Origin of the sequence: Pantoea sp. MT58 (assembly GCF_014495885.1) — a bacterium.
Lineage (GTDB): Bacteria > Pseudomonadota > Gammaproteobacteria > Enterobacterales > Enterobacteriaceae > Pantoea > Pantoea eucalypti.
Genome location: NZ_CP061083.1, coordinates 2117142 through 2232238, shown reverse-complemented (window position 1 = coordinate 2232238; position 115097 = coordinate 2117142). Strand labels below are relative to the sequence as shown.

The 115097-nt window shown below is 56.6% G+C and carries 107 protein-coding genes (1 of these 107 only partly in view); 58 read left to right on the top strand and 49 right to left on the bottom strand.

All coding sequences use genetic code 11. The features are described from left to right. Positions 1–136 precede the first annotated feature (136 nt). Complete coding sequence (locus IAI47_RS10530; protein ID WP_003848989.1) at positions 137–340, bottom strand: hypothetical protein; 204 nt, start codon at positions 338–340, stop codon at positions 137–139. Between the two features lie 189 nt (positions 341–529). Between IAI47_RS10530 and IAI47_RS10525 the strand changes: the two genes are divergently transcribed. The 4 genes from IAI47_RS10525 (at position 530) to pdxY (ending at position 3858) form a co-directional block, all read left to right on the top strand. Continuing rightward, entirely contained in the window at positions 530–844 is a 315-nt protein-coding gene (locus tag IAI47_RS10525) for an MliC family protein (RefSeq protein WP_003848990.1), read from the top strand. 26 nt (positions 845–870) lie between these two features. Beyond that, a complete protein-coding gene (gene pdxH / locus IAI47_RS10520) occupies positions 871–1527 on the top strand; it encodes a pyridoxamine 5'-phosphate oxidase (protein ID WP_003848991.1) in 657 nt (218 codons plus the stop codon). Between the two features lie 140 nt (positions 1528–1667). Further along, positions 1668–2942 carry a tyrosine--tRNA ligase gene (gene tyrS, locus IAI47_RS10515; protein WP_008926220.1) on the top strand — a complete coding sequence of 425 codons (1275 nt, stop codon included), beginning with the start codon at positions 1668–1670 and terminating at the stop codon, positions 2940–2942. Positions 2943–2997: 55 nt separating this feature from the next. Continuing rightward, positions 2998–3858: a pyridoxal kinase PdxY gene (pdxY, locus tag IAI47_RS10510; RefSeq protein ID WP_003848993.1), complete on the top strand. Its 861-nt coding sequence runs from the start codon at positions 2998–3000 to the stop codon at positions 3856–3858. A gap of 32 nt (positions 3859–3890) precedes the next feature. Here pdxY and gstA read toward each other — a convergent pair whose 3' ends face one another. Further along, positions 3891–4496 carry a glutathione transferase GstA gene (gene gstA / locus IAI47_RS10505; protein ID WP_003848994.1) on the bottom strand — a complete coding sequence of 202 codons (606 nt, stop codon included), beginning with the start codon at positions 4494–4496 and terminating at the stop codon, positions 3891–3893. A 148-nt stretch (positions 4497–4644) separates the two neighbouring features. Further along, positions 4645–6147 carry a dipeptide/tripeptide permease DtpA gene (gene dtpA / locus IAI47_RS10500; protein WP_008926221.1) on the bottom strand — a complete coding sequence of 501 codons (1503 nt, stop codon included), beginning with the start codon at positions 6145–6147 and terminating at the stop codon, positions 4645–4647. 668 nt (positions 6148–6815) lie between these two features. Between dtpA and IAI47_RS10495 the strand changes: the two genes are divergently transcribed. Beyond that, positions 6816–7511 (top strand): CTP synthase, encoded by a 696-nt coding sequence (locus tag IAI47_RS10495; protein WP_003848997.1) that lies wholly within the window; start codon positions 6816–6818, stop codon positions 7509–7511. A gap of 39 nt (positions 7512–7550) precedes the next feature. Here the strand turns inward: IAI47_RS10495 and IAI47_RS10490 are convergent, their stop codons facing one another. The 13 genes from IAI47_RS10490 to IAI47_RS10430 all read right to left on the bottom strand — a co-directional run bounded on the left by IAI47_RS10490 (position 7551) and on the right by IAI47_RS10430 (position 19755). Then, positions 7551–8894: an enolase C-terminal domain-like protein gene (locus tag IAI47_RS10490; RefSeq protein WP_008926222.1), complete on the bottom strand. Its 1344-nt coding sequence runs from the start codon at positions 8892–8894 to the stop codon at positions 7551–7553. Beyond that, positions 8872–10215 carry an MFS transporter gene (locus IAI47_RS10485; RefSeq protein WP_003848999.1) on the bottom strand — a complete coding sequence of 448 codons (1344 nt, stop codon included), beginning with the start codon at positions 10213–10215 and terminating at the stop codon, positions 8872–8874. The genes IAI47_RS10490 and IAI47_RS10485 overlap by 23 nt, the downstream gene beginning before the upstream one ends. Before the next feature lie 234 nt (positions 10216–10449). Further along, entirely contained in the window at positions 10450–11169 is a 720-nt protein-coding gene (locus IAI47_RS10480; protein ID WP_008926223.1) for an HPP family protein, read from the bottom strand. Between the two features lie 205 nt (positions 11170–11374). Beyond that, entirely contained in the window at positions 11375–12007 is a 633-nt protein-coding gene (gene nth, locus IAI47_RS10475; RefSeq protein ID WP_003849001.1) for an endonuclease III, read from the bottom strand. After that, entirely contained in the window at positions 12004–12708 is a 705-nt protein-coding gene (locus IAI47_RS10470; protein WP_003849003.1) for an electron transport complex subunit E, read from the bottom strand. Before IAI47_RS10470 ends, nth begins: the two co-directional genes overlap by 4 nt. Further along, positions 12701–13333 (bottom strand): electron transport complex subunit RsxG, encoded by a 633-nt coding sequence (gene rsxG / locus IAI47_RS10465; RefSeq protein WP_003849005.1) that lies wholly within the window; start codon positions 13331–13333, stop codon positions 12701–12703. Before rsxG ends, IAI47_RS10470 begins: the two co-directional genes overlap by 8 nt. 3 nt (positions 13334–13336) lie before the next feature. Further along, the gene (gene rsxD, locus IAI47_RS10460; protein WP_008926224.1) at positions 13337–14395 is read right to left on the bottom strand and encodes an electron transport complex subunit RsxD; all 1059 of its coding nucleotides are present in this window, start codon (positions 14393–14395) and stop codon (positions 13337–13339) included. Beyond that, entirely contained in the window at positions 14396–17239 is a 2844-nt protein-coding gene (rsxC, locus tag IAI47_RS10455) for an electron transport complex subunit RsxC (RefSeq protein ID WP_008926225.1), read from the bottom strand. It lies immediately after the preceding gene. After that, on the bottom strand, positions 17232–17810 hold the full coding sequence (rsxB, locus tag IAI47_RS10450) for an electron transport complex subunit RsxB (protein ID WP_008926226.1): 579 nt from the start codon (positions 17808–17810) through the stop codon (positions 17232–17234). Before rsxB ends, rsxC begins: the two co-directional genes overlap by 8 nt. Further along, positions 17810–18391, bottom strand: a complete 582-nt coding sequence (gene rsxA / locus IAI47_RS10445) for an electron transport complex subunit RsxA (protein ID WP_003853423.1) — start codon at positions 18389–18391, stop codon at positions 17810–17812. The genes rsxB and rsxA overlap by 1 nt, the downstream gene beginning before the upstream one ends. 123 nt (positions 18392–18514) lie before the next feature. Next, positions 18515–18958 carry a DUF2569 domain-containing protein gene (locus IAI47_RS10440; RefSeq protein WP_003853425.1) on the bottom strand — a complete coding sequence of 148 codons (444 nt, stop codon included), beginning with the start codon at positions 18956–18958 and terminating at the stop codon, positions 18515–18517. Between the two features lie 110 nt (positions 18959–19068). Next, positions 19069–19284, bottom strand: coding sequence for a transcription modulator YdgT (gene ydgT / locus IAI47_RS10435; protein WP_033743278.1), 216 nt, complete (start codon positions 19282–19284; stop codon positions 19069–19071). A gap of 291 nt (positions 19285–19575) precedes the next feature. Continuing rightward, positions 19576–19755 (bottom strand): hypothetical protein, encoded by a 180-nt coding sequence (locus IAI47_RS10430; RefSeq protein WP_003853428.1) that lies wholly within the window; start codon positions 19753–19755, stop codon positions 19576–19578. Positions 19756–19971: 216 nt separating this feature from the next. On the opposite strand from IAI47_RS10430, the gene ytfQ reads away from it, so the two are divergent. The 4 genes from ytfQ (at position 19972) to yjfF (ending at position 24517) form a co-directional block, all read left to right on the top strand. After that, complete coding sequence (gene ytfQ, locus IAI47_RS10425; RefSeq protein WP_008926228.1) at positions 19972–20928, top strand: galactofuranose ABC transporter, galactofuranose-binding protein YtfQ; 957 nt, start codon at positions 19972–19974, stop codon at positions 20926–20928. Positions 20929–21004: 76 nt separating this feature from the next. Beyond that, on the top strand, positions 21005–22525 hold the full coding sequence (locus tag IAI47_RS10420; RefSeq protein ID WP_008926229.1) for a sugar ABC transporter ATP-binding protein: 1521 nt from the start codon (positions 21005–21007) through the stop codon (positions 22523–22525). Further along, positions 22518–23534 (top strand): galactofuranose ABC transporter, ATP-binding protein YtfT, encoded by a 1017-nt coding sequence (gene ytfT, locus IAI47_RS10415; RefSeq protein ID WP_008926230.1) that lies wholly within the window; start codon positions 22518–22520, stop codon positions 23532–23534. The genes IAI47_RS10420 and ytfT overlap by 8 nt, the downstream gene beginning before the upstream one ends. Then, the gene (yjfF, locus tag IAI47_RS10410) at positions 23531–24517 is read left to right on the top strand and encodes a galactofuranose ABC transporter, permease protein YjfF (protein WP_003853433.1); all 987 of its coding nucleotides are present in this window, start codon (positions 23531–23533) and stop codon (positions 24515–24517) included. Before ytfT ends, yjfF begins: the two co-directional genes overlap by 4 nt. A 43-nt stretch (positions 24518–24560) precedes the next feature. Here the strand turns inward: yjfF and IAI47_RS10405 are convergent, their stop codons facing one another. The 3 genes from IAI47_RS10405 to IAI47_RS10395 form a co-directional block, all read right to left on the bottom strand. Beyond that, positions 24561–25028, bottom strand: coding sequence for a GNAT family N-acetyltransferase (locus tag IAI47_RS10405; protein WP_008926231.1), 468 nt, complete (start codon positions 25026–25028; stop codon positions 24561–24563). Between the two features lie 588 nt (positions 25029–25616). Beyond that, on the bottom strand, positions 25617–27116 hold the full coding sequence (gene araA / locus IAI47_RS10400; protein WP_008926233.1) for an L-arabinose isomerase: 1500 nt from the start codon (positions 27114–27116) through the stop codon (positions 25617–25619). 203 nt (positions 27117–27319) lie between these two features. Next, positions 27320–29023, bottom strand: coding sequence for a ribulokinase (locus tag IAI47_RS10395; RefSeq protein ID WP_008926234.1), 1704 nt, complete (start codon positions 29021–29023; stop codon positions 27320–27322). Positions 29024–29388: 365 nt separating this feature from the next. Between IAI47_RS10395 and IAI47_RS10390 the strand changes: the two genes are divergently transcribed. The 5 genes from IAI47_RS10390 to IAI47_RS10370 all read left to right on the top strand — a co-directional run bounded on the left by IAI47_RS10390 (position 29389) and on the right by IAI47_RS10370 (position 35108). Beyond that, entirely contained in the window at positions 29389–30372 is a 984-nt protein-coding gene (locus IAI47_RS10390) for an arabinose ABC transporter substrate-binding protein (RefSeq protein ID WP_003853437.1), read from the top strand. A 99-nt stretch (positions 30373–30471) separates the two neighbouring features. Continuing rightward, positions 30472–31992: an L-arabinose ABC transporter ATP-binding protein AraG gene (gene araG / locus IAI47_RS10385; protein ID WP_008926235.1), complete on the top strand. Its 1521-nt coding sequence runs from the start codon at positions 30472–30474 to the stop codon at positions 31990–31992. A 12-nt stretch (positions 31993–32004) separates the two neighbouring features. Further along, a complete protein-coding gene (gene araH, locus IAI47_RS10380; RefSeq protein ID WP_003853439.1) occupies positions 32005–32988 on the top strand; it encodes an L-arabinose ABC transporter permease AraH in 984 nt (327 codons plus the stop codon). Positions 32989–33064: 76 nt separating this feature from the next. After that, positions 33065–33982: an arabinose operon transcriptional regulator AraC gene (gene araC, locus IAI47_RS10375; RefSeq protein WP_003853440.1), complete on the top strand. Its 918-nt coding sequence runs from the start codon at positions 33065–33067 to the stop codon at positions 33980–33982. 79 nt (positions 33983–34061) lie between these two features. Further along, positions 34062–35108, top strand: a complete 1047-nt coding sequence (locus tag IAI47_RS10370) for an oxidoreductase (RefSeq protein ID WP_003853441.1) — start codon at positions 34062–34064, stop codon at positions 35106–35108. 295 nt (positions 35109–35403) lie between these two features. Here the strand turns inward: IAI47_RS10370 and add are convergent, their stop codons facing one another. From add to malX, 3 genes are all read right to left on the bottom strand, one after another. Then, positions 35404–36399 carry an adenosine deaminase gene (gene add, locus IAI47_RS10365; protein WP_003853442.1) on the bottom strand — a complete coding sequence of 332 codons (996 nt, stop codon included), beginning with the start codon at positions 36397–36399 and terminating at the stop codon, positions 35404–35406. A 143-nt stretch (positions 36400–36542) separates the two neighbouring features. Beyond that, positions 36543–37715, bottom strand: a complete 1173-nt coding sequence (locus IAI47_RS10360) for a MalY/PatB family protein (RefSeq protein ID WP_008926236.1) — start codon at positions 37713–37715, stop codon at positions 36543–36545. A gap of 16 nt (positions 37716–37731) precedes the next feature. Continuing rightward, on the bottom strand, positions 37732–39321 hold the full coding sequence (gene malX, locus IAI47_RS10355; RefSeq protein ID WP_003853444.1) for a maltose/glucose-specific PTS transporter subunit IIBC: 1590 nt from the start codon (positions 39319–39321) through the stop codon (positions 37732–37734). 174 nt (positions 39322–39495) lie between these two features. Between malX and malI the strand changes: the two genes are divergently transcribed. Beyond that, positions 39496–40521 carry a Mal regulon transcriptional regulator MalI gene (gene malI, locus IAI47_RS10350; RefSeq protein WP_008926237.1) on the top strand — a complete coding sequence of 342 codons (1026 nt, stop codon included), beginning with the start codon at positions 39496–39498 and terminating at the stop codon, positions 40519–40521. 42 nt (positions 40522–40563) lie between these two features. Here the strand turns inward: malI and IAI47_RS10345 are convergent, their stop codons facing one another. Together IAI47_RS10345 and manA are read right to left on the bottom strand one after the other, a co-directional pair. After that, positions 40564–42063, bottom strand: coding sequence for a YdgA family protein (locus tag IAI47_RS10345; RefSeq protein WP_008926238.1), 1500 nt, complete (start codon positions 42061–42063; stop codon positions 40564–40566). Positions 42064–42195: 132 nt separating this feature from the next. After that, positions 42196–43371: a mannose-6-phosphate isomerase gene (manA, locus tag IAI47_RS10340; RefSeq protein WP_003853447.1), complete on the bottom strand. Its 1176-nt coding sequence runs from the start codon at positions 43369–43371 to the stop codon at positions 42196–42198. Positions 43372–43568: 197 nt separating this feature from the next. Between manA and fumC the strand changes: the two genes are divergently transcribed. After that, positions 43569–44966 (top strand): class II fumarate hydratase, encoded by a 1398-nt coding sequence (gene fumC / locus IAI47_RS10335; RefSeq protein ID WP_003853448.1) that lies wholly within the window; start codon positions 43569–43571, stop codon positions 44964–44966. A gap of 44 nt (positions 44967–45010) precedes the next feature. Here the strand turns inward: fumC and tus are convergent, their stop codons facing one another. Beyond that, positions 45011–45940, bottom strand: coding sequence for a DNA replication terminus site-binding protein (gene tus / locus IAI47_RS10330; protein WP_008926239.1), 930 nt, complete (start codon positions 45938–45940; stop codon positions 45011–45013). Between the two features lie 186 nt (positions 45941–46126). Between tus and IAI47_RS10325 the strand changes: the two genes are divergently transcribed. From IAI47_RS10325 to IAI47_RS10315, 4 genes are all read left to right on the top strand, one after another. After that, entirely contained in the window at positions 46127–47329 is a 1203-nt protein-coding gene (locus IAI47_RS10325; protein ID WP_369700114.1) for an MFS transporter, read from the top strand. Between the two features lie 204 nt (positions 47330–47533). Then, positions 47534–48028, top strand: a complete 495-nt coding sequence (locus IAI47_RS10320; protein ID WP_003853455.1) for an Rrf2 family transcriptional regulator — start codon at positions 47534–47536, stop codon at positions 48026–48028. 170 nt (positions 48029–48198) lie between these two features. Beyond that, on the top strand, positions 48199–48459 hold the full coding sequence (locus IAI47_RS22050) for a type II toxin-antitoxin system HicA family toxin (protein ID WP_085980568.1): 261 nt from the start codon (positions 48199–48201) through the stop codon (positions 48457–48459). Next, entirely contained in the window at positions 48452–48808 is a 357-nt protein-coding gene (locus tag IAI47_RS10315; protein ID WP_008926241.1) for a type II toxin-antitoxin system HicB family antitoxin, read from the top strand. Before IAI47_RS22050 ends, IAI47_RS10315 begins: the two co-directional genes overlap by 8 nt. Positions 48809–48893: 85 nt before the next feature. Here the strand turns inward: IAI47_RS10315 and oqxB are convergent, their stop codons facing one another. Beyond that, a complete protein-coding gene (oqxB, locus tag IAI47_RS10310) occupies positions 48894–52046 on the bottom strand; it encodes a multidrug efflux RND transporter permease subunit OqxB (protein WP_003853459.1) in 3153 nt (1050 codons plus the stop codon). A 12-nt stretch (positions 52047–52058) separates the two neighbouring features. Continuing rightward, positions 52059–53213: an efflux RND transporter periplasmic adaptor subunit gene (locus IAI47_RS10305; RefSeq protein WP_003853461.1), complete on the bottom strand. Its 1155-nt coding sequence runs from the start codon at positions 53211–53213 to the stop codon at positions 52059–52061. A 302-nt stretch (positions 53214–53515) separates the two neighbouring features. Between IAI47_RS10305 and IAI47_RS10300 the strand changes: the two genes are divergently transcribed. From IAI47_RS10300 to IAI47_RS10290, 3 genes are all read left to right on the top strand, one after another. Further along, positions 53516–53857 (top strand): helix-turn-helix domain-containing protein, encoded by a 342-nt coding sequence (locus tag IAI47_RS10300; RefSeq protein ID WP_003853463.1) that lies wholly within the window; start codon positions 53516–53518, stop codon positions 53855–53857. A gap of 86 nt (positions 53858–53943) precedes the next feature. After that, positions 53944–54378, top strand: a complete 435-nt coding sequence (locus tag IAI47_RS10295) for a ribonuclease domain-containing protein (RefSeq protein ID WP_003853465.1) — start codon at positions 53944–53946, stop codon at positions 54376–54378. A gap of 2 nt (positions 54379–54380) precedes the next feature. After that, entirely contained in the window at positions 54381–54644 is a 264-nt protein-coding gene (locus IAI47_RS10290) for a barstar family protein (protein ID WP_008926242.1), read from the top strand. On the opposite strand, the gene IAI47_RS10285 is transcribed toward IAI47_RS10290, so the two are convergent. From IAI47_RS10285 to IAI47_RS10270, 4 genes are all read right to left on the bottom strand, one after another. Continuing rightward, entirely contained in the window at positions 54641–57007 is a 2367-nt protein-coding gene (locus tag IAI47_RS10285) for a virulence factor SrfC family protein (protein ID WP_008926243.1), read from the bottom strand. The genes IAI47_RS10290 and IAI47_RS10285 overlap by 4 nt on opposite strands. Then, a complete protein-coding gene (locus tag IAI47_RS10280) occupies positions 57004–59967 on the bottom strand; it encodes a virulence factor SrfB (protein WP_008926244.1) in 2964 nt (987 codons plus the stop codon). The genes IAI47_RS10285 and IAI47_RS10280 overlap by 4 nt, the downstream gene beginning before the upstream one ends. Positions 59968–59969: 2 nt before the next feature. Further along, positions 59970–61355, bottom strand: coding sequence for an SrfA family protein (locus IAI47_RS10275; RefSeq protein ID WP_008926245.1), 1386 nt, complete (start codon positions 61353–61355; stop codon positions 59970–59972). Positions 61356–61526: 171 nt separating this feature from the next. Then, the gene (locus tag IAI47_RS10270; RefSeq protein ID WP_008926246.1) at positions 61527–62699 is read right to left on the bottom strand and encodes a benzoate/H(+) symporter BenE family transporter; all 1173 of its coding nucleotides are present in this window, start codon (positions 62697–62699) and stop codon (positions 61527–61529) included. A 121-nt stretch (positions 62700–62820) separates the two neighbouring features. On the opposite strand from IAI47_RS10270, the gene IAI47_RS10265 reads away from it, so the two are divergent. From IAI47_RS10265 to IAI47_RS10255, 3 genes are all read left to right on the top strand, one after another. After that, entirely contained in the window at positions 62821–63378 is a 558-nt protein-coding gene (locus IAI47_RS10265; RefSeq protein WP_008926247.1) for a helix-turn-helix domain-containing protein, read from the top strand. A gap of 66 nt (positions 63379–63444) precedes the next feature. Further along, complete coding sequence (locus tag IAI47_RS10260) at positions 63445–63870, top strand: MarR family winged helix-turn-helix transcriptional regulator (RefSeq protein WP_003853479.1); 426 nt, start codon at positions 63445–63447, stop codon at positions 63868–63870. A 15-nt stretch (positions 63871–63885) separates the two neighbouring features. Continuing rightward, positions 63886–64446 carry an isochorismatase family protein gene (locus IAI47_RS10255; RefSeq protein ID WP_003853480.1) on the top strand — a complete coding sequence of 187 codons (561 nt, stop codon included), beginning with the start codon at positions 63886–63888 and terminating at the stop codon, positions 64444–64446. A 44-nt stretch (positions 64447–64490) separates the two neighbouring features. On the opposite strand, the gene pqqU is transcribed toward IAI47_RS10255, so the two are convergent. Continuing rightward, positions 64491–66611, bottom strand: a complete 2121-nt coding sequence (gene pqqU, locus IAI47_RS10250; RefSeq protein WP_187961125.1) for a TonB-dependent receptor PqqU — start codon at positions 66609–66611, stop codon at positions 64491–64493. A gap of 193 nt (positions 66612–66804) precedes the next feature. On the opposite strand from pqqU, the gene IAI47_RS10245 reads away from it, so the two are divergent. Beyond that, complete coding sequence (locus tag IAI47_RS10245; protein ID WP_008925147.1) at positions 66805–67665, top strand: NAD(P)-dependent oxidoreductase; 861 nt, start codon at positions 66805–66807, stop codon at positions 67663–67665. After that, positions 67662–68441, top strand: coding sequence for a helix-turn-helix transcriptional regulator (locus IAI47_RS10240; protein ID WP_008925148.1), 780 nt, complete (start codon positions 67662–67664; stop codon positions 68439–68441). The genes IAI47_RS10245 and IAI47_RS10240 overlap by 4 nt, the downstream gene beginning before the upstream one ends. On the opposite strand, the gene leuA is transcribed toward IAI47_RS10240, so the two are convergent. Beyond that, entirely contained in the window at positions 68362–70077 is a 1716-nt protein-coding gene (gene leuA, locus IAI47_RS10235) for a 2-isopropylmalate synthase (RefSeq protein ID WP_008925149.1), read from the bottom strand. The genes IAI47_RS10240 and leuA overlap by 80 nt on opposite strands. A gap of 167 nt (positions 70078–70244) precedes the next feature. Here leuA and IAI47_RS10230 point away from each other — a divergent pair, with 167 nt between their 5' ends. The 16 genes from IAI47_RS10230 to IAI47_RS10155 all read left to right on the top strand — a co-directional run bounded on the left by IAI47_RS10230 (position 70245) and on the right by IAI47_RS10155 (position 83372). Continuing rightward, positions 70245–71261: a dipeptidase gene (locus IAI47_RS10230; RefSeq protein WP_008925150.1), complete on the top strand. Its 1017-nt coding sequence runs from the start codon at positions 70245–70247 to the stop codon at positions 71259–71261. Between the two features lie 143 nt (positions 71262–71404). Continuing rightward, a complete protein-coding gene (pqqA, locus tag IAI47_RS10225; protein WP_010245082.1) occupies positions 71405–71476 on the top strand; it encodes a pyrroloquinoline quinone precursor peptide PqqA in 72 nt (23 codons plus the stop codon). 54 nt (positions 71477–71530) lie between these two features. Continuing rightward, positions 71531–72448 (top strand): pyrroloquinoline quinone biosynthesis protein PqqB, encoded by a 918-nt coding sequence (gene pqqB, locus IAI47_RS10220; protein ID WP_008925151.1) that lies wholly within the window; start codon positions 71531–71533, stop codon positions 72446–72448. A 3-nt stretch (positions 72449–72451) separates the two neighbouring features. Next, entirely contained in the window at positions 72452–73207 is a 756-nt protein-coding gene (pqqC, locus tag IAI47_RS10215; RefSeq protein WP_003853494.1) for a pyrroloquinoline-quinone synthase PqqC, read from the top strand. 3 nt (positions 73208–73210) lie between these two features. Then, on the top strand, positions 73211–73489 hold the full coding sequence (gene pqqD, locus IAI47_RS10210) for a pyrroloquinoline quinone biosynthesis peptide chaperone PqqD (RefSeq protein WP_003853497.1): 279 nt from the start codon (positions 73211–73213) through the stop codon (positions 73487–73489). Continuing rightward, the gene (gene pqqE, locus IAI47_RS10205; RefSeq protein ID WP_003853499.1) at positions 73452–74618 is read left to right on the top strand and encodes a pyrroloquinoline quinone biosynthesis protein PqqE; all 1167 of its coding nucleotides are present in this window, start codon (positions 73452–73454) and stop codon (positions 74616–74618) included. Before pqqD ends, pqqE begins: the two co-directional genes overlap by 38 nt. Continuing rightward, positions 74618–76894 (top strand): pyrroloquinoline quinone biosynthesis protein PqqF, encoded by a 2277-nt coding sequence (gene pqqF / locus IAI47_RS10200; RefSeq protein ID WP_008925153.1) that lies wholly within the window; start codon positions 74618–74620, stop codon positions 76892–76894. The genes pqqE and pqqF overlap by 1 nt, the downstream gene beginning before the upstream one ends. 115 nt (positions 76895–77009) lie before the next feature. Continuing rightward, entirely contained in the window at positions 77010–77594 is a 585-nt protein-coding gene (locus tag IAI47_RS10195; RefSeq protein WP_003853502.1) for a YceI family protein, read from the top strand. Between the two features lie 444 nt (positions 77595–78038). After that, positions 78039–79019 carry a 6-phosphofructokinase gene (locus IAI47_RS10190; protein ID WP_008925154.1) on the top strand — a complete coding sequence of 327 codons (981 nt, stop codon included), beginning with the start codon at positions 78039–78041 and terminating at the stop codon, positions 79017–79019. Between the two features lie 9 nt (positions 79020–79028). Next, positions 79029–79343: a PTS sugar transporter subunit IIB gene (locus IAI47_RS10185; protein WP_003853506.1), complete on the top strand. Its 315-nt coding sequence runs from the start codon at positions 79029–79031 to the stop codon at positions 79341–79343. Beyond that, on the top strand, positions 79336–80703 hold the full coding sequence (locus tag IAI47_RS10180; protein ID WP_008925155.1) for a PTS sugar transporter subunit IIC: 1368 nt from the start codon (positions 79336–79338) through the stop codon (positions 80701–80703). Before IAI47_RS10185 ends, IAI47_RS10180 begins: the two co-directional genes overlap by 8 nt. After that, the gene (locus IAI47_RS10175) at positions 80690–81532 is read left to right on the top strand and encodes a class II fructose-bisphosphate aldolase (RefSeq protein WP_003853511.1); all 843 of its coding nucleotides are present in this window, start codon (positions 80690–80692) and stop codon (positions 81530–81532) included. Before IAI47_RS10180 ends, IAI47_RS10175 begins: the two co-directional genes overlap by 14 nt. Positions 81533–81626: 94 nt before the next feature. Next, positions 81627–81896, top strand: coding sequence for a hypothetical protein (locus IAI47_RS10170; RefSeq protein ID WP_003853512.1), 270 nt, complete (start codon positions 81627–81629; stop codon positions 81894–81896). A gap of 9 nt (positions 81897–81905) precedes the next feature. After that, positions 81906–82343: a PTS sugar transporter subunit IIA gene (locus IAI47_RS10165; RefSeq protein ID WP_008925156.1), complete on the top strand. Its 438-nt coding sequence runs from the start codon at positions 81906–81908 to the stop codon at positions 82341–82343. Beyond that, positions 82340–82963 carry an AAA family ATPase gene (locus IAI47_RS10160; RefSeq protein WP_008925157.1) on the top strand — a complete coding sequence of 208 codons (624 nt, stop codon included), beginning with the start codon at positions 82340–82342 and terminating at the stop codon, positions 82961–82963. Before IAI47_RS10165 ends, IAI47_RS10160 begins: the two co-directional genes overlap by 4 nt. Continuing rightward, a complete protein-coding gene (locus tag IAI47_RS10155) occupies positions 82932–83372 on the top strand; it encodes a thiol-disulfide oxidoreductase DCC family protein (RefSeq protein WP_008925158.1) in 441 nt (146 codons plus the stop codon). The genes IAI47_RS10160 and IAI47_RS10155 overlap by 32 nt, the downstream gene beginning before the upstream one ends. Before the next feature lie 49 nt (positions 83373–83421). On the opposite strand, the gene IAI47_RS10150 is transcribed toward IAI47_RS10155, so the two are convergent. After that, positions 83422–84357: a zinc-binding alcohol dehydrogenase family protein gene (locus IAI47_RS10150; protein ID WP_008925159.1), complete on the bottom strand. Its 936-nt coding sequence runs from the start codon at positions 84355–84357 to the stop codon at positions 83422–83424. 73 nt (positions 84358–84430) lie between these two features. Here IAI47_RS10150 and IAI47_RS10145 point away from each other — a divergent pair, with 73 nt between their 5' ends. Both IAI47_RS10145 and IAI47_RS10140 read left to right on the top strand, forming a co-directional pair. After that, positions 84431–84925: a MarR family winged helix-turn-helix transcriptional regulator gene (locus IAI47_RS10145; protein WP_008925160.1), complete on the top strand. Its 495-nt coding sequence runs from the start codon at positions 84431–84433 to the stop codon at positions 84923–84925. Positions 84926–84939: 14 nt separating this feature from the next. Next, positions 84940–85839, top strand: coding sequence for a LysR family transcriptional regulator (locus tag IAI47_RS10140; RefSeq protein WP_003853527.1), 900 nt, complete (start codon positions 84940–84942; stop codon positions 85837–85839). Here the strand turns inward: IAI47_RS10140 and IAI47_RS10135 are convergent. Together IAI47_RS10135 and IAI47_RS10130 are read right to left on the bottom strand one after the other, a co-directional pair. Continuing rightward, the gene (locus tag IAI47_RS10135; protein ID WP_003853528.1) at positions 85814–86623 is read right to left on the bottom strand and encodes a substrate-binding domain-containing protein; all 810 of its coding nucleotides are present in this window, start codon (positions 86621–86623) and stop codon (positions 85814–85816) included. The two genes, IAI47_RS10140 and IAI47_RS10135, sit on opposite strands and share 26 nt — an antisense overlap. Positions 86624–86633: 10 nt before the next feature. Beyond that, complete coding sequence (locus tag IAI47_RS10130) at positions 86634–87941, bottom strand: MFS transporter (protein WP_085980556.1); 1308 nt, start codon at positions 87939–87941, stop codon at positions 86634–86636. 554 nt (positions 87942–88495) lie between these two features. Between IAI47_RS10130 and IAI47_RS10125 the strand changes: the two genes are divergently transcribed. Further along, complete coding sequence (locus IAI47_RS10125) at positions 88496–89389, top strand: dihydrodipicolinate synthase family protein (RefSeq protein WP_008925162.1); 894 nt, start codon at positions 88496–88498, stop codon at positions 89387–89389. Positions 89390–89403: 14 nt separating this feature from the next. Here IAI47_RS10125 and IAI47_RS10120 read toward each other — a convergent pair whose 3' ends face one another. From IAI47_RS10120 to IAI47_RS10110, 3 genes are all read right to left on the bottom strand, one after another. Then, positions 89404–89898 (bottom strand): ATP-binding protein, encoded by a 495-nt coding sequence (locus tag IAI47_RS10120; RefSeq protein WP_008925163.1) that lies wholly within the window; start codon positions 89896–89898, stop codon positions 89404–89406. A gap of 270 nt (positions 89899–90168) precedes the next feature. Then, positions 90169–90408, bottom strand: coding sequence for a hypothetical protein (locus tag IAI47_RS10115; protein ID WP_008925164.1), 240 nt, complete (start codon positions 90406–90408; stop codon positions 90169–90171). Positions 90409–90673: 265 nt separating this feature from the next. Continuing rightward, positions 90674–91003 carry a cupin domain-containing protein gene (locus IAI47_RS10110; RefSeq protein ID WP_008925165.1) on the bottom strand — a complete coding sequence of 110 codons (330 nt, stop codon included), beginning with the start codon at positions 91001–91003 and terminating at the stop codon, positions 90674–90676. 139 nt (positions 91004–91142) lie between these two features. Between IAI47_RS10110 and IAI47_RS10105 the strand changes: the two genes are divergently transcribed. Next, positions 91143–91781: an RpiB/LacA/LacB family sugar-phosphate isomerase gene (locus IAI47_RS10105; RefSeq protein ID WP_008925166.1), complete on the top strand. Its 639-nt coding sequence runs from the start codon at positions 91143–91145 to the stop codon at positions 91779–91781. Between the two features lie 66 nt (positions 91782–91847). Here the strand turns inward: IAI47_RS10105 and IAI47_RS10100 are convergent, their stop codons facing one another. The 6 genes from IAI47_RS10100 to IAI47_RS10075 all read right to left on the bottom strand — a co-directional run bounded on the left by IAI47_RS10100 (position 91848) and on the right by IAI47_RS10075 (position 98279). Continuing rightward, positions 91848–92612, bottom strand: coding sequence for an ABC transporter ATP-binding protein (locus IAI47_RS10100; RefSeq protein ID WP_008925167.1), 765 nt, complete (start codon positions 92610–92612; stop codon positions 91848–91850). A 9-nt stretch (positions 92613–92621) separates the two neighbouring features. Further along, positions 92622–93488: an ABC transporter ATP-binding protein gene (locus tag IAI47_RS10095; protein WP_008925168.1), complete on the bottom strand. Its 867-nt coding sequence runs from the start codon at positions 93486–93488 to the stop codon at positions 92622–92624. Further along, on the bottom strand, positions 93460–94365 hold the full coding sequence (locus IAI47_RS10090; protein ID WP_003853540.1) for an ABC transporter permease: 906 nt from the start codon (positions 94363–94365) through the stop codon (positions 93460–93462). The genes IAI47_RS10095 and IAI47_RS10090 overlap by 29 nt, the downstream gene beginning before the upstream one ends. Then, complete coding sequence (locus tag IAI47_RS10085) at positions 94362–95393, bottom strand: ABC transporter permease (RefSeq protein WP_003853543.1); 1032 nt, start codon at positions 95391–95393, stop codon at positions 94362–94364. The genes IAI47_RS10090 and IAI47_RS10085 overlap by 4 nt, the downstream gene beginning before the upstream one ends. Further along, entirely contained in the window at positions 95390–97021 is a 1632-nt protein-coding gene (locus tag IAI47_RS10080) for an ABC transporter substrate-binding protein (RefSeq protein ID WP_008925169.1), read from the bottom strand. The genes IAI47_RS10085 and IAI47_RS10080 overlap by 4 nt, the downstream gene beginning before the upstream one ends. 103 nt (positions 97022–97124) lie before the next feature. Beyond that, on the bottom strand, positions 97125–98279 hold the full coding sequence (locus IAI47_RS10075) for a mandelate racemase family protein (RefSeq protein WP_008925170.1): 1155 nt from the start codon (positions 98277–98279) through the stop codon (positions 97125–97127). 351 nt (positions 98280–98630) lie between these two features. Here IAI47_RS10075 and IAI47_RS10070 point away from each other — a divergent pair, with 351 nt between their 5' ends. The 4 genes from IAI47_RS10070 (at position 98631) to IAI47_RS10055 (ending at position 102896) form a co-directional block, all read left to right on the top strand. Then, positions 98631–99746 (top strand): ABC transporter substrate-binding protein, encoded by a 1116-nt coding sequence (locus IAI47_RS10070; RefSeq protein WP_008925171.1) that lies wholly within the window; start codon positions 98631–98633, stop codon positions 99744–99746. Between the two features lie 165 nt (positions 99747–99911). Beyond that, entirely contained in the window at positions 99912–100319 is a 408-nt protein-coding gene (locus tag IAI47_RS10065) for a DUF2231 domain-containing protein (protein ID WP_003853554.1), read from the top strand. Between the two features lie 12 nt (positions 100320–100331). Next, entirely contained in the window at positions 100332–101633 is a 1302-nt protein-coding gene (locus tag IAI47_RS10060; protein ID WP_008925172.1) for a sorbosone dehydrogenase family protein, read from the top strand. A 630-nt stretch (positions 101634–102263) separates the two neighbouring features. Further along, positions 102264–102896: a DapH/DapD/GlmU-related protein gene (locus IAI47_RS10055; RefSeq protein ID WP_003853558.1), complete on the top strand. Its 633-nt coding sequence runs from the start codon at positions 102264–102266 to the stop codon at positions 102894–102896. A gap of 36 nt (positions 102897–102932) precedes the next feature. On the opposite strand, the gene IAI47_RS10050 is transcribed toward IAI47_RS10055, so the two are convergent. Both IAI47_RS10050 and IAI47_RS10045 read right to left on the bottom strand, forming a co-directional pair. Further along, entirely contained in the window at positions 102933–103199 is a 267-nt protein-coding gene (locus tag IAI47_RS10050; protein ID WP_008925173.1) for a hypothetical protein, read from the bottom strand. Positions 103200–103432: 233 nt separating this feature from the next. Further along, on the bottom strand, positions 103433–104635 hold the full coding sequence (locus IAI47_RS10045; RefSeq protein WP_008925174.1) for an MFS transporter: 1203 nt from the start codon (positions 104633–104635) through the stop codon (positions 103433–103435). 128 nt (positions 104636–104763) lie between these two features. Between IAI47_RS10045 and IAI47_RS10040 the strand changes: the two genes are divergently transcribed. Beyond that, positions 104764–105219, top strand: a complete 456-nt coding sequence (locus IAI47_RS10040; protein ID WP_187961124.1) for a helix-turn-helix domain-containing protein — start codon at positions 104764–104766, stop codon at positions 105217–105219. Positions 105220–105455: 236 nt separating this feature from the next. Then, a complete protein-coding gene (locus IAI47_RS10035) occupies positions 105456–106886 on the top strand; it encodes a cytosine permease (protein WP_008925176.1) in 1431 nt (476 codons plus the stop codon). Between the two features lie 88 nt (positions 106887–106974). On the opposite strand, the gene IAI47_RS10030 is transcribed toward IAI47_RS10035, so the two are convergent. After that, positions 106975–108297, bottom strand: a complete 1323-nt coding sequence (locus IAI47_RS10030; RefSeq protein ID WP_003853566.1) for an MFS transporter — start codon at positions 108295–108297, stop codon at positions 106975–106977. A 190-nt stretch (positions 108298–108487) separates the two neighbouring features. After that, positions 108488–109504, bottom strand: coding sequence for a GT-D fold domain-containing glycosyltransferase (locus IAI47_RS10025; RefSeq protein ID WP_187961123.1), 1017 nt, complete (start codon positions 109502–109504; stop codon positions 108488–108490). Positions 109505–110173: 669 nt separating this feature from the next. Between IAI47_RS10025 and IAI47_RS10020 the strand changes: the two genes are divergently transcribed. The 4 genes from IAI47_RS10020 to IAI47_RS10005 form a co-directional block, all read left to right on the top strand. After that, positions 110174–112531 carry a membrane-bound PQQ-dependent dehydrogenase, glucose/quinate/shikimate family gene (locus IAI47_RS10020; RefSeq protein ID WP_003853572.1) on the top strand — a complete coding sequence of 786 codons (2358 nt, stop codon included), beginning with the start codon at positions 110174–110176 and terminating at the stop codon, positions 112529–112531. A gap of 301 nt (positions 112532–112832) precedes the next feature. After that, positions 112833–113813, top strand: coding sequence for a TIM barrel protein (locus IAI47_RS10015; RefSeq protein WP_008925178.1), 981 nt, complete (start codon positions 112833–112835; stop codon positions 113811–113813). Between the two features lie 55 nt (positions 113814–113868). Next, a complete protein-coding gene (locus IAI47_RS10010) occupies positions 113869–114909 on the top strand; it encodes a substrate-binding domain-containing protein (protein WP_008925179.1) in 1041 nt (346 codons plus the stop codon). Positions 114910–114924: 15 nt separating this feature from the next. Beyond that, a protein-coding gene (locus IAI47_RS10005; protein ID WP_008925180.1) for a sugar ABC transporter ATP-binding protein crosses the window boundary here: on the top strand, positions 114925–115097 show its start. Its footprint extends 1330 nt past the window's final position; only the first 173 of its 1503 coding nucleotides appear in the window; its start codon is at positions 114925–114927; the stop codon falls past the right edge of the window.

The window sequence follows — 115097 nt, the reverse complement described above, 5'->3', positions numbered from 1 at the left end:
GCAAAAGCGGGAAATAGAGAGCGCAGATAATTCCGTTAACGCGGAAGAATCGCATGCAGGATGCCACATCGATGGCGGCACCTGGCGCTATTCGCGGGTCCGACGCCTGAAGGGCTATCGGACCCGTGAAAAAGGATCAGAGAATAGAGTCTTCGCCCGCTTTGGCGGCCGCTTTTTCCGCTTTCATGGCGCTGACCGGGTCAGATGCGCTCAGCCAGCGGTCAAACTTCTGGTAGGTGTCGATAAAGGTTTTAAAGTAGCTGCTGGCGATGGTGGCATTCTCTTTATGGTTCATAAACGCCACGGCCAGCTTAAATGCATCTTCGTTATCAAATTTCATGTTTGTCTTCCTCGCTTAAGATCTATAGAGCGTAGCCTGATAACACGGCCTGTGCATTCAGACAACCGTCTGAAAAGGCGCAATAATTCAGCCTGGCTGACAGCATCCTCCAGATTGGCGCGGATTCCCACTTACTTCGCGACAAATCCTTCTTATAATGCCAGCTTCACTCGTGAAGGAGACCCGCTTATGTTGAAAGGATTAACCGTTGTCGCGGTGCTGCTATTGTCAGGCTGTAGCCTGATGCATAAACAGCCGGCATCGCCACAGACCCTGCATTATCGCTGCGGAACAATGCCCCTGACCGTGACGCTGGACGAGGCGCAGGAGCAGGTAAGTTTCATTATGGATGGCAAGCCTTTAACGTTGAAGCAGACCGTCTCCGCCTCCGGCGCGCGCTACAGCGATGACACCTATGTTTTCTGGTCCAAAGGAAACGGCGCATTTATCGAACGTAACGATAAAATTGTCGTGAATGATTGTGAGCTGCAACCTGCCAGCTGACTTTATCTCTGAATAGGCGAGCATTAATGAGCGACAGCGAAACGCTACACACCATTGCCCATCTGCGGCGTGAATATACCCGCGGCGGATTGCGTCGCAAGGATCTGCCGGACAATCCGATCGCGCTGTTTGAACAGTGGCTGAGCCAGGCCTGTGAGGCAAAACTGCCCGATCCTACTGCCATGACCGTGGCCACCGTGGATGAGCAGGGTCAGCCGTGGCAGCGTATTGTGCTGCTGAAACACTTTGATGCGCAGGGCATGGTGTTTTACACCAACCTCGGCAGCCGTAAGGCGTTACAGCTGGCGCACAATCCGCGCATTTGCCTGCACTTCCCGTGGCACTTTCTGGAACGTCAGGTGATGGTGCTGGGCGAAGTGGAAAAACTGTCGCCGCTGGAGGTGCTGAAATATTTCCACAGCCGCCCGCGTGACAGTCAGATTGGTGCCTGGGTATCGAAGCAGTCGAGCCGGATTTCGGCGCGCGGGATTCTGGAAGGGAAGTTCCTTGAGCTTAAACAGAAGTTTCAGCAGGGCGAGGTGCCGCTGCCCAGCTTCTGGGGCGGTTACCGGGTGAAATTTCACACAATGGAGTTCTGGCAGGGGGGCGAACATCGTCTGCACGATCGTTTCATCTACCAGCGCGACAATGACGGCTGGAAAATCGACCGTCTGGCTCCCTGAATCTGCACGATTTCTCCCTATCAGCGCTGGCACAGAAAGCGCCAGCGCTTTATGCTATAGCCCTGATTTTTTTCGATTCCGCAAGTCAGCGGAAAGCTGTGTACCAGCATAGGTGCAGTCTGATCAATTTGGAGTCAGTAATGACCAGCAGTAACCTGATACAACAATTGCAGGAGAGGGGCCTTATCGCCCAGGTGACGGATGAAGCCGCGTTAACAGAGAAACTGGCACAGGGGCCAATTTCGCTCTATTGCGGCTTCGACCCCACTGCTGACAGCTTGCATTTGGGTCATCTGGTACCGCTGCTCTGCCTGAAGCGTTTTCAGGATGCCGGCCACAAGCCGGTAGCCCTGGTCGGGGGTGCAACCGGCCTGATTGGCGATCCAAGCTTTAAAGCCGCAGAGCGTAAACTTAATACCAGTGACACCGTCAACGAATGGGTTGAAAAGATCCGCCAGCAGGTGGCGCCATTCCTCGACTTCGATTGCGGCAGCAACAGCGCCATCGCCGCCAACAACTACGACTGGTTCGGCAGCATGAACGTGCTGACCTTCCTGCGTGATATCGGCAAGCACTTCTCTGTTAACCAGATGATTAACAAAGAAGCAGTGAAGCAGCGTCTGAACCGTGACGATCAGGGCATCTCCTTTACCGAGTTCTCCTACAATCTGCTGCAGGGTTATGACTTTGCCTGCCTGAATGAACTGCACGGCGTATCGCTGCAGATCGGCGGCTCCGATCAGTGGGGTAACATCACCTCTGGTATCGATCTGACCCGTCGTCTGCATCAGAACCAGGTCTTTGGCCTGACCGTTCCGCTGATCACCAAGTCTGACGGCACCAAATTCGGTAAAACGGAAGGCGGCGCAGTCTGGCTGGATGCGAAGAAAACCAGTCCATACAAGTTCTATCAGTTCTGGATCAACACCGCGGATGCTGACGTCTATCGTTTCCTGAAGTTCTTCACCTTCCTGAGCATAGAAGAGATCAACGCGCTGGAAGAAGAGGACAAAAACAGCGGTACCGCGCCACGCGCGCAGTATGTGCTGGCTGAGCAGGTCACGCGTCTGGTGCATGGCGAAGCGGGCCTGACGGCGGCGAAACGCATCACCGCCAGCCTCTTCTCCGGTTCGGTAAGCGAAATGACGGAAGCTGACTTTGAGCAACTGGCGCAGGATGGTATGCCAACTATCGCGCTGGGCGCAGATGATGACCTGCAGCAGGCGCTGGTGAAAGCGGAGCTCGTGCCGTCTCGCGGCCAGGCTCGCACCATGATCGGTTCGAATGCCGTCTCACTGAACGGTGAAAAACAGTCCGATGCGGAATACCGCTTCAGCGACAGCGACAAACTGTTTAACCGCTACACGCTGCTGCGTCGTGGTAAGAAACATTACTGCCTGATTAACTGGCAGTAAGATTTAGGGCCGGTTTACGGCCCTTTTTTATGGCAAGGCAGGACAGGGCAAACTAGTGAAAAATATCTTAGCGATTCAGTCGCACGTTGTATTTGGTCATGCAGGTAACGCGGCAGCTGAATTTCCGATGCGTCGCCTGGGTGCAAACGTCTGGCCGCTGAACACCGTGCAGTTTTCCAACCATACGCAGTATGGGCACTGGACCGGCACGGTCATGCCTGCAACGCATTTAACCGACATCGTTAAAGGCATTGCGGATATCGACCGCCTGAAGACCTGTGACGCGGTGCTGAGCGGTTATCTGGGCTCGGCGGAGCAGGGCGAGCAGATTCTGCAGATTGTTCGTCAAGTCAAAGCGGCTAACCCACAGGCCTGGTATTTCTGCGACCCGGTGATGGGTCATCCGGAAAAAGGCTGCATCGTGGCACCGGGTGTGGCGGAGTTCCACTGCAAGATGGCGATGCCAGCCAGCGACATTATCGCCCCGAACCTGCTTGAGCTGGAGATGCTAAGTGAACGTACAATCACTGACGTCGACGCGGCGGTAGACGCTGCGCGGGCACTGATTGCCCAGGGACCACGTGTGGTGCTGGTGAAGCATCTGGCACGCGCAGGGCGTCGCAGCGACCGTTTTGAGATGCTGCTGGTAACAGCAGAAGACGCGTGGCACATCAGCCGTCCGCTGGTCGATTTCGGTGTCCGTCAGCCCGTCGGCGTGGGCGATCTTACCAGTGGTTTGCTGCTGGTTAATCTGCTGCACGGCAAATCACTGCAGGATGCGCTGGAGCACGTCACTGCCGCGGTGTATGAGGTGATGCTGAAAACTCATGAGATGGGCGAGTATGAGCTGCAGCTGGTGGCGGCACAGGATGCCATTGCCCGTCCGACGCAGCACTTCACGGCAGAAAAGCTGTAACGCATCAGGGCCGGTTAACCGGCCCTGTTCTCTCAGGCTAAGCCTTCCGCTTTCAGCGCCGCCTGCACCGCAGGACGTTCCGCGACACGATCAAACCATGCCCCAAGTGCCGTAAAGCCGGACAAATCCAGCCCCAGCGCTTTTGCCCAGCGCGTCACCACAAACAGATAAGCATCCGCGACGCTGAAATGCATCCCCATCAGCCACTGCCTGTCACGTAATGACTCATCGACATAGCGGAATTTCGCTTCCAGCTGGTTGCGGGTCTGCGCTTTCACCTCATCGGAGTATCCGGGGCGAAACAGCGGCCCAAAGCTTTTGTGCAGCTCGCTGCCGATGTAGCTCAGCCACTCCAGAGTGTGATAACGCGTCAGGCTGCCAACCGGCGCCAGAAGATGGCGATCGGGTTTGAGGTCTGCCAGATACTGTACAATCGCGGCGCCTTCCGTCAGCACGGTACCATCGCTGAGCTGCAGCGCGGGCACCTGACCTTTAGGGTTGATTTGGCGAAAATCGTCGCCCCGTTCGGTGAGTTTGGTTGCCAGATCAACATTCACCTGCGTGAAGTCCAGCCCGCATTCGCGCATAACAATGTGGGGAGAGAGAGAGCAGGCTCCTGCTTTGCAAAACAGTTTCATGACCATGTACTCCTTGTTGCAGTGGGATCACAGCATAGTAAAGACTCAGGATGGAATTACCAGTGATAAGGATCAGGGATCTGTTAAGGGGGAGTGTGAGGCATAAAAAAGCCGGGCAGAGCCCGGCTGATTTGTCACGTGGCAGCGATTACGCTTTCACATCGTTTGATCTGGCGTCGCTATCCTGCGCCTGTGTCATGCGGTTCAGCAACGGCGCCGTAATCAGCATCAGCAGAGCAATCACCGCCGTCACGATACCAATCTGCTGGAATACGCGACTGTAGGTTGCCAGCGAAATCAGCGGATCGGTTACGTTTTCAGGCACGGCCATCAGGTTTGCTACTTTACCTGCAATCACAGCTGCACCTGCCGTGGTCAGGAACCAGGAACCCATAATGAAGCCCATCAGGCGCTGTGGCACGAGCTGCGCGACCATCGCCAGGCCGAGGCCGGAGATCATCAGCTCACCAATACTCTGCAGCGCATAGCTCAGGATCAGCCAGTTTACAGAAACGATGCCTGCATCACTGGCGAACTTTGCACCCACCGGCAGCACCAGGAACGCAGCGGAGCAGAGCACCATACCAAAGGCAAACTTGTGCGGCATGGGCAGTTTATCGCCCAGCTTGTTATAGAGCGCCGCCAGCAGCGGACTGGCCAGCATGATCCAGAACGGGTTCAGTGCCTGGAACTGCTCTGGCGCAAACGTAATACCAAGAATGGTGTGTTCAACGTTACGGATAGCGAAGAAGTTGAGCGATGTTGGCATCTGCATATAGAGGACGAAGAACAGAATCGCTTCGACCATCAGCAGGAAGGCCACAATCATCTTACGACGCGCCGCGCCGTGCAGCGCAAAGGCTTCTTTGGCAAACACCAGCAAAATACCCAGCGCAATCACCGCCAGCACCAGTCGTGCAATAACCTGATGATGCAGCATCCAGTTGGCCAGCGCGATCAGCACAACGACGCCCATAAGAGTCATCAGCAGTTTACCGATCTGCAACGGCGCAAAGTCTGGCTTAGAGCCGTAATCCTTAACCATATGTTTACAGAACAGGAAGTTAAACAGGGTAATAACCAGGCCAATGACGCACAGTGAGAAGGCGACGCTGTAGCCATATTTCGCGGCTAACCACGGTGTCAGCATCATCGAAAACAGGGAACCGATGTTGATCGACATATAGAACATGGTGAACGCACCGTCGAGACGCGGATCATCTTTGTCGTAACAGGTCGAGAGCAGCGAAGAGGGGTTTGCCTTGAACAGGCCGCTACCAACCGCGATGGTCGCCATGCCAATATAGACAATGCTGACGTTATGACCGGAGAACGCGACCAGCGCATAACCCAATGCCAGCACCAGCACGCCCAACACGATGACGCGTTTGGTGCCCAGCACTTTATCACCGAGCCAGCCGCCAATCGCGACCAGCCCATAAACCAGCGCACTGAATGAAGAGAACAGGGTAATGGAGTCTGATTCAGACAATCCCAGTTGCTTCACCAGGTAAACCGCCATAATGGCCTGCAGGCCATAGAATCCAAAACGTTCCCATAATTCGATCGAGAAGATTAAATAGAACGCCTTCGGCTGTTTAAACGCATTGAGACTGACAGCCTCATCAGTGTGTTTGTTTGCAGTTGACACATGTACCTCAGTTTTTTCATACCCTGTTTCGGGACAGGAATTAAGTCCGCGTCATGTGAGTTTTCCATGCGCAAGATTGTTATTAGAAGGGAAAAGCGGCGACTAATTTGGCTGATTACGGGCGTCAGGGCAAGAATTTTCTGGCAACCCGTTGAATCCAGGGATGTTGGGTTAAAAAACTTATAACAAATCGTTAATTGGTTTTAAATGTTGAAGCAGCAAAAAATATTAGTACAGATACTCTGAATGAGCACCTTGCACTAGCGAGTAATGATATTAACTGCTAAATCGAAGCTAACCAGATAAATCGGTTGTTGAATAATAATCAGACAGTGCTAATGACAGGTTACTGGCTGAATCGCAGTCAATCTGACGAATTATCAGACATTACCTGCCCGGCATTGGCGAAAAAAGAGTCAAAGGGCGATCCGGCGCACAATCAGATGATTTATTTCAGAAAGCAAAAAAAGAAACCGATTGCGTCGTGAGATCGGGAGGGGAAGTGGAGGTCATGGGGCGGCCAGCAGGAAGTTAAAATGACCTCAGAGCGCCGGTGAAAAACCGCGCAGTCATATTAAAATCTTATCAATACGCGGAAGCGCAATGTCACCCTCGACAGAAAATTAACATTACTGTAACCTCTCAATTTCTCCAGGAAGGATCAGTTCATGTCGTCTCCACTGCATTTATCTCTCGTCGGTGACTACCGCGCCGATGCGGTTGCCCATCAGGCTATCCCCCTTGCTATTGAACGTGCTTCACGTCGGCTAAATCTTATCGTTGAAACAAACTGGATCGCTACTGACCACCTCGAACAGACAGACCTGACGCGCAGTGATGCGGTCTGGGTTGTTCCTGGCAGTCCTTACCGCAACGATAATGGCGTATTTGAAACCCTGCGCTGGGCGCGGGAGAGCGGTAAACCTTTCCTGGGTTCCTGTGGGGGATTCCAGTATGCAGTGATCGAGTATGCGCGCAACGTCCTGGGCTGGCACGATGCCCGTCATGCTGAAACGGATACCGGCGGACGGATGGTCATTGCCCCGCTGAGTTGCTCTTTGGTGGAGCAGCGTGGCAAGGTGAGGTTTGAAGCGGGTTCCCGTATTGCTCTGGCTTACGGGACGCTGGAGAGCGACGAGGGCTACCACTGTAACTTTGGCGTTAACCCGGAATTCAGTGACGCGCTGGGCGATAATACGCTGCGCATTACCGCCTGGGATGATGCCGGTGACGTTCGCGGCGTGGAGTTACCGGATCATCCTTTCTATGTGGCTACGCTGTTCCAATCTGAGCGCGCGGCACTGCAGGAAAAAGACTCTCCGCTGGTGATTGCCTGGATGCAGGCGGCACTGGCGCAACGCTAAACAAAGCCATCCTGTGACACTGTCACAGGATGGCGGTCATCAGCGCAACAGGGCCGGTCGTTTCGCGTTGAACGTCCAGTTATCAATCAGAAACTGCATGCCCAACGCGTCGTTTCGGTTTTTATCAGGTAGCGAATGGTAGAGTTCATGGGCAGCTTCGACCCGCGCCATGTCCAGGGTAATACCCAATCCTGGCCCCTCAGGCAGTTCCAGAAAGCCATCCCGAATCTGCGGCGCATGCTGCGTCAGCTGCTGACCATCCTGCCAGATCCAGTGGGTATCAAACGCAGTCAGTCTGTCGCCCGGTGCCGCGGCTCCCAGATGCGCCACCATTGCCAGTGATACATCAAAATGGTTGTTTGAGTGGCAGCCGGTTGTCAGGCCCCATTCATGGCACAACTGCGCCACGGTATGTGCATTACGCATCGTCCAGAAATGCGGATCGGCCAGGGGGATGTCGATGGCATTAAGCTGTAAGGCATGCTGCAACTGTCGCCAGTCATTGGCGATCATATTGGTGGCGACCGGAATACCCGTGGCTCGCTTAAACTCCGCCAGCGTTTCCCTGCCGGAATAGCCCTGCTCCGCGCCGCAGGGATCTTCCAGATAGGGAATCCGGCCCGCCAGCTGTTTACCATAATAAATGGCCTCATCCAGCGACCAGCTGGCATTGGGATCAACCGTTACCCGTGCCTGAGGAAAACGTGTCAGCAGGGCGTTAACCGTTTCCACTTCCACTTCGGCATGATGAACGCCGCCCTTCAGTTTAAAATCCCGGAAGCCATAGCGATCGGCTGCCGCCTCCGCCAGCCGCACCACGCTATCCGCATCCATCGCTTTCTCATGACGCAGTTGCAGCCAGGCATCACCACCAGCGTGGCCCGCCTGATAGTCCATGCTGGTCAGGTTACGGTCGGCGATATAGAACAGATAGCCAAGTACCGGCACGCGATCGCGCTGCTTGCCGCTGGCAAGTAACTCGGCAACCGGCAGATTCAGGTGCTGGCCCAGCAGGTCAAGTAGCGCAGCTTCAATGGCTGCGGTGGCGTTGTAAAACTTCTCGGGATTCATCTGCGGAATATGAATGTCGTCGGTGTGCGCGGTCTGCTGGTGTCGTGCGTCGCTGGCAAACAGCGTCGCGACGGTGGCATTCAGCCGCAGCAGATCGCTGCCCTCAATCTGCGGACGAAAGCGCGCCAGCAGCGCCAGTGTTGAGGCGTGGCAGGGACTTTCGCCGACGCCGGTACGGCCAGCGGAATCGGTCAGGATCACCAGAATGCGGGTAAAATAGCAGTTGTGCGCGCCGCCAATGTTCAGCAGCATGCTGTCATATCCGGCGACAGGCACCACCCGCATTGTTTTAATGACTGGACTGTCTGACATTGTGATTCTCCATAGGATCAAGGGAAGGCGGGGAGGGCTTGCGGCGCAGCAGCAGCCACAGCCCGGTCAGCAGCGAGACGCTGGTCAGGGCATAGAGACCGCCGGTGGTGGAGCCTGTCTTCATCTCCAGATAGCCAAACACCGTCGGTGCGAAGAAGCCGCCAAGGTTGCCAACAGAGTTCACCAGCGCAATCCCAGGCGCAACAATTGAGGCAGGCAGTTCTCCCTGCGGCATCGGCCAGAAAAAGGTGGCGCTGACTTTCGAGCCGATACAGGCCACGATCATCGCCAGGAAGCCAAACCATGGAGAACCCAGCGTAGCCATAAAGGTGCCGCAGGCCGCGACCAGCATGGCGACGCCCAGCGCTTTATCGAGTTTGTCGCGGTGGCGGTCTGAAAAGCGACTCAGCAGGTTGATGGCAATAATGGCGCAAAGCCAGGGTACGGCGGTGAGAATGCCGATGCCAAAACTGCTGAAGCCCTGAATACGCTGAATAATCTGCGGCAGCCAGAACACCAGGGTATAGCCTGTCATGGTCATGGTGAAGAAGATCGCGCAGAAGAACAGCAGGCTGCGATTACGTAACAGCGACATTTTACCGGGCGCGCGGTTAAGCTCGTCACGCTGTGCCTCTTCACTATTCAGCTGCTGTATCAGGGCCTGTTTCTCCGCATCGCTCAGCCAGCGTGCGTCGCCGGGGCGTGACACCAGTACCCATGCGGCGAGAATACCGACCAGCACGGAAGCACCGCCTTCAAGAAACATCACCCATTTCCAGCCGGCAATGCCTGAAAAATCGTGCATCATCAGAATGGCGCCAGTGATTGGCCCGGAGAAGAGGAAGGCGCCCGCAGTTGCACTCAGCACCATCGCAGTGGCCCGGCCGCGCCAGGCATTCGGGACCCACTGACGGAAATAGAACAGTACGCCGGGAAAGAAACCTGCTTCAGCCACGCCGAGTAAAAAACGCAGCAGGTAAAACTGGATGGGTGAGGTGACGAAACCCGTCATGACCACCACCAGTCCCCAGGTAATCATAATGCGTGTCAGCCAGACGCGGGCGCCAAAGCGCTTCATCATCAGATTACTGGGAACTTCAAACAGCGCATAGCCGATAAAAAACAGGCCCGCACCCAGACCAAAAGCCGCCGCGCTGATCCCGGCATCGGTACGCAGTTCCGCCTTGATAAAGCCAATATTGGCGCGATCGATCTGGTTAATGATCAGCATCACCACCAGCATGGGGATGATATGGGTGAAGAATTTTTTGATGGCGGAGGCGATCAGCTCATCTTGCTGGGGGGACAAGGCGCTATCCATCGGTCTTCCTCGTAAGAAACGTAAAGAAGAGCAAAGTGTAGGGCGCGCAAAAGGGCAGCTCTATGGGCATTCGCCCAGGACCCGATGGGCGTCCGGCCTGGGTGGCTGTGTTATCAATATGTTATTGGATATGGCTGGCGCAGCGGCTAAGCAAAAGTGTGGCAGCGATCAATGTCGGCATCCCCGCCTCCGCAAGGAGAAAAGCGGAGGACCGACAGCCACAACAGGCAGGTTTCAGCCGTTAACCTGACGGCGTCCGGCAATCTCTTCGGCTCGTAGCAGCAATTCCTGCAGATCGTCTTCATCAATATCCAGCAGTTCACCGCCCTGTAAAGCCTGATGCAGATCGGCGCGCGTCAGCGAGACCGGCATCGCGATCGGCTCCGGTTTAACCTCCTGCGGCGCCAGTGGGTGGGGATAGCGGCGACCGGCCAGATTATTAAACAGCAATGCAAGCAGCGCCAGTGTCAGTGAGTTAAGCATGATCGGCGTCAGGACAAACTGATAACCCAATTGATCCACGGAAGGTCCGCCCAGAATAGCGGTTAGCGCGACTGCGCCGCCGGGTGGATGCAGACAGCGCAGTTGAAACATCAACAGGATCGCCACGCAGGCCGCGACGCCGCAGGCAATCGCCGGATCGGGGATGAGCTGGCTGACGGTGACGCCCGCCAGCGCGGACAGGGTGTTGCCGCCGACGATGGCCCACGGCTGCGCCAGCGGACTGGCGGGCAGACCAAAGAGTAAAACGGCCGAAGCACCCACCGGGGCAACAAACCACAGATTCAGCTCCCCCAGCATCCAGTGACTCAGCAGACTGGTGAGTACCAGGCCAATGCCCGCACCCAGTCCGGCAATCACCACATGCTTTTTACTTACTGTCAACGGATGTGGCCAGAATCGTGCCAGAAACAGGCGCAGCGGATGTCTCTCTGCAGAAGAACCTTTGATCATTACTTTACTCACCGTGTCATAACATTTTCTTATCGTCAGGGGCGGCGATTTTCTATCATCAACCTCAATGTAACAACCCGACAAACTGTGGAGGTATTCAGACGAGCCAGAGCGTGCGGCGAAAAGGGGAATCGGACTGAAAAGAAGGTTACAGAGGGTTCAACCAGACAATAAAAAACCCGCCGCAGCGGGTTAGTCAGGCGAATCACTCGACTTTGTCGGGATACTCGCAGAGGTCTTCAATCAGGCATGAGCCGCAACGGGGCTTGCGCGCCACGCAGGTGTAACGGCCATGCAGAATCAGCCAGTGGTGGCAGTCAACTTTATAGGCAGCCGGAACCACCTTCAGCAGCTTCTGCTCCACCTCTTCCACATTCTTACCCGGCGCAAATTTTGTCCGGTTGCTGACGCGGAAGATGTGAGTATCAACGGCAATTGTCGGCCAGCCAAAGGCGGTATTCAGCACCACATTGGCCGTTTTACGGCCAACACCAGGCAGGGCTTCCAGCGCCGCACGATCTTCCGGCACTTCTCCGTTGTGCTGCTCAAGCAGAATGCGGCAGGTCTTAATCACATTTTCCGCTTTGCTGTTAAACAGGCCGATAGTCTTGATGTATTCCTTTACGCCATCCACACCCAGCGCCAGCATCGCGGCAGGCGTATTCGCCACCGGATAGAGCTTTGCGGTGGCTTTGTTGACGCTGACATCGGTCGCCTGCGCCGACAGCAGTACCGCAATCAGCAGCTCAAACGGCGAGCTGAAGTTCAGCTCGGTGGTGGGATGCGGATTGTTCTGCTGCAGGCGATGAAGAATCTCGGTGCGTTTAGTCTGGTTCACACCGGCTTCCCGACGGCGTTCTGAGGTGCCGCGTTTTCAGCAGCCTGAGCACGCAGGGCAGCCCGCTGTTTCATCTTCTGATCGATCAGGTATTTACCCGCCAGCATCATGCCCAGGCCGATAAACGCACCAGGCGGCAGCATCGCCAGCAGCATCGGCGAGTCGAAATGCACCACTTCGATACGCAGCGATTTCGCCCATGGGCCGAGCAGCTGATCGGCACCGTTAAACAGTGTGCCACTGCCGATAATTTCACGCAGCGAACCCAGCACCACCATGGCGCAGGTCGCGCCCATGCCGATGGCAAAGCCGTCCAGCGCGGCAAGCGGGATGCTGCTTTTAGAGGCGACCGCTTCAGCACGACCGACCACAATACAGTTGGTGACAATGAGCGGGATAAAAATCCCCAGCGACTGATAGAGACCATAGGCGTAGGCGTTGATCAGCATCTGCACGCAGCTCACCACGGAGGCGATGATCATCACATAAATCGGGATACGAATTTCAGACGGCACCCAACGGCGCGAGGCCGAAATAAAACTGTTGGTCAGGGTCAGCACCAGCGTGGTGGCCAGCCCTAAACCCAGCGCATTCGTTGCCGTCGCCGTAACCGCCAGCAGTGGGCACAGGCCCAGCAGCTGCACCAGTGCCGAGTTGTTTTTCCACAGTCCACCCACCAGCAGACTTTTAGCTTCACTCATTTGCGTCTCCACATGCCGGTAACGAAGAGAGTTTCTCCGGAAGCGTTTTCATCAACAGCGCGGTGCGTTTGGTCGCATTGACCACCGCGCGTGGGGTAATGGTGGCGCCGGTGAACTGATCGAAGTCGCCGCCATCTTTCTTAACCGCAAACGCTTTATCCGCCGGACCATGAACCACTTTGCCATTAAAGCTGTTGATCCAGTCAGAAATGCGTAATTCAATCTTATCGCCCAGACCAGGCGTCTCATGGTGTTCGATCACCCGCACGCCCAGTACTTTACCCTGGAAATCAGCACCGACCAGCATCTGTATCGCACCAGAGTAGCCGTCAGGCGCAGTTGTCTCCAGTGCGGCAGCGACCGGCTGGCCGCCTTTACGCGCCAGGAAGAGATGGTGCGGGGCGCTATTCCCCAGTGCAGCATCTGTGACAACGTAACAATCCTGCTGAATATTGTTGTCATAAAGGTCTTCAGGCACCACCTGATCCAGCAAATTTTTCTGCTGAAGCAGGGTCTGATGCTCTACGGTCGGTTTAGTGACCGTATTAACTACTGCAGTAGCAGCCGTGGTAATTGCGGCGAAAATCGCCAGCGTCACACCATTTTTGCGAATCGTCTCCAGCATCGCTTAATCCTTCTGATGGCCGTAAACGCGCGGCTGGGTGTAGTAATCGATGAGCGGCACGCAGATGTTTGCCAACAGCACAGCAAATGCCACGCCATCAGGATAGCCGCCAAAGCTGCGAATCAGCCAGACCAGCAATCCAATCAGCGCACCATAGATCAGGCGACCCCGATTGGTGGTGGAGGCGGTCACCGGATCGGTGGCAATAAAGAACGCCCCCAGCATGGTGGCACCGGAGAACAGGTGAATCAGCGGACTGTTGAGTGATTCCGGTGAGAAGAACCAGCCCAGCGTGGCGCAGAACGCCAGTGACAGCAGCATGGCTGCAGGGATATGCCAGCGAATCGCACTTTTCCACAGCAGGAACAGGCCGCCCACCAGATATCCGACATTGACCCACTGCCAGCCCAGGCCCGCCAGCACGCCGCTGTAGATCGGCTGGGCCAGCAAATGCTCTGCGCTGTGACCGGCGCGTAAACCGGTTTTAAAGGTATCAAGCGGCGTCGCCTGGCTGATGCCATCCACTCCTATCTGCAACTGCTGCATGGTTTCGCCCGCCAGCGTATGGCCACTGAACACCATGCTAAGACTGTCCATCAGCCCCGGTTTGATCGCCTGAAGGGTGTCAGGCGGCAGCCAGCTGGTCATTTGCACCGGGAAGGAGATCAGCAGCACCACATAGCCGACCATCGCCGGGTTAAACGGGTTCTGTCCCAGACCGCCATAAAGCTGTTTAGCAATGACCACAGCAAACAGCGTACCGATCACCACCAGCCACCAGGGCGCCAGCGGGGGCAGGCTGATACCAATCAGCACAGCAGTCAGTAACGCAGAGTTATCCGCCAGGGTGCTGCCAACGGGCGCTTTACGCAGCCGCAGAATGGCCGCCTCGGTCAGCCAGGCGGTGAGCGTCGCAAGCAGGACCTGCAAAAAGGTGCCGTAACCAAAGAAATAACATTGTGCAGCAAAACCCGGCACTGCAGCCAGCACCACCAGCAGCATGATGTTGCCTGTGCTGCGGCGGTTATGGGTGTAAGGAGAACTTGCGATACGAAAAGCCATTTAATCCTCAAGCGTCTTAGACGACTGCGCTTTACGCGCTTTGGCACGGGCGATGGCGGCAGCAATAGCGGCCTTGCGCGCATCATCGGGTTGATTCAGTTCAGGTGCCTGTTCAGGTTCAGCATTCGCATTGTTTGCCTGCTCCTGCGCCTCTTCAGCTTTCTCCACCGCAAAATGCGCGGCAGTAGCGACTGCTGCGGCATCGCGTGAAGCCATCTCCGCGTCATGTTCAGCCTGCGCGGCTTTCTTCGCTTTGGCACGGGCAATCGCCGCCTGAATGGCAGCTTTGCGCGGGTCAGTTTCGGCAGCGGCGTCTGGCGCGGCTTCCGAAACGCTCGGGGTGTCAGCCGGAGTCGCCGCATCCGTATCTTCAGCCTGCGCGGCTTTCTTCGCTTTGACACGGGCAATGGCGGCCTGCACCGCAGCTTTACGCGGATCGGTTTCAGCAGCGGCGTCTGGCGCGGCTTCAGTAACGCTCGCCGCGTCAGCCGGAGTCGTCGCATCCACGCCTTCAGCCTGTGCGGCTTTCTTCGCTTTGGCGCGGGCAATGGCGGCCTGCACCGCAGCTTTGCGCGGGTCAGTTTCGGCAGCGGCGCCTGGCGCGGCTTCAGACTCGCTCGCCGTGTCAGCCGGCGTCGCCGCATCCGCGCCTTCAGCCTGTGCGGCTTTCTTCGCTTTGGCGCGGGCAATCGCGGCCTGTACCGCAGCTTTACGCGGGTCGGTTTCGGCAGCGGCGTCTGGCGCGGCTTCAGAAACGCTCGCCGTGTCAGCCGGAGCCGCGGCTTCAGCCTGCGCGGCTTTCTTCGCTTTGGCGCGGGCAATCGCGGCCTGCACCGCAGCTTTGCGCGGGTCGGTTTCGGCAGCGGCGTCTGGCGCGACTTCACTAACGTTCGCCGTGTCAGCCGGAGTCGCGGCTTCAGCCTGCGCGGCTTTCTTCGCTTTGGCGCGGGCAATGGCGGCCTGCACCGCAGCTTTGCGCGGGTCAGTTTCAGCAGCGGCGTCTGGCGCGGCGTCAGAAACGTTCGCCGTGTCAGCCGGAGCCGCGGCTTCAGCCTGTGCAGCTTTCTTCGCCTTAGCGCGGGCTACCGCCGCTTCGACAGCGGCTTTGCGCGGATCGACGCTGGCTTCAGCCACGGTCTCCACCGCATCAACCGGTGACACTTTCTTCACCTTAGCTCGGGCAATGGCCGCTTCAACCGCGGCTTTGCGCGGATCGACAGTCTGACGCGTTACTGGTTGGGTTTCCGCCTGAGCCTCGGCCTGACGCAGACGCGCCTGCGCATGACGGGCTTCACGTTGCGCTTCAAGCGTCGCTTCATCCGGTTCAGCGGCCTGGCGGGCTTTCACCCGCGCTTTCGCAGCCGCCAGCTCACTGGTATCGGTACGGGCTACACGCTGTTTTGCCTCCTCATGACGCGCTTCACGGGCCTGTTTCTCGCGCTCCAGCCTTGCCTGACGGGCTTCGAAGCGAGCTTTGGCTTCCAGCGTGCGTTTCGCTTCCAGATCGATGGCGCGCAGCTCCGCTTTTTCCTGGCGATAATATTGCACCAGCGGAATATTGCTCGGGCAGACATAGGCGCAGGCGCCACATTCAATACAGTCATCAATGTGGTGTGAGCGCGCTTTATCGTGATCGCCGCCCTGGCTGAACCAGTAAAGCTGCTGAGGCAGCAGCTTAGCCGGACAGGCATCGGCGCAGGCGGAACAGCGAATGCAGGACTGCTCTTCATCGTTGTTACCCATCTCACTGGGAGAGGGGGCGAGAATACAGTTGGTGATCTTCACCACCGGCACATCCAGCGACGGCAGGGTAAAGCCCATCAGCGGGCCGCCCATGATCACCATCTGACGCGGTGCTGGTGTAAAACCGACATGGTGCAAGAGATGGCTGATTGGGGTGCCGAGACGACTCCAGACGTTACGCGGCTGGGCAATTGACTCGCCAGTCAGCGTCACGACACGTTCGGTAATCGGCTCACCATTAATAATGGCGCGTTTAACCGCCCAGGCGGTGCCAACGTTTTGCATCAGCACACCGATATCGGTGGAACGTCCGCCGTGTGGCACTTCCATGCCGGTCAGAATACGGGTCAGCTGCTTTGCGCCGCCAGAAGGGTATTTAGTCGGGATGACGCGAATGTGCAGATCGCGTTCGTTACCCAATGCCTGTTTCAGCGCGGCAATCGCCTCTGGTTTATTATCCTCAATACCAATCAAAACCCGCTCAGCCTGCAACACCCATGCGAGAATGCGACTGCCTTCCAGCACTTCGGCGGCGTAATCCTGCATCAGACGATCGTCCGCGGTGATGTAGGGCTCGCACTCGGCCGCATTAATAATCAGGGTTTTCACCCCGCGCAGGCCGCCTTTGAGTTTGGTGGCGGTAGGGAAGCCCGCGCCACCCAGGCCCGCAACGCCGGCGTCGTGAATACGTTGCACAATGTCGGCGCGCGGATGCTGACGGTAGTCAGGCAGAGGATCAAGCGGTATCCAGCGGTCGTCGCCGTCGGGCGTCAGAAAAATACACAGTTCTGACAAACCCGAAGGATGCGCGGTCATATGCTGACCAATATCATCAATGACACCAGAAGTGGGTGCATGGACCGGCAGCATACGGCCCGTGCCAAACGTCAGGGGCTGACCGCGCAACACCTTGTCGCCAGGTGCAACGCAGATCTCACCTTCATGTCCGATATGCTGTTTCAGCGGGATAATAAAACGGTGTGGCAACGGCAGTTCGCTGAGTGGCGTACCGTTAGACTGGGTTTTCATTTCCGGCGGATGAATACCGCCCTGAAAATCCCAGACCTTCTCTTTTTTCAGGAAGTTAAACAGATTAAGCATGAGTATCTACCGGAATCACCCGTACAGGAATGGTATTCAAATCCCACTTCCAGTTAGCTGGTGTGGTGGCAACCGGACGCATTTCAATACAGTCTGTCGGGCAGGGTGCGACGCAGAGATCGCAGCCGGTACAGACATCGCTCAGCACGGTGTGCATGGCGCGGGTTGCCCCGACAATCGCATCCACCGGACAGGCCTGAATACATTTGGTGCAGCCAATACAGTTGGCTTCGTCAATGAACGCCACCGTGCGCACCGGCTCTTTCGCCGATTCATCGCCATCAATCGGCTGCGGATCAACGTTAAGCAGCGCAGCCAGTTTGAGCATGGTCTGCTCGCCGCCTGGCGCGCATTTATTGATCGCTTCGCCGTTGTTGCCGACCGCATCCGCATAGGGACGGCAGCCTGGATAGCCACACTGACCACACTGGCTCTGCGGCAGAATGGCATCAATCTGCTCAACGATAGGATCTTCTTCGACTTCAAAGCGGCGCGAGGCGTAACCCAGCAGCGCGCCGAACACCAGGCTCAGCGCACTTAATACGGCAACAGCAATCCAGATCGCGGTCATCAGAATTTCACCAGACCGCTGAAGCCCATAAATGCCAGCGCCATCAGGCCCGCAGTGATCAGGGCGATGGAGTTGCCTTTGAACGGGGCCGGAACATTCGCCAGCACCAGGCGCTCACGCATACCGGCGAACAGGACCATCACCAGCGAAAAGCCGATGGAAGCACTGAAACCATACAGCGCAGCCTGCATAAAGGTGTGGTTGAGGTTAACACTCAGCAGCGGCACGCCCAGCACCGCACAGTTGGTGGTAATTAGCGGCAGAAAAATACCCAGCAGGCGATAGAGCGACGGGCTGGTCTTACGTACTACCATCTCGGTGAACTGCACGACAACAGCGATCACCAGGATATACGCCATGGTGCGCAGATAGACCAGATCCAGCGGCAGCAGGATCAGATGATTGACCAGCCAGGCGCAGATCGACGCCAGCGTGATGACGAATGTCGTGGCGAGGCCCATGCCAATTGCCGTTTCCAGTTTTTTGGAAACGCCCATAAAAGGACAAAGGCCGAGAAACTTCACTAATACGAAGTTATTCACCAGCACGGTGCCAACAAAGAGAAGCAGATAATCGGTCATTTTTTCGCCTGGGAGCCAGAAAGCGGCTTATTATCATTGATAGCGCGACGTATCTCAACACCCGCGCCACCCGCAAGGCGGCAGACCGCACTCAGAATTAAATTCCTGACACAACTCACCGCGTTACGGCGCGATAAAGGTCTTTTTTACCCGTTCTGAGCGTTTGAAATAGGGCACAAACACCGCCGCGGCCAGCAGCGACAGCAGTAATGTCTGAAGGGCTCGGCTATCAGCGACGGGTGTGAAAGCAAAGGTTTTCAGCGCCAGTAGCACGGTAATCAGCAGCCAGAGCAGATAATGGCGCGGCAGGCGTCGGGAGCGCTTCAGGAACAGCCAGCTGATCCAAAGACTATAGGCCCAGACCGCCACGGCGGTAAGCAGGGAAATGGCCCAGTATGAGAAGAGGGTGCTGCCGTGAGAAAACAGCGCCACACGCCACGCCGGATTAAACAGGGGAGTCAGATACATCGCCAGCACCAGAACGGTGGTTAACAGGGTCATTATCAGCCAGGCCAGAGGCAGCAAAAGCCAGCCACCAATGCGCGGCGCAGCAACCTGTTCATTCATCGTAGTTATTCCTGTCTCGGAGAGTCAAAGCGCAGCAGAATAACATGTCCAGAGAGGCACGCCCATCCGGACAACGTCAGCAGTAAACGAAGCGATAAATCAGTGAGAAATCAGACCACGTAGCGCCACACCGTTTTTGGTACGCAGCCCAGATCATATAACCGTCCGCCAGAGGCCAGTTCAGCGCGTCGATGGTCGGCAGCCCGGTACATATTGATAATTTCCAAATCATTGGTCAGGGAGTAATTAAGATGATCGAAAAGCTTTTCCAGACTGTCTGAATTATTTACTTTGCGGAATTTAAGCAGGTAATCGTGCGCAGTCATCATTGCCATAATAGATAGAAGTAACAAAGGAGTGCTCAGTATAGGGGGCGGGCTTGGTCTGTCCAGATCATGCAGGTGGAAAAAGCCGAAAATCAGACAAAATCACCTTATTAGTCACTAAAAGTCCATATTCCTCGTTCTGACTATGCACGATGTTGGTAACTCAGCGCCTTAGTTTACTACGTCAGCCTGACTGGTTCGGGTTACTGCGGCAAGTAAACGTTAAAAATAAGCAGCACAATATTATTTTTTATTCCATTTGACCCTGACAGCACATGAATACCTTATTTACTACACTTTAACCGCAGGAAATTTAACCGTTAAATAACGAATGCCATAGAAACGTTTCGCGCCTGATTCGTCTTCACCATCGATTGTGCGGACAATCACAAATCCCATTTTTTGTTCACCGCAAACCGGATAACCCGTTTTGTACGCCTGCCTGTAATCGTTTCCAGTGGCGTTAAACATAAGCGATTCTGTTTATTACATTTATTTAACCGGCATTGTAATTTTACTCAGCGATTTTATCCATAACAACCCTGTTGGAAAACTGCTCGCTCTGCACGTAACTCCTTTAAATTGCTCTGTTTTGTGAAGTGTGTCGCCATTATGCACGCTTTTTTAGTCCAGTCTAAGCAGGCTCTCTACCCTAAACAGCAAACGCCTTTCAGAGGATTAAAAACTATGTGGAAACGTTTACTTCTGACCACGCTGGTCAGCGCCGCGTTAACCGGCCCGGTACTCGCTGCTGATATGACGGTCGGCTTCTCGCAGGTCGGTTCAGAATCTGGCTGGCGCTCAGCGGAAACTAACGTAGCGAAAAGCGAAGCCAAAAAACGCGGAATCACCCTGAAAATCGCCGACGGACAGCAGAAACAAGAGAATCAGATCAAAGCCGTGCGTTCGTTCATTGCTCAGGGCGTTGATGCCATCTTTATCGCGCCTGTGGTACAGACCGGCTGGGAGCCGGTACTGGAAGAAGCCAAAGATGCCAAAATACCGGTTTACCTGCTGGATCGCGCCATCGTGGTGAAAGACAAATCGCTCTATCAGGCGGTGGTGACAGCTGACAACGTGCTGGAAGGCAAGCTGATTGGCGACTGGCTGGTAAAAACCGTAGGCGACAAAAAATGTAACGTGGTCGAACTGCAGGGCACGGTCGGTGCCAGCGTGGCAATCGACCGCAAGAAAGGCTTTGCCGAGGCAATCAGCAACCACCCTAACATTAAAGTGATCCGTTCTCAGTCCGGTGACTTTACCCGCAGTAAAGGTAAAGAGGTGATGGAGAGCTTTATCAAGGCGGAAAACAACGGCAAAAACATCTGCATGGTTTACGCGCATAACGATGACATGGCGATCGGTGCCATTCAGGCCATTAAGGAAGCCGGCCTGAAACCGGGCAAAGATATTCTGACTGGCTCAATTGATGGCGTACCGGATATCTACAAAGCGATGCTGGCGGGTGAGGCTAACGCCAACGTGGAACTGACGCCAAATATGGCGGGTCCGGCGTTTGATGCGCTGGAAAAATTCAAAAAAGATGGCACGCTGCCGCCAAAAGTGATCAAGACCGAATCGAAGCTGTTCCTGCCTGCTGATGCACAGGCGGAGCTGGATAAGAAAAACGGTATGGGTTACTGATTCACCGACCCGTCAAAGACCAGCCGCAGACCGCCCTCCGGGGCGGTTTTTCATGACGTAAGGCGGAGTGAGCAGAATGACCACGCAAAATGAAACACCGCTGCTATCCATCAGCGGCATTAGCAAAGGTTTTCCCGGCGTCAAAGCGCTGAATAATGTTTCCTTTGATATACGCAAAGGGGAGATCATGGCGCTGCTGGGCGAGAACGGTGCCGGTAAATCCACGCTGATTAAAGTGCTGACCGGTGTTTACAGCCGCGACGCCGGCACCATTACACTGAACGGCGAGCCGATTACACCGCACAATACGGCGCAGGCGCAGGAGATGGGTATCGGCACCGTTTATCAGGAAGTGAATATGCTGCCGAACATGTCGGTGGCAGATAACCTCTATATAGGGCGTGAGCCGCGTCGTTTTGGCATGATTGACCGTCGGAAGATGGTGCGTGATGCCGATGCGCTGATGCGGAATTACGGTTTTTCCCTTGATGTCACGCGTCCGCTGGGCCACTACTCGGTGGCAATGCAGCAGATTATTGCCATCTGTCGCGCGGTCGACCTTTCTGCTCAGGTGTTGATCCTCGACGAGCCAACAGCCAGTCTGGATGCCAGTGAAGTCGAGATGCTGTTTACCCTGATGGCGCAGTTAAAAGCCAAAGGGATGAGCCTGATTTTTGTGACCCATTTTCTTGACCAGGTGTACCGAATTACTGACCGGATTACCGTGCTGCGTAACGGGCAATTTATCGCGACTCGTGAGACCGCCACGCTGCCACAGATTGAACTGATTAAGCTGATGTTAGGACGTGAACTGCTTGAGACGGCGTTACAGCGTCAGGGCAGCACGCTGCGCAGCAATCAGCCGGTGGTGTCATTTGAAGATTACGGCAGAAAGGGCACCATTGAGCCTTTTAACCTGGCTGTGCGTCCCGGTGAGGTGGTGGGACTGGCGGGGCTGCTGGGCTCAGGCCGCACCGAAACCGCAGAAGTGTTGTTTGGTATTCGTCGCGCCGATCGCGGAACCGCGAAGATCAAAGGTAAAGTGCAGCGTATTACCAACCCGGCGAAAGCCTCACAGCTTGGCATGGGGTTTTGCCCGGAAGATCGTAAGACAGACGGGATTATTGGCGCGGCCTCCGTGCGCGAAAATATTATTCTGGCATTGCAGGCGCAGCGCGGCTGGTTACGGCCCATTAAAAAACGCGAGCAGCAGGCGATTGCCGATCGTTTCATCAAAAGTCTGGGCATTCGCACGCCGCACGCTGAGCAGCCGGTAGAGCTGTTATCGGGTGGCAATCAGCAGAAGGTGTTGCTGTCGCGCTGGCTGGTGACCAAACCGCAGTTTTTGATCCTCGACGAGCCGACGCGCGGTATTGATGTGGGTGCGCACGCCGAGATTATCCGTTTAATCGAATCCCTTTGCGCCGATGGTCTGGCGCTGCTGGTGATCTCCTCTGAACTCGAAGAGCTGGTCGGTTATGCCGATCGGGTGCTGATCATGCGCGATCTGAAGCAGGTGGCAGAAATTCCGCTGGAGCAGCTTTCGGTGGCGTCGATCGTGAATGCTATCGCGGACGGAGGGGCAAAACATGCTTGAGTCACCTATGACATCTGAAAAAACGCCACGTCGTAAGCTGAAACTCCCGCCGGGGATGCCGCAAATCGCCGCGCTGCTGTTGGTGCTGTTAATCGACAGTCTGGTGGCCAATAACTTTTTTGCAGTGCATCTGCAGGATGGCCGTCTGTTCGGCAGTCCGATCGATATTCTTAACCGTGCGGCACCGGTTGCCCTGCTGGCGATAGGGATGACGCTGGTGATCGCGACTGGCGGCATCGATCTTTCCGTAGGGGCGGTGATGGCGATAGCGGGCGCAACGGCCGCCACACTGACCGTCGCCGGGCACGGTGTGCCGTTTATTATTCTCTGCACGCTGGCAACCGGTTTAGCCTGTGGTTTGTGGAACGGGGTGCTGGTGGCGCTGCTGCGTATTCAGCCATTTGTTGCGACGCTGATTCTGATGGTTGCCGGGCGCGGTATTGCTCAGCTGATTACCCAGGGGCAGATTGTGACGTTCGACAGTGACAGTCTTGGCTGGTTTGGTAACGGCTCGCTGTGGATGTTGCCGGTGCCGGTCTGGATCACGCTGGTGGTCGCGCTGGCCGTCTGGCTGCTGACGCGCAAAACCGCGCTGGGTCTGTTTATCGAAGCGGTGGGGATTAACCTGCGCGCTGCCCGCAATGCGGGTGTGACGGGCTGGCTGGTGGTGATGTCCACCTACGCGATCAGTGGCGTCTGTGCGGCAGTGGCCGGGCTCATCGTCGCGGCGGATATTCGCGGTGCAGATGCCAATAACGCCGGTTTGTGGCTGGAGCTGGACGCGATTCTCGCCGTGGTGATAGGCGGTGCATCCCTGATGGGTGGCCGTTTTAATCTGGTGCTGTCGCTGATTGGTGCGCTGATTATTCAGTCGATGAATACCGGGATTCTGCTCTCCGGCTTCCCGCCTGAGCTGAATCAGGTGGTGAAAGCGGTGGTGGTGATGTGCGTGTTGTTACTGCAGTCACCGCGATTTATTGCGATGTTAAAACGGAGGCGTCCGACATGATTAAACGTCATCTTCCGCTGATGATTACCTTGCTGGTGTTTGTGGCGGGTTATCTGTTTTGTCTGAGTCAGTTTCCGGGTTTTGCTTCTACCCGGGTAATTTGCAATATCCTGACCGATAACGCGTTCCTTGGCATTATCGCCGTCGGCATGACTTTTGTGATTTTATCTGGCGGTATCGATCTGTCGGTCGGCGCAGTGATTGCTTTTACCGGTGTGTTTCTGGCGCGGGCAATTGGTGATTTCCATGTCGATCCGCTGCTGGCCTTTGCGTTGATTCTGTCAATGGGCGCGCTGTTTGGTGCCATGATGGGCTGGTTGATCGATGCGCTTAAGATCCCGGCGTTTATTATTACACTGGCAGGAATGTTTTTCCTGCGCGGCTGTTCTTATCTGGTGTCTGAGAACTCGATTCCTATTGATCATCCGCTTTATACCATGCTTTCCAGTCTGGCGTGGAAAGTGCCGGGTGGTGGGCGTCTGAGCCTGCTGGCCGTGATTATGCTGGTGGTGGTGATTGGCGGGATTATTCTGGCGCACCGCACGCGCTTTGGTAATCGGGTTTATGCTATTGGCGGGAATCTGACCTCCGCTCAGCTGATGGGTGTTTCAACCCGTGCGACCACCATTAAGATTTATATGCTTTCCACCACGCTGGCGACGCTGGCTGGCATCGTGTTCTCGATCTATACCTCGGCAGGTTATGCGCTGGCCGGGTTGGGTGTGGAGCTGGATGCGATTGCATCGGTGGTGATTGGCGGCACGTTGTTGTCGGGTGGTGTCGGTACGGTGCTGGGTACGCTGTTTGGTGTGTTGATTCAGGGGCTGATTCAGACCTGGATTAACTTTGACGGCACGCTGAGTTCGTGGTGGACCAAGATCGCCATCGGGATTCTGCTGTTTGCGTTTATCGCGCTGCAGCGGTTACTGACGGTGATCTGGGATCGTCAGCAGAACGCACCGGTTAAACGCATCCCAACCTGAGTATTGCGTATCCCGGTTAATGGCGGCTCTCAGGAGCCGCCTTTTACGGCGCCAGATGCAGCACCATCACCGTGACTTCTTCTCCCGCTATGTGCCGCTGTTCCACCGCCTGCCATCCTGAACGCTGATAGTACGCCTGCTGATCGGGAGTATAGAGCCAGAGTTCACTAATTCGCTTTTGTCTGGCACGCGCAATTACCTGCTGGATCAACGCGTTTGCTACGCCCTGACCGCGAAATTTTTTGTCCGTCACCACTTCACCCATCCAGTATTCTCTTGCCGGGATGTCGTCCAGTTCATAGCGGATGACGCTACAGGTCGCGATGACCGTTTCGCCATCCGGCGTGGCAACAAGGGTAAATTCCGCCGAGCCTGTCTGGTTCCTTTGGTGTAAATGCGCAAGGATGGTGGGTTGATGTGACCAGGCTGGATGATGTGACCATTCAGTGTGCAGCAGTTTTGCTGTTTGTCTGGCGTAGTCGGGATGTTGGTTCAGATCGACAACTTGCATGGCGCTGGTTACCTTCGTTTTGTCAGTCTACAAGCAATACAGGCTGGTGGGGAAAAGTGCAAGATGATGAAAGAGTTGAGTTTTAGCAAAGAGACCGGTGCTCTTATGTATTACCGGGAAAACAATCGCTATGGGATTCAGGTGTAAGGTCAGGAAAGGTAGGCCTGATCGCAAAGGATTCCCGCATCCATGCGGATCGGCCGCGCCATCCCTGGCGCGGACGCTTTGCTCTTCAGGCATACCATTCCTTCCCGGTTGGGCTTGATCATTGCTGTAATGGACAGTGCGAGATTGAAAGAATGGAGTGCACAGTTGCAGCGAAATGGGACTTTCGCAGTAAGGGCTTTTATTACATGCTGAGCTTTTGAATATTCGCAAAAATGCAAAATTAAGGAGGGGATGGCGGGCAGTGGAGTAAAGCGTCCGCCGCAGGGACGCGGCGGCCGAGCCTACAGGGATGTATTTACGGCGACTTTACGGAACGCCCGCCATTCCCGACTGAATAGCACGAACCTGCAAACAAACGGCGCTTTATCGATCCTGAACCGATTTCTTTTCAGAACCCCTAAAGCGCCGTTTAATCACTTATTAACGTTTAAGACGGTAATAAGCTTCGTTCCAGCGCAGCGCATCTTTAAACGCAGGCAAGGTGGTGTGCTCATCAATCACCAGCACTTCGATATCGTTCATCTCACCGTACAGATACATATCCTCCAGCGTCAGCGCCTGGCTGAACACCGTATGGTGTGCACCGCCGCCCAGAATCCATGCTTCAGAGGCGGTCGCCAGTGATGGCTGCGCTTTCCACAGAGCGCGCGCAACCGGCAACTTCGGCAGCGGTTTCGGCTGTTCGATAGCATCCACCACGTTAACCAGCAGACGGAAACGGTCGCCCATATCAATCACGCTGGCGTTAACCGCACTGCCCGCTGGGGTGGAGAAAATCATACGCGCTGGATCGGCTTTATCACCAATGCCCAGGAACTGCACATCGATTAAGGGTTTCTCTTCAATGGCAATTGACGGGCAGACTTCCAGCATGTGCGAGCCAAGCACTAAATCGTTGCCTGGTGAGAAGTGATAGGTGTAATCCTCCATAAAGGAGGTGCCACCTTTACGGTCACCGGCCAGCACTTTGAAGATGCGCAGCAGGGCAGCGGTTTTCCAGTCGCCTTCGCCGGCGAAGCCATAACCCTGACCCATCAGACGCTGAACTGCCAGACCGGGCAACTGCGTCATGCCGTGCAGCGTCTGGAAGTTAGTGGTAAAGGCGTGGCAGCCTTCTGCTTCAAGGAAACGCTTCAGACCGAGTTCGATGCGTGCAGCATCCAGCACGTTCTGACGTTTCTCACCGCCAGATGCGGCGACATCGGTAAAGCGATAAAGACTTTCATATTCGTCGATCAGCGCATTCACGTCGCCATCGCTGACGCCATTGATCACCTCAACCAGATCGCCAACGCCCCAGCCATTCACTGAATAGCCGAACTGAATCTGCGCGGCGACTTTATCGCCTTCGGTTACGGCCACTTCACGCATGTTGTCGCCAAAGCGAGCGACTTTCAGCTGCTGGCTGGCCTGTTTAGCCAGTGCTGCACGCATCCAGTTGCCCAGGCGCTGCTGGCTGGCGCTGTCTTTCCAGTGACCGGTCACCACGCTGTGCTGCAGACCCATGCGCGCGCCGATGAAACCGAACTCACGGCCGCCATGTGCGGTCTGGTTCAGGTTCATAAAGTCCATGTCCATGCTGTCCCATGGGATCTCGGCATTGAACTGGGTATGGAATTGCAGCAGCGGCTTATTCAGCACGCTCAGGCCGCCGATCCACATTTTGGCCGGGGAGAAAGTGTGCAGCCAGGTAATGATCCCAACGCACTGCTTGTCATAATTAGCATCGCGACACAGGGCCAGCGCTTCATCCGGTGACTTCACCAGCGGTTTCAGCTCCAGACGCAGTGGTAAACCGGCCTGATTTAAACCCTCGACGACCTGACGTGCATTCTGTTCAACCTGGCGTAACGTTTCCGCCCCATAGAGATGCTGCGTGCCGATAACAAACCACACGCTGTAATTGTTTGACTGTTCCATAAAACCACTCCTTCACTTAGCGCCTACCTGATAGGCTATTTTATTTGTCATTCCGAACCTGGGCAGCGCTCACACAGGCTGCTTTAGCAACCTGAACGCCCGTCAGGGCGGCCCTGAAGGGGCGAGCGCAGCGAGTAATCCTCACGTACGCCCTCTACGCTCCGGTAGCTCCGCACTGTCCGTGTCCAGACTGCCTGCAACAATTACGCCTGTTGGGAGAGGCTCGTCGCGGAAGCGGGGCGGGCGGCGTATTGCGGTTCAGCCGTCACGCACCATTGTTGATAGCGTTGATACAGTTGTTGATAGCGGGCAACGCGCGCCGGATCGGGCTGCAGCGTCACGGCAATCGGACTGGCCATGACCTGCTGAGCATCCGGGACGCTGGCGTGAACACCTGCAGCAACGGCGGCGAAAATGGCCGCACCCAATGCACAGCACTCGTCAGAGGCGACGATATCCAGTGGCCGGTTCATCACATCGCAGCAGGCCTGCATAATCGCCGGAGATTTTCGCGCGATGCCGCCGAGAGTCAGAATGCTCCCGACCGGGATCTGCTGCTGCTCAAAGCACTCCATAATGGCGCGCGCGCCAAACGCGGTTGCTGCGACCAGACCACCAAACAATGCAGGGGCATCAGTGCCCAGATTCAGGTCGGTAATCACCCCTTTCAGACGCTGATTTGCATTCGGTGTGCGGCGCCCGTTAAACCAGTCCAGTACCACCGGCAGGTGATCGAGCTGCGGATTGGCAGCCCAGGCCTCGGTTAAATCCTTAATCAGCGTTTTTTGCATCTCAGCCAGCTGAGGCTTCAGTTCCGGATGCTGCTGCGCCGCCAGCTGTAATGGCCAGCCCAGCAAACGGCTGAACCAGGCGTAGATATCACCAAAGGCAGACTGACCCGCCTCCAGTCCGATAGCGCCGGGCATGACGCTGCCATCGACCTGACCGCAGATGCCTTTGATATCGCGATCGCCGACCTTTTCTGCGTCAGCAATCAGAATGTCGCAGGTTGAGGTGCCGATCACTTTCACCAGCGTATAAGGTTTAGCTCCGCCGCCGACCGCGCCCATGTGACAGTCAAACGCGCCACCGGAAAGTGTCACGGTCTGCGTCAGACCAAGACGCTGCGCCCATTCCGGGCTGAGGGTGCCCACCGGCATATCAGCGGTCCAGGTGTCAGTAAACAGCGGGGAGTCGAGCTGCTGCGTTAACAGCGGGTCGAGCGCATTCAGGAAATCGACATCGGGCAGGCCGTTCCAGTCGCCGTGCCACAACGCTTTATGTCCGGCGGCACAACGGCCGCGACGCAGCTTATCTGGTGCGGTGGTGCCGCTTAACAGGGCGGGCACCCAGTCGCACAGCTCCACCCAGGAGACGGCGGCTTCGCGCACAGCCGAATCTTCACGCGACACGTGCAGAATCTTCGCCCAGAACCACTCCGAAGAATAAATGCCGCCGATATAGCGGCTGTAATCCTGGAAGCGGCCACTGTGGCAAAGCTGATTAATCTCTTCCGCTTCTTCTATAGCCGTGTGATCTTTCCACAACACGAACATCGCGTTGGGGTTCTCAGCGAACTCCGGACGCAGCGCCAGCACGTTGCCGTCGCGGTCAATAGGCGCCGGGGTAGAACCGGTGCTGTCAACGCCAATGCCGACCACGGCGTTGCGCTGATCTTCACTCAGTGCATTCAGAACGCCGAGCAGCGCCTGCTCCATAGCGTCAATATAATCCTGTGGATGGTGGCGAAAACGGTTGGTGTGCGGATCGCTGTATAAGCCCTGTTGCCAGCGCGGATAGCTGAACACCGCACTCTGCAGCTCTTTGCCGCTATGACAATCCACGGCCAGCGCACGCACCGAATCACTACCAAAGTCCAGCCCAAGGGTGATGGCTCCAGCACGCATCGGAATCTCCTGTAGTTAGTTAACGCCTTTATCCTGGGTTCGGTGCACCAAATCAGTTAGTCATGGCTGGCTGACAATATGCACTTTTCTGTCATCGGCAGTGATTTTGTGATCCATTGCATAAGTTAAGGGCCGGTTAAATTTGCTGAATATATGGATGATTTTGCCGTGATTTTAAGATGTGATACCGCTCTACATTTTTCTTCGCTAATACCGCTAAAACTAGCCCAGCGTCTGGACACTCTGTCAGCACATGCCAGCCTAACGCACTGATTTATGGCTGTACCCACAAAACAAAACTTACTGGTAGCGTTTACACCGATTCGTTATTAGCAGCGAAAAATAACCTGGTACCGGAGAGCATCATGCATAAATTCACTAAAGCATTCGCGGCCATCGGCCTGGCAGCGGTTATGTCACAATCCGCTATCGCCGAGACCATGAAGCTGGGTTTTTTAGTCAAGCAACCAGAAGAACCCTGGTTCCAGACTGAATGGAAATTCGCCGATAAAGCGGGCAAAGATCTTGGCTTTGATGTCATTAAAATTGCCGTGCCGGATGGTGAAAAAACCCTGAATGCCATCGACAGCCTGGCGGCGAACGGCGCAAAAGGTTTTGTCATCTGTACGCCCGATCCAAAACTCGGTTCCGCCATCATGGCAAAAGCGCGCGGCTACGGCCTGAAAGTCATCGCAGTGGATGATCAGTTCGTCACCGCCAAAGGCAAGCCAATGGATACCGTGCCACTGGTGATGATGGCGGCCACTAAAATTGGTGAGCGTCAGGGTCAGGAGCTTTATAAAGAGATGCAGAAACGCGGCTGGGATGTGAAAACCACCGGCGTGATGGCCATTACCGCCAACGAACTCGACACCGCTCGTCGTCGTACTGGCGGCTCAATGGACGCGATCAAAGCCGCTGGCTTCCCGGCAGCCCAGATCTACCAGGTCCCAACCAAATCTAACGACATCCCTGGCGCGTTTGATGCCGGTAACTCCCTGCTGGTGCAGCATCCTGAAGTCAAACACTGGCTGATTGTCGGCATGAACGACAACACCGTGCTGGGCGGCGTACGTGCGACTGAAGGTCAGGGCTTTAAAGCGGCTGACGTCATCGGTATCGGCATCAACGGCGTCGATGCCATCAGCGAACTGTCGAAAGACAAGGCGACCGGCTTCTACGGTTCGCTGCTGCCAAGCCCGGATATCCACGGCTACAAAAGCAGCCAGATGCTCTACAACTGGGTCAGCAAAGGTGAAGAGCCACCTAAATTCACCGAAGTTACTGATGTGGTGCTGATCACCCGTGACAACTTCAAAACTGAACTGGCGAAAAAAGGACTGATGTAACTGTGAGCCTGCCGGGCTGTTCGTTGCCCGGCATCCTTAATAGCCCATTTCGCGTCGCCCGCCATAACCGGCCGGTGGCGCGAAAGAGTGAGGATTAACATGAACACTGATTCAGCATTTCTGTCGTTTCATGGCATCAGTAAAACTTTCCCTGGCGTGAAAGCGTTGCAGGATATCTCCTTCGACTGCCGTGGCGGTGAAGTTCACGCTCTGATGGGCGAGAACGGCGCAGGCAAATCGACGCTGTTAAAAATACTCAGCGGCAGTTATCAGCCGAGCGGCGGTGAGATTCGTATTAAAGGCAAGCCGATGAGTTTTCAGCGCACGACGGATGCACTGGACGCGGGCGTCGCCATTATTTACCAGGAACTGCATCTGGTGCCGGAAATGAGCGTGGCGGAGAACATCTATCTCGGTCAGATTCCGCACAAACATGGACTGGTCAACCGTAAGCTGATGCGTTTTGAGGCGGGCGTACAGCTGAAAAATCTCGGCATGGATATCGATCCCGATATGCCGCTGAAATACCTGTCGCTGGGCCAGTGGCAGATGGTGGAGATTGCCAAAGCGCTGGCGCGCAACGCACGTATTATCGCCTTTGATGAGCCAACCAGCTCCCTGTCGGCGCGTGAAATCGACAACCTGTTCCGCGTCATTCGCCAGCTCCGCGAGGAGGGCCGGGTGGTGCTCTACGTTTCACACCGTATGGAAGAGATTTTCGCCCTTAGCGATGCCATCACCGTGTTTAAAGATGGCCGCTACGTGCGGACATTTACTGACATGGCGAACACCCATCACGACGATCTGGTGCAGGCGATGGTTGGGCGCAACCTGGGCGATATCTATGGCTACACACCGCGTCCCAAAGGGGAAGTGCGGCTGGAGCTGGACAAGGTTGAAGCGAAGGGCGTACGTACGCCAATTTCACTGAAAGTCCATGCCGGTGAAATCGTTGGACTGTTTGGACTGGTTGGTGCCGGACGCAGTGAACTGCTGAAGGGCCTGTTCGGCGGCACGCGTTTGCGTGGCGGTCAGGTCATCCTGGACGGCAAGCCACTGCCGCTGCGTGAGCCGATTGACGCCATTCGTGCCGGCATCATGCTCTGCCCGGAAGATCGTAAAGCTGAGGGCATTATTCCGGTGCACTCGGTGCGCGACAACATCAACATCAGCGCCCGCCGTCACAACCTGACTGCCGGTTGCCTGATAAAAAACGGCTGGGAAAACAAGAACGCCGACAGCCATATCCGCTCGCTGAATATTAAAACGCCCAGCGCCGATCAGCTGATCATGAACCTTTCTGGCGGTAATCAGCAGAAGGCGATCCTGGGACGCTGGCTCTCTGAGGATATGAAAGTGATCCTGCTGGATGAGCCAACGCGCGGCATCGATGTCGGTGCCAAACATGAAATTTATAACCTGATTTATCAGCTGGCGAACCGGGGCATTGCGGTGCTGTTCGCCTCGAGCGATTTACCGGAAGTGATGGGCCTGGCCGATCGCATCGTTGTGATGCGTGAAGGTGCCATTGCCGGTGAACTGCTGCACGACGACGCCACGGAGCAGCAGACGCTGAGCCTGGCGATGCCCAAAACCACTCAAGCGGCCGCCGTGGCCTGACAGGAGATCATCATGGCTTCATCTACGACCTCAAATACACCGCAGCCCGCTTCACGCGGCGGCCTGCAGTTAGGTCGCATCTGGGACAACTTCGGCATGCTGGTGGTATTTGCACTGCTGTTTATTGTCTGTGCGATTTTTGTGCCGAACTTCGGCTCGTTTATCAATATGAAAGGCTTAGGGCTGGCGATGTCGATGTCCGGCATGGTCGCCTGCGGCATGCTGTTCTGTCTGGCCTCCGGTGATTTTGACCTGTCGGTCGCTTCCGTTATCGCCTGTGCGGGTGTCGTCACCGCCGTGGTCATCAATATGACGGAAAGCCTGTGGATTGGTGTGGGTGCCGGACTGGTGCTCGGCATGATCACCGGCTTTATCAACGGCTTTGTGATCGCCCGGCTCAAGATCAATGCGCTGATCACCACGCTGGCGACGATGCAGATCGTGCGCGGCCTGGCTTATATCTTCTCTGACGGTAAAGCGGTTGGTATTGAAGATGAGCGCTTCTTTGAACTGGGCTTTGCCAACTGGCTGGGTGTGCCCGCGCCGATCTGGCTGACCCTGGCCACCATGGTGATCTTCGGCTTCCTGCTCAACAAAACCACCTTTGGTCGTAATACGCTCGCGATTGGTGGCAATGAAGAGGCGGCGCGCCTGGCGGGTGTACCGGTAGTGCGCACCCGTATCATCATCTTTATCCTCTCCGGCCTGGTCTCTGCGGCGGCGGGCATTATTCTGGCGTCACGTATGACCAGCGGCCAGCCGATGACCTCCATCGGCTATGAACTGGTGGTGATTTCTGCCTGCGTACTGGGTGGTGTTTCACTGAAGGGCGGCATCGGCAAGATCTCTTACGTGGTGGCGGGGGTATTGATCCTCGGCACGGTAGAGAATGCGATGAATTTATTGAATATCTCGCCATTCTCACAGTATGTGGTGCGCGGTCTGATACTGTTAGCTGCGGTGATTTTTGACCGTTACAAACAGAAAAAAGCCTGATTGAGCGAGCCGTTGGCCTGCGGACGCAGAGGTGTCTGCAGGCTATCCGAACAATAACAGACTGAGTGAGGACGCTATGTATCACCGCGAATTACCGGCTGAGCAGCAAAACCCCTTGTTGCCGGGCTATTCATTCAATGCCTGGCTGGTGGCAGGGCTGACGCCCATCACTGCCGATGGTCCACTCGATTTTTTTATCGACCGCCCGCACGGCATGAAAGGTTACATTCTGAATCTCACCATTAAAGGTAAAGGGCGGGTATTCGACGGCGAGCGGGCATTTGACTGCGAGCCCGGCGAAATGCTGCTGTTTCAGCCAAAAACCGCCCACTACTATGGTCGCGCGCCGGACAGTCCGCAGTGGTTCCACCGCTGGGTCTATTTCCGTCCGCGCGCCTACTGGCACGACTGGCTGCGCTGGCAGGATGAGCAGGAGGGTGTGGGACGACTGCTGCTGCCTGAGTCACTGCGTGGCGAGTTTGACCGACTGTTTGCCAGTATCGAACAGACCCATAATTCGGGTCGGCGCTTTGCGGAAGAGCTGGCGATGAACCTGCTGGAGCGACTACTGCTACGTGCCGTTGAAGAAGATCCGCGTAGTCATCAGCTCATCCGCGATCCACGCGTAATTGAAGCCTGCCAGTATGTGACCAACCATCTTGCCAGCGAAGTGAAGATTGAAGAGGTGGCGCGTCACGTCTGCCTGTCACCGTCGCGGCTGGCACACCTGTTCCGCGAGCAGATGGGTGTAAATCTGCTGCGCTGGCGTGAAGATCAGCGCGTTATTCGCGCCAAACTGTTGCTGCAGACCACCCAGGAACCGATCGCCTCGGTAGGGCGTGAAGTGGGTTACGACGACCAGCTCTACTTCTCGCGCGTGTTTCGCAAGCGTGTTGGTGTCAGTCCCAGCGATTTCCGCCGCCGCAATCAGGACGCACATGACAGCCTGGCGGCGCAGACGGCCTGGCCCCTGGCGCGGAGTGCTATCTCTTAGTTTTTTCGGGAGATTCCGCCTTGTCCTCACCTGGTTAATAGTCTTAAATCAATCAGGTTAGCGACAAAGAGGAATCAAAATGAGCGATAAATTACGTGTTGGTCTGATCGGCTACGGTTTTGCCAGTAAAACGTTTCACGCCCCGCTGATTGCAGGGACACCGGACGTCGAGCTGGCAGCCATTTCCAGTAGCGACGCCAGCAAAGTCCACGCCGACTGGCCTGCTGTTAAAGTGGTGGCCGATCCTCAGGCGCTGCTGGACGACCCTACGCTGCAACTGATTGTTATTCCTACCCCCAACGACACCCACTTCCCGCTGGCAAAAGCGGCGCTGAACGCCGGTAAACATGTGGTGGTCGACAAGCCGTTTACCGTGACGTTGTCACAGGCGCGCGAACTGGATGCGCTGGCGAAAGCCAAAGGTTTGCTGCTATCGGTGTTCCATAACCGCCGCTGGGACAGTGACTTTCTGACGCTGAAATCCCTCCTTGAGACAGGCTCACTGGGTGAAGTGCGCTATTTCGAATCGCACTTTGACCGCTTCCGTCTGGAAGTGCGTAATCGCTGGCGCGAAATGAAGGGCGCAGGCAGCGGAATCTGGTATGACCTGGGGCCACATCTGCTGGACCAGGCGCTGCAGCTGTTTGGCCCGCCGGTCGCTATTAATGTCGACCTGGCCGAGATGCGTCCGGGCGCGCAGACCACCGACTACTTCCACGCCACGCTGACCTACCCGCAGCGCCGCGTGGTGCTGCACGCCAGCATGCTGGTGGCAGCAGAATCTGCCCGTTATACCGTCCACGGCACGCGCGGCAGTTACGTCAAATATGGTCTGGACCCACAGGAAGATCGCCTGAAGTCGGGGGATTTCCCGCCGCAGGAGGACTGGGGTTATGACATGCGCGACGGCACGCTGACGTTAGTTGACGGTGATTCACTGACGGAAACTACTCAACTGACTCAGCCGGGCAACTATCCCGCTTACTATGCGGGCATCCGCGATGCGATTGCCGGACGCGGTAACAATCCGGTGACGGCGGAAGAGGCGATTCAGGTGATGGAGCTGATTGAACTGGGTCTGCAATCCGCTGAGAAACGCCAGACGATGTCGCTGAAGCGCGTCTGATCTGTAGGTGCTTAATGCAGAAAGCAGAACGGGCCGGTTATCCGGCCCGTTTTATTAGCAGCGCCAACTGCAAGACCGAGCCAGCGAAGGGAGCACGGCCAGATCGGAAAGACGCAAAAGCCGCCATCCATGGCATGCTCGGCCCTCGCCGCCCTGGCGCGGGACGCTTTCCTCTTCTGACCGTGTTCCCTGCGCGTCAAGCATATGCGTGGCTGTCAGAATTGCCCGGAGCGTGTTGGGGCAGCAGAGTGACGGGCCGGTTATCCGGCCCGTTTTTTGTCGCTACGCTTCAGGATTACTGCACGCGTGCGCGGATAGCCGCTTTCTCAGCCTCGCTGAGGAAGGCAATCGTCAGACCATTCTCCTGCGCCTGACGCATCTGCGCTGCGCTCAGACCGGCAGCCGGTGCGGCGTGCTGATACTCATGCGCCAGTTCAATGCCCTGAACCGCCGGATCATCCGTGTTGATGGTCGCCAGAATGCCATGCTCCAGGAAGGTTTTCAGCGGATGCTGCGCCAGTGAGGGCACAGTGCTGGTCTGAATATTGGAGGTCAGGCAGGATTCAATACCAATCCGGTGCTCCGCCAGGAAATCCATCAGCGCGCGATCTTCGATCGCTTTCACACCGTGACCAATACGTTCAGCGCCCAGCTCCCGAATCGCCTGCCAGATGCTCTCTGGTCCGGCCGCTTCGCCCGCATGTACGGTAACGCGGAAGCCGGCATCGCGCGCCTGGGTAAAGTGGCTCAGGAACTCGCTGCCCGGGAAGCCCAGCTCATCTCCCGCCAGATCGACCCCAGTGATGTGATCGCGATGGGCAAGCAAACCTTCCAGCTCGCCGAGGCAGGCATCTTCGCCAAAGGTACGGCTCATAATACCAATCAGACGCACGTCGATATCGTGTTGCTGCCGACCTGCGCGTACGCCCTCGATCACCGCTTCGACCACACCGGCAATCGGCAGGTTGTGGGTCATCGCCATATAACCAGGGGAAAAACGCAGTTCAGTGTAGTGAATGCCGGCGCGCGCGGCATCTTCGACATTCTCCTGCGCGATCCGGCGGCAGGCATCCAGATCGCCCAACACTTTCACGCCCCAGTCGAGCTTCTGCAGGAAGCTCACCAGGTCAGGTTCATTCTCGCCGACCTGCACGTGCGGAAGCAGAGTCTCAAGCGTGGTGGCGGGCAGGGTAAGGTTAAACTGGCGACCTAAATCGAGAATGGTTTGTGCACGAATGTTGCCATCAAGGTGGCGGTGAATATCAGTCAGTGGGATTTTTGAATCGATCATGGCGCACTCGCTCAGTTGTCGGTGAAGTGCAGAGCATTATAAAAATATCTTGCGCAACAGCGCCAGCTATTTGCGCAACAGCCTCGCCGGATGCTGCTTAATTACCCATAACCAGCGAGTGAGAGCCACTTCGCCGATGGATGTCAGCCCTGCAACTGATGTATCGCCGCAATAAGGCGCGAAATGCCATCTTCAATCTTACTACGCGGACAGCCAACGTTAAGACGCAGAAACCCGCTGCCTGCGTCGCCGTAGGTTGAGCCGGGCATAATCGCCACCCGTTGCTGGATCAGCGCCTGTTGCAGTGCCTCTTCAGGAATACCCAGCGCATTCATATCGATCCAGGCGAGATAGGTCGCTTCAGGGATGTGCCAGTTAAGTCCGGGAAACTCAGTGTTGAGGCGATCGGCAACCCGCGTGAAATTGCCGTAAAGATAGCTGCGTAGCGCATCCAGCCACGGCTCGCCATGTCGGTAGGCGGCAACGTGTGCCGTGACGGCCAGCACCGCCGGAGACGAAAGGCCGTCAGCATTTTTCAGCGCCTGAAACCAGGCTGCTCTGTCCGCCGCATCCGGGATGATGCCCCACGCACCCGTCAGGCCCGGCACATTGAAGCTTTTAGACGCCGAGGTAAACAGCGCCCAGTCACTGCGTGCCACGCTGGCCCACGGAGTATGGGGTTGATTACCCATGATCATATCCATATGGATTTCATCGCTGATCACCCGCACGCCGTGACGATCGCAGAGCGCCGCCATCTGTTGCAGCTCCGTTGTCGTCCAGACTTTGCCGGTGGGATTGTGGGGGCTGCAGAGCAACAGGATTTTGCAGCGCGGGCGCGCCAGTCGCGTCTCCAGCGCGGCCATATCACATCGCCAGCGCCCGCGATCCCGCTGCAATGGCATCTCCAGCACCTGTCGCTGATTGCCGCGTACAGTTTTATAAAAGGCATCGTAGGCGGGAGTATGAAGTACCACTTCATCATCCAGGTGACTCCAGCGACGCAGCATCTGCGCCACCATATAGATCACTGACGGGCCATAAACCAGCGTGTCAGCATCGGGCTGGTAGCCGAAACGACTGGACATCCAGTGGCAGCAGGCGGAAAGAAAATCGTCATGCTGCCAGCGACTATAACCCAACACGCCGTGTGCCACGCGCTGCGCCAGCGCCTGCTGAACCGCTGGTGCTGTTCTGAAGTCCATATCGGAAATGGTAAATGGCAACAGATCGGATACGCCAAAGCGGTCAGCCACAAAATCCCACTGCGTAGACCAGCTGCCACGGCGATCGATGACTTCGTCAAAGTTAAACATTATCGGCTCCAGCGCATCATGCAGTCACATTCATCAGGTGTGACAGTTCATCTTTCACCGACTGCACCTGCGGGCCAATGACCACCTGCAGGCTGGTCTGATTGAGATGCACAACCCCAATCGCGCCGTTGGCTTTCAGCGCCGCATCGTCCACCTTACTCATATCCGCCATGGTTAAACGCAGACGTGTCAGGCAGTTGTCCAGCGAGGTAATATTCTCAACGCCGCCCAGCGCCGCCAGGATAGCCGGTGAGTTATAGCCCGATTTACCTTTACCGGCATTGCTGACCTGCTGCGCAACCGCACTGGTATTTTCTACTTCCCGGCCCGGCGTTTTGATGTTGAAGTGCAGAATGGCGAAACGGAAAATCAGGTAGTAACCGGCAAACCATATCGCTGCAACAACCGGTACCCAGTACCACTTTGTCGACAGGCCGTGTAGTACACCAAACACGACAAAGTCGATGATATTGCCATCTGTATTGCCGATAGTAACCCCGAGTATCGCCATGATGGTGAAGCCAACACCGGTCAGCAGAGCGTGGATAAGATAGAGGAAGGGGGCGACAAACAGAAACAGAAATTCGATCGGTTCAGTGGTGCCGCCGACCACGCAGGCCACTACGCCAGAGATTAACAGACCTTTAATCTTATGGCGATTCTCCGGCCGGGCGCAGTGATAGATGGCCAGGGCGGCACCAGGCAGACCACCGAGGAAGGCCGGCATTTTGCCCTGAGACAGGAAGCGGGTCGCGCTTTCAGCAAAACCGTGGGTTTCCGGGCAGGCGAGCTGCGCCTGGAAAATGGTTAACGCACCGCTGACGCTCCTGCCACACACATCCAGTGTGCCGCCTGCATCGGTAAAGCGCATGATCGCCACCAGAATATGCTGCAGGCCAAACGGCAGTAGCAGGCGTTCGCCGGTACCAAAAATCATCGGGCCAAAGTCACCCGCGCTATTAATCATCCAGCCTAATCCGGTAATGCCCCGTGCGAAAAATGGCCAGATCAGCGGCACGACCAGCCCCATTAACCCAATCACCAGCGTGGTGATAATCGGGACAAACCGGGTGCCGCCAAAAAAGGCCAGCGCATCGGGTAGTCGGATGTTATGGAAGCGCTCGTGTAGCCAGAACACGACGATACCCACAATCACCGCACCCAGTATGCCTGTATCGATCGACGGAATCCCCATGATCGGCTGAACGTTATTCGCTTTCAGCAGGGCGGCATCAGTGGTCGGCAGAATGCCATTGATATTTAGCCAGAAGTTGATGCTGAGGTTTAATACAGCATAACCCACGAAACCGGCAAACGCTGCAACACCTTTGTTCTCGCGCGCCATACCCAGCGGAATCGCAATAGCGAACATCAGCGGCAGATAGCTGAAGGCAAACGATCCCAGCTTGGCCATCCACAGAAAGAGATATTGGAGCCAGGAGTGATCAAGCACAGGTAACAGAGTCAGAACGTCATGGCTGCTCAGTGAACTGCCAATCCCGAGCATGATGCCGCAGAATGAGAGCAGGGCAACCGGCAGCATAAAGGTTTTCCCCAGACTCTGGAAAAATTCCCAGACGGACATTTTTTGGTGAGAGGGTGACATGAACGCTCCTGGATAAAAGGACCATTGAGTAAAGTGGCGGGATGATAAAACGTTTTACCTGGATCTTATGCGCGCTGAATCACAATCCTCAGGTCATGGGTGATATTATTCTGACGTCATAAGGTGTAACGTTTTACCTTGTTTTCTAATGCTGTAGTTCAGTTGAGTAATCTGATGAGTAAAATCACCATCAATGATGTTGCGGCGGCGGCGGGCGTCTCGGTGACCACGGTATCGCTGGTGTTATCCGGTAAAGGACGGATCTCTGTGGCCACCATGGCACGCGTGAATGAGGCCATTGAGCAACTCGGCTTCGTCCGTAACCGTTCAGCGACCATGCTGCGTGGCGGTGAGAGTGGTGTGATTGGATTGATTGTCCGCGATCTCAGTCAGCCGTTTTATGCCGAGATGACGGCAGGTCTGAGCGAAGCGCTGGAGAAGCAGGGCAAATTGCTGTTCCTGACGCAAAGCGGTGCTCAGGGGCAGCATCTGCATCGCTGCTTTGAGTCACTGGTCGCTCATGGGGTGGATGGTATAGTGCTGGGAGGCGGTGCCGACAAGGCCAGCCAGATTGTGACGAGAGCCAGCGAACTGAATATGGCGTTAGTCTGCGCCGCGCGCGCCAGTAGCCTGGAAGAGGTGGACGCTATCCGTCCCGATAATGCTCAGGCTGCGCGTCTTGCCACTGAATACCTGATTCGTCAGGGACATCAGCGGATTGCCTGGCTGGGTGGCCATAGCGCTTCACTGACGCGGGCGGAACGGCTTGGCGGCTATTGCGCCACACTGCTGCAATATGGTCTGCCGTTCAGGCCTGAATGGATTATTGAATGCGGCAGTACCCAGAAAGAGGCGGCCGAAGCGGCGGTCCAGTTGTTTCAGCACCATCCCCGATTGACCGCCGTGCTGGCTTACAATGCCACTACCGCGCTGGGGTGTTATTTTGGGCTGATGCGCACCGGGCGCACATTTTCCCGTGGTGCAGTCGACAGCTATTACGATCAACAACTGGCTTTAATGGGGTTTGGCGATGAACCGCAGGCGGAACTCACCGATCCCCCTCTGACGTTTGTCACCAGTTCCGCACGGGAGATTGGCCGCGTGGCCGCAGATCGTATCCTGCAGCGGATGGCGCATCCTGACGCCGCCCGGCAAAACGTGATTATGCCGCCACAGCTGGTTATTCGCGGGTCGGCATAAAAAAGGCGACCCGGAGGTCGCCTTTGATGGAAGACAGCGCAATTACTGTGGCATGCCTTCGCTGGTGGGCATGCCCAGCATATAGCGGGACATGAACTGCTCCAGCGTCATCTTGTCGCCGTTCATGTTCACCTGACCGTTGGCATACTGCAGGCTGGTCACGATGTTGTTATCCTGCTGCTGAGTCAGGCGGAACATCTGACCCATCGCCGCCAGACCCTTCACCTGCTGATCCGCCAGCTTTTGCGCGTCGTCGGCCTGATAACCTTCAGCCAGACCTACCTTACGCATGGTTTCGGTGGCCATCGGCATGTTGATGACCAGTTTGCTATCCAGGCTTTTCAGCACCCGATCAACCATGGCGCTGAGGGTCTGCGCTTCGCCGGTGACGGTGGACGGATCGTTGAAGCTGGCGGTCAGATTGAAGGTACTTTCACCTTTATCGTTTTTCCAGCTCAGCGGGGCAATGCTGATGGATGGCGAGCCTTTCAGCAGCATCGACAGGTTGTTCATCAGAATCTGATGAACGCCCGCCTGATAGCGGATAGGGTCTTCTGCGACGCCAGGCTGGCTCAGCAGTTCCTGCATCTGCGCGTTGTAACGATCGGAGAAGGCTTTGACTGCCTGGGCATCAAACTGGGACAGCTTCATTTTCAGGGCTGCCTGACCAAAATCCTGTTTCTGCAGCTGAACGCCTTCAACCTTGTAATCGATATTGCCGCCAATCTTACCGGCACTATTATCGAACGAGGAGGTGCCTTTCATTTTATTCAGCGCCAGGGCATCCTGACCATTGATGCTGGCATTCACCTTCTCAATGTCGACCGACTGGTCGCCGATACGCACGCCTTCCGGGCTGAGATGCGTGTTACCGCTTAGCTTCAGACCATTAATGGTGAAGAGGACAGGCTGGCCCATCTCATTTTTGCTGGTCAGCGCGAGGCTATCAACGTCACCGTCCACCGACACTTTATCGCCTTTGTTATCTGCACTGACGTTGAAGGTGCCGCCATTGGTGGCCAGGCGTTCGCCGGTTTGCGCATTCTGATAGTCAACCGGCAGTACGCGCAGCGCGGTATCCGTGGCGCCGCTGTAACCAATGCGGGTGTCTGCGTTAATCAGAGACTTGTTCCCGGTCAGTTCAAACAGTTTTTTCACCGCATCGGTGTTAGCCAGTTCGGTATGAACCGATGCCATGCTTGGAATCAGATTGAAATGCTTCAGCTGCGCGAACGGGAAAGGACCATGATCGATGGTCTCATTCAGGATGATGCTCTGACCCGGTTTCAGCAGCGGATTATCTTCCGTCTGTGAGCTGGCCTGAACCACCAGATTTACTTTGCTGCTGAACATGCCGCGCTGATAGTCCTGATAGCTGATCTTCAGTCGGCTGTTTGGAGCATAAGCATTCAGCTGAGCGTTGGCATTTTGCACCAGCTGGTCCCTGTGGCTTTCAATCTGCTTGCCGGTGAACCATGCCGCGCCAGTCCAGACTACGCCCAGTGCGATGATCACACCTACGGCAACATTGGTCTTTTTCATTGCTGATTCGTCCTTATCCTTGAGTCCGCTTATGCCGCAGGTTTAGCCTGGCGACCGAAGAAAAACGCCCGCAGGCGTTTAAAAGCTAATAGGTTGAAATAATAGCAGTTAACAGGCATGCCGTCAGCCGCTTCACCCTAAGTCGTTAAACACCCGCGCCAGTCGGCCCGTGCCAGCCGCCGTAACCGGTGATTCGCTGGCGGCAATGAAGCAGGACTCGCCAGGCTTCAGCGTCACCTGCTGCTCGCCTTTGGCGATCACGGCCTGGCCTTCGATGCAGAACATTATCGCGGCGCTCTGCTGCGCCAGCGACTGGGGTTGTGCATTGAGACTGTGAATAGCAAAGGCAAAATCGTCGACCGGAATCGGGAAGCGCAGTGTGTTGCCCTGGTGCTCCGGCGCTGTCAGCAACGCATTAGCGGGCTTCTCATCGAACTTCAGATTAGCCATCAACTCGGCAATATCGATATATTTCGGGGTTAAACCGGCCCGCAGGACGTTATCGGAGTTTGCCATCACCTCCAGTGCCACGCCTTTCAGATAGGCGTGCGGGGTTTCCGCGTAGAGGAACATCGCCTCGCCAGGTTGCAGGGTAATGACATTCAGCAGCAGCGGTGAAAACAGGCCACTGTCGTCAGGATACTCTGCCGCAATCATACGGATGGTTTCCCATGGCTCGCCCTGTTGCACGTCAAGCGCAGATTTCAGCACGCCCAGCGCCAGCGATTTCGCCTCGCCCTCCAGTGACAGCAGGGTAGAGAACAGCGCGGCCAGCGTATCCTTTTCAGGGTGCTGCAAAAAATGCGCAATCTGTGGATGTGCGCCCGCCACCGGTTCCAGCAGTGAAACCATCTGCGTCAGTGTGCGAAAGCCATTCATCGCCTGAAACGCAGTCAGCGCGTAGACCAGCTCTGGCTTGTGGTTGGCATCTTTATAATTGCGCTCAGCCGCAGCCAGTGGAATACCCGCTGCATTCTCACGCGCAAAACCCACTTCGGCGGCATGCTTGCTGGGATGAACCTGAATCGACAGCGGTTGATCGGCACATAACACTTTGAACAGGAAAGGCAATTCACCAAAACGCTGCGCCACCGCATCGCCCAGCATCGCCGCAGGCGAAGCATCAATCACGTCACGCAAAGAACGCTCGCTGCCCTGATCAATAACGGTTGAAGGGCTTTTCGGATGTGCGCCCATCCAGAGTTCCGCCATCGGCAGCCCTTTGGGGTTCTCAACCCCATAAAGTTCAGTCAACGCAGTTTTGCTGCCCCACGCGTAGTTTTGCAGCGAATTGTTCATTTTTTGCATCGCATAATCCTTTATCACGGGAAATTATTGCGGCTATTAAAGCAGAAACTACCGGTAAAAATACATATCCAGCGCAAAAGGACGCTAAGCTCTGATAATGTTAAATTATTGTATATTACTATTCTGACTGCCTGGCAGCCGATCGTGATCACGGACCAGGCGGTCATTCTTTAAAACAAGGTGAAGGAGACGTATTCATGGCAGCCAACCGCATTGAGAAAGATTCAATGGGCCCCATCGACGTACCGGTAGACAAACTGTGGGGCGCGCAGACGCAGCGCTCACTGGAACACTTCCGCATCTCAACTGAAAAAATGCCGACCGCGCTGGTGCATGCACTGGCACTGACCAAGCGCGCCGCCGCCAGCGTGAACCGCGATCTGGGCCTGCTGCCCGCAGATCGCGCCGATGCGATTATCAGCGCGGCGGATGAAGTGCTGGCGGACAAGCATGCGGATGAATTCCCGCTGGCAATCTGGCAAACCGGTTCCGGCACGCAGACCAATATGAACATGAACGAAGTGCTGGCGAATCGCGCAAGTGAAATCCTCGGCGGCGAGCGCGGTATGTCGCGCCTGGTCCATCCCAACGACGATGTGAACAAGAGCCAGAGCTCCAACGATGTCTTCCCGACGGCGATGCATGTCGCCGCCGTGATTGCCCTGCGCGAACAGCTGATCCCACAAATTCAGGTACTGAAAAAGACGTTGAGCCAGAAGTCTGACGCCTTTAAAGATATCGTCAAAATTGGCCGTACTCACCTGCAGGATGCGACGCCGCTGACGCTGGGCCAGGAGATTTCCGGCTGGGTGGCGATGCTGGAGCATAATCTGAAGCATATCGAACAGAGCATTCCGCACGTGGCGGAACTGGCGCTGGGCGGAACCGCAGTTGGCACCGGCCTGAATACCCACCCGGAATATGCAGTGCGCGTGGCGAAGGCGCTGGCCGACCTCACGCAGCAACCGTTTGTCACTGCGCCTAACAAGTTTGAAGCGCTGGCCACCTGTGATGCGCTGGTGCATGCGCATGGCGCGTTGAAAGGGCTGGCTGCTTCACTGATGAAGATCGCCAACGATGTGCGCTGGCTCTCATCCGGTCCGCGCTGCGGCATCGGCGAAATTGCTATTCCTGAAAATGAACCGGGTAGCTCCATCATGCCAGGCAAAGTGAATCCAACGCAGTGTGAAGCGATGACCATGCTCTGCTGCCAGGTGATGGGCAACGATGTCGCCATTAATATGGGCGGCGCGTCCGGTAACTTTGAGCTCAATGTGTTCCGTCCGATGGTGATCCATAACTTCCTGCAATCGATTCGTCTGCTGGCAGATGGCATGGACAGCTTTAATCATCATTGCGCTGTCGGCATTGAGCCGGTGCGCGAGCGTATCGACCAGCTGCTGAACGAGTCACTGATGCTGGTGACGGCGCTCAATACTCATATTGGCTATGACAAAGCGGCAGAAATTGCCAAGAAGGCGCACAAAGAGGGGCTGACGTTAAAAGGCTCCGCGCTGAAGCTGGGTTATCTTACCGAAGAAGAGTTTGATGCCTGGGTCCGGCCGGAAGAGATGGTCGGCAGCATGAAGTCCTGATATTCAGGATGAGTCAGAGGCCAGCAGATGCTGGCCTTTTTTATTCAGAGGGGGCAATCAACCCACAGATGCAGGCGGGGTATCAGCAAATTCAGTGGCTCAGCGGCCGGTTTATGACGATGCGTTATGTTATCGGCGTCGTAATTGAGTAACTCGCCCAGCGCCGGAACCTGAGTGCGATCGCGACAGATCACCAGTATTGGCGACGGGCAGGCGAGTTGCGTTTGCTTCTGTTCATCCGCGCGCCAGACACGAGCCACCGGCTGAACTTTTACGGGACGCTTGATTTTCAGCCGTGCCGAAGCGGGCAGGGCGCGTACGCTTGCCAGCTCTTCCTGCACTTTTTCCGCCCACTGTTCCCGTGACCACGGTGCCTTCGCCCGTCCCGACTTCAGGCTTTTTTCCAGCTGGGCGATCACCTCTTCGCGCCTGAGATTCTTGATAATGTGCTTGTTGGCCCAGCCGAAACGCAGGCTGTCTGGCGCGCTCAGCAGGGTAATGGTGCGATAGGCATTCAGGGTAATCAGCCCGCGCAAGTGCTGGTGGACAAACTCAAAACGCGCTTCACTCGGCAGCCCTGAATCCACGGTAATCAGCTGCTCCAGCCTTGCTTTCAGCTGGTTGATAAGTTCGACCAGCGAGACGATTTCCGCTTCCTGTTGCGCATCACATTCAATACAAAGTGCGCCGGGTAAGCGTACGGCTGCTTTCGTGCTCAGCTGTTCAGACTGGTGCTGCATAAAAAGGCGGCAGTAGTGGTCAAGCGCCATCTTTAACGCGCGCTCACCAAGATGCTGCTCAACGGCAATCCGGGTAATCGCCTCATGTTCGCGGCCTTTAACCACGGGCGGCAGGCTGAAGACACGGGCGATCAGCAAGGGTGTAGCTTCAATCAGCTGACGCAATTCACCCAGTGCCAGTTCCAGATCGTTAACACACTGATGCATATCAGCCACTAAGTCATAGCGCGTCATGTTGTGCCTCCATAGTTACAACGTCCACAATGTGGCAGAAGCGTCGGAAGGATGCAAGCGCCATATAGTTACAACATACTATAAGGTTTAATCAAAAAACCGTGCGGTCTGACTGGCCTGCCAGCGAAAAGGAGATCACGCATTTTGGCTTATCGCAGAACATGTTATAAAACGGTTCGCCTGCTAATGGAGAGACCCCTTGTGAATCAGAACATCAAACCCGGCATCGCCGCCATTTTTACCCTTGGCTGGGTACAGATACTTTCCTGGGGCGGGTCGTTCTACCTGATGGCGGTAATGGCGAATCCGATTGCCGCAGAGACCGGCTGGTCACAGCAATGGATTTACGGCGCGCTATCAACCGGCATTCTGGTGTCGGGCCTGCTGTCACCGCTGGCGGGCAGAATTATCGCCCGAACCGGTGGCCGCCTGCTGCTGGCACTGAGTGGCGTCGTGATGGCGGTGGGGCTGGTGATAATGGCTTACAGCGTCACGCTGCCGCTGTTTCTGTTCGCATGGGTAATTATTGGCATCGGAATGGCGATGGGCCTCTATGATGCGCTGTTTGCCACCCTCGGCACCTGCTATGGCGGTAAGGCGCGTTCCGCGATTACCAGCATTACACTGATTTCGGGCTTCTGCACCACGCTGGTCTGGCCAGGCACGGCGTTGTTAATTCACGGCTTTGGCTGGCGGGATGCCACGTTGATTATTGCAGCCATGATGGTGGTCTGCGTTTTGCCTGCTTATCTGTTTGCCATACCGGCAAACCACGCGAAGCAGCCTGTGAAAAGACGGAGCAGGGAGCCTGCCTCAGCGGAGATCGAACCTGCGCTGTTCTGGCTACTGTGCGCCATTTTTACGCTGGCGTCCGTGATCATGACAGCGATTTCGGTCCAGCTCATCGCTTTGTTGCAGGCGACGGGCCATACGCTGACCTCGGCGCTGGCGATCAGTGCTGTGATGGGTCCGTGTCAGGTGGGATCCCGACTCGTCGACATCGCCTTTAAGCGCAGTCATCCCATTCGAACCACCTTTTTCTCCGTCGGACTGGTCGCCGCAGGCTTGCTGCTGCTGGCGATCTTTCCGCAGATGGCGCTACTGAGCATGGTGTTGTATGGCGCAGGAAATGGCTTACGTGCCATCGTGCGCGGAACTTTGCCGCTGGTGATGGTCAAACCAGAGTCTTACGCAATCGTGGTGGGCAAAATGGCCCGCCCGGCATTAATGGGACAGGCGCTGACACCGCTGATTGGCGGATATGTGTTTGAAAGAATGGGCGCGCCGGCGACGCTGTGGTTGCTTTGCACCTTAGCAATCTTTAACGTGGTACTGGTTATGGCGCTGAAGCAGCGATTACCGGCGGTATCGGTCACCACCGCCCGATAGCAGGGGCTATCAAGTTTTGAGAGAAGCGGGCCGTTAGCAGGCTAAGCACCTTGTGCTATCGGGCCTCCGCCTTTGGTGAATACGTGCCTTGTCACCGCTGGCTTGCTTCAAAAAAGCAACAGTGTTTGTTATATTTATTGCTCATTGATTGTTCACTTATGCGGCAATAAAACAATAAGATCCACCGCAACTCAGGATAAAGAAATGCTTGATTATCGCTTCCCGACAGCTTTGCAAATGGTTCTGAGCGTAGCGATGGCGGAGCAAATGGGTAAACGCTCTACCAGCGCGATTCTGGCCTACGGGCTTGAAGCGAATCCCAGTTTCATACGAAAATTAATGGTTCCGCTGACCCGTGACGGCATTATCGTCTCGACGCTGGGCCGTACAGGCTCCATTCACCTGGGCCGTCCTGCTGCGGAAATTACCCTGCGGGATATCTATGTCTCCGTCATCGAAGACAAAAAAATCTGGGCCGCGCGTCCTGATGTCGCACCGCGCTGTCTGGTCAGTGCCAACCTCTGCTGGTACTTTAAGTCGATAGCTGATGAAGCCGAGCAGGCGTCGCTGGATGTGCTGGCAAAACGCACCGTGGCAGACGCGCTGAATGAGCTGAAGGTACGCGATACCAGCAACTGCACTGCCGTGCCAGAGCCTGAACCCGAAGAGATTGATGACCTCTGCAAAAAGAGCCGCTGATAGCGGCTTTTTTTATGCCTGCTGAACGTCCATTTCTGAGCCACTTCTTTGCCAAACCTGCAATGCAGGCCTTCTTTCCGAAAATTCCATCTTGAACTCTTACCGCGTAGCAATAGAATGACTTCACAGGATGAAGTCACGGAGGTCAGGGTGAACGCCGTTGTCAGGGAATTACGGAAAAACAGCGTGAAATACTGGCGCAGATTTTTCAAATGCCCCCACCGTGCGGACTGAAATGGCTGGCAGTTGAGTCAATAATCAGGGCGCTGGGTGGTGAGATTAAAGAAGGCAGGGGTTCAAGGGCCCGCTTTCTTCTCAGAGGAAAAATAGCGCGTTTTCACCGGCCGCATCCTTCGCCAGACACCGACAGAGGTGCTGTTGTTAATCTGCGCGAATGGCTGGAAAGTATTGGAGTTGATCCCTATGAATAATCGTTCAAATTCATCAATCACCGTCGCCGGGCAACCCGCGGTGATCACCTATGTCCCCGAACTCAATATGTTCCGTGGACGCTTTACTGGCCTGTCAGGTTACTGTGATTTTGTCTCTGACAGCGTACAGGGCCTCTACAAAGAGGGCGACATTTCGCTGCGCGAATACCTGGAAGATTGTGCAGCCTCCGGCATCAATCCTTACGCTGAGCAGGAAAAAATCAAAACCTTCACGCTGCGATACCCTGAATCGCTGGGAGAGCGCCTGACTCAGGCGGCAGCTGAAAATGAAACCTCACTCAATGCGTTTATCATTGAAACGCTGAATGAAAAATTAAGTCAGCGTTAACCCGCGAAGCCGGATTGACAGGCAATCAGTGAATCACAAATAAAAAAAGGGCGATCAGTTGATCGCCCTGATTAACTTCTGTGGTTTACACCGTCACTGACTCTGCATTGCCAGACCGGCGCGTCACCAGTTTGCGCAGGGCGACATAGAACACCGGCGTCAGGAACAGGCCGAACAAGGTCACGCCGAGCATACCGGAGAAGACGGTGATGCCGGTCACGCCGCGCACTTCTGCACCTGCGCCTTCACCCAGAATCAGCGGGATGGTGCCGGCGATAAAGGCGATGGAGGTCATCACAATCGGACGCAGACGCAGGCGACACGCTTCCAGCGCCGCTTCCACAATGCCTTTGCCCTGAATCTCCAGCTCCCGTGCAAACTCCACGATAAGAATCGCGTTCTTACAGGCCAGCCCCATCAGCACCACCAGTCCGACCTGCACGAAGACGTTGTTGTCACCGCCGGTCAGCCAGACGCCAAACAGCGCAGAGAGCATCGTCATAGGGACAATCAGGATCACCGCCAGCGGCAGCGTCCAGCTCTCATAAAGCGCCGCCAGCACCAGGAACGCCAGCAGGACAGCCATCGGGAAGACAATCAGCGCGGTATTGCCCTGAGTTGACTGCTGATAACTCAGGTCAGTCCACTCGATGTTCATGCCGTTCGGCAACAGCTGACCGGACATCGCCTCAAGCTGGCTCATTGCCTGCGCTGAAGAGAGCACGCGCGGGTCGGCATCACCAATCAAATCCGCCGCCGGATAGCCGTTATAGCGGATCACCGGGTCGGGGCCATAGGTGGTGGTGATGTTAACCATGCTGCCAATCGGCACCATCTCACCGCGGTCGTTTCGGGTGCGCAGGTTAGCAATATCTTCCACGCTGTCGCGGAAATCGCCATCCGCCTGCGCCATTACCCGCCAGGTGCGGCCAAAGCGGTTGAAGTCATTCACATAGGACGAGCCAAGATAGGTCTGCAATGTGCTGAACAGGGCAGTCAGCGACACGCCCTGTGCCTTGGCTTTATCCCGATCAACCTTCACATCAAGCTGCGGAACGTTGGCCTGATAGGAGGAGATAGGGAAGTGCATCCCTGGAGTCTGCATGATGCTGCCCGACAGCGTATTGATTGCCGTCTGCAATGCGCCATAGCCCAGACCGGCACGGTCCTGCACATAGAGCGAATAACCGGAACCCTGACCCAGCCCCAGAATCGGCGGTGGCATAATTGAGAAGCCAAACCCCTGCTGGATTTGCGAAATCTTCGCATTGATCTCCGCGTTGATCTCCGCTGCCGTATGTTTGCGCTCATTAAACGGTTTCAGGCCGAAGAAGACCGTTCCGCTGTTTGGCGTATTAGTGAACTGCAACGCATTCAGGCCGGGGAACGCCACCGCATAGGCGACGCCTTCGGTCTGCATACCGATTTCACTCATCTTACGAATCACTTCATCGGTGCGCGCCAGTGACGAGCCTTCCGGCATCTTCACGCCACCAATCAGGTAGAGCTTATCCTGTGTTGGGATAAATCCACCTGGCACGGTGTGGAACATAAAACCGGCACCGGCCAGCAGCAGCACATACACACCAAACACCGCACCACGGCGACGCAGCGTGCGACCGACCAGTGATTCATAGCCATGCGCACTGCGCTGGAAGAAGCGGTTAAACGGACGGAACAGCCAGCCAAACAGCGCGTCAATGATCCGCGTTAACCGATCTTTCGGCGCATCATGACCTTTCAGCAGCATCGCTGCCAGCGCAGGCGAGAGCGTCAGCGAGTTAATGGCGGAGATCACCGTGGAGATCGCAATGGTGGTGGCAAACTGCTTGTAGAACTGCCCGGTAACGCCCGACAGAAACGCCATCGGCACAAACACTGCGCACAGCACCAGCGCAATCGCAATGATCGGCCCGGAGACCTCTCGCATTGCCTGATGCGCCGCAGCACGTGGCGAAAGTCCCATCTCAATATTACGTTCGACGTTCTCCACCACCACAATGGCGTCATCCACCACGATACCAATCGCCAGCACCAGCCCAAACAGGCTCAGGGTGTTCAGCGAGAAGCCGAGCAGATAGAGCACGCTAAACGTACCGACAATGGAAACCGGCACCGCCAGCAAGGGAATGATCGAGGCGCGCCAGGTCTGCAGGAACAGAATCACTACCAGCACGACCAGGATCACCGCTTCAAGCAGAGTCTGAACCACCGCTTTAATAGAGTCCCGGACAAACACCGTCGGGTCATAAGGCGCGGCCCATTTCACATCGTTGGGGAAGCGGGTCGCCAGCTCATCCATTTTGGCGCGAACCGCATTGGAGAGGTCAATGGCGTTAGCACCAGGCGCCTGGAAGATACCAATACCCACTGCGTCTTTGTTATTCAGCTGCGAACGCAGGGCATAGCTGCCTGAACCCATCTCAATCCGCGCCACATCACGCAGGCGCACCAGCGAACCATCTTCTGAGGTTTTCAGGATGATGTCGCCGAATTCCTGCTCGCTCTCCAGTCGTCCCTGCGTGTTGATCGACAGCAGGAAATCGCTCTGCTTTTTCAGCGGCTCGGCACCCAGCTGACCGGCAGAAACCTGCACGTTCTGCTCCTGCATCGCCGTCACCACATCAGAGGCGGTCAGACCACGCGCCGCGACTTTATTGGGATCAAGCCAGACGCGCATCGCATATTCGCCTGCGCCGAAAATCTGGATCTGACCGACGCCCGGCAGACGCGCAAGCTCATCTTTCACCTTCAGCGTGGCGTAGTTACGCAGGTAGAGCGAATCATAGGTATTGTTGGGTGAGAACATGTGAACGACCAGCGTCAGGGTCGGCGACATCTTCTGGGTTGTTACCCCCAGACGACGCACATCTTCCGGCAGACGGGCTTCCGCCTGTGCCACGCGGTTCTGCACCTGCACCTGTGCCTGATCGGGATCGGTGCCAGGACGGAAGGTGACGGTAGTCACCAGCACGCCGTCCGAACCGGCCACAGACTTCATGTACATCATGTTCTCGACGCCGTTAATCGCCTCTTCCAGTGGCGTCGCCACGGAGTCTGCAATCACCTTCGGGTTAGCGCCAGGATACTCAGCACGCACCTGCACACTGGGTGGCACGACGTCGGGATATTCACTGATCGGCAGTAACGGGATGGAAATGACGCCGGTGACAAAAATCAGGATCGACAGCACCGCAGCAAAAATTGGCCGGTCGATAAAAAAGCGGGAAAAGTCCATAGCGGCCTCGAATTATTGAGCGGCTGCCGCACGCATGGCGACCTGCTGAGCAGTGACCGGCATGCCGGGCATAAACACTTTTTGCAGACCGGCGATGATTACCTTGTCACCGGCGTGCAGACCCGACTTAACAATACGCAGGCCATCTATCATCGCGCCGGGCTGGATATCGCGCCGCTGCGCTTTGCCTTCTCCATCCACCACGTAGACATATTTCCGATCCTGGTCGGTTAACACCGCTTTATCATCGATCAGCACCGCCTCGAACTGCGCGCTACCTGGCAGACGCACGCGGGCAAACAGACCCGGCGTAAACTGACGCTGTTGATTGTCGAGCAGGGCGCGCATCCGAATAGTGCCCGTGCTGGCGGTCAGCTGGTTATCCGTGAAATCGATTTTGCCCTGATGCGGAAAACCCTGTTCGCCAACCAGCGCAATCTCGACCGGCAACGCATGACGCTGCTGGCCCTGACGCGCCATCGCCTGATAGTTGAGGAACGTGTTCTCATCGACATCGAAGTAGACATACATCTGCTGCTGCGACACCAGCGTGGTCAGCACGCTGGCGCTGTCGCCAGCGGTGACCAGGTTACCAGCGGTGATCTGCGCGCGGCTGGCGCGACCATCAATCGGTGCGGTGACGCGGGTAAAGTCCAGGTTAAGCTGCGCCATATCGACCGCGGCTTCTGCGGCCAGCACATCGGCCTGCGCCTGACTGGCAGCAGAACGACGCTGTTCCCACGCCTCGCGGGAAATCGCCTGTGTGCCGATCAGCTTCTCGCTGCGGCCGGACTCACTGCGGGCCAGACTCGCCTGGCTGCGTGCACGAGCCAGTTCCGCTTTGGCCTGCTCCAGCGCCGCGCGGTAACTCCGGTCATCAATGGTAAACAACACCTGACCTTTTTTGACTTCATCGCCTTCCCGATAGTTAACCGAGTCGATGTAGCCCGAGACGCGCGGACGCAACTGCACGCTTTGCACTGCTTCCACCCGTCCATTGAAGTTGTCCCACTGACTGACTGGCTTGATCAGCACGGGTGCGGCGCTCACTTCAGGCGGTGGCGGCGGGGCGTTTTGCGCCACACCCTTGTCGCAGCCGCTCAGTTGAGTGATGAGCAGTACCATCCCTAAGAGGGTTAAACCCTGACGAACCCGGTTCGTAATCATTGTTGTTATTCCGCGATAGATATAAACAGGCGGCCTGCAGGCCAATATTTGCAACTTTTAAGATTGCAATTAATCGCGGTGAGTGTAGGCTTGCGGGGCTGGCAACTGCAAGAATAACAGATACACTTTATGTGCGGTTTAGGGCAGGGCGATGAAGACCTGAACAGATCAGCATAAACCCTACAAAGAGTGCGGCATTTAATGTACTAATAAAACTTGCATTAAATGGCATAGTCAGCCACCCTTAAGTGTAACTGCAACTGATACTAATACTTTTCGCCACGGCGACAGGAGAGACTGGAATGATGAGTGATGCCTTTATTCACGATTTAATCGACTGGATTGATAACAACATCGAAGCACGTCTGGATCTGGATACTGTTTCAGAGCGCGCGGGTTACTCCAAATGGCACCTGCAGCGTATGTTCAAAGAGCACACCGGTTATCCATTGGGTGAATATATCCGCGTTAAGAAGCTGAAAAAATCAGCCGATCGCCTGACCACCACCGATGAGCCGATTCTCAATGTGGCGATCTCGTTAGGTTTCGACTCGCAGCAATCCTTTAACCGCAGTTTCAAACGTCAGTATGGTGTCGCGCCGGGTGCATGGCGTCGTCACAGCGGGGAATCGCACGCAGCTTAACCTCGCCAGGGCCAGCTTGTCTGGCCCGCGCTTTTCTCTGTGCATAAAACTGGTATCATCTGCGTCCTGTTGTCTCGGATGCCATCATGTCAAAAAAACTCTGGATTGGACTTTTCCTTGTCCTCGCGGCCTGTTTCTACGGCCTGAAACCTTATCTGAACACGGGTTCTACACCTGCCCAGGCGGATATCGCCACCCTGACCGATGCCCATACCGTGGCCCGCTGGGTGCTGCAGCATCAGCAATTGCCGGACTACTACCTCACTAAAAGCGATGCGCGTAAGCGTGGCTGGAATCCAGCCAAAGGCAATCTTTGCGAAGTTCTGCCAGGAAAAGCTATCGGCGGCGATCGATTTACCAACCGTGAAAAACGTCTGCCATCGCGTGCAGGTCGTCAGTGGTATGAAGCGGATGTGAATTATCGCTGTGGTCATCGCGACGCCGATCGTCTGGTCTACTCCTCTGACGGGCTGGTGTTTCTCTCCACCGATCACTACCGCAGCTTCAGACAGGTACCCTGATCATGCTTAATCTGACCTTTGACCTGCGTCAGCTCACCACGCGCGCGGCCTTTTATCAGGCGCTTGCTGATCAGAGCGGCTGTCCGCAGACGTTCGGACATAATCTGGATGCGTTATGGGACTGGCTGACGGGTGGGATGGCGCTGCCTGCTACGGTATGGCTGCAACACTATGCTGCGCATCAGGCCGATTTAGCGCCAGTGCTGGCGCTGCTGGAAGAGGCGGCGCAGTCGCTGGAGGGCGAACTGCGCCTGATCATTGATTAAGCGCGCAGTGGCCTGAGCAGGGCAACCAGCGCTTCACGGGCTGCCAGTGGCAGATCGCCGCCGCCGGTATAACCATTGTTCTCAATGATGACCTGATTCAGCCCCACCAGCCAGTCGTAGATATAATAGGCAGTATGGTTAGCCGGGGCCGCTGAGAGTTTAGTCAGACGCTGACCGGCACTGAAGCTAACGCTGGGCGCCGGAGGACGTGAGAATATCACCTGACCCCGGTTAACGCGGCTGTCGGGGCGTTCGCTTTCAGGGCGCTGTAAAAAGCCGAGCCAGGCAACAAAATCCCCCAGCACCGTCATCGCCCGCGTCACCTGACGATCGGCGCGTGATTCATGGCTGACGCTCTGCGAATCGGGTTCATGCAGCGCCTGCTGCAGTTTCTGCGCGATATCGGTACGGAAACCGGCCGTAATTAACTCTTCAACCAGCCACTCCATCGTCGCCTTGTCCACGTTGAGCAACGCCAGCAGGCTGCGGTTTTCCGGCAGCTGACGCAGATGATCCAGCCACAGCAGCAGCACCTGACGCGGGAACTGCTGAGCGCTTTGCAGGCTCTGACGCGGCTGAACCGGTGCTTCGGCCGGGCTTTCACTGAACAGGTCAAATTCGAACCCGATGCCGAACTGATTTTCCGGTGCCTGGCTGTTCGCGGGTTTGCTGCCCTGTAATGCTGACTGATTAAGCCAGAGCTGGCGCAGCGCCTCACGCGGCGGCTGCAGGCGTTCCAGCAGTTCGCCATGCAGGCCAGTACGATGCTGCAAACACTTCAGCAGCGTGTCGGCGATGTTCTGTTTGCGTGCCGCCTGTTCCGGACTGGCACCCGCTTCGGTCCAGGGCAGTAAACGCCGTTCCACCACGGTGTGCTGAATCTGCGCCAGCTGAGCCAGCAGCAGGTCGCGGCGGGCTTCCGGCTGCATCTCATCCTGTAACCAGCTCGCCATGCGGTCGACGCCCGCACGATCCAGTGCCAGCATCGATCCCCAGTGCTGACCCGGTTGTCCCATCTGACGCTGCACCGCTTCATCCACATTGACCAGCTGATGACGGGCATCGAACGGGGTAATCGCCCAGATCAGGCGCGGTTTCTCTGCCGATTCCTGAGCGGGCTGCTGACGCTGCCATTCGCGCAGCGTTTCGCTGGCGAGATCCACATCCTGACGGTGACTGGCTGCGGTACAAACCAGCAGCAGGTCAATCGCCTGACGCGCGGCATAAAGACCAGGCAGCAGGGCGCGTTTCTGCGCCAGCAGCTGCGCACGCAGGGGATCCTGCTGTTGCAGACGCTGACGATCTTCCTGGGTGGCCGCATCACCGGACTGACCCGGCGCGGGCAGCTCCAGCATGTCGGCATCATCATAGAGGGCGGTACGCGGCGTCGAACTAAGTGGCGCCAGCACTTCCAGCGTCAGCAGCGCCAGTAATCCCAGCGGCACGTTCTGCGCCTTGCCGATGCGGTTACCGTTCAGCGGGCAGACTTCGACCAGCTGCTGCTGATCCTGCTCGCTGGCTGGCACAATCAGCTGCTCAGCCGGCAGCAGCGAGGTGTCGGTCAGCAGGCTCAGTGGCGCGATTACGCGGGTGCTGTTACGCAGCTGATGACGCAGATGCAGCAGGCTGCGCAGCATCTCATTCAGTTCCGGCTGAGCAGGCCACAGCAGAGAAAAGAGCTGCACCCGGTCGTCAACGCTGAGCCACGGTGCCAGCTCAACCGCCTGCGGCCAGAAATGACGGTCCAGCCGCACATCGTGGTGTGAACGACGACGGCACCAGGACCAGAGCGTGACCAGTGCATCACCGTCAAGACCGGCCAGCGGCGTAGCGAGGCGATGACGCTGCAGGCGCTGCAGTGCGCTGTCAATCTGCGCGGTGTCGGGCGACGTCTCTCCGGCACACGCGACCATCAGCCGCACAATCTCCGCTTCGCTCAGCAGCGTCAGTTCAACCGGCCACTCATTTGAGAGCGGCTCGCGCTGATGGCTGAAGCGGGTCGCGGTAGCAAAGTCGAGATTGCCGGGATTGATGTGCTGAAACCAGCTCAGCTGTTTATCGCCCATGCGGGTCACGAGCTGGCCCTGCGCATCAGCCACCATTTCGTTCAGCAGCCAGGCTTTGCCCGCCTGTGACTGACCAAACAGTGCCAGCGTCACCGGACGTGCGACCTGCTGCGCCAGTGCCTGCGCCTGCACGCGCGCCTGACGCAGCTGCAGCGTCAGGGTTTCGGCTTCCAGCGCCAGACGTGGTGACTGCTCGCGGGTAGTTTCAATCCACGTCAGGCTGTTATTCAGGGCGTCCTGCAGCAGGCTAAGGCGTTTTGCCAGCGTTTGCGGCTGACGAGGTTTCAAAGCTTTCATCGTTTACACACGCTCCCGCTGTCAATCCAGTATTGCGCATTGGCATTGCCGGTCGCCGACAGGGTATTCAACTTCAGACTTAACTGCTCCAGCGGCACGCGGGTGCCATCATCCAGGCGCGCATCGCTCAGCACCAGGGTTTCCGGGCCGGAGGCATCGGGGCCTGCTTTTACGGCCAGTTTGATGCGCAGCACGCTCTCACCGGCCACTTTACGCGCCAGCGTGGTGTCGTTCAGCGTCAGGCTATAGAGCGGCGAGGCGGGCCAGCGCTCGTTATCAAGCTGACGGAAGCCGAGACAGACGTTACCACGAATACGGAAACTGCTTTTTTTATCCAGCGCATAGCCAGGATTGTCGAGGTCAATTTCGCTGTAGCACAGGTTCTCATCCGTTAGCGCCTGGTTTTCGTCAAGCATGCCAAGATAGCGAATGGTCGAATAGGGTTCAAAATCGCCTGCGCGGAACCAGAAGCTGCTGAGGCGGAGATCCAGCGCCAGCAGACAGAGCATCGCGCCGACTGCCGCTGTAGATTTCGGGTTGTCGATGCGGCCATGTTTGTTAAACGGATACCAGTCGCTGGTGTGATAGCCTTCCAGCGACAGAATACGGCTGCCCGGCAGCGGCTGCAGATGACGGACCAGCGCCTGAATACCCGGGAAGCGCGACGGGCGACCGGTCAGCAGCAGCACGTCGCACTGATAGAGCGACACCACTTCACACATTGAGCGCAGCGCCGGAATAATTGCCATCCGGTGCTGCATAAATTCGCCATGCAACTGGGCCAGACTGACCACCAGCGGCACCTGCAGCAGGTCAAAACGGCTATTGCCACCCAGTTCACGTTGGATCTCACCGTTAACAAACGCCAGCACCGCGTCGCCCGGAGGCTGATCGACCAGCTCGCCAAACAGCGCGTTGATCTCGGCGTGACTTTCCAGCGGATCCCAGTTTTCGTAACGCTCCAGCACTGCCTGCGCCAGCGGAATAAACAGCTGTAAGGTGACCTGCTGACGCAGTGTCGCCTGACCGTCCATGCGGCTGTCATGACCAAACAGCTTGTTCATCAGCGGTTCTGCCAGCGTCAGACCTGCTTTCTGCAGATGCTGCTGCAGCGCCGGTAAAATCCACAGCTGAATCACATCCAGCAGGATATCGTCGCCTGCCACTTTAAAGCCTTCGCGGAACAGCAGGCGCGGGGTGATTTTGACATTGTTGCCCTGACCATCGTCCAGACGATACTGGGTGATGGCGAGGTCAGTGGTGCCGCCGCCGATATCAATCGAGGCGATACGCAGGCTTTTTCCTGGCAGTTCGTCGGCCTCACGCGGACGGTCCGGACGCGCCATGCTGCTGAAGAAGTCTTCGGCACGACCGGCAAAGTTGACCTGGGTTTCATTGAACAGCCAGACCATCTGACCACAGGTCGCTTCATCCCACTCCATCTGCACATCCGGCAGCGGTTTCGGGGTCTGACGCGACAGCGAGGGGGTGAATTCATCTTCGTCCGCCAGCCAGCCTTCCGCTTTCCAGACCAGCGCCAGCGCTTCCTGCATCCGGCGGCGGAAAATTTCACGCTCCGGCTTTGGCATCGCCGATGGCAGCGTCAGGATCACATGGCGCAGCTGACGCGGCGCGTGGCTCTGTGGCATGCGCTGACGCTGTGCCGCGCTGTTCATCTGCATCAGCGCCTGAGCCAGCAGCTCACACAGCATAAAGGTCATTAGCGAACTGCGGCTGTAGTGCGGCGAAAAGACCGGCAGACGATCGTCCGGAGCCAGCGTAGAGAGCGGCTGGCCTTCGTCGTTCAGCAATGTGGTAAAGGGTGCGGCGTAGGCCAGCGGTTCAGCCTGATCGCCAGGGGTGTTAAAGCGCCAGCCTGGCTGATAGCGCGCTTCATCCCACAGATAGCGGCGCGGGCTGGAGAGGCCGGTGCTGCCTTCCAGTCCCACACGCTGCAGGGCCAGACGGCTTGCTTCACGTCCAACGCGCGTCAGAGACGGCCACATAAAGGCCTGTTCACGACCGCTTTCCAGCGAGAAATTCGCTTTACCAAAACGGGTTTCGGCAAACTCCAGACGGCTGTCAAACAGCTCGTTATAAACCTGATGCGGCTCGGAGAGATCGCGCAGCTGCAGCTCATAGGTCTGCTTCAGGCCGTTGCTCTCTTCCGGGTGATCTTCCACCAGAACGCCGCAGGTATGGGAGTTGCCGACATCCAGAATGATATCGACGTTGACCGCGGGGGTCTGCAATGTAGCGGCCTGAATGTGAATTTCGCTGAGGTCGAGCTGTTCGCCCAGCAGCTCCAGCAGATTGAGGTAGTGCGCCTGATACTCAAACTCGCGCAGTGCCTGATTAATCGCCTGTTCGCGGCGATCGGACACGCGGTCGGTAAAGGATTCGCGCAGCCAGCCGTCAACCCAGGTCAGATCAAGAAATTCGCCCAGCTCGTAGTTGTGCCAGGCGAGCGCAAAGGTCACGCCATTTTGTGCATCAGCAGGGCTCAGGCCGAGCTGCTCGCCACCGTCCGGTTCCGCCACGCAGCGGGTGTCGAAAGCCAGGCTGACGCGATGGGTATTACCCGCCGCATCAGGAGTGGGCAGGGCAACCAGGCGCATCCGCGCCCAGTTTTCAGGGCCACCAATAAAGCGACGTCCGCTGGCACAGCGCAGCATCGGCAAGGGCAGCCAGCAGGCTGACAGCAGGGTCAGGGAGTCTGCCAGGGCGATATCGGACTCCGGGCGCACCACTTCAGCGGCACCCCCATCTTCCGGATAGAGCAGAAACTTACCGCTGTTGCCATCGACCTTCAGGCGCAGCAGCGGGCCATTGGCGGTCTGGCGCACAAACTGGCGGCGCGCCGGGGTATCGGAGAGTTGCAGGCCAAAATCCAGAAACTGCACACCGCTATTTTCAATCAGCGTAATTTTTTGTTTGTCATCGATCAGGGGAGCCAGCATCGTTATTTACTCTCACGCTTAATCGTCATCGGGAAAACCCGGTCTTCAGCATACTGCGCTTCACACACAGCGGCGCCTATACTCGCATGGCAGACCAGCAGCGGCATACGGTAGCGCGAATTGTTCTGGCACTTAGCCGTATAGCGGCTCTCAATAACCAGGTTACCCGCGCTGGTCATGGCGGCGCTGACATCGGCTTTACAGGTGGTATTACCCTGAGCGACCTGCACGCTGCCTTTGCCATTTTTAAACTGGAAGCGCATCACAGGCGGCTTACCGGTTGGCGTTTGCATCTGGTCGATAGTGACCCGCCAGCGGCCATCAATCACCTGTACCTGGCCTTCACGCACGGCGTCCGGCGTTACAATCAGATCATCAGCTTTAGCTGGCACCGGCGGCGTTACCACACTGGCAAGGGTAGCAGATGAGGCAGCTGGCGCGGCGTCGGTGGTGCCCGCGTTTGCCGGGACCTGAGGCAGCGACTCGGGTGGTTTCTCGGCCGTTACTGTCTCCGCAGGAGGCGTCGCAGCTGACGGTGTTGCCGCAACTGGTGCCTGACTCGCAACCGGTGTTGGAGTAGATACCGGTGCTGGCGTTGTAATCGTCGCTGTGGCTGGCTTCGTTGTCGCAACCGGTGTAACCACAGGCTCAGGCTTATGCAGCAGCACGGTCACCGTCACGGCAGCGGCAATCGCCACGGGCGGTAACAGATACCAGATGCGGAAAGGGCGGCGAGCCGCTACAGGCGCGGCTGGCTGAGGTTCTGCAGGCACCACAACCGGCAGCGGTTCAGCCGCCGCTTCAGGTTCAGGTTCGGGCTCAGCGATAATGATCGGCTCAGCGACCACGGGCGTGGCAGGCAGCTCAGGCAGCGGTTCAACCAGTGTAGCCGGCAGGTTTTCATCCAGTGTCTCGCGCAGGCAGGCCAGTGCATCATCACGACTGCGTGCCTGGGCATCGACAAAGCCCCAGAAGGTGATAACCGGTTTACCATCAACCAGATAGACATACTGCTGGTCGGGGAATTGCAGGGTTTTGCTCAGCAGGGCACCAAACAGGCGCATCGACGGATTCTCTGCCGCGCGCGCGCGCGTACTGAGTGCCTGCATATCCTGCTGACAGGCGGTGAGCTGCTGCAGTGCGGCGCGACGTTCATGATCGCTGGCGCCCAGCCAGGATTTCACCCGGCCGTTAATAGGGGAATACCAGTCGAGGCGATCGCCCCGCTCATTGGCCTGAGGAATAGCCAGGCAATCTGCCAGTGCGCCCTGACGGCGCAGACGCAGGGTTTCACGAATTTGCAGTGCGGAGGCGTAGACCGGCTGGCCATTTTCACCTAACGCCAGAACCGCATCCAGATTACCGCTGCGCAGAATAGTTTTTGCCACCTGTTGGGCCCTTATCGGTCGTTGTCTGAGGCAGAAAATCGCGTGTTATCGACGATTAGGTTGATTTTACGCGGGGCAATGACAAATCAAACGGCAGAAAAGGAGGTAAATCCAGTGTTTTTTTCATCGGCGGGTGGAAAAATAACCGATATTTCAGCGGGTATCACGTCATCAGACGGTTCTGCGCACCAGCACCAGGTGAGCAATGATACCGCCTGCCAGTCCCCAAAATGCCGGACCAATACCCAGCAGCGAAACACCCGACGCCGTGATCAAAAAAGTCACTAACGCGCTGTCTCGTTCGGCAGGCACATCGAGTGCGCGATGCAGGCTGCCGCCCAGCGTTGCCAGGAGTGCCAGACCCGCTAGCGCCTCGATCAGCACCGCAGGCAGCGCACTGAACAGCACGGCAATGAGCGCACCGGACACGCCCGCCAGCAAATAAAATATGCCGGCCAGCACCGCCGCCCGCCAGCGCTGCTGAGGATTTTCGTCGACCTCATCGCTCATGCAGATCGCCGCCGTAATCGCCGCCACGCAGACCGAAAAGCCTCCAAACGGCGACAGCAGCAGGCCAGTCAATCCTGTCCAGCTCATCAGTGACGAGACCGGCGGTCGGTAGCCGTGCGCCTGTAATGTGGCGATGCCGGGGGCATTCTGCGAGGCCATTGTCACCAGGAAGTAGGGCACGCCCATCCCCAGCTGCGTGGCCAGGGTAAAGTGCGGCATCACCGGCTCCGGCAGAGCCAGCATAATCGACTGCTGCGGAAAGTGGATGGCGTGCTGCGCCAGCGCAATCACAACGCCCACCAGCAGCGTCACCAGAATGGCATAGCGGGTAAGCCAGCGACGCGCCAGCAGCCAGGCCAGGCACATGCTGCCGCACAGCACAAAATTGCTCTGTAAATCGGCAAAGGTCTGAAGTCCGAAGCGCAGCAGAATACCCGCCAGCATCGCCGCTGCCAGTGAAGCGGGAATGTGGTTCATCAGCCGGGCAAACAGACCCGTCACACCCGACACGACAATCAGCAGGTTGGCGAAAACAAAGACGCCAACCGCCTCATTCAGCGAAATGCCGTGGAAACTGGTCGCCAGCAGTGCGGCGCCCGGCGTGGACCAGGCGGCCAGCACCGGCATGCGATAACGCAATGACAGCCCGATTGAGACAATTCCCTGCGCGAGGCCCAGCACTGACAGCCAGCCCCCAATCTGTGCGGGCGAGGCACCTGCCGCCTGAAACATCTGATAGATGATTGCGCCGCTGCTGCTGTAGCCCACCAGCACAGCAACAAAACCCGAGACCAGCATCGGCAGGGTAAAACGGGACGATTCCGCTCTCGTCATGATCAGACTCTCAGTAAGGTTGTGCGTTATAGCGCACATGGTCGCATGATGCGCTATAACGCACAAGTGTTACACTATTACCCTGGTGTCATAGACCCGTGACCGGAATTCAGGAGAGAAAATGGCAGATTTTCAGCAACACCTGAGCGGCGCGCTCAGACAGTTGCGCCAGGCCAATGGCTGGAGCCTGACACTCACGGCGGAGCGAACCGGCGTCAGTAAAGCGATGCTGGGGCAGATTGAGCGAGGTGAATCGAGTCCCACTGTGGCGACGCTATGGAAGATCGCCACCGGTTTTAACGTGCCTTTTTCCTTTTTTATCGACGGCAGCGCGCTACCTCCCGGCACAGCGACAGGATTCAGTCAGCCTAATGCCGAAATGTCCGTGCGCTCGCTGCTGCCTTACGATCCACACCTCCGATTTGATCTGCTGGCAGTGGAGCTGGCCGCGGGCGCGCAGAGTCATTCTTCGCCCCATGAAGCAGGCTGCGTGGAGCAGGTAGTGGTGATTGAAGGTGAACTGCTGCTGGGTGTCGGTGATGTCTGGCGGCGTCTGCTTACCGGTGAAGCCTTTCAGTTCAGGGCCGACGTGCCGCACAGCTACCGGAACCCGCTCAGCACACCGCTGCGCTTCCACAGTCTGATTCACTACCTGCAACGCCCGGACGTTACAAATTGATACCGCAGCAAACTACACAGTTTACCTTCCTATCTTTATACTTTCGCTTATCGATGGAGACGAGTAATGAGCGATCTGACTGAATCTGCTGCCATGCTGCGGATGCTGGTGGGCAAACTGGGCCGCCGGTTACGCGAGTCGGCACCGCCTGGCGAACTCACCTGGTCGCAGGTGGCGGTGTTAGGCCATCTGGTGCGCGACGGGGCAATGACGGTAACGCAACTGGCGGCTGCCGAGGGCGTACGTACTCAGTCAATGGGCACAACCGTCGCTGGGCTGGTGGCGGCAGAACTGGTGACCGGCGAGCCGGATCCCCACGATGGTCGTAAAACCCGCTATCGGCCCACCGAATCAAGCCTCGCGGTGATTAGCTCAAGTCGCGCGATGCGCGATGACTGGCTGGTCCGGACGCTGGATGCGCGGCTTAGCCCGGCAGAACAGCAGCAGCTGACCGACATTCTTCCTCTATTGCAACGACTTACTGACGATTAACCCCGAGGATTCAACATGGCTGTCACCACACTTGATGCAAAAACTGCGCTGATTATTATCGACCTGCAACATGGCATTGTGGCGCTGCCGCTGGTTCACGAACCGCAGCCAGTGATCGAACGTTGTGCCGATCTGGCCGAAGCGTTTCGCGCACACGATCTGTCGGTCGTGCTGGTTAACGTGGCCGGTGGAGCGCCAGGCCGCAACGAGCAGGGGCGTCACAGCGGCGAATTCCCTGCCGACTGGGCGACGCTGGTTCCGGCGATGACCCCGCAGCAGAATGACCTCACCGTCACCAAAAAAACCTGGGGCGCTTTTCATGCCACGTCACTGCACGATGAGCTGCAACAGCGCGGCATCACTCAGGTGGTGATTTGCGGTATTGCGACCAGCATCGGCGTGGAATCGACCGCGCGTCAGGCGTATGAGCTGGGTTACAACGTCACGTTAGCCACGGATGCGATGACCGATCTGAACATGGATACCCACAACAACAGCGTAAAATTGATCTTCCCGCGTCTGGGTGAAACCGGCAGCTGTGAGGATATTAAGGCGCAGTTGAAAACACGCGGCTGATTAGCGAGTAGATCCGGGCCACCGCCAGGGTGGCCCGGATGCTTTTAGCGGAAGGCGTAACCCAGCGTTAAACCGACACTGTAGTTACGGCCAGGTGCTGACTCGAAGTAGCGACCATTACTCTCATTCACAATCACTGAACCCACATAGTGCCGGTCAAACAGGTTATCGACCCGGCCAAACAGATCCAGCGTCCAGTTCTCAGCCAGCCACTTATAGCCACTGTTCACCGCCGCCACGGTGTAGGACGGGGTATTGACGTTGTTCTGATCTTCAGCGGCGATCTGGCTCAGATAGCGAACCTCACTGCCTGCGTAAAATCCCTGTTCCGGCAGATAGCCGAGTCCGGCATAGGCCATGTTGCGGGCGATGCCAGGGATGCGATTGCCGTCACAGCTGTCGCTGCCACAGGCGTTACTGCGGTAGCGCGCATCCAGCAGCGTATAGGCCATCTTCAGCCGCCAGTCCCAGGCGAACTGTTGATCCAGGCTTAACTCCAGACCGCGACGACGGGTCTGACCGGCATTCTTATAGGTCGTGCGTCCGCCGCTGCTGGCATCCGCCACAATCTCATCACGGGTGTCGGTCTGGAACAGCGCCGCGCTGACCAGGCCATTGCCGATGCGTTTTTTGCTGCCGATCTCCAGCGTGTCGCTGGTGGCCGGTTTCAGGCCCAGATTCAGGCCCGTCGCGTCATCTGAACGGTAAGACAGCTCATTAATGGTCGGAGTTTCAAAGCCGCGACCGGCAGAAACATAGGCATTCCAGCCTGGGTCAAAGGCATATTTCAGCGCCGCAGCGGGCAGCCATTTGTGATAGCGCGCCTCACCGCTGTCGTCACCGTTACCAGGCCGGATATAGAAGTCATTGGAGTCAAAGTTCACGGTGCTGAAGCGCACGCCGGCATCCAGCGACAGCTTATCGGTCAGCTGCCAGGCGGTCTGCAGATAAGGATCAAGCGTCCACATCAGATTGCGTTCATTGCGGCGCAGATTGCCCTGTTCACCCAACTGCGTCACGCCGTTGCTGACCGTGAAATTCTCATAACCCTTGCGGCGCTCGGTCATGGTTTCGTAGTCGAGGCCACCGGTCACGGCCACCGGAATCGACAGCAGCGTGTCGCGATGGGTCCAGCGGGTATCGACGCCCTGATAGTGGCGGGTCAGGGCGATGACGCCACCCGGATGAGACGGAGTGCGCTGAACAGCGGCAGGAATTGACTGGAACTGTGTGGTTTCGCGCATCCCGGCGTAGAGCATCACGCTGAGGTCGTCGTTTTCACTCATCTGGCGCTGATAACGCAGGCCACCCTGAGTCTGATCCACCGTTTTACGGGTGTTATAGAGCGAAACGTTACTCACTACCTGACGCGGATTGTCACGCCATTGCGCTTCGGTTAAACCGCCAGGATCCTGTGCATCAATGTGAACGCTGTTAAACAGCAGCGTCAGGGTACTGACATCATCGATCCGCACGCCCAGCCGGGCATTGCCGAGGTTCTTTTGCGCAGCACTGTGATCGCGATAGCCGTGAGTGGTGAAGCGGGAGGCGGAGACCGTGTAGTTCACATCCCCGGCGTGGCTGCCGTCACCGGTCGCACCACTGGCTTTGACGCTGTTGCGCCAGCTGCCATAACTGCCGTACCAGCTGCTGGCTTCAAGCGTGGTTGGCTGCTGTCCCTGCTGGGTCGTCACGTTGATCACGCCGCCCGAGGCATTGCCATACAGCGCAGAAAAGGGGCCGCGCAGCACTTCGACATGATCAATTGAGCCGATATCAATATTGGAGGTTTGTGCCTGCCCATCCGGCATGGTGGCCGGGATGCCATCCACGTAGATGCGCAGACCGCGCACGCCGTAGGTTGAACGGGAGCCGAAGCCACGCATCGACAGCTGCAGGTCCTGTGCGTAATTCTGCCTGTTCTGGATCTGCAGACCCGGCACGCTGCTGAGGTTTTCCGACAGATTAACGCGCGGTGCTGCCTGACGCATATCGTCGCCGCTGACCACACTCAGGGCGGCAGGCGTGTCGAGTTCGTTAAGGCCCGTTTCCGGCGGCGCGGCCGTTACGACCAGCGTATTTTGATTATCTGCCGCCAGCAGCGGCAGCGGCAAAATGGCAGGCAACATCAGCAGCGTCGCCTGACGCAGAGAGATTATTTTCATTATCAGAGGCCTAAAAAAGAAGCGTAAATGAATCAGGTGGAACAATCGCCGCGTATGGTAAGGGTTTGATGCGATGGGGTACACCGTTTCGGGCTGGATTTTTTTTCGGTTTACCGCCAGGCTGGAATTCAGCTTTTCCGTGATAAATCATCCGACAGGGTCGGATACAGACAGATAAACCAGGGGAGTCAACATGCAACAACCTGAAGTGGCGGTTCTGGGATTAGGCGCAATGGGGCACGCATTTGCCGCCAACCTGCTGAAAAAAGGCTTTCGCGTACACGGCTGGAACCGTACCCGCGCACGCGGTGAGGATCTGCTGGAGGCCGGTTTACAGCTGGCTGACTCGCCGGAAGAGGCGGTGCGCCAGGCGGATGTGGTGATTGCCATGCTCTCCGATGGCGACACCACCGAGCAGGTGCTGCATCAGGCGAAAGAGGCGTTTAAGCAGGGTGCGACGCTGTGCCAGATGGGTACCATTGGCATCGAGAAAACCGACGCGCTAATCGCCTTTTTCGCAGAAAAACGGCCCGATCTTTTACTGATCGACGCACCGGTCTCCGGCACAAAAGCGCCCGCAGAGAACGCACAGATTCTGGTGCTGGCCAGCGGCGATCAGAGCCGGGCGCAGGCGGCAGAAGCGGTGTTTGCCGCCATCAGTAAAGGGACAAAGTGGCTGGGTGAGGCGGGCAAGAGCAGCCGCATGAAACTGGTCATCAACAGCTGGCTGATCGGCATGATGCAGAGCCTGGCGGAGAGTACCCAACTGGCCGGGCAGTTCGGCTTTTCCACCGACGATCTCTGGCAGGTGCTGGAGGGCGGTCCACTGGCTGCGCCTTATGCGAAAATGAAGCTTGGGATGATCGCCAGCGACGACTATACACCGCAGATGCATCTGATCTGGGCGCTCAAAGATGCCCGCCTGGCGCTGGATGCGGCAGAAACGCCATTACCGGCGCTGGAGAACATCGCGCAGTTCTGGCAGCAGGCGGTAGATGCCGGACACGGCGAAGAGGATCTGGCGGTCATCTACCGCTACCTGAAGGCGCAATGAGTCAGCAGCATTTTGACTTCAGTACGCGCCCGCTGGTGCCGCTGGCGCACGACTACCTGCACGGGGCCAGCGAACCCTGGCATCATCACGCCTGCGCCCAGCTGATCCATACTCTGAGCGGCGTGGTGCGGGTCGAGACAGAGTTTGGCAGCTGGGTTGTGCCGCCGAGTCGCGGCGTCTGGCTCCCGGCTTTTACCCGCCATGCGCTGCAGATTACCGGCAGCGTGGCGGCACGTACCCTGTTTATCGACCCACTGGCGCGCGCCGATCTGCCCGCCAGTTGTCAGGTGGTACAGATCTCGTCGCTGCTGCGTGAGTTAATCGTCACGGCCCTCAGCCTGCCGGAGCACTACAGCGCCGGGAGCCGGGCTGAGCGGGTGATGGAGTTAATTCTGGATGAGATTCGCGGCATGGATGTGCTGCCTTTTGCACTGCCGACACCCAACAGCCCCCGTTTACAGGCGCTGTGCGAGCAGATCAAGCAGACACCCGGTGAAAACTGGACGCTGCTGCGCGCCAGCGCCCACCTTAACGTTTCGGGCCGCACCCTGGCCCGTCATTTCATGCGCGAAACTGGCCTGCAGTTCAGTGACTGGGTGCGGCGCGCCCGTCTGGCCATCGCCCTGACGCGACTGGCGCAGGGCGACTCCGTGCTGCGGGTGGCACTGGAGCTGGGCTATGAAAGCCCCAGTGCGTTTAGTGCGATGTTTCGTCGTCTGCTGGGCGTTGCGCCCACGGACTATTTTCCCCCTCTAGAAACTGGCCTGCCGCGCTGAGCAGCGCCTGCAATGCGGCACGGGCCGTGTCGTTATCAATACTCACTCCCCAGGCCCGCACACCACGGACATCCACGCAGCTGATATAGGCCACCGAGCGGCTGTCACTGCGCCGTCCCAGCGTGTGCTCGTGATAGTCCTCAATGGTCAGATGCAAATCAAACGCGCTGCGCAGGGCATTCACCGCCGCAGAAAGCCAGCCATTGCCGCTGCCGGTCAGTGTCAGTGAGCGGTCCTGAACCACTACGCTGGCGCTGATCTGCGTCTGCCCGCCGCTGTCACTCTGGCTGTCCGCCCGCTGTAACGCCACCATGGGCTGTGTGACACCATACTGATGGCAGAAGAGCTGCCACAGCGCGTAGTGCGTCATCTCGCCACCGTGCCGGTCTGTCTCATGCTGAACACAGCGGCTGAAATCCTGCTGCAGCGAACGTGGCATTTGTAATCCATGATTCTGCTCCAGCAGCCAGGCCGCACCGCTTTTTCCCGACTGGCTGTTCACACGGATCACCGCCTCATAGCTGCAGCCAATGTCGGCTGGATCCAGCGGCAGGTAGGGCATCTGCCACGCTTTCTCCTGCCGTTCGGCGCGGATGGCGAAGCCTTTTTTTATTGCATCCTGATGAGAACCCGAGAAGGCAGTAAAGACCAGTTCACCCGCATAGGGATGACGGGGATGAACCGGCAACTGGTTGCAGCGTGTCACCACCTCAATCACCTCATGCATCTGGCTGAAATTGAGCTGCGGCGAAATGCCCTGGGTATAGAGATTCAGCGCCAGCGTCACCAGGTCCACATTGCCAGTACGCTCACCGTTACCAAACAGGCAGCCCTCGACCCGGTCAGCGCCCGCCAGCAGGGCCAGTTCGGCACAGGCTACCCCGGTGCCGCGATCGTTGTGCGGATGCACGCTGATACAGACGGCGTCACGACGGCTGAAGTGACGGCAGAAAAATTCAATCTGATCGGCATAGACATTGGGTGTGTTCACCTCCACCGTGGCGGGCAGATTAATAATCATCGGCCGCTGCGCGTCAGGCTGCCAGACATCGGCTACCGCCTCGCAAATCTCCAGCACAAACTCCGGCTCGGTAAAGCAGAAGGTCTCAGGCGAATATTCAAAGGTCCAGTCAGTCCCGGGTTGCGCCTCGCATTCCGCGCGGATCTGGCATGCGCCCGCGATGGCCAGCTCTACGATTTCCGCTTTGCTCTGTTTAAATACCCGCTCGCGGAACAGCGGCGCGGTGGCGTTGTAGAGATGAACGATGGCACGCGGAACACCCTGTAATGACACAAATGTGCGGGTAATCAGATCCTCGCGTGCCTGAGTCAGCACCTGTAACGTCACATCCGCCGGGATGCGTTGCTGCTCAATCAGGTCGCGCACAAAATCGAAATCCGTTTGTGACGCCGAGGGAAAGGCGACCTCAATTTCGCGGAACCCGCAGCGCAGCAGCAGATCCCAGAATGCCATCTTCCGCTCCCGATCCATCGGTTCTGCCAGCGCCTGATTGCCGTCACGCAAATCGGTGGAGAGCCAGCGTGGGGCCTGGGTGAGCTGGCGTGAAGGCCACTGGCGATCGGGCAGAGACACGACCGGAGAGGCACGATATTTATCAGCAGGTTGGGTCAGCATAGTATTCTCCTTGTGTTTTTTTACCAGTCTGACGACAAGCCCTGCAAACCGCGCGCGCAACGCTGACAACCTGATGTGCAAAAGTGACAACACCCTCCGTGCGCTCTGGTTTGATGAATCCGCCTGGTGGGGTTAGCATGGTCGCCTGTTTAACTGGGTGGACGCTTATGCTGATTTTTGACGGTCACAACGATCTGTTGCTTAACCTCTGGCTGCATCATCGTGATGCGCCCGCGCAGGCGTTTTATCAGGGTATTGAGCGGGGGCATCTCGACTTTCCGCGCATTCAGCAGGGCGGAATGGGTGGCGGGCTGTTTGCGATCTTTGTGCCGCCGCAGGAATATATCGCCCGCACCGTTCCGGTTCGGGCCGATGAGCCGTATCGCCCGCTGGAGATCATGTGGCAACAGCTTGAGATCCTGCAGCAACTGGCCGATGCGTCAGGCGGGCGGGCGCGACTCTGCCGCAGCAGTGAAGATATTATTGCCTGTCGCGCCGCAGGCGTACTGGCGATGGTGGCTCACATTGAAGGTGCTGATGCGCTGGACGAGGAGGGCGAACAGCTGCACGCCTTCTGGCAGGCGGGGGTGCGCAGCATCGGGCCATTCTGGAATCTGCGCAGTCGCTTTGGTGAAGGCGTCAGCGGCAGTTTTCCCGGCTCGCCCGACACGGGACCGGGCCTGACCGCTGCCGGCGAAAGGCTGATTCAGCAGGCGGGTGAGCTGAAGATGATGATCGACGTGTCGCACATGAACATGAAGACGTTCCAGGAAACCGCCCGGCTTTCCACTGCGCCGCTGGTCGCCAGCCACTCCAACGCGCACGCCCTCTGTCCGCAACCGCGCAATCTGACCGATGACCAGCTGCTGGCGATCCGCGACAGCGGCGGTCTGGTCGGCATTAATTTTGGCAATGCGTTTTTGCGCGCCGACGGTAAACGCGACGCTGACACGCCATTAACAGAAATTGTTAAGCATTGTGATCACCTCCTGAAGATAATGGGCAGCGACCATGTGGCGTTTGGCTCCGATTTCGACGGAATTACCCCGCCAGCAGCGCTGGGCGATGTCAGCGGAATGCCGCGATTGCTCGCTGCTTTTCAGGAAGCAGGCTATGATCAGACACTGACTGAGAAACTGGCATGGGGAAACTGGCAGCGGGTTTTACAACTGACCGGGCTGTGATAACAATTTCCTTACGTTCCGGACTTGATCCCGACGCGCCATTGGCGCAACATCTGCCTGGAAATTGTGACGGCCGTCTCATTCATTGCCGGTCACGCTGATTTCAGACAGCTTTTTTACTGTTAACCAAGAGGAAGTAACTCATGTGGAAAAAACCAACTTTCGTTGATATGCGTCTCGGTCTGGAAGTCACTCTGTACATCTCCAACCGTTAATCGTTCTGCCCGCCCTCTGAGCGGGCATTTTTTTTCAACTTCTGGTTTTCCTCTATGTTTATCAAAATCCTCGGTTCAGCCGCGGGTGGCGGATTTCCGCAGTGGAACTGTAACTGCGCCAACTGCCACGGCGTGCGTAATGGCACGATTCAGGCCCAGGCACGCACGCAATCGTCAATTATCCTGAGCGATAACGGCGAAGACTGGGTGCTATGCAACGCTTCACCCGATATCAGCCAGCAGATCCTGCATACGCCAGAACTGACCCGCCAGGGCGTGCTGCGCGGCACGGCGATTGGGGGGATTATCCTCACCGACAGCCAGATCGATCACACCACCGGGCTACTGAGCCTGCGTGAAGGCTGCCCGCATCAGGTGTGGTGTACGCCGGAAGTGCATGCTGACCTCAGCACCGGCTTCCCGATCTTTCCGATGCTCACCCACTGGAATGGCGGCTTACAGCACCGGCCGATTGCGCCACTGACGCCGTTCAGCGTCGATGTCTGCACAGATCTGCAGTTCAAGGCGATTCCCATTATCAGCAATGCACCGCCTTACTCGCCCTTCCGCGACAGGCCGCTTGCCGGCCACAACGTGGCGCTGTTTATTGAAAACCGGGCGAATGGCCAGACGCTGCTCTACGCACCCGGTCTGGGCGAGCCCGATGCGGTGATATTGCCGTGGCTGCAAAAAGCGGATTGCCTGCTGATTGATGGCACCGTCTGGCAGGATGATGAGCTGCTGGCTACCGGCGTGGGTCACAACACCGGCAAGGCGATGGGCCATCTGGCGCTGGCGGAAGAGCAGGGACTGATGGCGCTGCTGGCGTCTCTGCCGGCCAGACGCAAAATTCTGATCCACATTAACAACACCAATCCGATCCTTAACGAGCAGTCACCGCAGCGTCAGTTTCTGACGGAGCAGGGAATAGAGGTGAGCTGGGACGGGATGGCGATCCACCTTCAGGGCTAAATCATGCAGATCACTGACACGCTGTCACCACAGGCTTTTGAACAGGCCCTGCGCGACAAAGGCGCTTACTACCATATCCATCACCCGTATCACATTGCGATGCATAACGGTCAGGCCACGCGCGAGCAGATTCAGGGCTGGGTGGCAAACCGCTTCTATTACCAGACCACCATTCCGCTAAAAGATGCGGCGATCATGGCTAACTGTCCCGATCCGGCGACCCGCCGCAAATGGGTTCAGCGCATCCTTGACCACGACGGCAGCAATGGCGAAGAGGGCGGCATTGAGGCCTGGCTGCGGCTGGGCGAGGCGGTCGGTCTGACGCGCGAAGAACTCTTGTCAGAGCAGCATGTGCTGCCGGGCGTGCGTTTTGCGGTGGATGCTTACATTAACTTCGCCCGCCGCGCCAACTGGCAGGAGGCGGCCTGCAGCTCGCTCACCGAACTGTTCGCTCCGCAGATCCACCAGTCACGGCTTGAGAGCTGGCCGCAGCACTATCCGTGGATCAAAGAAGAGGGCTATTTCTACTTCCGCAGCCGCCTGGGTCAGGCGAACCGCGATGTGGAGCATGGTCTGGCGCTGGCGCTGGAGTACTTCACTACCGCTGAAACGCAGAACCGGATGCTGGAAATTTTGCAGTTTAAGCTCGATATTTTATGGAGCATGCTGGACGCCATGACCATGGCTTACGAGCTGAAACGTCCGCCTTATCACACCGTCACAGACAAGGCGGCGTGGCACACCACCCGACTGGTATAACAGATGAATGAAAACTCGATTGCCGCGTTTCGTCGCGGCTACCGTATGCAGTGGGAAGCTGCTCAGGATACGCACGTGGTGCTTTATCCTGAAGGCATGGCAAAGCTGAACGAAACCGCCGCCGCCATTCTTGAGCTGGTGGATGGCAAACAGAATATCGCCGCGATTATCGCGACCCTGGATAACCGTTTTCCGGAAGCGGGCGGCGTGGGTCCGGACGTCTTAGAATTCCTGCAGTCAGCCTATGAACAGAAGTGGATACAGTTCCGTGACCCCGCATAAACCTGGTGTGAATCCGCCGCTCTGGCTGCTGGCCGAGCTGACCTATCGCTGTCCGCTGCAGTGTCCCTACTGCTCTAACCCGTTGGATTTCGCCCAGCAGGAGAAGGAGCTGACGACTGAGCAGTGGATCGAAGTCTTTCGTCAGGCGCGCGCGATGGGCAGCGTTCAGCTCGGATTTTCCGGCGGCGAGCCGCTGGTGCGAAAAGATCTGCCTGAGCTGATCAAGGCGGCGCGCGACCTTGGCTTCTATACCAACCTGATCACCTCCGGCATTGGCCTGACCGAGAAGAAGCTGGATGCGTTCAGCGAAGCGGGTCTGGATCATATCCAGATCAGCTTCCAGGCGAGTGACGAAACCCTGAATGCGGCGCTGGCGGGATCGAAAAAAGCGTTTCAGCAGAAGCTGGAGATGGCGAAAGCGGTGAAAGCCCACGGCTATCCGATGGTGCTGAACTTCGTGCTGCATCGTCATAACATCGATCAGATCGATAAAATCATTGACCTCTGTATTGAGCTGGAGGCAGATGACGTTGAACTGGCGACCTGTCAGTTCTACGGCTGGGCGCAGCTTAACCGTGAAGGTCTGCTGCCGACACGTGAGCAGATCGCCCGTGCGGAAGCCGTGGTGAAAACCTACCGTGAGCGGATGAGCACCACCGGCAATCTGACCAACCTGCTGTTTGTGACGCCAGACTACTACGAAGAGCGACCCAAGCCCTGCATGGGTGGCTGGGGCGCTATCTTCCTCAGCGTGACGCCAGAGGGCACGGCGCTGCCGTGTCACAGTGCGCGCCAGCTGCCGGTGGAATTTCCCTCTGTACTGACGCAAAGCCTGGACGATATCTGGTATAACTCGTTTGGCTTTAACCGTTATCGCGGTTTCGACTGGATGCCGGAGCCGTGCCGCTCCTGTGATGAGAAAGAGAAAGATTTTGGCGGCTGTCGCTGTCAGGCTTTCATGCTGACCGGCAATGCCGACAACACCGATCCGGTCTGCAGCAAATCGCCGCATCACGGCAAAATCCTTGAAGCCCGGCGTGAGGCTGATTGCAGCGACATTAAAATTGGTCAGCTGCAGTTCCGCAACCGCAGCAACTCGCAACTGATCTACAAAACACGGAACCTCTGATGAAAACGCGCGGCCTGGTGATAAACGGTCTGATGATTGAACTGGTGCATCAGGCAGATGCCAGCCAGGCCGCTGCCCTGATTCAGGTGGGTGCAGGGAGCCACGATGAGCCAGAACGCTGGCCCGGACTGGCGCATCTGCTGGAGCATCTGCTGTTCACCGGCAGCAGCGGCTGGCCTGATGAGGGCCGGCTGATGAGCTGGATTCAGACCCAGGGCGGGAAGGTCAACGCCACCACGCTGGCCCGGCGCAGCGCGTTTTTCTTTGAGGTGACGCCATCGCTGCTGGCTGAGGGGCTGGCCCGACTTCAGGATATGCTCGTCTCTCCGCTGCTGGATAATCAGGCCATCGCGCAGGAAGTGGCGGTGATTGACGCCGAATATCAGCTGTTGCAGCGCCATGAGCCATCCCGCATCGAAGCGGCACTGCTGCATGCCGCGCTATCACCTGCGGAATTTCAGCGCTTCCATATCGGCAGCCGGGCGAGCTTTGGCGACGAGATGTCTGCGCTGCAACGGGCGCTGCGTCAGTTCCATCAGCGTTACTATTTCGCCAGTAATATGCGGCTCTGGCTTCAGGGACCGCAGTCACTGGATGAGCTGGAGCAGCTGGCACGTCAGTTTGCCAGCGCGCTGCCTGCTGGTCAGTGGCAACAGGATCTGCCACCGCCGCAGCTGAACAGCCAGACCTGCTGGCAACTGGCGGGTAGCGCCTCGCCAGCATTATGGCGCACCTGGCTGATTGAACGCAGTGACGGTGTCACTTTGTGGCGTGAATTTTTACTGGATGAGGCGCCCGGATCGCTGCTGGCAACGCTGCGTGAGCAGGGGCTGGCGGAGACGCTGGAGCTGAAGTGGATCTATCAGGCGGGCGGTGCGCTCTGGCTGGCGCTGGGCGTCGAAACTGAGATGCCAGAAACCGTAAATATCTTAATCGATCGCTATCTGGAGGCGCTACGCCACACCGGTGAGGCACAGCATCAGCACTATCATCAGCTTACTCAGCAACGATTTGTGACGTTGTCACCTATGGAACAACTCCGTCAGCGCGCCGTTGGCTTTGCGCCTGATGAAGCGCTGCCAGCACTGCTGCTGTTGCTGGAGAGGCTTAATGCCGCGCCGGGCACGCTGCTCTGCTGTACGCCGCAACCGCCATCAGAAAACCTCATCACGCAGGGTTACAGTCTGGCACTGACCCACTGGCAGCCAGCACCACCTGACGCGCTGCCCGCGGTGAATTTCACTTTCTATCCGCTTGATGCCGCCATTACGCCTGATCCGCTGCCCGAAGAGTCGGTGGCGTTACCGCATTATCAGTCAGATAACCTGAACCCCGTGCTGATTCTGCGACCCGAGTTTTACTCAACGTTTACCGCCGAGGTGGGCGAAGCGCTGGGGCGGCGGTTGCGTCCGCTGTTTGCTGCGCTGCGTCACCAGGGCGGTAACGGCTGCTGGCAGGAAGTAGAGGGCGTATGGCAGCTCACGCTTCAGCTGACGACAGATGAGGCGGTCACTGATCAGGCGCTGAGCCAGATTGTCTGTGCACTGTCGCTGCCGGTTGAGGCAAACCTGCCGTCACCTGTCGAAAGCATCGCAATCCGTGCGCTGCAGCAGCAGCTGCCTTATCAGCTGGCAGCGACCTTTGCGCCGGATTGCTGGCGGGCGGCGCTTAAAGGCGGCAACGCGGCGCTGCATTCGCTGATTGCCCGGCGGCTGAGCGCGCTGTCGCTGCCGGTTAACCCTGACACGCCACCAAAACGTATGACCACACAAACGGGCATGACGCGTCTGCTGCACGCCAGTACGGATAACGCGCTGTTGCTGTTTATTCCACTGCACCGTCCTGAACAGCTTGCGGCATTACGTGCGCTGGCGCTGATCTACGAGCCGCGTTTCTTCCAGCGCTATCGGGTTGAACAACCTATAGGGTATGTCGTTAACAGCCGCTATATGCGCTGTGCCGATGAAGACGGCGTAGTGTTTGCGCTGCAGTCGCCCGATTACAGCGCGCTGTCACTGTTGCGCTACTGCCGCAACTTCCTGCGTTCCCTTAACGAGACGCTGGCAGAGTGTGACCTGGTGGCACTGAAAACGCGTCTGCTGAGCCGGGAAGTGGCGCAGCCACTGGCGCAGTTACGCCGTGAAAATGGTCTGGCAGAACCGGATGCGGCGCAGATAGAGGCGCTGACCCTTACCGATCTGCAACAGCTGCACCGCACACTGATTCAGGATCGCCGCCGCTGGCGCGTGCTGTTTACCGGGGGAGAAAATGTATAGCGCCCGATATAAAGTTGCTGAATTTATTTGAAAATTACGGACAAATCTCTTCACTGTCTATTCCGGGCTAACTGAACCACACTCAGTTCACTTTTGTCCGGATAAGGAATTGACTGTGAAGAACTTCAAACGTATCGCACTGCCCCTGTTAGCCGCTGCTACCCTTTACGCCCCGTTATCTCAGGCTGAGGCGATGCACTACCAGCTGAATCCTGAGCATACGTCTGTCATTGTGGCCTGGAACCATTTTGGCTTCTCAAATCCTACCGCGGATATTCCGGATGCAACCGGTACGCTGGTGTTTGATAAAGATCATCCGGAAGCATCACGCGTTGACGTAACCCTGCCAGTCAGCAAAATCGACAGCCATGTTGCGGCGCTGACCAAAGAGTTCAAAGGCGCTGAGTATTTCGACACGGCCAAATACCCAACTGCGACCTTCCACAGCACCAAAGTGGTTGCAAAGGGCGACAACAAATTTGACGTTGAAGGTAACCTGACCCTGAAAGGGATCACTAAGCCTGTTACGCTGCACGCCACGCTGAACAAGCAGGGCGAGCATCCGATGGTGAAGAAGCAGGCGATTGGTTTTGATGCCACCGGCACCATCAAGCGTTCTGACTTCAGGCTGGACAAATATGTCCCGGCGGTAAGCGACGACGTCACCCTGACGCTGTCTACCGAAGCTTACGCGAAATAAGTGTGTGGGGCGCAGCAGCTCGCTGCGCCCCTGATTCATTTTTCTTCCTTTCCTGCCTCTCCTGAAATATTCCCTTTTTTACGTGCACTGAATAATCCAGCCCTCCCGATAAAAACTATTTTAATCGCCTGAACCGGGCCAGAACCGGGAAAAATGAGGTGAAAGTCACAAATTCGCAATGCCATTTTTATGCCCGATCATTCGTTATTCTGTTGGCCAAATCAAAAACCTGTTCGGCAACCTAAGCTGATGATTTGTATTGATTCGTCCGTGAAGTAATAAGTTGGAATAGAGTGACTCAGCTCACAAATAAAGGCCTTAAGCTACTGCTGTCAACACGCCTGCCCGAAAAATACCGCGCGTAACTGTGATCTCCTCTGCAAATAGCAACCCCGTGAACCGGAAGAATGGCCCTCAGCAGAGTAAGCCAGCGGGGTGAGGGAAATGCGCATTGGAATGGTGATCAGTGGCGGGGATGTCACCGGAATAAATAACTTTGTCTTCCAGATAGGGCGTCTCGCGCAGGCTGAGATGGTGATATTTGACGGCGGCATTCCCGGCCTTCTGGCAAATAACCATCGTGATATCAGCCAGCGCGATCTGCTCGACTTTGCCATCGCCCCGATTCCGGTGATGCAGTCCGGAAGGACGGAAAAGAAACTGGTGCGCAGCGAATATGATTTAATTGCGCGCCAGCTGAAAAGCGCACGTATTGACGTATTAATCATGGCGGGTGGTGACGGATCGCTGCAGTTTCTCCACATCCTGTCGGAGTCTGGCGTTAATTGTTTCGGCGTCGGTATGACCATCGATAATGATGTCTTCGGCAGTGATTACACGCTGGGATTTTCTACCGCCTGCGAGCAGGTATTAAAAGAGGTCGCAAAGCTGCGTAATACCGGCCGCGCCTTACCGGGCCGGGTTTTTATGCTGGAGTTACTCGGCGGCTATTGCGGCGAATTAACGCTGCAATCGGCGATTAAATCCAATGCGGATATCGCCCTGATTCCGGAGTGCCAGATTCCTTTGCCACAACTGGCGCAGCGCATCACCGGACGGCTGGCCGAACAGAACAGCGTGGTCATCCTCTGTTCAGAAGGCTACACCCGTGAATATTCGCCCGGTTTTCAGGGGGCGATCGACACCTTGATCAAACAGCTTGAGCCGCTTATTGGCGTACGCATCCGTAAAACTATTCTCGGTTACGGACTGCGCAATGGTGATCCCACCTGCGAAGAAATTTATCAGGGCACCATTATGGCCAGTGAAGTGGTGCGTTGTATTCAGTCAGGCATGCGGAATAAAGCGGTCATTATTAATGGCAGCAATAAACCGATCCCGATTGATTTAATAAGCATGCAAAAACGCCTGGTCGATATTGACGGGCACCATTACAAACTCGCTAAACAACTCAATATAGTGTGAGGAAAAACCATGCTGAAAATATTATGTGTCTGTGGTTGTGGATTAGGATCCAGTTTTGCGATTGAGATGAGCGCAAAAGCAGTATTAAAAAAACTGGAAATTGAGGCCGATATCGATCACACCACCATTTCAGAAGCGAATGCATTTAAGTCAGATATGATCCTGACGCAAAAAGCCTTTGCCGATGTATTAAATGCCGACGCCAGTCCGGAGCAGATTAAACGGGTCATTATTCTTAACCGGCTCACCGATAAAGTGGAAATAGAGCAGAAGATCCTGGCCTTTTTAAAAGAACGTAACGAGAAGGTCGCTGCCCATGAATAGTGTGATCGACTTCCTGGTAAAAGATCTGCTGGGGCAGGCCTCAATTCTGATCGCGTTTATTGCGCTGATTGGTCTGCTGCTGCAGAAGAAATCAGCAGGCAAGGTGGTGGAAGGCACCTTTAAAACCCTGCTCGGCTTTTTAATTATGATGGCGGGTATCAATATTATTGTGGGGACGCTGACGTTCCTCAATACCATTTTTACCCACGGCTTTGGTATGCGCGGCTATATCACCGATGTAGCCGCTATCGCCGGACTGGCTAACCGTGAGCTGGGATCTGAAGTGGCGCTGACGCTGCTGGTGATCTTTATCGTCAATATCATCATCGCGCGGCTGACACCGTTTAAGTACATCTTCCTGACCGGCCAGGCTCTGTTATGGATGGCGACGATTGGCGCTGTCATCGGCTACAAAGCGGGGCTGACTGGCCTGCCGCTGATCCTGACCGGCGGCATCTTCGGCGGGATTATGGCGGTCGTGATGCCCGCACTGGCACAGCCGGTGGTGCGGCGTATCACCGACTCCGACGATGTGGCGCTGGGTCACTTCTGCACCATTGGCTATCTGGTCACGGCGGCGGTCGCCAAAGTGGTGGGCAAAGGATCGCGCTCCACCGAAGACCTGAAGCTGCCCGATAACTTTAAGTTTCTGCAGGATACCTATCTGTCGATGGCGCTGGTGATGGTGCCGATGTACCTGATCCCCGCCGTGGCGGCCGGTCCGGCATTCATTGCCCAGTACAGCAACGGCATGAACTACCTGATGTACGCCTTTATGCAGTCGATTCAGTTCGTGGCCGGGGTCTTTGTGCTCTACAGCGGTGTCCGCCTGCTGCTCAACGAGCTGGTGCCTGCCTTCCGGGGCATCGCCATGCGCGTGGTACCCGATGCCAAACCGGCGCTGGACTGCCCGGTGATGTTTCCTTACGCCCCGAACGCGGTGATTGTCGGCTTCCTCGCCACCACGCTCGGCTCCATCGTTGGCATGCTCGTCTTCCCGATGTTTGGACTGGCGATGATCCTGCCGGGACTGCTGACCAACTTCTTTGCCGGGGGCACCGCCGGGGTCTTTGGTAATGCCATGGGCGGACGACGCGGCGCGATGATCGGCGGCTTCGTCCACGGACTCTTTATCACCATTCTGCCCGCCATCCTGGTGCCAATGCTGGAGAGCTACGGCTTCACCGGCGTGACCTTCAGTGACTCGGACGTCATCAGTACCGGCCTGGTACTCGGCCACGCCTTCCAGAATAACTGGCTGTTTGTTGCCCTGTTTATTGCTTTTGTTACCGCGCTTGCCTGGTTTGTTAACGGCAAATCCACCAAACCTCAAGAGGAAAAAATCCATGAAACTTTATAATTTCGCCGACCTGTTAAAGCTGGCTAAACAGCGTGACTTTAAAGCGGTGGGTTCTTTTAATCTTCACTGCCTGGAAATGTTGCCCGCTTATTTTAAAGCGGCAGAGAAGACCAACAGTCCCCTAATGATTCAGATCTCCACCGGCACGGCGAAATATCTCGGTCATAAGTTGCTGGTCGATGCCATTAAATCGCTGTCGGAGAGTATGAATGTGCCGACCTGTTTGCATCTCGATCACTGTTCCGATTTAGCGGCGATTCAGACGGCGATAGATGCCGGATTCAGTTCCGTGATGTATGACGGGTCACATCTGCCGATTGAAGAGAATATTGCCAATACCCGCCGGGTGATTGATATGGCGCGTCCGCATAATGTTTCAGTTGAAGCGGAACTGGGTGCGATTGGCGGTTCGGAAGATGGTAAATGTGTGGAGATGGAGGCGATCGCGTTTACGCCGGTGGAAGATGCACGCCGTTTCGTTGAAGAGACCGGCGTTGATATGCTGGCAATCTCAATCGGCACCGTACATGGCCTTTACACCGGGAAGGCGCATATTCAGCATCAGCGCCTGGCGGATATTACGGCGGCAACCCACACGCCACTGGTGCTGCACGGTGGCACCGGCGTCAGCGATGAAGATATGCGACTGGCGGTAAGCAGCGGGATTGAGAAGGTCAATGTCGGCACCGAAATGAATGTGCAGTGGGTGGCGCAGTGCAAATCGACCTTTGAGAAAGGCAAGGTCAATGACAGCGTGCGTAATTTCCTGGTGCCCGCCAATGATGCAGTGACCAATGTGCTGGTAGAGAAGATGCAGTTATTCCGTTAATTACCCGCGTCGCCATCACCGAATTATTGCGTTAAACGTTTTTATCATCACTATTAATCTGAGACACCCCGGCATATAGGGGGCAGGAGAGCCTATGTTTGGATTCTTAAAAAAGTCTCCGGCTGCGGAACAACCCAGCGAGCAGCAGCAGGATCATCTGGCGGAAGTCAGTCGCGAGAAAATAACGCAACTGGAGCAGCAGCTCGCAATTAACCCGCGTGATGGCGAAACGCAAAAACAATTAATGCTGGAATATAACCGGGCATTAAGTTTATTTGCGAAAAGCCGTCGCTATCGTAATGAAATTGATGCGCTGTTTGTCAAAATCGATGAATTACGCAATGTGGTTCGCCAGTCGATTTAAGGAGAGCTGATGACGATTAAGCAGTTATTGCAAGAGGCCAACGCCATTCAGATTGGCATCGACGCCACGGACTGGCGTCAGGTTATCGCGCTGGCCGCCGAACCGCTGGTTAGCGGCGGCTATCTCGACGCCACCTATCCGGATGCGGTGATCGCGAACACCCTGGCCCATGGGGCGTATTATGTGTTTGAGGAGGGAATTGCCATTCCTCATGCCCGGCCGGAAGCGGGGGTGATCCGCGACTGTTTCAGTATGATCCTGCTGAATGAACCGATCTCGTTTGAGGGCAGTGATAAAGCGGACATTGTGATTATGTTTGGCGCGCGCGACAGCAACGCCCACATTGAAGAGGGGATCCGCGCGATTGTGTCGCTGCTGGAGGATGAGGAGACGCTGGTCCGGTTACGTCGGGCCAGCAGTGTCGCGGAGGTTATCGATATCCTATGACACAAAATATCCCCCCTAAACGCGTGGTGCTGGTTAACGGCATTCCGGCGTCGGGTAAGAGCACCCTGACGCACGCGCTATCACAACACTTTGGCTGGCCGGTGCTGACGCTGGACAGCCTGAAAGAGCCTTTTATGCACGCTTTTGCGCCGGTCGATCGGCAGCGTAACCGGCAACTGGGCTGCGCGGCCTATCAGGCGATCTGGAACATCGTCGAACAGGCACCCGCCAGTCAGGTCTGGCTGATCGATGCCTGGTTTGGTTTTCAGCCGCGCGCGCTGCTGGAGCAGGGACTGCAACAGGCGGGCGTCGAAGAGGTGCTTGAGCTGTGGCTGAAGATTGAACCGGAGGTGGCGGTGGCGCGCTATCAGGCGCGACTGACCCAGCGACTGCCGGGGCATCCAGGCGCTGAGTACCTGCCTGAACTTCATCAGCTGGCACAACAGGCCAGGCCAATGACGCTGGGGCCGTTGTTTGAGGTGGATGCCTGCGCCCAGGATCACGCTACCGTTATCCACTGGCTGCAACAGCAACTGACCAGAACCCGCTACACTTCAGCTCATCATCAGAGGAGTGAGGAGTTGCAGGATGTCGTCGCCCCCGTATCTGCAAACCGGTGAAAGCGCCGTGCTTTATGACGGCGTCTGTAAGCTGTGTAATGGTTGGGTTCAGTTTCTGCTGCGCCACCATCTGGCGCGGCAGGTCCGTTTTGCCTCGGTGCAGAGCGAGCAGGGCAAAGCGCTGTTGCGCTGGGCCGGACTGCCGGAAGAGAATATCAGCACCCTTGTCTACATTGACGGTAATCAGCACTGGCTGCGGGCGCAGGCGGTTTTCCGTGTTATGCAGCACCTGCCAGCACCCTGGCGCGGGCTGGCGGTGCTGCGTCACTTTCCGGACGTGATCAATAACGCGGCTTACGACCGCATCGCGTTAAACCGCTATAAGCTGTTTGGCCGCTATAGCGAGCAGCATGCTCTCACGCCCGATTATCCTGACCGTTTTCTGCATCCGATGCCGTCCGAAGGTTAGTGGCAAGTCTACCCGACAGGCAGGCCCGCGCTGTTGATGCCGCGGGTGACTACAGCGTAAACACTGTTCGACAGCGGCTGTCATCTTCATCCCATGCTGTATCCACCTCAGAAAGAGGCCGTGGTTTAAAAGGCACCGAAAAGCCGTGCTGCCCGGCAGCCTGTAGTAGTTCTGCCAGTGAGTCAATCAGGTCTGCGTTGGATACGCTGCCCAGACCACTCCCCATCAGTGTCAGCCCGGATGCACGCAGCAAATGACTGTGCAAAGGAATCTCCTGTGCGCTGAGTGAGCCAATCTGAACGAAGCGAACGACATGATCACCGCCTCGCACCGCCGCTTCCATGATCGCCAGCGCGCTCTCACCCCAGAGATAATCCAGCACCACATCAATGCCGTCTGCCATCAGGGCAGGAAGTTCAGCGGCCATAGCATCCAGTGTCACGACGCTGTCTGCGCCCTCATTAAGCAGTTGCTGCAGTATCTCCGGGTTCCGGCCGGTCGCAATAATTTTGCCCGCGCCAAGACTGCGGGCGATGCGAATCGCCAGGCGGCCGGATGTGCCGGTTGCGCCGTTAATCAACACGGTTTCCCCTTTGCGCAGTTCAGCCCGGCGGGTGAGTGCGGCCCATGAAGACATGCCTGGATTGGCAAGCGCGGCGGCGACCACGGGGTCCAGCGCTGGAGGAAGCGGAATGACGCAGCGGGCATTGACCACCACACTTTCCGCCATGCTACCCGACGCGGTACCAAAGGTAAGAAAGTAAACGGCATCGCCGTTTTCGAGGTAACCGGTGCCGTCAATGCCTGGCACCAGAGGATAGGGCGCAGTGGCGCTGTAATGCGTGCCTGCCGCCCGTGCTTTGACCAGCTGGCTCATGGCGGCGGCTTTCACGCGAACCAGCAGTTGGTTTTCAGCGGGCTGAGGAGTGGGGAAATCCCCATAGTGTGGTTTCTGACCGGCCTGACGAATGATGGCTGCTTTCATAGGTTGCTGTCCTTCTAATAATAAGCAATTAAGTGTAAAGTACACACATTATTCCTGCCTCTGGATGGCGTCAATGAAAAGTGTGCAAAATACACATAAATACGATGCGCTGCACAATTGTCTGCTGACGATTGCTGGCGCGCTTAACCGGCCCCAGCGCGATGTAGCGATGATTAAAGCGGCGGGTATCGACCTCGATCGGGCGCTGTTTCCGCTTCTGGTGCAGGTCAGCCGGTTCGGGCCGATCGGCGTGGGTGAACTGGCCGATCGGGTAGGGCGTGACTACAGCACGGTCAGTCGTCAGGTCGCGAAACTGGAAGAAACCGGACTGGTTAAGCGGCAGAAAAACCGGCAGGACAAAAGAATTAACGAGGCAGCAATCACCCTGGATGGCAGAGCGATGACGGATAAAATCGATGCGCAACGTGTGCAGGTTTATCAGCGCGTCTTCCGGCACTGGCCGGAAAGCGATCGTGAAACGCTGGAACAGCTGCTCAGCAGATTCGTGTCCGACTTTGGTCAAACGGAAGGCGATGAAAATGATGAACAAAAGTCTGATGCAGGTTAAGGGAAGAGAAAACCATGCCGGTTAATTTCGATCTCAACGATCTCTACGCCTTTCGCGCGCTGGTGGAGTTTGGCAATTTTCGCCTGGCGGCGGAATCGATCTGCCTTTCACAGTCGGCGCTAAGCCGCCGCATCGATAAGCTGGAAACCACGCTGGGTATTAAGCTGTTTGAGCGGACCACACGCCGCGTCACGCTGACGCTGAAAGGGCATGCGTTTGCTCAGCGTTCGGAAAAGCTGCTGGCCGATTTTGAAGAGGTCATGGCCGATCTGAGTGAGGTGAGCTTAGCCCGCACCGGACTGATTACTGTGGCCTGCGTGCCGTCAGCGGCCTACTATTTCATGCCCAACATCATCCGGCTGTTTCAGGTGCGCTATCCCCGCGTACGCGTGAAACTGATCGACAGCAGTGCGGCTAACGTCTATGACGCGGTGATTGGCGGGCAGGCTGACTTCGGCATCAGTTTTTCCAGCCGCTCGCAGCCGGATGTGCATTTTCAGCCGCTGATGGATGACCCGTACGTGGCGGCCTGCAGGCGAGACCATCCGATAGCAGGCAAAAAGAGCCTGAGCTGGCAGGCGTTTTATCAGCATGAATGGATTGGGCTGGATAAAACCTCCGGCAACCGTAACCTGCTCGATCAGGCGTTACAGGCTGTTATGCCGGAGAAGCCCTGTGTCTGTGAAACCCGGCACGTGACAACTATGCTGGGGATGGTTGAGGCGGGGCTCGGCATTGCTGCCGTCCCCGCCATGTCGCTACCTGGCTACGAGCACGCGCTGCTGACGGCGGTGCCGTTAACCGATCCACCGGTGAAACGCACTGTGGGCCTGCTGCGCAAAAATGGCCGGATACTGTCACATATCGCCAGCGAACTGGAGAACCTGATCATTGAACAGTATCAGCGACTTTAACCGGTTTTGACGCTTTCACGGTGTGCAGGCCGCTGGCGTGGACAGCCTGCTGAGCCTCGGGCGAGGCGAGCCAGTGCAGCAGCTTCGCTGCCTCATCTGGCTGTGCTGACCTGCGCACCACGGCACCGGCAAAACGGGTGGTGTATTGCAGCTTGTCCGGCAGTTCACCAATGAAGGTTACGCCTGAAACAGGCAACAGCTCACTGACCTGCTGAAACCCGATGGCGTATTTACCTTCAGCAACCTGGGAAGCGACCGGGATGCGTTCAACTTCTACCGCCTTGCCTTTAACCTGATCCTCAATGCCCAGCCGTTTGAACAGCTGACTGCTGACATATTTGCCGCTGGCGCTGTCAGAATAGGCGATGGAAGAGGCATTCAGCAGGGCAGTACGCAACTCACTTTCGCTGCCGATTTTAATGGGTGTGGCACCCTTTTTAATGACGGCGCCAATGCGGGAGTCCGCCAGTTCAACCCGTGAGCCTGGCAGCGTCGCGCCCTCTTTTTGCAGATTGCTTAGCGCATCGCCAACCATGATGACCACATCAGCCGGTTCACCGCGTGCCAGCCGGGCTGGAATGGCTTGCGGTGTTTTACCCATTGACGGACCAGCAACGGTGTTGATGGTGATCCCTTCCTGTTTTGCGAATTGTGGCGACAGGGTATCCCACGCCGCTTTAAACCCGCCGGAGATCATTACCGTCAGTTCTTTTGCCTGCGCTGTGGCGCTGCCTGCCACGCTAAACAGCAGGGCAGCATAAAGTGACATCGTTTTCAGTTTCATCTTCCGTTCCTCAGCTAACAGTTTCATGGGCAGGCGTGACGGCACTGCGGGTACGACGATAGAGGTAGAGTGTCGCGCCCAGGGCGCAAACTGCCGCAAAACTCATCCAGTAACCTGGCGAGGCTTTATCGCCAGTCATCTCAATCAGGCCGGTTGACATCACGGGGGTAAAACCACCGAACAGCGCTGTTGCCAGGCTATAGGCCAGTGAGAAGCCCGCCACACGGACTTCCGCTGGCATAATTTCGGTCAGCGCCGGGATCATCGCGCCGTTGTAGAGCCCGTAGATCATCGACAGCCACAGCAGCACACCCAGCATCATCGAAAAGCCTGGTGCCGCCGCCAGCATGCTCAGGGCCGGATAGGTGGTGACGATCGCCAGCAGTGTCATGCCGACCAGTACAGGCTTACGGCCAAAGCGGTCGGAGATCGCGCCGCCAATCGGCAGCCAGATAAAGTTCGACACTGCTACCAGCAAGGTCACCAGCAGGCTGTCAGAGGCGCTGAGCAGCAGCACTTTTTTGCCAAAGGTCGGCGCATAAACCGTAATCAGGTAAAACGCCGTGGTGGTCATCGCCACCATCAGCATCCCGGCAATCACCACCTGCCAGTTAGCCAGCAGGATGCGGAACACCTGCTTCACATCGGGATGGCTGCGACGGTTGTTGAACGCCTGTGTCTCTTCAAGTTTGCGACGCAATATGAAGATAAACGGCACAATCAGACAGCCAAACAGGAACGGAATACGCCAGCCCCATTCACGGATGGCGCTCTCTTCCAGCACGGCGTTGAGGATAAAGCCCATCGCCGCCGCCACCATAATGGCGACCTGCTGGCTACCCGACTGCCAGCTGGTGTAGAAGCCCTTGCGGCCCGGCGTGGCGATCTCCGCCAGATAGACCGACACGCCGCCCAGCTCCGCGCCGGCGGAGAAGCCCTGTAACAACCGACCGATCAGCACCAGCATCGGCGCCCACAGGCCAATGCTCTGGTAGGAGGGGATCAGCACGATCATAAAGGTGCCTGCCGCCATGATGGAGAGCGTGACAATCAGGCCCTTACGGCGACCGACCTTGTCGATGTACGCCCCCAGCACCACTGCGCCAATCGGGCGCATCAGAAATCCTGCGCCGAACACGGCAAAGGTCATCATCAGTGAGGCGAACTCACTGCTGGCCGGGAAAAAGGTATGGGCGATGTAAGTGGCATAAAAACCGAACAGGAAGAAATCGAACTGTTCGAGGAAATTGCCGGAGGTAACACGAAATATGGCGCCAATCCTGGCGCGATGAGTCATGGGTGAGGTCGTTTGCATCAGTAACTCCAGTAAGGTTTGACGCTTTTTGCCGCGCCTGTTACTGAAGAGTGGATCAGCGCCCGTCGCTAAATAAGTGCAAAAAGGGCATTGATTGATGTGTGGGGAACATGATTTCTGGGGGTTATCATATAAAACCTATTTTATTCAGCAAGTTGAAGCGGATGGCTGTTTTTCTGCTCGTGTTAACGTGCGTGAGATAAGTTTGCGGAATTGTGACAGATTTCATATGCGTGTTACCGTCTAAAACGGAGATTCTGGCGTGACCAGAGGTCAGCGATGCTGGGGGCAAAGAGGTTCAGGACCGAGGTGGCGTGGAGGCATCAGGCAACGGTGATGTCGAAAAACGTACGTAGAGTTGCAGGTAGCGCATCTGATGTTCGGGTCGTGCCTCGGCTTCAAACAGTACGGCAATCATCGCTATTTCCTTTGGGTAAGATCAAAAAGGGCTGTAGCGCAAAAATAGCGGGCGGGGCAAAGCCATGCTTCGGCCAGTGACGAAATATGACTGTACAGGTGATAACCAGCCCGAACAGTCTCATGATGGAGCAAAGCGTATGTTCAGCGGACTCAGTGCCTTTCCCCTTACTCCTTTTGCCGATGGCAAACCCGATGAAGCGGCCTTTCTTCGGATCCTGCGCAGGCTGACGGAGGCAAAAGTCGATTCTCTGGGCGTGCTGGGGTCCACCGGCAGCTACGCCTGGCTGACACGGGCACAGCGCAGGCGCATTGCTGAGCGGGCCGTTGAAAATGCGGAGGCGATTCCAGTGATGATCTGCATTGGCGCGATAAATACTGATGAGGTGCTGGCGCTGGCAGAGGATGCGCAGCAGGCGGGCGCAGCCGCTTTACTGCTGCCACCGCTGGGGTATCAGACGTTGAAAGAAGATGAGGTGTTTACGCTGTTTGAAACCGTGACGCGACACGCCTCGGTGCCAGTCTGCATTTATGACAATCCGCGCACCACCCATTTTACGTTCTCCGATGCGTTACTGAGCCGGATTGCCTCACTTCCCGGTATCGGGTCGGTAAAAATTCCCGGTGTTCCGGCGGCGCAATCGGCAGCAAATGATCGCCTGGCCCAACTGCGCGACATACTGCCTGCTTCCGTGTCGGTTGGCATCAGCGGCGACGCGTCTGCTGCCAATGCGTTGATTGCAGGCTGTGATGGCTGGTATTCCGTGTGCGGCGGGCTGTTCCCACGTGTCGCGAAAGCAATGACCGACGCAGCAGCAGCAGGTGATCATGAGAGCGTCAGGGCGCAGTCGGAGCGCCTGCAGCCTTTGTGGTCGCTGTTCCGCCAGCACGGCGGCAGCTTCAGGGTGATGAATGCCGCAGCAGGTCTGCTGGGACTGACGGCACGCGACTGCCTGCCGCGTCCGCTGTTGCCACTCTCTGATGCGGATAACCAGCAGATTGCTGAGGTGCTTGCGGCACTCGATCTCTCGTAAATTTGCAGAAGATGTTAACTGTGCCGCACCAGGTTAAAGCCTTCCTCCTCCTGCGGCGGTTCAAAATAGCGGGTAATCAGCGTGAACTGCTCGTCCGTGGCGGCAAAGGCGTGTTCGCCGCTCTGATTACGGGCGTGCAGACGCGCTTTACACAGCGCGTCCGGCACATCCAGGTAATGCATGCGATGGTCGGCAGAGGATGCCTCAATCACCGAGCGCATCCAGTCACGATTCCCCCGGGTGTTGGCCGGAAAATCGAGCACAACCGATACGCCTGCGTTAAGCAATGCGACCAGATGCGGCGTCATCGCCTTCCTGAGCTTTGCCGCAACACGCACGTAATCAGCCACCGATTGCATCTCATCCTTATAGAGTGCGGCCAGCCACTGATCTTCGCTGATCACTACGTAACCGGGCGCAGCACCCAGCTGTGCTGCCAGCGTCGATTTCCCGGACGCTATTTTTCCACACAGCAGATGCAGCGTGGCGGAGAAAGAGGTCATGGTCATAGCACGCCTGTGGAACCTGATAATAAATCGGGAAGATTCAGGCTAACAAAAGAGTTGAAAGAGAAGCAATGAGAGTCGTCGGGTCGGTTTAACAAGGTCGTACACGTATATCAGCTATCAGCTATCAATATTCGCGTCGGTGTAAATTACGGTGCAAAAAAGCGGCAGCTTTTCAGCAGAGGTGACGCGCCTGAACGGGGAAATACGGTCAGGCGGGTTTTCGTGGTAATGCCCGGTGTTGAATCTGTGCTGAACAGCCAGCCACAGACTTCATTTTTGGGCCATCAGCAACGTCAGCAGTTCACGGCAACAGGCTTCTTCTTCAGCACTGTCCGCAGAGGCCAGATGACGCAGTAACTCCATACAGCTTTTTTCCTTGCCCGCTTCCAGTAACTCTTCGATTAGAAAATTAAGTTTATCCTGCTCAGATGCAGCAAAGGATGAACGGAACTCACTATTAACCGGCGCGTTGTGATTCAGCGGCAAGGTAAGGGTGTTTTGCATCGGCATATTATTATCCTTTTACGGGTTAAAAAACGAACTGGCGTTGTCATTAAACTTATACAACGATCTTCATTTTGTACAGAAGTGAGCCCGAATGATTTTTTACAGGAAGCTAAGCGCAGCGCGGCCTGAGGGGAAACTGTGGTGAATCATTCAGTTAGCTGGGAAGGGAATGGTGGAAAAATTGTACGCGTTTTAAGTCAAATTTTTCGTGCAGGCAAAATGGGCATTCATGCGGCAGTTCATGAGGCGGCCCGCCGGGCCGCCTGCACTATTTCGTGGTCAGGAAATCTTCGCGCTGTGGCGTAAAGGTATCCAGCAGCACGCCAGCCTCAAGACAGACACAGCCATGAACCACATTGGGTGCTTTATAGAGTGTGTCCCCAGCGCCAACTTCCCGGGTTTCACTGTTGATGGTGAAGGCAAAGCGTCCGCTCAGCACATAGGTCAGCTGCTCATGGGGATGATGATGTAGCGGACCGATGGCGTCTTTTTCAAAACGCACTTCAACTGCCATCATTGTGCCGCCATGTGCCAGTACGCGGCGGGTCACGCCGTTACCCAGATCTTCCAGTGGTCGCTCTTTGTGGTAGATAAACATCATTGTCCTCAAGCAGTCGTGGGCGCTGCAATGGCCGTTTTGTGATGGGCCTCACAGCACCAGGGTGAATTAATCCATGCACTTTAATGGTTTTTCTCTAAAATGAAACGGTGTTTCATTTATTTTACGAGGGTAGATCATGAAAATCGCGTTAATGATGGAAAACAGTCAGGCCGCTAAAAACGTTACCGTGCTGAAAGAACTGGAAGGCGTCGCGCAGCCGCTGGGCCATCAGGTCTTCAACGTCGGGATGAGCGATGAGCAGGATCATCATCTGACCTACATTCACCTCGGCATCCAGGCCAGCGTGCTGCTTAACAGCCAGGCAGTGGATTTTGTCGTTGCGGGCTGTGGCACCGGCCAGGGCGCGCTGATGTCGCTTAACATCCATCCGGGCGTGGTCTGTGGCTACTGTATCGATCCGGCGGATGCTTACCTGTTCGCGCAAATCAACAACGGCAATGCCTTATCTCTGCCATTTGCTAAAGGTTTTGGCTGGGGCGCTGAGCTGAACCAGCGCTTTATCTTTGAAAAAGCGTTCACGGGCGAGAAGGGCAATGGCTATCCGCCAGAGCGCAAAGAGCCGCAGGTGCGAAACGCCGGTCTGCTGAATCAGGTCAAGGCTGCGGTGATCAAAGAGAACTACCTTGATACCCTGCGTGCCATCGATCCTGAACTGGTTCGCACCGCCGTCAGCGGCCCGCGTTTCCAGCAGTGCCTGTTTGAGCATGGCAAAAACCAGGAGATCGTTGCCTTTGTGCGTCAGCTGACCCACTAACGCATTCGATATCACAGGGCCGGTCCAGCCGGCCTTTTTTGATTCTTTTCAGATACCCGCTGATATTCAGCCCGGCTGCGCCAGCGCCGCATGATTGTGGCGACTCGCTTCCACCAGCATCCGCGTATAGGGCATTGCGGCGCGATCGGCCACCAGCGTCGGCACATCCAGCGTCTCCAGCACTTTGCCCTGTTGCATGACGGCTACGCGATGGCAGAGATGCGCCACCACGCCAAGATCGTGCGTCACCATCAGATAAGTCAGGTTCTCCTGCTGCTGCAGATCGCTGAGCAGATTCAGGATCTCTGCCTGCACCGAAACATCCAGTGCGGAGGTCGGCTCATCCAGCAGCAGCACGCGTGGCTCCAGAATCAGCGCCCTGGCAATTGCCACGCGCTGACGCTGACCACCGGATAGCTGGTGGGGATAACGCGTCTGCCAGGCACGGTTCAATCCGACTTTATCCAGCATCGCCACGACCCGCTGCTGACGCTGCCCGATACCCTGAATCTGCAACGGCTCTTCCAGAATGTCGCCCAGCGTGTGACGCGGATGCAGCGAACCGTAAGGGTCCTGAAACACCATCTGCACCTGCCGACAGCGCGCCCGAACGATGTGATGCGCCAGTGGCTGACCATCAATCATCAGCTCTCCCCGCCAGTGAGTGAACAGCCCCGCCAGACACTTCAGCACCGTGGTTTTGCCCGAGCCAGATTCACCGACCAGCCCGAAGATTTCACCCTGATTAACCTGCAGATTTACGTCGAACAGCACCTGATTCCGCGCGCCCTCATCGCCAAAGCTGAGGTTGAGATTTTTCACATTAATCATCACCACTCCTTAATCGGTTAACCAGCTTGCGTGACGTTGTAACACTGGCAGGCGTGTGCGGCGGTGATCAAGGTCGGGCAGCGCCGCCAGCAGTCCCTGCGTGTAAGGATGCTGTGCGCGATCGAGGTCACAGGCGGCCAGTGACTCCACGACGCGCCCGGCATACATCACCAGCACCCGATCGCAAAAGCTGCGCACCAGATTGATATCGTGACTGATAAAAATCAGCCCCAGTCCGCGCGCTTTCACCAGATCATCGAGCAGTGCCAGCACCTGCAGTCGTACTGAGACATCCAGCGCAGAGGTCGGCTCATCGGCAATCACCAGTTCCGGTTCGGTGATCAACATCATGGCAATCATCACGCGCTGACCCTGACCGCCGGAAATCTCATGAGGATAGAGCTGATAAACCCGTTCTGGATCGCGGATCTGCACTTCCTCCAGCATTGCCAGCGCCCGCTGACGTGCTGCCGATTTCTGATCGCGATGATGACTACGCCAGGCCTCGGCGATCTGCTCACCAACCCGAATCACCGGATTCAGCGAATATTTCGGGTCCTGCATAATCATTGAGATGCGTTTGCCACGAATGGCGCGCATCTGCGCCGGGCTGGCGTGCAGCAGGTCGATATCGCCAAACTGCATCCGGCTCGCCTCAATGCGCGCCTTCGCCGGATGCAGCTGCAGCAGGGCGCGACCCACGGTCGATTTACCGGAGCCAGACTCGCCGACTATCGCCAGCTTCTCCTGACCGAGCTGAAAAGAGACGCCGCGCACCGCCGGGGTTGCCTGGCGTCCGTTAATAAAGTTCACGTGCAAATCGCGCACGTCGAGCAACGGCGTGGCGTTACTCACTGCGGGGATCAAGCAGGTCACGTAGGCCATCTCCTAAGAAATTAAATGCCAGGCTGTTAATCAGGATCGCCAGACCGGGCACGGTGACCACCCACCAGCACTCAAGCATGTAGGTGCGGCCGCTGGCGATCATCGCGCCCCATTCCGGATCGGGCGGCTGTGCGCCCAGCCCGAGAAATCCCAGCCCGGCGGCAGTGAGGATAATGCCCGCCATATTCATGGTGATGCGGATAATCACCGACGGCAGGCAGAGCGGAATAATATGTTTCCACAGCACCCGCAGCGGCGATGCGCCCTGTAAACGGACCGCTGAGATAAAGTCCGCCTGACGCAGCGACAGCGTTTCGGCGCGCGCCAGACGGGCGATAGGCGGCCACGCGGTGAGCGTAATGGCAATCACCACATGCTCCAGACCCGGGCCCAGGGCGGCAACAAACGCCAGCGCCAGTACCAGGCTCGGGAAGGAGATAAAGATATCGGTGACGCGCATCAGCACGCTATCGACTTTGCCGCCGAAGTAACCGGCGGTGACGCCCAGCAGCAGGCCCAGTGGCCCGACGGTGACCGACACCAGCAGTACAATGTAAAGCGTGATGCGCGCGCCCCAGACCAGACGGCTGAAAATATCGCGGCCAAACTCGTCGGTGCCAAACCAGTGGGCTGCACCGGGCGGTGTCAGGGCGTTGTTCAGATCCTGAATCAGCGGATGATATGGCGCGATCCAGGGCGCAAACAGTGCGACGATGCAGAGCAGCAGCACAATGCCGCCGCCAATGGCGGTGAGGGGATTACAGGCCATGCGCCAGAGGAAATAGCCGCAGCGGGCTGCAAACCGCTGGCAGCGTGCCAGACGCTCGCGGGAGTGACTTACAGAGGCAGTGTCAAAGGAGATCGTCATACTTTGGTCCTCGGATCAAACACCTGATAGAGCAGGTCGGAGATCAGGTTAAGCAGTACAAAAATCAGGCCCACCACCAGCACACAGCCCATCACCGCATTCATATCGCCCAGCATCAGGCTGCCGGTGAGGTAAGAACCAAAGCCGGGCCAGGAGAAGACCGTTTCGATCAGTACCGCGCCCTCCAGCAGCGAGCCATAGGCCAGCGCCACGACGGTCAGTAGCTGCACCAGGATGTTGCGGAAGGCGTGCTGCCAGATCACCTGCCATTCGGTCAGGCCTTTGACCCGTGCGGTCAGGATGAACTCCTGCGAGAGCTGCGCCAGCATAAAGCTGCGCGTCATGCGGCTGATGTAGGCCATAGAGTGAAAACCCAGCAGCGAGGCGGGCAGTACCAGATGGTTGAGTGCGTTCCAGAATACCTGGCTGTTGCCGGCCAGCAGGGCGTCGATCAGCATGAAGCCGGTGCGATGGGGCACAATGCCATCCAGGCTGAAATCCACCCGTCCTGCGCCGCCGACCCAGCCGAGATGGGCATAGAACAGCAGCAGGCCCATCATGCCGACCCAGAAGATCGGCGTGGAGTAACCGGCCAGACTGAGCATCCGCACCACATAGTCGATGACGCTGTTACGGCGTGCCGCCGCCAGCACACCCAGCGGTACGCCGAGGCCCGCACCAATCACAATTGCCAGCGTGGCCAGCTCTACTGTGGCGGGAAAGACGCGCAGAATGTCGTATACCACCGGCTGACCGGTGAGCAGCGCATGGCCGAGATCGCCATGCAGCAGCGCGTTAAGGTAGATGCCAAACTGTACCCACAGCGGTTTATCAAAGCCGAGCTGGTGGTAGACCTGCTGGTAAGTGGCCTGATCGGCGTCGGGGCCGACAATCGCCAGCACCGGATCCAGCGGCATTACCCGGCCAATAAAAAAGGTCAGCAGCAGCAGGCCGAACAGGGTAATCAGCACCTGCACCGCGCGATGGGTGATGCGACGGCACTGATGTCGGGTCAGGGTCAGAATCATGGGGTGCCTCCCGCCAGGGCTTCAGGGGTTTTCCAGACGTCGCGCAGAAAGGTGGTCGCGGAGGGATGGGGCTGATACGCCTGCACCCGGTTACTGACCACCACGGAGTCGAGCATTTGTGAAATCGGCATCAGCGCAGGCACCAGCTGGTCATAGCGTTGCTGGATGGCGAAATAGTCCTGCTGCTGACGGGATTTGTCGCGTTCAACCAATGCCTGATCGATCATGCGGTTAAGCTGCGCGTCGTAGAAACCGGTGCGCCAGCCCTGAAAGTTAGTCAGCCGGGCGCTGTCCGCATTGTTCGGGTTGTAGACCAGCGAACGCAGGCTGGAGTGGGGATGCGGCTCTACACCGCTGCCGCCGCGTCCGACCAGCAGATTAAACTGACGATCGCGCATCGCGCCATAAATCTGGTTGCCGGTGCCGGTAATGATTTTTGCGCGAATCCCGCCTTGCAGCAGCGTTGACTGCACCGCGATGGCGATATTCAGGAACGGCTGATCGGCCAGCACCCGCAGCGTGGTGTCGAAGCCGTCCGGATAACCCGCCTCAGTCAGCAATGCCCGGGCACGCGGCACATCAAGCCGGTAACCGGGGTCGGGGAGCGTGGCGGGCATCCCGGCCTGAATCGGGCGCTGATGGAGTTCGCCGTAGCCGGTCATCAGGCTCTTATTGATGCCCTGATAATCGACCAGATAGCGGACCGCCTCACGCACTTTGCTATTCCCGAAGTGCGGATCTTTCATGCTCATCGCCAGGTAATAAATCGTCCCTTTTCTGACCGCGTCGATGGTGAGGTCGGGATCGTGGCGCAGGGCGCGCACGTCGGGGATCGCCATGTTACTGGCAATATCCAGGTCGCCTTTCTCCATCATCAGCCGCAGGGTCTGCGACTCCTGAAGGTGGCGGAACACCACCCGCGATATTTTTGCCTCTCCGCGCCAGTAGTCTGCCGCGCGACTCATCCGCAGCACATCTTTTGCCTGCCAGACATCCAGCCGGAACGGGCCGGAACCCGCTTCATGCGTGGTCAGCCAGCGGTTGCCCCAGTCGCCATCAACCTCATGCTGCTGCACCGTTTTGCGGTCCAGGACCACCATGCTGCCCAGCGCCGCCAGCGAGTAAATCACCAGTTGCGGATCGTTTGGCTTAGGAAGTGTGATCACCAGCGTGCGGTCGTCGGGGGCGGTGATCATCTGGTCAACGTTGTCGCGGCTGAAACCGTACGATTTCCACACCGACGCCTGCGCCAGATTCAGATGCAGCACCCGCCGCATCGACCAGACCGCATCGGCGCTGGTGAGCGGATTACCGGAATGAAACCTGACGTTGTCACGCAGGTGAAAGGTCAGGGTGCGGTTATCGGGGCTCACTGACCAGCGTTCGGCCAGCGCCGGGCGCACCTCGGTGAGCTGCTGCGGGTTCAGCTCAACCAGGCCGTCATAAAGATTCACCACTATGCCGACCACCTCGTTGCCGGTCATGGCGGCCGGATCCAGGGTGAGCAGGTTATTCATGTTCATGCCGACGATTAGCTGGTCATCCGGCGTTTTTGCCTGGATAGACGCGCTGCCCGTCAGCACCACCAGCGTGATCAGCCACGCGCCACATCGTTGTGTCAGGGTCATAAGTGAAGTCCAGCAGGTCAGAGGTTTTTTCCCCGTTTACCGCATCGACAGAGGTGCGCGGTAACGGGGTTCTTATTGTGTGCCGTACTTTCGGAAGTGCGATTTACCAGCGATTCAGCGTATGAGTCTCAATCCAGCTGAAATTAATATCTTCACCCAGTCCGTTTCCCGTGGACAGGGTGACAAAGCCCTGATCGTCCATCGGATCAATCAGGCTATTGAGGTAGGCAGGCGGCGTCTCATAATCCAGGAAGGGATGCAGCAGGCCGCGCTCATACCAGCGGCAGTTACGAATCGCGCCGACCACCGCCAGGCTTGCTGCACCATTGCCGTGGACTTCACAATCCATACCAAAGGCTTCAGCCAGACTGGCCACTTTCAGCGTGGCAGAGATGCCGCCTACGCCATTGGCACCCGCACGCAGAATGTCGCACGCGCCGGCGCGAACCCAGTCGGCACGGCTGTGATGTTTACCGCCCAGACTTTCCGGGCCAAGCACGTCAATAGAGAGGTTGTCCGCCAGCCAGGCGTAAGAGGCCATGCTCTCTTCTTCCATTGGCTCCTCAAACCAGGCGAAATTAAGTTTTTCCAGTGCCTTGCCGATGGTCAGCGCGTCACTTCGGCTATACCAGTGGTAGCCATCCAGCATCAGTGCGATATCAGGGCCGACCGCTTCGCGCACTGCCGCGCAGGCTTTGATATCCATCGCCGGGCTGGGCGCAAAGGAGACCGGCGGCATCCAGGTGTGCAGCTTGATCGCCTGATACCCGCGCGCCACCAGCTTTTCAGCAAACTGTGCATACTCATCGGGCGTCGATAAACCACCTTTCAGCTCATCGCCACACATGGTGCTGCCGTAAGCCGGGATCTTCTCGCGATAGCCGCCCAGCAGCTTGTGGACCGGCTGTTTCAGTTTGCGCCCAATCAGATCCCACAGTGCCTGCTCCACAGCGGAGAGCGCCCGTTCGGTGAGCTGGTGGGCACTGCCGCGCTGCCAGTGCACCAGGTCCTGCCACAGACGCTCGCGGTCAAAGGCGTTCTGACCGATCAGCACCTTGCGGAAGAAGGCATTAACCACGTGAGAACGCACCACTTCCGGCGGCGCAAAGGCGTAACCGCAGTCGCCATCCTCGCTGGTCAGGGTCAGTAACGCCATCTGGGCATCATTCTCCGGACCCGGATGAGAGTGTCCTGCGCTGTCGGCGCAACGCTGGGTGGGATAAGTAAAAAGGGTGACATCAATGGCGCTGATCTTCACGGTTAAGCTCCTGTGGCAGGCTGTCCTGATGAATTATTAAAACGCTGTTTCATTTTAAATTTAGCGATCACAATTCATTAACGCATTAGCCAAAACGATACGATTAACGGCTAAAATATGTGCAGCCGCCCAGGCCGTTGTGAGCATATTCACGAAAGATGCGCGTTTTGTGAGCCGCGACACGCTGCGCTTTTTTGTGCCCGGAGGGAGCATTGTTTACCCTCTTCTCAGCCTGTTAACGCCGCGCAGCAAAAACATTTATTTGGATGACTTCCCCTGACCCCGGTTTTAGGTAATAGTAACGCCGTTTTACATTAATAATTCTCATTATCATTTGTGCGGGTTTTTACAATGAAAAAATGGTTTTTAGCGCTGGGGCTGTTGACGTTAGCCGGGACGGCTTCGGCCAAAATGATTACCGATGTTGCAGGCCGTCAGGTCGAGGTGCCGCAGGAGGCAAAACGCATCATTCTGGGCGAAGGGCGTCAGATCTATCTGCTGGCGGCGTTTGATACGGGTGCGCCGTTTAAGCGGGTGATTGGCTGGCGTGATGACCTGCATAAAGCGGACTGGGACGGTTATCAGGCTTATGAAAAACGCTATCCGGAAATTAAAAAATTACCGACCTTTGGTGGCGCAAAAGATGGCACCTTCAACGTGGAACAGGCGTTAACCCTGAAGCCCGATCTGGTGCTGATGAATCTGGAATCCAAAGCTGCCACCGATGAAGGCAAGCTGATTGAAAAACTGCAGGCGGTGGGTGTGCCTGTTGTGTTTATCGATTTCCGCGAAGCCCCGATGGTGAACGCGGAGAAAAGTATCCGCATCATGGGCGAACTGGTGAATAAACCAGAGCGGGCGCAGGAAATTATTACCTTCCGCCAGCAGCAGATTGACCTTGTCACCTCGCGTCTGAAAAACTTTACCGGCTACCGGCCGAAAGTGATGATTGACCGTGCAGGCGGCTACAGCGACGAGTGCTGCATGTCGTTTGGTAATGAGAACTTTGGTCAGATGGTAGAGATAGCAGGCGGTCGCAATATCGCTAAAGATCTGATTCCTGGTACCTTCGGCACCGTTAACCCGGAGCAGATCATCGCCAGCCAGCCGGATGCGGTGGTGGTGACCGGCGCGAACTGGAAGAACTACAATACCGTGGGCAAATGGGTCGGCGTGGGTCCGGGTGCCAACGTCACTGAAGCCACGGCGCGTCTGAAAGCGCTGATGATGCGCGATGCTTTCAAAACTCTGCCGGTGGCGCACAACGGCAACGTCCACGCCATCTGGCATCAGTTCTATGATAGCCCGTATCAGTTTGTGGCGATTCAGGCGCTGGCGAAATGGCTGCACCCCGATCTGTTTGCTGATTTGGATCCGGACGCCACGTTCCGCACCTTCCACGAGAAGTTTCTGCCGCTGCCTTACCAGCCAGGATACTGGGTCACGTTACCCGCGGATAAGTCCTGACAGACCGGCGATGACAGGGACGTCATCCGCCTGATTTGCAATTCCCTTCGAATAAACCCTCTGTTTCTCTTCAGATTTACTAATCTTTTACAGGCGCGGCGTCGGTTGCTCTGAGCAGCGCGACGTCTGACCCGATCCGCATTCACGTTAAAAATGGAGAGAAACATGCGTAATACCCTGGGAAGATCGGCGTTTGCCGTGACGCTTTACGCTTTGCTGGAGCCAGTGCCGCTGGGCTTTTTTGTCGCCGCCTGGCTGTTCGACATTCTCTACATGCAGACCTTTGTACAGTTCTGGACGGATGCCGCCAGCTGGCTGATTGCGCTGGGACTGATACTGGCGATTGTGCCGCGACTCATCGCGCTGGTTTATCTGTTTCGCGGCAGTGACAGTGCGGAAAAGGGCCATTTCTGGCTCTGGCTGGTGGCGATTGCGATCGCTATCGTTAATGCGTTTATTCACAGCCGTGATGCCGCCGCTGTGATCCCGCTGGGTGTGACGCTTTCGACGCTTGTGGTAGCACTGCTGCTGCTGGCGAATGTGCAACTTGCGTTACGTCAGCGTAGCGCTTAAGGAGGAGCCACCATGAACATACCGCATAAAACGCTGCTCGCGCTGACCCTGACCGCTTTGCTGGCAGGCTGTGATGAGGGTGCGCTGGTCGATCCGCAAAAGCAGACGGGACCGAACCCTGAACTGCCGCAGGCGAAGAATTTCTTTATGCCGCCAATGCAGGTGCCGGAAGGCACGCCCTGGAAAGCGGGCGAAATGCCAAAAGTGGCTGACGGGTTAAAGATTGAAAAAATTGCTGAGAATCTGCAGCATCCGCGTCAGGTCTATGTGCTGCCAAATAACGATGTGCTGGTGGCGGAATCGAACGGACCACCGAAGCCGACGACACGGCCTAAACAGCTGATCATGGGCATTGTGCAAAAAGCGTCAGGCAAAGGGGGAGAAGGCGGCAACCGCATTACGCTGTTGCGCAATGTTAACGGTAAATGGGAGCAGCATCGCTTTATTGAAAATCTGCATTCGCCGTTTGGTATGCAGCTGATTGGTAATACGCTCTATGTCGCGAACGCTGACAGCCTGGTGAAATTCCCCTATCGCGAAGGGGATACGGAGATTCGCACCGCACCAGAAGAGGTGACAGAATTGCCGGGTGGACCGATTAACCACCACTGGACCAAGGCGCTGTTAGCCAGCCCCGATGGCAGCAAGCTCTATGTCGGTGTCGGCTCCAACAGTAACGTCACCGAGAACGGCATTGGCGCCGAGTATCGTCGTGCGGCGGTGCTGGAGGTGGACGCAGCCAGTGGTGCCAGCCGTATCTTCGCCAGCGGACTGCGCAATCCAACCGGCTTACAGTGGGAGCCGCAGAGCGGCAAGCTGTGGGCTGTAGTCAATGAGCGTGATGAAATCGGCTCCGATCTGGTGCCTGATTACATGACCTCAGTGCAGGATAAAGGCTTCTACGGCTGGCCCTACAGCTACTATGGCCAGCATGTGGATACCCGTGCCGAACCGCAGCGCCCCGATCTGGTAGAGAAAGCGATCAAGCCCGATTATGCCCTGAGTTCACATGTCGCGCCGCTGGGTCTGCTGTTTTATGGCGCCGATAACATGCCGCAATACCGTGGTGGCGCGTTTATCAGTGAGCATGGCAGCTGGAACCGGACACCGCTGAATGGCTATAAAGTGGTGTGGGTGAAATTCGAGAATGGCAAGCCAGTAGGGCAGCCGCAGACGGTGGTCTCGGGCTTCCTGACGGATGACGAAAAGCAGGTGCGCGGTTTGCCGGTGGGTCTGGCCAGCGACAAACAGGGCGGTGTCCTGATTGCTGACGATGCAGGTAATACCGTCTGGCGAATCAGCGCCGCGAAGTAAGTTCCGTGCTGCTTTTTTAAGCAGGAAGCAGGCATAAAAAAAGGATTTGGCATGTCGCCAAATCCTTTATTTTTTTGTTCGCTACCCGGCTGGTAACCGCGCTGCGAACGAGGTGCTCAGCACTCTCCACAGACAAGATTGTAAAATGTGCGGCTAAGGATTTCAAGTTTCGCCAAAATGCTGTATGTTTATACAGGTGTTGAGTGTTGAGCATCGCCTCATTGTCGACTGGCCGCTCCCAGGGGCACGGTTTTAAAATCCCGGCAGGCATCAGGTGGTGCTGGCCTGTGGCTTTAACCATGAGTGCCGCTCAGCCCTCTCCACAAAGATGTGCTTAGGCACCCGGCGGGTAGAGTCAAAGCCCTGGTTTGCCGAACAGCGCGCTCCTGTAAAAGGAGAAGGAAAGTGATGGAACTGACTAAGCTGATTCTGGATCTTATCCGGGTCATCTTGCAGATCATCGTTGCCCTTATGCAACTGACCGGTCACGCAGGTTAACCGGAACTTGAAACAAGGCGGAGCTAACCACTCCGCCTTTTTTCTTTGTCAATTCTCTGTCATCGGCGTTGTGTAAGGTGGTAAGGCAAAAAGCAGGCCGCCGGGGCGCTGCTTATCCAGACCGGGAGTAATATGTCCATTGCCGCCGTTGTACCTGCCCGTTTAGCGCACACCTGGATTGATGACACTGTGAAGATGCGGGAAACCACCGTGGGTCAGCAGTGTGAGATCCTGGCGCACAGTTCACTGGAATATAGCGAACTGGGTGACTTCTCCTATGTCGGCGAGCACTGCTGCCTGGCCGACACCCAGGTAGGGCGATTCTGCGCCATTGCCAATCAGGTGCGTATCGGTGCGCCAAATCATCCCATGGACCGCGCCTCTCAGCATCGCTTTACCTACTGCCCGGAGTATTATCATCACGATGCCCGACGGGACCAGGGCTTCTTTGCCGCCCGTCGCGCCGACCGTGTAGTGATCGGAAATGATGTCTGGATCGGTCACGGTGTCATTGTGCTGCCTGGCGTTACGATTGGAGATGGTGCGGTGCTGGCTGCGGGCGCCGTCGTGACGAAAAACGTTGCGCCTTACAGCGTGGTTGGCGGTGTGCCGGCCCGGCCACTGCGGGTGCGGTTTACCCCAGCGATTGCGGCCCGCCTTCAGCGCATTGCCTGGTGGAACTGGCCGCTGGAGAAATTGATGGCGAATCTGCCCGACTTTCAGCACGGCGACATCGACGCGTTCTGCCAGCGGCACGATAGTTAATTTGCTCATTATCCCGCTGACTGAGGGCGCGTCTGCCTATTTAAAAATGAGCCAGCCCGCCACGCTAAGCAGTCCCACGGTCAAAATGGCAAACACTTCCCCGCGAGCAAATGCATTCGCACGCTGCTGATCGTCATTATGAATGTCATGAAAACGTGCCAGCGCACGATTTTCATCAGGGGCGGTCACTTCTTCGAATTGTTTCTCGTAGCCGCGCTGAGACAGTTCAGCCGCGCCTGCGCTGTCGCTTCTCTCCAGCACGGTAATCTGGCGTCCCTTCTTAAAAAAACAATATTCCGGCATGTGCTCCTCCTGGAACAGGGTGGCTGTGAGAAATAACCTATATGAACCGGCCGCGCGTTGTATAGCGAAGTCTTGAGACTCTGAATACTGGCGTCGCTTACCGCAAAGCATATCTGTCACGGATGATAACTTCCAGGCTGTTGAATGGTCTGCTGTGCCGGTCTGTCCCTCGCACCACACCAGAGAGTCTTACCGAGCCATCAGTGGAATAATGCCCTGCAGAGGTAATGTCATTAGTGACGCATACCGTACCAGCAGAGAAAGGCAGAGGCGCTGGCAGTTGCCCCGGCATAGCAGACCGCCTGCCATCCCCAGTGGGCGTAAAGCTGGGTAGCTGCAATCGCGCCCAGTGCACTGCCCAGCGAGTAAAAGCACATATAGGCACCGACCAGACGACTGGCTGCCTCGGGCCGGGCAGCCACCAGCAGGCTCTGATTAATCACATGTACCGTCTGAATAGCGAAGTCGAGCAGGACCACCCCGACTATCAGCAGCAGTAGCGAGCTTTGCAGCGCGGCTATCGGCAGCCAGGAGAAGGTCAGCAGCACCAGGGCGAAGCCGGTGGCTTGCTGCCCCCGTCCCTGGTCAGCCCATGAGCCTGCTCTGGAGGCCGCCAGCGCCCCGGCCAGACCCGCCAGTCCGAACATCCCAATCGCGGTGTGAGTCAGCGACAGGTCCGTCAGCGGCAGTACCATCGAAGACCAGAGCATACTAAAGGCCGCAAAAATCAGCAGCGCGAGGATGCCTCGCCTGCGCAACAGCGGTTCCGTCCGGAACAGCCGAAAAACCGACAGTAACAGCTGAGTGTAGGGGGTGCGCTGCGGCTGGCCGGTTGTGGCGGGCAGCACTTGCACCAGTACCAGCGAGATCAGCAGTAACAGGCAGGCGGCCGTCAGAAAGACCGCCCGCCAGCCCGCCAGATCGGCAATCATCCCGGAAATAAAGCGCGCCAGCAGAATGCCGATCACGATGCCACTGGTCACGCTACCCACCACCTGTCCACGCTGCGTGGGTGACGCCAGCATGGCGGCCCAGGCCACCATCAGCTGCGTGACTACCGCCATTAACCCCACCAGCAGCATCGCACAGAGCAGCGTCATCAGGTCGGGCGCGAAAGCCGCGGCGGTTAACGCCAGCACGGAAAGCACCAGCTGGGTGAGCACCAGTTTTTTGCGGTTGATGCAGTCGCCTAACGGCACCAGAAAGAGTAATCCGAGGGCGTAGCCGGTCTGAGTGACCGTGACCACCGTGCCAATGGTGCCGGGAGAAACCTGCAGGCTGGTGGCTATCAATTCCAGCAACGGCTGCGCCGAATAAACATTGGCGACCGCCAGTGCAGAGGTGAGTGAGAACAAAAAGATCATCCGGGGTGAGAGCACCGGCATCGCGGCGGGCGATGGATCGGCTTCCTGAGCCTTGCATGTCGTCGTGGTCATAATTATGCCTTCTGGTTTTTATTTGAAACTGGATTGACATTATCATTAATCGAGCTGGTTTTTTTTTGCAACTTCTTTTCAAGGTGGCTAAGCTGGATTCATCAGACAGGCAGAGTGAGAGAATAAAAATGGCTAAGCAGGAATCCCTGAGAACCAGCGAGTGTCCGGTTGCAAGAACCCTGGAGTCTATAGGTGAGCGCTGGTGCATGATGATCGTGCGTGAAGCCTTTGATGACGTCCGCAGATTCAGTGACTTCCAGCGCAACTTAGGGCTGGCGAAAAATATCCTGGCGTCGCGCCTGAAGCAGCTGGTGGAGATTGGGGTGTTTGAGATTGCGCCGGCCTCGGATGGCAGCGCCTACAGCGAATATGTCCTGACCGAAAGAGGCCGTTCACTGTTTCCGGTTGTGGTGGCTATGCGCCAGTGGGGCGAACGCTATCTGTTTGAAAAGGGCGAGACCCGCTCGGTGTTGCTGGATAATGCGGAAGGCAAACCGCTGCCGCGTCTTGAAGTTTACTCGTCTCAGGGGCAGAAACTGGATCCCGCCGACTGCCATCGTCAGCGGGTCGTTGCTGAGGGTTAACCGTCGGAGTATCGCCTCCTCCCTGCACGCTGAGCCTGACCTACCTGGCATCGCACGCGATCCCGATCGGCGTTATCAGCCTGTCGATATCATCACATTTTCCAATGACAGGTTGCCTTGTAACTTTCAGATGTGCATGACATTCTCGCTAGTTGTATAGACATGTAATTGCAACCAGGGATAGGGCAAATCACGCTTTCCGTTAACGCGTCTCTTACCGTTTCAGCGAGGAATCTATGTCGGTCAAATCATCCGTATCAGATTATTCAGGCGCAGAGAAACCGCGCCTGTCAGAAACCCGTTCTATTGATTACATCCCATTGCGTGAACGGCATGGTCATCCTTTTAGCCAGTTCACGCTCTGGTTTGGTGGCAACCTGCAAATTACCGCGATTGTTACGGGTGCGCTGGCCGTGGTACTGGGCGGCGATGTCATATGGTCCCTAATCGGCTTACTGGTGGGACAGATTCTGGGTGCAGCGATCATGTCGTTGCATGCGATCCAGGGTCCGCGTCTTGGGTTGCCGCAGATGATCACCAGCCGTATGCAGTTTGGCGTCTTCGGTGCCGTGATTCCTCTGGTGCTGGTCTGCATGATGTATGTGGGGTTTTCAGCCAGCGGGACGGTCCTGGCGGGGCAGGCCCTGGCTAAACTTGTCGGTGTCAGCAATGCAACCGGGATGATCCTGTTCAGCACCCTCATCGTGATCATTGCGGTGCTGGGCTATCGCGTGATTCATCAACTGGGGAAGGTGGCGAGCGTCATTTGCGTGTTAGCCTTTGCTTATCTGTTTATCACGCTGTTCACTACGCATGATTTATCCGCCGTGTGGCAGAATCAGCACTTTACCCCGGCAAATTTTCTGCTGGCGGTCTCTCTTTCTTCCTCCTGGCAGATTGCCTTCTGTCCTTATGTCTCGGACTATTCGCGCTACCTGCCAGCAGATGTCTCTGCGAAGAAACTCTTCAGCGCGGTATTTTTGGGCACCGTACTGGGCACCCATGCGTCAATGACGCTGGGCGTGATCGTCGCGGCCATTGCCGGAAGTGCGTTTGCAGGCAATGAGGTCGGTTACATCGTGAGTATGGGCAGCACAACAACCATGGCTATGGTGATTTATTTCGCCATTTGCTTTGGGAAAATCACCTTTTCCACGCTGAATGCGTACGGCAGTTTTATGTCACTGACCACTATTGTCTCTGGCTTCCGTCAGCAGACCACACTGAGTCGCGGCGGGCGCATACTGTTTGTGGTGCTGATGGTGGCGCTGGCCTGCGTTATTGCTCTCCTCAGTGAACCTGCCTTCCTGAAATCCTTCACGCACTTCCTGCTCTTTTTGCTGGCTTTCTTTGTGCCCTGGAGCGCGATCAGCCTGACCGATTTTTATCTGATCACCAAAGGCAGCGTTGATGTCCCGGCGCTGTCTCAGCCGGACGGACGCTATGGACGCTGGAACCTTGCCGGTATTACCGTCTATTTTCTGGGGGTGCTGGTGCAACTGCCGTTTATTGATAATCCGCTGCACCACGGATCGCTGACCTGGATTTTTGCCGGTAATGATGTCTCGTGGATCGTCGGCTGGTTTGCGACGGCACTGTTGTGGCTTGTCGCCAGCCGCTGGGATCGCCGTGGCACACCTGAACAGTCAGTTTATCCTGCGGGGTGACAGATTAAGCCGCCGGGCGGCTGGCATTCAGGGAGAGTCAGCGCGGGTGAGTGATCACCCGCGTGTCAGGGAATCTGCGCGTTTTAAATCAGGCTGCTGAAACATCCGCCGTGCCGGTCTGCGCCTCAGCCACCAGCGGCTTCTCAGGCTGTAGCAGCGTCATCGCCAGCATGCTGCCGAAGGCGATGACTGCGGTGACGGTAAACATGGCGTTATAGCCGTAATATTCCGCCAGCCAGCCACAAAGCATCGGGGAGATAATTGCCGCCAGATTGGCTATCGCCAGTGTCATACCGCTGTAGGTACCCACCGACGCCTTCGGGGTGACATCAATCACCACCGACCAGTAGACATTATTCACCAGTGCATTCAGCGCATTGCCCAGGGTCATCAGTGCAATAATTCCGGCTGCCGACTGGACATAGGGAATGGCCATAAAGCAGCAGGCGGTGCCGCACAGCGTGACTGCGGCAAAGAGATTGCGCGCCAGACGCAAATTACGAAAGCGGGCCAGCAGGGCATCAGCAATGCGACCGCCCAGCAGCACTGTAATACAGGCACCGCTCCACGGAATCATCGCCACGTACCAGAGCGAGTGCAGGTCATAATGAAAATTATCCTGCAGATACTTCGGCATCCAGGTCACCAGGGTAAAGGTGATGTAAAGGAAGGAGAAGTAGCCGAGTGCGTTGCAGACCAGCGTGCGGCTGGTGAAGAAGCGCCACCAGGGCAGTGGAACGCCATCGCCGGCGCTGCGGCGCTGACCGCTCAGGATCAGCGTGCGTTCTGCTGCGCTGGTGTGGGGACTTTTATCCGGGCTGTCGCTGAACGTGCGGGCAAACAGCAGCATTGCCAGCAGAGAGAACACCCCAAGCAGGATAAACATCATGCGCCAGTCATGGGTCAGAAGCAGCAGGCCTACCGCAATCGGCGCGGTCAGCAGTGCGCCAACCTGCGTCGAGAGCAGGCCGATGCCCAGCGCAAAGCCGCGCTCGTTATCGGGTGCCCAGTGGGCGATCGCCTTGTTCATCAGCGCATAGGCCGGGCCTTCGGAAAAACCAAACAGGATGCGCAGGGCAGCAAAGCCCATAATGGCCGAGCCGCCAAACAGCGCCATGCCCAACTCTCCAGCCCAGGCGGTCGCGATTTCCAGCAGTGACCAGAGCACACCTGCCAGCAGCCAGACCTTTTTCGTGCCGATACGATCGGCAAGGAAGCCGCCACATAGCGAACCAAACAGATACCCAAAGCCAAAATATCCCAGCACTGCGCCAAGCTGGACTTTGCTGAAGTGGTACTCGGTCGCAATGGCGTTGGCTGCAAATGACAGGGCGCCACGATCGATGTAATTGATCAGGGCGATCAGGAACAGCAGTGAAAATATGGTGTAACGGTAACGACGGGTATTCATCTTACTTCTCCTGATTAAGTGTTTCAGGAGGACTCAAGCAAGATTGATGCCGGAAAGAAAATTTGCCCGGCTAACACTGGCAGGTAGCGTGCCCGGGCAGTTTACTCTGCCCGAAACGGTATTCGCTGATCTCGCTAATTATTTGCCTGCGCATCAATGCGGTGCAGTTGCTGCCTGACAATGGTGAGTCTTACGCGGCGTTATGATGGCTCGGGCTGACGTGGGGCAGTGGGATAACCACGGCTTCTGCTTCGGCTTCGGCTTCTGTGTCCGGCATTTTGTTCAGTGATTCGCCGACGTGTTGCAAAATCTGCCGCTGGTAAGTTGCATCGGCCACGGTAGTCTGTTCACTCAGCAGCACGCCCGCCTCATTGACGTTTTTACCTTCTACTTTTATTTTTTTGGTGGCACTGGCCAGCATCCACTCATATTCAATGTCAACGTGACCGCTATCGATACAGCGGATACCGCGCTGACTTAAATCATACGCCAGTACCGTTGCCGTCGGCCCTAAAGAAATCAAGACCAGATCAAAGTTGACGGCATTCTCTAATACGGTATCAAAAAGACGGTCATAAACGGAAAAGGCATTACGGTTCAGCGTGGTAATACGTTTAACGTCGCTTGCGCCATCCAGTAAATCATTGCCTAAACCGAGACGTGTGCCACTGCCCTCAACAATTAATACCCGACGGCCCTGATAAAGCTGTTTGAATTTATCAAATATCGTCCGGGACAGTTGTTTAACTTTATAATCGTGATAAGGGCGGGTGACAGACGTATTTCCATACCGGACCTGTTGATTCAGCAGAGTCTCATAATGTTTAAAGTAAAATGATTTATGGAAGAACCAAAACAGGGCCGATCCATTTTTCATATTACGGGTAGTGCGAAAGGCATCCGGCAGACAAATCAGGCAGTTCGGATTAGCCGCAGCGTCCTGTTGCAGCAAGGCTTTGAGCCGCCCTGACAGTTTTGGATCAAAGGGCTGAAAACCGATATTTTTATACCAGGTCATTTCAAGTTCGCCGTCGCCGTAACGGGCCAGAGATAATTGTGGATTACGTAATAACAGATCAATTGTTTCTTCTATCGACATTACGGAATAACGCTTTACTCGTGCCTGAGCAGCAGGGTAGCGAATAGCTGCATTTAAAAACTTAAACGGAAAACGAAACTTGCGATAAATAGCGTTGAGTGCGGACATAGTCAACCTGCCTGGGTTATTGCTGCCAGAGAAAATCCTGCCTGCTGGCTGGATAAAGAGAAGTGAGAAGAATGAAATATATCACAATTAGATTTCGCGTCATGCTACGGAATGTCTGAATTACTCTTCAGTCCCGGAACGACTTCTTTTATTAATCTATATATTTTTGAGGTTAAAGTGACAGAAATCATGACAGCGTAAAGTCAACTGCCAGATTTAATAATGTGAAAATCGTTGACACCGCATGAGTGCTAATACTCTTTCTGTTTAAAAAAGGAACACAGTAACATTCCCGCTTTAAGCAATAAGAGTTATTGCAGGGCGGTGCAAACAAACCATTATGATTATTTGACGTTAAAAATTGTCCATCAATTACACTTAAGCCAGCTTTATAGAAGCGATGCTTGTCTGATATTTGTTCGCCTTTGAACAAAAGGTGCGATAGTTAGCGGCCTATGGTTAATATTTTGTGATGTATATCTCGTTATTCTCCCTTCAGAAAGTAAAAAAAGCGGTCTGAATACCTCTGAAGGTAACATTTACAATAAATATTGCTAATGATTTACGCCTGTACACGTTTTTACATATTTCACGCGTAAGTTAAAATCTCGTTGAATTTATGTTTCCAGCTTAACTTACCTATCGTCGCTAATGACCCGAGGAAGGATCATGATCAATAAATTAACCAGTATAATCATGGTGATATTTGCTATTGCCCTGATTTACATGGGAGGACAACTCCTGCTGGCAGGAGGCAGCGCGTTCTATGCGCTGATGGGTGCAGGCGTTTTGCTCAGCGCTATTCTGCTATTAATGAACAAGCGCAGTGCGCTGACCCTCTATGCGCTGCTGATGTGGGTCACACTCATCTGGACTATCTGGGAAGTGGGCTTCGACAAATGGCAGTGGATCCCGCGCGGTGACCTCTTTGGTGTGCTGGGCGTCTGGCTGGCTCTGCCGTGGGTGGTGCGTCCGCTTTATCAGGGACAGCGTCGCTTCCATCCGTTCCTCGGCGGTTCAGTGGTGCTGATGGTATTGCTGGTGGCTGGCCTCTGCTTCTACGATCCGTTGCCGCAGCAGGGCGCTATCAATACACCGCGTAACGCCTCTGCGACCGGTGGTGCCGCTGACGAGTGGAGCGCCTATGGCGGAACCGCGGATGGCCAGCGCTTCTCGGCGCTGAAGCAGATCACCAAAGATAACGTCAACGATCTGGAAGTGGCCTGGACCTATCACACCGGCGATCTGCGTCAGGGTGATGATGCGACCGAATACACCTTTGAAGCGACGCCGCTGAAAGCCAACGGCATGCTTTACTTCTGTACGCCGCACAACGAAGTCCATGCGCTTGACCCGGAAACGGGTGCGGTGAAGTGGAAAACCGCGCCGGATAAAAACCGCTCTTATCTGCAGCAGCATCAGACCTGTCGCGGCGTGAGCTATTTCGATGCCGGTCAGCAGGTGCAACAGCAGACGGGCGCAGCACCGGCCATCTGCCGCAAGCGTATCTTTAACGCGACCACCGATGCCCGCCTGCTGGCGCTGGATGCCGACACCGGCAAGCCGTGCGCTGACTTTGGTGACAACGGTGTGGTGAACCTGCGCGCCAACATGGGCGAGGTGCGTCCGCATGCGCTGATGCAGACCTCAGCACCGCTGGTGGCAGGCAATCTGGTGATTGTCGGCGGCTCAGTGATGGATAACGGCTTCAACAGCGGCAACCCATCGGGTGTGATCCGTGCCTATGACGCCGTCAGTGGTCGTCTGGTGTGGAACTTCGATCCGGCTAACCCGGATAACACCGCGCCCGTCGCTGCAGGAGCCACCTATCCGCAGGATACCCCGATCGCCTGGGCTACCCTTAGCGCGGACCTGAAAAACGGCCTGGTCTATGTGCCGTTTGGTAATGCCTCGCCGGATGAAGTAGGGATTGAACGCGATCCAGCCAGCAACACCGAGAAATTCCGTGATGCGCTGGTGGCGCTTGATCTGAAAACCGGTGCGTTCAAATGGCGCTATCAGAGTTCGAACCACGACCTGTGGGATCGTGATAACCCATCACAGCCCTCGCTGGTGGATATTAACTATCAGGGCAAGCCGCAGCCTGCGGTGATCCTGCCGACCAAAACCGGCAACCTGTTTGTGCTGAATCGCCTGACTGGCGAACCGGTTTACCCGGTAGAGCAGGTTAAGGTCTCTACCGATGGCATTAAGGGCGAGCAGTATGCGGCGACCCAGCCGGTCTCCAGCCTGAACTTCATCCCGCAACCACTGACTGAGAAGTCGATGTGGGGCATCACGCCGTTTGATCAGATGGCCTGCCGCACCACCTTCCGTGAGTTGCGCTATGACGGTAACCCGTGGACGCCGCCCACCGAGAAAGGCTCGCTGATCTTCCCGGGCAATATCGGGGTGTTTAACTGGGGTTCCGTGGCTGTTGACCCACAGCGTCAGATGCTGATTGCGGCACCGGTACGCCTGGCTTACAAATACAACCTGATTAAGCGCACGCCGGAAACCGAAACGCAGCGTACTTTCACCAAAGATGGCACGCCGTACTGGAATGAGAACTTCCACGGTGACTACGCGATTCACATCCAGCAGATGGCGTCGGGACTGGGTATTCCCTGCATCGCGCCACCGTGGGGACGGATGGTGGGTGTGGATCTGACCACCGGCAAAACCGAATGGCTGCGCCGCGTCGGCACCACCAAAAACCTCAAGACCAGCTTCCTGCCTGGCCGCTTCCCGATCGGTTTCCCGATGGGGATGGTGGCGCACGGCGGACCGCTGCTGACGGCGGGTGATCTGGTGTTCCACGGCGCAACGGCAGATAACTTCTTCCGTGCTTACGACAGCACCACTGGCGAACTGCTGTGGCAGACTGAACTCAGCGCCGGAGCGCAGGCCACGCCATCCACCTTTATGGGTAAAGATGGCAAGCAGTACGTGGTGATTGCCGCAGGCGGCCACGGCTCGCTCGGCACCACGCAGGGCGACAGTGTTGTCGCTTTCCGTCTGAAGTAAGTCATCTCGTCCCGCTGAGCGCCGCCCTGGCGCTCAGCTTTTTTCATTTCTTTCTCTGCCAGATTCCACGCCCGGCTTCTCACGACAACCCGTTGTCTTTCAATTAAATTCTCCCTCCACTGCCTGTTATTCATCTGATAACACACCGAAACTATTTCGTGACAGTGCTCCCGGTTTAGAGATTTCCCCATCCTGACAGACTTGCGCATTAAGCCGCGAGGCGTAGATTAATATATAACTTCACAATTAATCGTGAATATGAAAAGTACTTCACAATACGCACTCTGAAGGATTGAGCCTCATGTCGGAACTGAAATTTGCTACCCGTCTCAACTCGTTCGCCTCGGGCGCACACCTCTACTGGCCTGACCTGCAGGGCAAGCCGTCGGTTCTCCAGATGGTTGCCCGTGCGGGAAAGGTAAATGGCTTAACACATCTCGATCTTAACTTTCCGCAGCATCTCACCACTGACATCGCCACTCTGCGCCAGGCGATTGAGGATGCAGGTCTGGCGGTAAACGGCATGCAGATGCGCTGGGATGCACCTCAGTTCAAAATCGGTGCATTTACCCATCCGGATGCGAAAGTGCGTCGTGAAGCGATCGAGCTGACCAAGCGCGGTATCGATGCGGGGCGGGAGTTTGGTTCCCGACTGATGACCCTGTGGATGGGGCAGGATGGATTTGATTACTGCTTCCAGGCCGACTACAAAAAGATCTGGGAGGATGCGGTCAGCGCTGTACGTGAAGTGGCAGAGTACGCGCCGGATGTCGACGTCAGCATCGAATATAAACCGAATGAGCCTCGCGCCTACAGCATCTTCCCCAACGCGACCACCTGTCTGCTGGCAGTGGAAGAGGCCGGCTGCGCCAATCTGGGTATCACGCTGGATTTCGCGCACGTCCTGTTTGCCAATGAGATCCCGGCTTACGCTGCTGCGATGGTGGCACGCCGCTCACGGCTGCTGGGACTGGACCTGAATGACGGCTGGGGCAAACGTGACGACGGACTGATGGTTGCCTCCGTGAATCCGCGCGCCACGCTGGAGTTTCTCTGGCAGATGCAGCGTGACGGCTACAGTGGCGCTTACTACTTCGATACCTTCCCGGATGCCAGCGGTCTGGACCCGATTCGTGAAGCAGAGAGCAACATCGCCACCGTTAAGCGCCTGCTCAGACTCTGTGACCAGCTGCACGGTAACGCGGCATTACTGGCGGCTATTTCGCGTCAGGATGCGGTGGCTTCCCAGCAGATTGTCAACGACATCATGCTGGCTCGCTGACAGTCGATTAATCATAAGAACATCACACCTCTACCCACATGCTGAGACTATAAAAATGAAAAAACGCCTGCTTGCCTTTATCGCTTCTTCACTGCTCTGCAGCACAGTTTATGCGGCAGATCTGGCACCGCTGCAATCCGACACTGAACCGGATCGCACCGACTGGACCCAGCTTGATACTAAATATGGCGCGCTGCCGAAAGTCGACAAGTCGCTGAAAATTGGCGGGGTATCAAAAACCCTCACGAATGAGTACTGGCGCCTGCTCGGCCAGGGCTACCAGGACGCGACGAAAAAGTATGGCATTACCGTCGAGTACCAGGCGGCAGCCAATGAGGACGATCAGCTTGGTCAGCTGTCGATTGCAGAGACCCTGATCTCCCAGGGCTTTAACGGCCTGCTGGTTTCGCCGCAGACCGACATCAACCTGCAGCCTGCGCTGGAGAGTGCGAACAGCAAGAATATCCCGGTGGTGAACGTCAACGATGCGGTGATGCCGAATGCGCGTTACTACGTTGGCAACGTGCAGAAAGATAACGGTGTGCGGGTCGCGAAGTGGTTTATTCAGCATCATCCGCAGGGCGGGAAAGTCGCGGTGATTGAAGGGCAGCCGGGCGTGTATGCCGCCGGACAGCGTACCCGTGGCTTCAAAGAGACACTGGACGCAAATGGCAAGTTCACCATTGTTGCCAGCGTGCCGGCGAACTGGAGTCGCGAGCAGGCCTTTAATGCGGCGTCAACCATCCTTCAGCAGCATCCTGACCTGATTGGCTTCTATGCGAACAACGACACCATGGCGCTGGGCGTGGTGGAAGCAGTGAGGGCGCAGAACAAAGCGTCACAGGTGGCGATCTTTGGCACTGACGGCATTTCGGATGCGTACGCCTCAATCAAGCGCGGCGAGCTGACCGGCACGGTGGACAGCTTCCCGGTGCTGACCGGTGAAGTGGCGATGGACGTCATGATCCGTCTGATCAATGGACAGAAACTGTCGCGCGTTATCTCCACGCCACAGGCGTTGATCACTAAAGAGAACGTCGACGCGTTCTCGACCAAAGACAACAACCGGTTGCGTGAGCTGCTGGCTCAGCAATAGTCGGCGGAGGCGGGTATGGAACAGTTTCGCTTAATGATGCGCGGCATCAACAAAAGTTACGGTAACGCCGCCGCACTGCAGGAGGTCGATTTTTCAGTGCGACCCGGCGAGGTGCATGCGCTGATTGGGGAAAACGGCGCGGGTAAATCGACACTACTGAATATCCTCTCAGGCGTGCGCGGCGCTGA

Excerpts from the sequence above, each read along its gene's own strand:
- oqxB (WP_003853459.1), bottom strand. The coding sequence starts at position 52,046 with ATGGACTTTTCCCGCTTTTTTATCGACCGGCCAATTTTTGCTGCGGTG.
- pqqD (WP_003853497.1), top strand. The coding sequence starts at position 73,211 with ATGAATGAAAACTCGATTGCCGCGTTTCGTCGCGGCTACCGTATGCAG.
- araC (WP_003853440.1), top strand. The coding sequence starts at position 33,065 with ATGTATCACCGCGAATTACCGGCTGAGCAGCAAAACCCCTTGTTGCCG.
- IAI47_RS10080 (WP_008925169.1), bottom strand. The coding sequence starts at position 97,021 with ATGACCCTGACACAACGATGTGGCGCGTGGCTGATCACGCTGGTGGTG.
- IAI47_RS10030 (WP_003853566.1), bottom strand. The coding sequence starts at position 108,297 with ATGAATACCCGTCGTTACCGTTACACCATATTTTCACTGCTGTTCCTG.
- IAI47_RS10270 (WP_008926246.1), bottom strand. The coding sequence starts at position 62,699 with ATGACGAGAGCGGAATCGTCCCGTTTTACCCTGCCGATGCTGGTCTCG.
- ytfT (WP_008926230.1), top strand. The coding sequence starts at position 22,518 with ATGCTTGAGTCACCTATGACATCTGAAAAAACGCCACGTCGTAAGCTG.
- IAI47_RS10110 (WP_008925165.1), bottom strand. The coding sequence starts at position 91,003 with ATGTTTATCTACCACAAAGAGCGACCACTGGAAGATCTGGGTAACGGC.
- IAI47_RS10020 (WP_003853572.1), top strand. The coding sequence starts at position 110,174 with ATGATCAATAAATTAACCAGTATAATCATGGTGATATTTGCTATTGCC.
- ytfQ (WP_008926228.1), top strand. The coding sequence starts at position 19,972 with ATGTGGAAACGTTTACTTCTGACCACGCTGGTCAGCGCCGCGTTAACC.
- gstA (WP_003848994.1), bottom strand. The coding sequence starts at position 4,496 with ATGAAACTGTTTTGCAAAGCAGGAGCCTGCTCTCTCTCTCCCCACATT.
- IAI47_RS10405 (WP_008926231.1), bottom strand. The coding sequence starts at position 25,028 with ATGCAAGTTGTCGATCTGAACCAACATCCCGACTACGCCAGACAAACA.
- IAI47_RS10285 (WP_008926243.1), bottom strand. The coding sequence starts at position 57,007 with ATGAAAGCTTTGAAACCTCGTCAGCCGCAAACGCTGGCAAAACGCCTT.
- IAI47_RS10495 (WP_003848997.1), top strand. The coding sequence starts at position 6,816 with ATGTCGTCTCCACTGCATTTATCTCTCGTCGGTGACTACCGCGCCGAT.
- IAI47_RS10010 (WP_008925179.1), top strand. The coding sequence starts at position 113,869 with ATGAAAAAACGCCTGCTTGCCTTTATCGCTTCTTCACTGCTCTGCAGC.
- pqqE (WP_003853499.1), top strand. The coding sequence starts at position 73,452 with ATGAACAGAAGTGGATACAGTTCCGTGACCCCGCATAAACCTGGTGTG.
- IAI47_RS10155 (WP_008925158.1), top strand. The coding sequence starts at position 82,932 with ATGTCGTCGCCCCCGTATCTGCAAACCGGTGAAAGCGCCGTGCTTTAT.
- IAI47_RS10255 (WP_003853480.1), top strand. The coding sequence starts at position 63,886 with ATGGCTGTCACCACACTTGATGCAAAAACTGCGCTGATTATTATCGAC.
- malI (WP_008926237.1), top strand. The coding sequence starts at position 39,496 with ATGAGTAAAATCACCATCAATGATGTTGCGGCGGCGGCGGGCGTCTCG.
- IAI47_RS10060 (WP_008925172.1), top strand. The coding sequence starts at position 100,332 with ATGAACATACCGCATAAAACGCTGCTCGCGCTGACCCTGACCGCTTTG.
- IAI47_RS10485 (WP_003848999.1), bottom strand. The coding sequence starts at position 10,215 with ATGGATAGCGCCTTGTCCCCCCAGCAAGATGAGCTGATCGCCTCCGCC.
- IAI47_RS10440 (WP_003853425.1), bottom strand. The coding sequence starts at position 18,958 with ATGAATGAACAGGTTGCTGCGCCGCGCATTGGTGGCTGGCTTTTGCTG.
- ydgT (WP_033743278.1), bottom strand. The coding sequence starts at position 19,284 with ATGACTGCGCACGATTACCTGCTTAAATTCCGCAAAGTAAATAATTCA.
- pdxH (WP_003848991.1), top strand. The coding sequence starts at position 871 with ATGAGCGACAGCGAAACGCTACACACCATTGCCCATCTGCGGCGTGAA.
- IAI47_RS10170 (WP_003853512.1), top strand. The coding sequence starts at position 81,627 with ATGTTTGGATTCTTAAAAAAGTCTCCGGCTGCGGAACAACCCAGCGAG.
- IAI47_RS10490 (WP_008926222.1), bottom strand. The coding sequence starts at position 8,894 with ATGTCAGACAGTCCAGTCATTAAAACAATGCGGGTGGTGCCTGTCGCC.
- IAI47_RS10150 (WP_008925159.1), bottom strand. The coding sequence starts at position 84,357 with ATGAAAGCAGCCATCATTCGTCAGGCCGGTCAGAAACCACACTATGGG.
- rsxC (WP_008926225.1), bottom strand. The coding sequence starts at position 17,239 with ATGCTTAATCTGTTTAACTTCCTGAAAAAAGAGAAGGTCTGGGATTTT.
- IAI47_RS10370 (WP_003853441.1), top strand. The coding sequence starts at position 34,062 with ATGAGCGATAAATTACGTGTTGGTCTGATCGGCTACGGTTTTGCCAGT.
- IAI47_RS10100 (WP_008925167.1), bottom strand. The coding sequence starts at position 92,612 with ATGATTAATGTGAAAAATCTCAACCTCAGCTTTGGCGATGAGGGCGCG.
- IAI47_RS10240 (WP_008925148.1), top strand. The coding sequence starts at position 67,662 with ATGAGTCAGCAGCATTTTGACTTCAGTACGCGCCCGCTGGTGCCGCTG.
- yjfF (WP_003853433.1), top strand. The coding sequence starts at position 23,531 with ATGATTAAACGTCATCTTCCGCTGATGATTACCTTGCTGGTGTTTGTG.
- pqqU (WP_187961125.1), bottom strand. The coding sequence starts at position 66,611 with ATGAAAATAATCTCTCTGCGTCAGGCGACGCTGCTGATGTTGCCTGCC.
- malX (WP_003853444.1), bottom strand. The coding sequence starts at position 39,321 with ATGTCACCCTCTCACCAAAAAATGTCCGTCTGGGAATTTTTCCAGAGT.
- araA (WP_008926233.1), bottom strand. The coding sequence starts at position 27,116 with ATGGAACAGTCAAACAATTACAGCGTGTGGTTTGTTATCGGCACGCAG.
- IAI47_RS10315 (WP_008926241.1), top strand. The coding sequence starts at position 48,452 with ATGAATAATCGTTCAAATTCATCAATCACCGTCGCCGGGCAACCCGCG.
- IAI47_RS10260 (WP_003853479.1), top strand. The coding sequence starts at position 63,445 with ATGAGCGATCTGACTGAATCTGCTGCCATGCTGCGGATGCTGGTGGGC.
- rsxB (WP_008926226.1), bottom strand. The coding sequence starts at position 17,810 with ATGACCGCGATCTGGATTGCTGTTGCCGTATTAAGTGCGCTGAGCCTG.
- add (WP_003853442.1), bottom strand. The coding sequence starts at position 36,399 with ATGATCGATTCAAAAATCCCACTGACTGATATTCACCGCCACCTTGAT.
- IAI47_RS10090 (WP_003853540.1), bottom strand. The coding sequence starts at position 94,365 with ATGACGATCTCCTTTGACACTGCCTCTGTAAGTCACTCCCGCGAGCGT.
- IAI47_RS10325 (WP_369700114.1), top strand. The coding sequence starts at position 46,127 with ATGGAGAGACCCCTTGTGAATCAGAACATCAAACCCGGCATCGCCGCC.
- IAI47_RS10190 (WP_008925154.1), top strand. The coding sequence starts at position 78,039 with ATGCGCATTGGAATGGTGATCAGTGGCGGGGATGTCACCGGAATAAAT.
- IAI47_RS10015 (WP_008925178.1), top strand. The coding sequence starts at position 112,833 with ATGTCGGAACTGAAATTTGCTACCCGTCTCAACTCGTTCGCCTCGGGC.
- rsxD (WP_008926224.1), bottom strand. The coding sequence starts at position 14,395 with ATGGCTTTTCGTATCGCAAGTTCTCCTTACACCCATAACCGCCGCAGC.
- IAI47_RS10305 (WP_003853461.1), bottom strand. The coding sequence starts at position 53,213 with ATGATTACGAACCGGGTTCGTCAGGGTTTAACCCTCTTAGGGATGGTA.
- IAI47_RS10480 (WP_008926223.1), bottom strand. The coding sequence starts at position 11,169 with ATGATCAAAGGTTCTTCTGCAGAGAGACATCCGCTGCGCCTGTTTCTG.
- IAI47_RS10430 (WP_003853428.1), bottom strand. The coding sequence starts at position 19,755 with ATGTTTAACGCCACTGGAAACGATTACAGGCAGGCGTACAAAACGGGT.
- pqqB (WP_008925151.1), top strand. The coding sequence starts at position 71,531 with ATGTTTATCAAAATCCTCGGTTCAGCCGCGGGTGGCGGATTTCCGCAG.
- IAI47_RS10035 (WP_008925176.1), top strand. The coding sequence starts at position 105,456 with ATGTCGGTCAAATCATCCGTATCAGATTATTCAGGCGCAGAGAAACCG.
- IAI47_RS10025 (WP_187961123.1), bottom strand. The coding sequence starts at position 109,504 with ATGTCCGCACTCAACGCTATTTATCGCAAGTTTCGTTTTCCGTTTAAG.
- IAI47_RS10085 (WP_003853543.1), bottom strand. The coding sequence starts at position 95,393 with ATGATTCTGACCCTGACCCGACATCAGTGCCGTCGCATCACCCATCGC.
- IAI47_RS10050 (WP_008925173.1), bottom strand. The coding sequence starts at position 103,199 with ATGCCGGAATATTGTTTTTTTAAGAAGGGACGCCAGATTACCGTGCTG.
- IAI47_RS10135 (WP_003853528.1), bottom strand. The coding sequence starts at position 86,623 with ATGAAACTGAAAACGATGTCACTTTATGCTGCCCTGCTGTTTAGCGTG.
- IAI47_RS10055 (WP_003853558.1), top strand. The coding sequence starts at position 102,264 with ATGTCCATTGCCGCCGTTGTACCTGCCCGTTTAGCGCACACCTGGATT.
- IAI47_RS10120 (WP_008925163.1), bottom strand. The coding sequence starts at position 89,898 with ATGACCATGACCTCTTTCTCCGCCACGCTGCATCTGCTGTGTGGAAAA.
- IAI47_RS10065 (WP_003853554.1), top strand. The coding sequence starts at position 99,912 with ATGCGTAATACCCTGGGAAGATCGGCGTTTGCCGTGACGCTTTACGCT.
- IAI47_RS10175 (WP_003853511.1), top strand. The coding sequence starts at position 80,690 with ATGAAACTTTATAATTTCGCCGACCTGTTAAAGCTGGCTAAACAGCGT.
- rsxA (WP_003853423.1), bottom strand. The coding sequence starts at position 18,391 with ATGACCGATTATCTGCTTCTCTTTGTTGGCACCGTGCTGGTGAATAAC.
- IAI47_RS10525 (WP_003848990.1), top strand. The coding sequence starts at position 530 with ATGTTGAAAGGATTAACCGTTGTCGCGGTGCTGCTATTGTCAGGCTGT.
- IAI47_RS10180 (WP_008925155.1), top strand. The coding sequence starts at position 79,336 with ATGAATAGTGTGATCGACTTCCTGGTAAAAGATCTGCTGGGGCAGGCC.
- tyrS (WP_008926220.1), top strand. The coding sequence starts at position 1,668 with ATGACCAGCAGTAACCTGATACAACAATTGCAGGAGAGGGGCCTTATC.
- araG (WP_008926235.1), top strand. The coding sequence starts at position 30,472 with ATGAACACTGATTCAGCATTTCTGTCGTTTCATGGCATCAGTAAAACT.
- IAI47_RS10300 (WP_003853463.1), top strand. The coding sequence starts at position 53,516 with ATGATGAGTGATGCCTTTATTCACGATTTAATCGACTGGATTGATAAC.
- IAI47_RS10360 (WP_008926236.1), bottom strand. The coding sequence starts at position 37,715 with ATGTTTAACTTTGACGAAGTCATCGATCGCCGTGGCAGCTGGTCTACG.
- IAI47_RS10265 (WP_008926247.1), top strand. The coding sequence starts at position 62,821 with ATGGCAGATTTTCAGCAACACCTGAGCGGCGCGCTCAGACAGTTGCGC.
- IAI47_RS10140 (WP_003853527.1), top strand. The coding sequence starts at position 84,940 with ATGCCGGTTAATTTCGATCTCAACGATCTCTACGCCTTTCGCGCGCTG.
- IAI47_RS10395 (WP_008926234.1), bottom strand. The coding sequence starts at position 29,023 with ATGCGTGCTGGAGCCATCACCCTTGGGCTGGACTTTGGTAGTGATTCG.
- IAI47_RS10165 (WP_008925156.1), top strand. The coding sequence starts at position 81,906 with ATGACGATTAAGCAGTTATTGCAAGAGGCCAACGCCATTCAGATTGGC.
- IAI47_RS10295 (WP_003853465.1), top strand. The coding sequence starts at position 53,944 with ATGTCAAAAAAACTCTGGATTGGACTTTTCCTTGTCCTCGCGGCCTGT.
- IAI47_RS10420 (WP_008926229.1), top strand. The coding sequence starts at position 21,005 with ATGACCACGCAAAATGAAACACCGCTGCTATCCATCAGCGGCATTAGC.
- IAI47_RS10185 (WP_003853506.1), top strand. The coding sequence starts at position 79,029 with ATGCTGAAAATATTATGTGTCTGTGGTTGTGGATTAGGATCCAGTTTT.
- IAI47_RS10070 (WP_008925171.1), top strand. The coding sequence starts at position 98,631 with ATGAAAAAATGGTTTTTAGCGCTGGGGCTGTTGACGTTAGCCGGGACG.
- pqqC (WP_003853494.1), top strand. The coding sequence starts at position 72,452 with ATGCAGATCACTGACACGCTGTCACCACAGGCTTTTGAACAGGCCCTG.
- IAI47_RS10390 (WP_003853437.1), top strand. The coding sequence starts at position 29,389 with ATGCATAAATTCACTAAAGCATTCGCGGCCATCGGCCTGGCAGCGGTT.
- IAI47_RS10145 (WP_008925160.1), top strand. The coding sequence starts at position 84,431 with ATGAAAAGTGTGCAAAATACACATAAATACGATGCGCTGCACAATTGT.
- IAI47_RS10280 (WP_008926244.1), bottom strand. The coding sequence starts at position 59,967 with ATGCTGGCTCCCCTGATCGATGACAAACAAAAAATTACGCTGATTGAA.
- IAI47_RS10045 (WP_008925174.1), bottom strand. The coding sequence starts at position 104,635 with ATGACCACGACGACATGCAAGGCTCAGGAAGCCGATCCATCGCCCGCC.
- IAI47_RS10245 (WP_008925147.1), top strand. The coding sequence starts at position 66,805 with ATGCAACAACCTGAAGTGGCGGTTCTGGGATTAGGCGCAATGGGGCAC.
- IAI47_RS10320 (WP_003853455.1), top strand. The coding sequence starts at position 47,534 with ATGCTTGATTATCGCTTCCCGACAGCTTTGCAAATGGTTCTGAGCGTA.
- IAI47_RS10290 (WP_008926242.1), top strand. The coding sequence starts at position 54,381 with ATGCTTAATCTGACCTTTGACCTGCGTCAGCTCACCACGCGCGCGGCC.
- manA (WP_003853447.1), bottom strand. The coding sequence starts at position 43,371 with ATGCAAAAAATGAACAATTCGCTGCAAAACTACGCGTGGGGCAGCAAA.
- IAI47_RS10115 (WP_008925164.1), bottom strand. The coding sequence starts at position 90,408 with ATGCCGATGCAAAACACCCTTACCTTGCCGCTGAATCACAACGCGCCG.
- IAI47_RS10160 (WP_008925157.1), top strand. The coding sequence starts at position 82,340 with ATGACACAAAATATCCCCCCTAAACGCGTGGTGCTGGTTAACGGCATT.
- IAI47_RS10125 (WP_008925162.1), top strand. The coding sequence starts at position 88,496 with ATGTTCAGCGGACTCAGTGCCTTTCCCCTTACTCCTTTTGCCGATGGC.
- IAI47_RS10040 (WP_187961124.1), top strand. The coding sequence starts at position 104,764 with ATGGCTAAGCAGGAATCCCTGAGAACCAGCGAGTGTCCGGTTGCAAGA.
- IAI47_RS10530 (WP_003848989.1), bottom strand. The coding sequence starts at position 340 with ATGAAATTTGATAACGAAGATGCATTTAAGCTGGCCGTGGCGTTTATG.
- leuA (WP_008925149.1), bottom strand. The coding sequence starts at position 70,077 with ATGCTGACCCAACCTGCTGATAAATATCGTGCCTCTCCGGTCGTGTCT.
- tus (WP_008926239.1), bottom strand. The coding sequence starts at position 45,940 with ATGACGCGCTATGACTTAGTGGCTGATATGCATCAGTGTGTTAACGAT.
- fumC (WP_003853448.1), top strand. The coding sequence starts at position 43,569 with ATGGCAGCCAACCGCATTGAGAAAGATTCAATGGGCCCCATCGACGTA.
- IAI47_RS10230 (WP_008925150.1), top strand. The coding sequence starts at position 70,245 with ATGCTGATTTTTGACGGTCACAACGATCTGTTGCTTAACCTCTGGCTG.
- IAI47_RS10345 (WP_008926238.1), bottom strand. The coding sequence starts at position 42,063 with ATGAAAAAGACCAATGTTGCCGTAGGTGTGATCATCGCACTGGGCGTA.
- rsxG (WP_003849005.1), bottom strand. The coding sequence starts at position 13,333 with ATGCTGGAGACGATTCGCAAAAATGGTGTGACGCTGGCGATTTTCGCC.
- IAI47_RS10470 (WP_003849003.1), bottom strand. The coding sequence starts at position 12,708 with ATGAGTGAAGCTAAAAGTCTGCTGGTGGGTGGACTGTGGAAAAACAAC.
- IAI47_RS10105 (WP_008925166.1), top strand. The coding sequence starts at position 91,143 with ATGAAAATCGCGTTAATGATGGAAAACAGTCAGGCCGCTAAAAACGTT.
- araH (WP_003853439.1), top strand. The coding sequence starts at position 32,005 with ATGGCTTCATCTACGACCTCAAATACACCGCAGCCCGCTTCACGCGGC.
- pqqF (WP_008925153.1), top strand. The coding sequence starts at position 74,618 with ATGAAAACGCGCGGCCTGGTGATAAACGGTCTGATGATTGAACTGGTG.